This is a genomic window from Polaromonas sp. YR568, assembly GCF_943369415.1.
Classification (GTDB): Bacteria; Pseudomonadota; Gammaproteobacteria; order Burkholderiales; family Burkholderiaceae_C; genus Polaromonas.
In genome coordinates this window covers 1-115,343 of record NZ_CALRNF020000010.1, presented here as the reverse complement: position 1 = coordinate 115,343, position 115,343 = coordinate 1, and the positions used below count along the sequence as shown (strand labels likewise).

94 protein-coding genes, 1 tRNA gene and 1 riboswitch (1 of these 96 running past the window's edge) are annotated in these 115,343 nt (G+C 65.5%); of the genes, 65 read left to right on the top strand and 30 right to left on the bottom strand.

Translation table 11 applies throughout. From position 1 onward, the window contains the following. The 4 genes from ACLV74_RS08995 to ACLV74_RS08980 all read right to left on the bottom strand — a co-directional run. A protein-coding gene (locus ACLV74_RS08995; protein WP_411879042.1) for a Bug family tripartite tricarboxylate transporter substrate binding protein crosses the window boundary here: on the bottom strand, window positions 1-981 show its 5' portion. It extends 39 nt beyond the left edge of the window; the window shows 981 of its 1,020 coding nt (coding positions 1-981); it begins with the start codon at window positions 979-981; its stop codon lies beyond the left edge, outside the window. Window positions 982-1,009: 28 nt separating this feature from the next. Then, on the bottom strand, window positions 1,010-2,512 hold the full coding sequence (locus tag ACLV74_RS08990; protein WP_411879041.1) for a tripartite tricarboxylate transporter permease: 1,503 nt from the start codon (window positions 2,510-2,512) through the stop codon (window positions 1,010-1,012). Window position 2,513: 1 nt separating this feature from the next. Then, window positions 2,514-3,029 (bottom strand): tripartite tricarboxylate transporter TctB family protein, encoded by a 516-nt coding sequence (locus ACLV74_RS08985; protein ID WP_411879040.1) that lies wholly within the window; start codon window positions 3,027-3,029, stop codon window positions 2,514-2,516. A gap of 144 nt (window positions 3,030-3,173) precedes the next feature. Then, a complete protein-coding gene (locus ACLV74_RS08980; RefSeq protein WP_411879039.1) occupies window positions 3,174-4,133 on the bottom strand; it encodes a Bug family tripartite tricarboxylate transporter substrate binding protein in 960 nt (319 codons plus the stop codon). Between the two features lie 122 nt (window positions 4,134-4,255). Here ACLV74_RS08980 and ACLV74_RS08975 point away from each other — a divergent pair, with 122 nt between their 5' ends. The 3 genes from ACLV74_RS08975 (at window position 4,256) to ACLV74_RS08965 (ending at window position 6,892) form a co-directional block, all read left to right on the top strand. Further along, entirely contained in the window at window positions 4,256-4,960 is a 705-nt protein-coding gene (locus ACLV74_RS08975; protein WP_411879038.1) for a response regulator transcription factor, read from the top strand. Next, window positions 4,957-6,423 (top strand): sensor histidine kinase, encoded by a 1,467-nt coding sequence (locus ACLV74_RS08970; protein WP_411879037.1) that lies wholly within the window; start codon window positions 4,957-4,959, stop codon window positions 6,421-6,423. Before ACLV74_RS08975 ends, ACLV74_RS08970 begins: the two co-directional genes overlap by 4 nt. A gap of 67 nt (window positions 6,424-6,490) precedes the next feature. After that, the gene (locus tag ACLV74_RS08965) at window positions 6,491-6,892 is read left to right on the top strand and encodes an RNA-binding S4 domain-containing protein (protein WP_411879036.1); all 402 of its coding nucleotides are present in this window, start codon (window positions 6,491-6,493) and stop codon (window positions 6,890-6,892) included. A 9-nt stretch (window positions 6,893-6,901) separates the two neighbouring features. Here ACLV74_RS08965 and ACLV74_RS08960 read toward each other — a convergent pair whose 3' ends face one another. Together ACLV74_RS08960 and ACLV74_RS08955 are read right to left on the bottom strand one after the other, a co-directional pair. Then, window positions 6,902-7,639, bottom strand: a complete 738-nt coding sequence (locus ACLV74_RS08960; protein WP_411879035.1) for an aspartate/glutamate racemase family protein — start codon at window positions 7,637-7,639, stop codon at window positions 6,902-6,904. Window positions 7,640-7,828: 189 nt separating this feature from the next. Then, a complete protein-coding gene (locus ACLV74_RS08955) occupies window positions 7,829-8,722 on the bottom strand; it encodes a transporter substrate-binding domain-containing protein (protein ID WP_411879034.1) in 894 nt (297 codons plus the stop codon). Between the two features lie 284 nt (window positions 8,723-9,006). On the opposite strand from ACLV74_RS08955, the gene ACLV74_RS08950 reads away from it, so the two are divergent. Continuing rightward, window positions 9,007-10,218, top strand: coding sequence for a D-amino acid dehydrogenase (locus tag ACLV74_RS08950; RefSeq protein WP_411879033.1), 1,212 nt, complete (start codon window positions 9,007-9,009; stop codon window positions 10,216-10,218). Window positions 10,219-10,341: 123 nt separating this feature from the next. Here the strand turns inward: ACLV74_RS08950 and ACLV74_RS08945 are convergent, their stop codons facing one another. Then, a complete protein-coding gene (locus ACLV74_RS08945; protein ID WP_411879032.1) occupies window positions 10,342-11,241 on the bottom strand; it encodes a LysR family transcriptional regulator in 900 nt (299 codons plus the stop codon). 223 nt (window positions 11,242-11,464) lie between these two features. Here ACLV74_RS08945 and ACLV74_RS08940 point away from each other — a divergent pair, with 223 nt between their 5' ends. Beyond that, window positions 11,465-11,860 carry a response regulator transcription factor gene (locus ACLV74_RS08940; protein WP_411879031.1) on the top strand — a complete coding sequence of 132 codons (396 nt, stop codon included), beginning with the start codon at window positions 11,465-11,467 and terminating at the stop codon, window positions 11,858-11,860. A 15-nt stretch (window positions 11,861-11,875) separates the two neighbouring features. Here the strand turns inward: ACLV74_RS08940 and ACLV74_RS08935 are convergent, their stop codons facing one another. Further along, the gene (locus ACLV74_RS08935; RefSeq protein WP_411879030.1) at window positions 11,876-12,745 is read right to left on the bottom strand and encodes a LysR family transcriptional regulator; all 870 of its coding nucleotides are present in this window, start codon (window positions 12,743-12,745) and stop codon (window positions 11,876-11,878) included. A 107-nt stretch (window positions 12,746-12,852) separates the two neighbouring features. On the opposite strand from ACLV74_RS08935, the gene bla reads away from it, so the two are divergent. Further along, complete coding sequence (bla, locus tag ACLV74_RS08930) at window positions 12,853-13,764, top strand: class A beta-lactamase (RefSeq protein WP_411879029.1); 912 nt, start codon at window positions 12,853-12,855, stop codon at window positions 13,762-13,764. Between the two features lie 46 nt (window positions 13,765-13,810). On the opposite strand, the gene ACLV74_RS08925 is transcribed toward bla, so the two are convergent. The 6 genes from ACLV74_RS08925 to cysS all read right to left on the bottom strand — a co-directional run bounded on the left by ACLV74_RS08925 (window position 13,811) and on the right by cysS (window position 19,465). After that, window positions 13,811-13,903 (bottom strand) — tRNA-Ser (locus tag ACLV74_RS08925). A 35-nt stretch (window positions 13,904-13,938) separates the two neighbouring features. After that, window positions 13,939-15,207 carry an aspartate kinase gene (locus ACLV74_RS08920; protein WP_411879028.1) on the bottom strand — a complete coding sequence of 423 codons (1,269 nt, stop codon included), beginning with the start codon at window positions 15,205-15,207 and terminating at the stop codon, window positions 13,939-13,941. A 133-nt stretch (window positions 15,208-15,340) separates the two neighbouring features. Next, window positions 15,341-16,300, bottom strand: a complete 960-nt coding sequence (gene tilS, locus ACLV74_RS08915; protein ID WP_411879027.1) for a tRNA lysidine(34) synthetase TilS — start codon at window positions 16,298-16,300, stop codon at window positions 15,341-15,343. A gap of 30 nt (window positions 16,301-16,330) precedes the next feature. Continuing rightward, window positions 16,331-17,308 (bottom strand): acetyl-CoA carboxylase carboxyltransferase subunit alpha, encoded by a 978-nt coding sequence (locus tag ACLV74_RS08910; protein ID WP_411879026.1) that lies wholly within the window; start codon window positions 17,306-17,308, stop codon window positions 16,331-16,333. A gap of 26 nt (window positions 17,309-17,334) precedes the next feature. Continuing rightward, window positions 17,335-18,042 carry a DNA-3-methyladenine glycosylase family protein gene (locus ACLV74_RS08905; RefSeq protein ID WP_411879025.1) on the bottom strand — a complete coding sequence of 236 codons (708 nt, stop codon included), beginning with the start codon at window positions 18,040-18,042 and terminating at the stop codon, window positions 17,335-17,337. Between the two features lie 46 nt (window positions 18,043-18,088). Further along, complete coding sequence (gene cysS, locus ACLV74_RS08900) at window positions 18,089-19,465, bottom strand: cysteine--tRNA ligase (RefSeq protein ID WP_411879024.1); 1,377 nt, start codon at window positions 19,463-19,465, stop codon at window positions 18,089-18,091. A gap of 309 nt (window positions 19,466-19,774) precedes the next feature. Here cysS and ACLV74_RS08895 point away from each other — a divergent pair, with 309 nt between their 5' ends. The 10 genes from ACLV74_RS08895 to ACLV74_RS08850 all read left to right on the top strand — a co-directional run bounded on the left by ACLV74_RS08895 (window position 19,775) and on the right by ACLV74_RS08850 (window position 28,718). After that, a complete protein-coding gene (locus ACLV74_RS08895) occupies window positions 19,775-20,839 on the top strand; it encodes a tetratricopeptide repeat protein (RefSeq protein ID WP_411879023.1) in 1,065 nt (354 codons plus the stop codon). An 86-nt stretch (window positions 20,840-20,925) separates the two neighbouring features. Then, window positions 20,926-22,170 carry a L,D-transpeptidase family protein gene (locus ACLV74_RS08890; protein WP_411879022.1) on the top strand — a complete coding sequence of 415 codons (1,245 nt, stop codon included), beginning with the start codon at window positions 20,926-20,928 and terminating at the stop codon, window positions 22,168-22,170. Continuing rightward, complete coding sequence (locus tag ACLV74_RS08885; protein WP_411879021.1) at window positions 22,170-22,865, top strand: peptidylprolyl isomerase; 696 nt, start codon at window positions 22,170-22,172, stop codon at window positions 22,863-22,865. Before ACLV74_RS08890 ends, ACLV74_RS08885 begins: the two co-directional genes overlap by 1 nt. 26 nt (window positions 22,866-22,891) lie before the next feature. After that, window positions 22,892-23,401, top strand: a complete 510-nt coding sequence (locus ACLV74_RS08880) for a peptidylprolyl isomerase (RefSeq protein ID WP_411879020.1) — start codon at window positions 22,892-22,894, stop codon at window positions 23,399-23,401. Window positions 23,402-23,409: 8 nt separating this feature from the next. Beyond that, window positions 23,410-24,213 carry a UDP-2,3-diacylglucosamine diphosphatase gene (locus tag ACLV74_RS08875; RefSeq protein WP_411879019.1) on the top strand — a complete coding sequence of 268 codons (804 nt, stop codon included), beginning with the start codon at window positions 23,410-23,412 and terminating at the stop codon, window positions 24,211-24,213. A gap of 49 nt (window positions 24,214-24,262) precedes the next feature. Further along, window positions 24,263-25,036: a zinc-dependent peptidase gene (locus tag ACLV74_RS08870; RefSeq protein ID WP_411879056.1), complete on the top strand. Its 774-nt coding sequence runs from the start codon at window positions 24,263-24,265 to the stop codon at window positions 25,034-25,036. A 120-nt stretch (window positions 25,037-25,156) separates the two neighbouring features. After that, window positions 25,157-26,062, top strand: a complete 906-nt coding sequence (locus ACLV74_RS08865) for a hypothetical protein (protein WP_411879018.1) — start codon at window positions 25,157-25,159, stop codon at window positions 26,060-26,062. 173 nt (window positions 26,063-26,235) lie between these two features. Further along, on the top strand, window positions 26,236-26,832 hold the full coding sequence (locus ACLV74_RS08860) for a sigma-70 family RNA polymerase sigma factor (RefSeq protein WP_411879017.1): 597 nt from the start codon (window positions 26,236-26,238) through the stop codon (window positions 26,830-26,832). Then, entirely contained in the window at window positions 26,829-27,983 is a 1,155-nt protein-coding gene (locus tag ACLV74_RS08855) for an ankyrin repeat domain-containing protein (protein ID WP_411879016.1), read from the top strand. The genes ACLV74_RS08860 and ACLV74_RS08855 overlap by 4 nt, the downstream gene beginning before the upstream one ends. Before the next feature lie 129 nt (window positions 27,984-28,112). Continuing rightward, on the top strand, window positions 28,113-28,718 hold the full coding sequence (locus ACLV74_RS08850; RefSeq protein WP_411879015.1) for a DUF4337 domain-containing protein: 606 nt from the start codon (window positions 28,113-28,115) through the stop codon (window positions 28,716-28,718). 21 nt (window positions 28,719-28,739) lie between these two features. Here ACLV74_RS08850 and trhA read toward each other — a convergent pair whose 3' ends face one another. The 3 genes from trhA to ACLV74_RS08835 form a co-directional block, all read right to left on the bottom strand. After that, a complete protein-coding gene (trhA, locus tag ACLV74_RS08845) occupies window positions 28,740-29,417 on the bottom strand; it encodes a PAQR family membrane homeostasis protein TrhA (RefSeq protein WP_411879014.1) in 678 nt (225 codons plus the stop codon). After that, window positions 29,414-32,260, bottom strand: coding sequence for a DUF349 domain-containing protein (locus tag ACLV74_RS08840; protein WP_411879013.1), 2,847 nt, complete (start codon window positions 32,258-32,260; stop codon window positions 29,414-29,416). The genes trhA and ACLV74_RS08840 overlap by 4 nt, the downstream gene beginning before the upstream one ends. A gap of 186 nt (window positions 32,261-32,446) precedes the next feature. Further along, entirely contained in the window at window positions 32,447-36,367 is a 3,921-nt protein-coding gene (locus tag ACLV74_RS08835) for a DUF748 domain-containing protein (RefSeq protein WP_411879012.1), read from the bottom strand. Window positions 36,368-37,112: 745 nt separating this feature from the next. On the opposite strand from ACLV74_RS08835, the gene ACLV74_RS08830 reads away from it, so the two are divergent. From ACLV74_RS08830 to tolA, 20 genes are all read left to right on the top strand, one after another. Further along, a complete protein-coding gene (locus ACLV74_RS08830) occupies window positions 37,113-37,991 on the top strand; it encodes a transglycosylase SLT domain-containing protein (RefSeq protein ID WP_411879011.1) in 879 nt (292 codons plus the stop codon). A gap of 130 nt (window positions 37,992-38,121) precedes the next feature. Then, window positions 38,122-38,251: riboswitch (ZMP/ZTP riboswitch) on the top strand. A gap of 56 nt (window positions 38,252-38,307) precedes the next feature. Continuing rightward, window positions 38,308-39,552 carry a serine hydroxymethyltransferase gene (gene glyA / locus ACLV74_RS08825; protein WP_411879010.1) on the top strand — a complete coding sequence of 415 codons (1,245 nt, stop codon included), beginning with the start codon at window positions 38,308-38,310 and terminating at the stop codon, window positions 39,550-39,552. 99 nt (window positions 39,553-39,651) lie between these two features. After that, entirely contained in the window at window positions 39,652-40,101 is a 450-nt protein-coding gene (nrdR, locus tag ACLV74_RS08820) for a transcriptional regulator NrdR (RefSeq protein WP_411879009.1), read from the top strand. Between the two features lie 383 nt (window positions 40,102-40,484). Then, complete coding sequence (locus ACLV74_RS08815; protein WP_411879008.1) at window positions 40,485-40,970, top strand: type IV pilin protein; 486 nt, start codon at window positions 40,485-40,487, stop codon at window positions 40,968-40,970. Beyond that, window positions 40,964-41,566 (top strand): GspH/FimT family pseudopilin, encoded by a 603-nt coding sequence (locus tag ACLV74_RS08810; RefSeq protein ID WP_411879007.1) that lies wholly within the window; start codon window positions 40,964-40,966, stop codon window positions 41,564-41,566. The genes ACLV74_RS08815 and ACLV74_RS08810 overlap by 7 nt, the downstream gene beginning before the upstream one ends. Before the next feature lie 10 nt (window positions 41,567-41,576). Beyond that, entirely contained in the window at window positions 41,577-42,002 is a 426-nt protein-coding gene (locus ACLV74_RS08805) for a pilus assembly protein PilV (protein ID WP_411879006.1), read from the top strand. Window positions 42,003-42,048: 46 nt separating this feature from the next. Next, window positions 42,049-43,137 (top strand): PilW family protein, encoded by a 1,089-nt coding sequence (locus ACLV74_RS08800; RefSeq protein WP_411879055.1) that lies wholly within the window; start codon window positions 42,049-42,051, stop codon window positions 43,135-43,137. Continuing rightward, window positions 43,137-43,802 carry a hypothetical protein gene (locus ACLV74_RS08795; protein WP_411879005.1) on the top strand — a complete coding sequence of 222 codons (666 nt, stop codon included), beginning with the start codon at window positions 43,137-43,139 and terminating at the stop codon, window positions 43,800-43,802. Before ACLV74_RS08800 ends, ACLV74_RS08795 begins: the two co-directional genes overlap by 1 nt. A 29-nt stretch (window positions 43,803-43,831) precedes the next feature. Further along, window positions 43,832-48,418: a pilus assembly protein gene (locus tag ACLV74_RS08790; protein ID WP_411879004.1), complete on the top strand. Its 4,587-nt coding sequence runs from the start codon at window positions 43,832-43,834 to the stop codon at window positions 48,416-48,418. 47 nt (window positions 48,419-48,465) lie between these two features. Further along, window positions 48,466-49,077, top strand: coding sequence for a hypothetical protein (locus tag ACLV74_RS08785; protein ID WP_411879003.1), 612 nt, complete (start codon window positions 48,466-48,468; stop codon window positions 49,075-49,077). Window positions 49,078-49,081: 4 nt separating this feature from the next. After that, window positions 49,082-50,206 carry a bifunctional diaminohydroxyphosphoribosylaminopyrimidine deaminase/5-amino-6-(5-phosphoribosylamino)uracil reductase RibD gene (gene ribD, locus ACLV74_RS08780; RefSeq protein ID WP_411879002.1) on the top strand — a complete coding sequence of 375 codons (1,125 nt, stop codon included), beginning with the start codon at window positions 49,082-49,084 and terminating at the stop codon, window positions 50,204-50,206. A 108-nt stretch (window positions 50,207-50,314) separates the two neighbouring features. After that, window positions 50,315-50,956: a riboflavin synthase gene (locus tag ACLV74_RS08775; protein ID WP_411879001.1), complete on the top strand. Its 642-nt coding sequence runs from the start codon at window positions 50,315-50,317 to the stop codon at window positions 50,954-50,956. Between the two features lie 3 nt (window positions 50,957-50,959). Beyond that, window positions 50,960-52,066 carry a bifunctional 3,4-dihydroxy-2-butanone-4-phosphate synthase/GTP cyclohydrolase II gene (gene ribBA, locus ACLV74_RS08770; protein WP_411879000.1) on the top strand — a complete coding sequence of 369 codons (1,107 nt, stop codon included), beginning with the start codon at window positions 50,960-50,962 and terminating at the stop codon, window positions 52,064-52,066. A 53-nt stretch (window positions 52,067-52,119) separates the two neighbouring features. Beyond that, window positions 52,120-52,584 (top strand): 6,7-dimethyl-8-ribityllumazine synthase, encoded by a 465-nt coding sequence (gene ribH, locus ACLV74_RS08765; protein ID WP_411878999.1) that lies wholly within the window; start codon window positions 52,120-52,122, stop codon window positions 52,582-52,584. Between the two features lie 39 nt (window positions 52,585-52,623). Next, complete coding sequence (gene nusB / locus ACLV74_RS08760) at window positions 52,624-53,151, top strand: transcription antitermination factor NusB (RefSeq protein ID WP_411878998.1); 528 nt, start codon at window positions 52,624-52,626, stop codon at window positions 53,149-53,151. A 10-nt stretch (window positions 53,152-53,161) separates the two neighbouring features. After that, window positions 53,162-54,358 (top strand): pyridoxal phosphate-dependent aminotransferase, encoded by a 1,197-nt coding sequence (locus ACLV74_RS08755; RefSeq protein WP_411878997.1) that lies wholly within the window; start codon window positions 53,162-53,164, stop codon window positions 54,356-54,358. Window positions 54,359-54,473: 115 nt separating this feature from the next. Next, window positions 54,474-54,923 (top strand): tol-pal system-associated acyl-CoA thioesterase, encoded by a 450-nt coding sequence (locus ACLV74_RS08750; protein WP_411879054.1) that lies wholly within the window; start codon window positions 54,474-54,476, stop codon window positions 54,921-54,923. Further along, the gene (tolQ, locus tag ACLV74_RS08745; protein ID WP_411878996.1) at window positions 54,920-55,612 is read left to right on the top strand and encodes a protein TolQ; all 693 of its coding nucleotides are present in this window, start codon (window positions 54,920-54,922) and stop codon (window positions 55,610-55,612) included. The genes ACLV74_RS08750 and tolQ overlap by 4 nt, the downstream gene beginning before the upstream one ends. 18 nt (window positions 55,613-55,630) lie before the next feature. Beyond that, a complete protein-coding gene (locus ACLV74_RS08740; protein WP_411878995.1) occupies window positions 55,631-56,071 on the top strand; it encodes a biopolymer transporter ExbD in 441 nt (146 codons plus the stop codon). 23 nt (window positions 56,072-56,094) lie between these two features. After that, a complete protein-coding gene (tolA, locus tag ACLV74_RS08735) occupies window positions 56,095-57,015 on the top strand; it encodes a cell envelope integrity protein TolA (protein WP_411878994.1) in 921 nt (306 codons plus the stop codon). 34 nt (window positions 57,016-57,049) lie between these two features. Here tolA and dnaE read toward each other — a convergent pair whose 3' ends face one another. Next, entirely contained in the window at window positions 57,050-60,532 is a 3,483-nt protein-coding gene (dnaE, locus tag ACLV74_RS08730) for a DNA polymerase III subunit alpha (protein ID WP_411878993.1), read from the bottom strand. Between the two features lie 86 nt (window positions 60,533-60,618). On the opposite strand from dnaE, the gene ACLV74_RS08725 reads away from it, so the two are divergent. Next, a complete protein-coding gene (locus ACLV74_RS08725) occupies window positions 60,619-61,425 on the top strand; it encodes a sulfurtransferase (RefSeq protein WP_411878992.1) in 807 nt (268 codons plus the stop codon). 103 nt (window positions 61,426-61,528) lie between these two features. Further along, the gene (egtB, locus tag ACLV74_RS08720; RefSeq protein WP_411878991.1) at window positions 61,529-62,869 is read left to right on the top strand and encodes an ergothioneine biosynthesis protein EgtB; all 1,341 of its coding nucleotides are present in this window, start codon (window positions 61,529-61,531) and stop codon (window positions 62,867-62,869) included. Between the two features lie 17 nt (window positions 62,870-62,886). On the opposite strand, the gene ACLV74_RS08715 is transcribed toward egtB, so the two are convergent. From ACLV74_RS08715 to ACLV74_RS08695, 5 genes are all read right to left on the bottom strand, one after another. Next, window positions 62,887-63,771 (bottom strand): pirin family protein, encoded by an 885-nt coding sequence (locus ACLV74_RS08715; protein ID WP_411878990.1) that lies wholly within the window; start codon window positions 63,769-63,771, stop codon window positions 62,887-62,889. Further along, window positions 63,768-64,175, bottom strand: a complete 408-nt coding sequence (locus ACLV74_RS08710; RefSeq protein WP_411878989.1) for an OsmC family protein — start codon at window positions 64,173-64,175, stop codon at window positions 63,768-63,770. The genes ACLV74_RS08715 and ACLV74_RS08710 overlap by 4 nt, the downstream gene beginning before the upstream one ends. Window positions 64,176-64,202: 27 nt before the next feature. Beyond that, complete coding sequence (locus tag ACLV74_RS08705; protein WP_411878988.1) at window positions 64,203-64,757, bottom strand: flavodoxin family protein; 555 nt, start codon at window positions 64,755-64,757, stop codon at window positions 64,203-64,205. Window positions 64,758-64,869: 112 nt separating this feature from the next. Further along, window positions 64,870-65,265, bottom strand: coding sequence for a DoxX family protein (locus tag ACLV74_RS08700; RefSeq protein WP_411878987.1), 396 nt, complete (start codon window positions 65,263-65,265; stop codon window positions 64,870-64,872). A 135-nt stretch (window positions 65,266-65,400) separates the two neighbouring features. Continuing rightward, window positions 65,401-66,102 (bottom strand): pirin family protein, encoded by a 702-nt coding sequence (locus tag ACLV74_RS08695; protein WP_411878986.1) that lies wholly within the window; start codon window positions 66,100-66,102, stop codon window positions 65,401-65,403. Window positions 66,103-66,221: 119 nt separating this feature from the next. Here ACLV74_RS08695 and ACLV74_RS08690 point away from each other — a divergent pair, with 119 nt between their 5' ends. The 12 genes from ACLV74_RS08690 to ACLV74_RS08635 all read left to right on the top strand — a co-directional run bounded on the left by ACLV74_RS08690 (window position 66,222) and on the right by ACLV74_RS08635 (window position 89,398). Continuing rightward, window positions 66,222-67,175: a LysR family transcriptional regulator gene (locus ACLV74_RS08690; RefSeq protein WP_411878985.1), complete on the top strand. Its 954-nt coding sequence runs from the start codon at window positions 66,222-66,224 to the stop codon at window positions 67,173-67,175. 191 nt (window positions 67,176-67,366) lie between these two features. Then, complete coding sequence (locus tag ACLV74_RS08685) at window positions 67,367-68,437, top strand: NAD(P)/FAD-dependent oxidoreductase (RefSeq protein WP_411878984.1); 1,071 nt, start codon at window positions 67,367-67,369, stop codon at window positions 68,435-68,437. A gap of 20 nt (window positions 68,438-68,457) precedes the next feature. After that, a complete protein-coding gene (gene gluQRS / locus ACLV74_RS08680; protein ID WP_411878983.1) occupies window positions 68,458-69,348 on the top strand; it encodes a tRNA glutamyl-Q(34) synthetase GluQRS in 891 nt (296 codons plus the stop codon). Continuing rightward, complete coding sequence (gene trmB, locus ACLV74_RS08675; protein WP_411878982.1) at window positions 69,345-70,112, top strand: tRNA (guanosine(46)-N7)-methyltransferase TrmB; 768 nt, start codon at window positions 69,345-69,347, stop codon at window positions 70,110-70,112. Before gluQRS ends, trmB begins: the two co-directional genes overlap by 4 nt. A gap of 15 nt (window positions 70,113-70,127) precedes the next feature. Further along, window positions 70,128-71,060 (top strand): RluA family pseudouridine synthase, encoded by a 933-nt coding sequence (locus tag ACLV74_RS08670; RefSeq protein WP_411878981.1) that lies wholly within the window; start codon window positions 70,128-70,130, stop codon window positions 71,058-71,060. Window positions 71,061-71,560: 500 nt separating this feature from the next. Further along, window positions 71,561-72,043, top strand: a complete 483-nt coding sequence (locus ACLV74_RS08665) for a DUF4019 domain-containing protein (protein ID WP_411878980.1) — start codon at window positions 71,561-71,563, stop codon at window positions 72,041-72,043. A gap of 51 nt (window positions 72,044-72,094) precedes the next feature. Further along, a complete protein-coding gene (locus ACLV74_RS08660) occupies window positions 72,095-84,031 on the top strand; it encodes an ESPR-type extended signal peptide-containing protein (RefSeq protein WP_411879053.1) in 11,937 nt (3,978 codons plus the stop codon). A 132-nt stretch (window positions 84,032-84,163) separates the two neighbouring features. After that, window positions 84,164-85,324 (top strand): DUF2827 family protein, encoded by a 1,161-nt coding sequence (locus ACLV74_RS08655; protein WP_411878979.1) that lies wholly within the window; start codon window positions 84,164-84,166, stop codon window positions 85,322-85,324. Next, entirely contained in the window at window positions 85,321-86,505 is a 1,185-nt protein-coding gene (locus ACLV74_RS08650) for a DUF2827 domain-containing protein (protein WP_411878978.1), read from the top strand. Before ACLV74_RS08655 ends, ACLV74_RS08650 begins: the two co-directional genes overlap by 4 nt. After that, window positions 86,502-87,110 (top strand): hypothetical protein, encoded by a 609-nt coding sequence (locus ACLV74_RS08645; protein WP_411878977.1) that lies wholly within the window; start codon window positions 86,502-86,504, stop codon window positions 87,108-87,110. The genes ACLV74_RS08650 and ACLV74_RS08645 overlap by 4 nt, the downstream gene beginning before the upstream one ends. A 19-nt stretch (window positions 87,111-87,129) precedes the next feature. Beyond that, a complete protein-coding gene (locus tag ACLV74_RS08640; RefSeq protein ID WP_411879052.1) occupies window positions 87,130-88,248 on the top strand; it encodes a DUF2827 domain-containing protein in 1,119 nt (372 codons plus the stop codon). A 10-nt stretch (window positions 88,249-88,258) separates the two neighbouring features. Further along, on the top strand, window positions 88,259-89,398 hold the full coding sequence (locus ACLV74_RS08635; RefSeq protein ID WP_411878976.1) for a DUF2827 domain-containing protein: 1,140 nt from the start codon (window positions 88,259-88,261) through the stop codon (window positions 89,396-89,398). A 72-nt stretch (window positions 89,399-89,470) separates the two neighbouring features. Here ACLV74_RS08635 and ACLV74_RS08630 read toward each other — a convergent pair whose 3' ends face one another. The 5 genes from ACLV74_RS08630 to ACLV74_RS08610 all read right to left on the bottom strand — a co-directional run bounded on the left by ACLV74_RS08630 (window position 89,471) and on the right by ACLV74_RS08610 (window position 94,549). Further along, window positions 89,471-90,586 carry a transglutaminase-like domain-containing protein gene (locus tag ACLV74_RS08630; protein ID WP_411878975.1) on the bottom strand — a complete coding sequence of 372 codons (1,116 nt, stop codon included), beginning with the start codon at window positions 90,584-90,586 and terminating at the stop codon, window positions 89,471-89,473. 387 nt (window positions 90,587-90,973) lie between these two features. Continuing rightward, the gene (locus tag ACLV74_RS08625) at window positions 90,974-92,098 is read right to left on the bottom strand and encodes a hypothetical protein (RefSeq protein WP_411878974.1); all 1,125 of its coding nucleotides are present in this window, start codon (window positions 92,096-92,098) and stop codon (window positions 90,974-90,976) included. Next, window positions 92,095-93,246, bottom strand: coding sequence for a cache domain-containing protein (locus ACLV74_RS08620; protein WP_411878973.1), 1,152 nt, complete (start codon window positions 93,244-93,246; stop codon window positions 92,095-92,097). Before ACLV74_RS08620 ends, ACLV74_RS08625 begins: the two co-directional genes overlap by 4 nt. Before the next feature lie 253 nt (window positions 93,247-93,499). After that, window positions 93,500-94,045 carry a TlpA family protein disulfide reductase gene (locus tag ACLV74_RS08615; RefSeq protein WP_411878972.1) on the bottom strand — a complete coding sequence of 182 codons (546 nt, stop codon included), beginning with the start codon at window positions 94,043-94,045 and terminating at the stop codon, window positions 93,500-93,502. 66 nt (window positions 94,046-94,111) lie between these two features. Further along, window positions 94,112-94,549 carry a VOC family protein gene (locus ACLV74_RS08610; protein ID WP_411878971.1) on the bottom strand — a complete coding sequence of 146 codons (438 nt, stop codon included), beginning with the start codon at window positions 94,547-94,549 and terminating at the stop codon, window positions 94,112-94,114. 114 nt (window positions 94,550-94,663) lie between these two features. On the opposite strand from ACLV74_RS08610, the gene ACLV74_RS08605 reads away from it, so the two are divergent. After that, the gene (locus tag ACLV74_RS08605) at window positions 94,664-95,554 is read left to right on the top strand and encodes a LysR family transcriptional regulator (protein ID WP_411878970.1); all 891 of its coding nucleotides are present in this window, start codon (window positions 94,664-94,666) and stop codon (window positions 95,552-95,554) included. 231 nt (window positions 95,555-95,785) lie between these two features. Beyond that, complete coding sequence (gene egtD, locus ACLV74_RS08600) at window positions 95,786-96,814, top strand: L-histidine N(alpha)-methyltransferase (protein ID WP_411878969.1); 1,029 nt, start codon at window positions 95,786-95,788, stop codon at window positions 96,812-96,814. 72 nt (window positions 96,815-96,886) lie between these two features. On the opposite strand, the gene alaS is transcribed toward egtD, so the two are convergent. Next, window positions 96,887-99,511, bottom strand: coding sequence for an alanine--tRNA ligase (gene alaS / locus ACLV74_RS08595; protein WP_411878968.1), 2,625 nt, complete (start codon window positions 99,509-99,511; stop codon window positions 96,887-96,889). A gap of 301 nt (window positions 99,512-99,812) precedes the next feature. On the opposite strand from alaS, the gene ACLV74_RS08590 reads away from it, so the two are divergent. From ACLV74_RS08590 to ACLV74_RS08570, 5 genes are all read left to right on the top strand, one after another. Then, a complete protein-coding gene (locus ACLV74_RS08590; RefSeq protein WP_411878967.1) occupies window positions 99,813-100,727 on the top strand; it encodes a dihydrodipicolinate synthase family protein in 915 nt (304 codons plus the stop codon). Between the two features lie 28 nt (window positions 100,728-100,755). Further along, window positions 100,756-101,859, top strand: coding sequence for an NAD(P)/FAD-dependent oxidoreductase (locus tag ACLV74_RS08585; RefSeq protein WP_411878966.1), 1,104 nt, complete (start codon window positions 100,756-100,758; stop codon window positions 101,857-101,859). Further along, on the top strand, window positions 101,856-102,113 hold the full coding sequence (locus ACLV74_RS08580; RefSeq protein ID WP_411878965.1) for a (2Fe-2S)-binding protein: 258 nt from the start codon (window positions 101,856-101,858) through the stop codon (window positions 102,111-102,113). The genes ACLV74_RS08585 and ACLV74_RS08580 overlap by 4 nt, the downstream gene beginning before the upstream one ends. Next, window positions 102,110-103,405: an FAD-dependent oxidoreductase gene (locus ACLV74_RS08575; protein WP_411878964.1), complete on the top strand. Its 1,296-nt coding sequence runs from the start codon at window positions 102,110-102,112 to the stop codon at window positions 103,403-103,405. The genes ACLV74_RS08580 and ACLV74_RS08575 overlap by 4 nt, the downstream gene beginning before the upstream one ends. Window positions 103,406-103,485: 80 nt before the next feature. Then, window positions 103,486-104,148, top strand: a complete 663-nt coding sequence (locus tag ACLV74_RS08570) for a GntR family transcriptional regulator (RefSeq protein ID WP_411878963.1) — start codon at window positions 103,486-103,488, stop codon at window positions 104,146-104,148. 35 nt (window positions 104,149-104,183) lie between these two features. On the opposite strand, the gene ACLV74_RS08565 is transcribed toward ACLV74_RS08570, so the two are convergent. Continuing rightward, entirely contained in the window at window positions 104,184-105,599 is a 1,416-nt protein-coding gene (locus tag ACLV74_RS08565) for a PLP-dependent aminotransferase family protein (protein WP_411878962.1), read from the bottom strand. Between the two features lie 181 nt (window positions 105,600-105,780). On the opposite strand from ACLV74_RS08565, the gene gabT reads away from it, so the two are divergent. The 8 genes from gabT to ACLV74_RS08525 all read left to right on the top strand — a co-directional run bounded on the left by gabT (window position 105,781) and on the right by ACLV74_RS08525 (window position 115,292). Beyond that, a complete protein-coding gene (gene gabT, locus ACLV74_RS08560; RefSeq protein ID WP_411878961.1) occupies window positions 105,781-107,073 on the top strand; it encodes a 4-aminobutyrate--2-oxoglutarate transaminase in 1,293 nt (430 codons plus the stop codon). Window positions 107,074-107,102: 29 nt separating this feature from the next. After that, the gene (locus ACLV74_RS08555) at window positions 107,103-108,194 is read left to right on the top strand and encodes an ABC transporter ATP-binding protein (protein ID WP_411878960.1); all 1,092 of its coding nucleotides are present in this window, start codon (window positions 107,103-107,105) and stop codon (window positions 108,192-108,194) included. 81 nt (window positions 108,195-108,275) lie between these two features. Beyond that, on the top strand, window positions 108,276-109,304 hold the full coding sequence (locus ACLV74_RS08550; RefSeq protein WP_411878959.1) for an ABC transporter substrate-binding protein: 1,029 nt from the start codon (window positions 108,276-108,278) through the stop codon (window positions 109,302-109,304). A gap of 24 nt (window positions 109,305-109,328) precedes the next feature. Further along, the gene (locus ACLV74_RS08545) at window positions 109,329-110,582 is read left to right on the top strand and encodes an ABC transporter permease (RefSeq protein WP_411878958.1); all 1,254 of its coding nucleotides are present in this window, start codon (window positions 109,329-109,331) and stop codon (window positions 110,580-110,582) included. Between the two features lie 36 nt (window positions 110,583-110,618). Then, complete coding sequence (locus tag ACLV74_RS08540) at window positions 110,619-111,443, top strand: ABC transporter permease (protein WP_411878957.1); 825 nt, start codon at window positions 110,619-110,621, stop codon at window positions 111,441-111,443. Window positions 111,444-111,589: 146 nt separating this feature from the next. Continuing rightward, window positions 111,590-113,068, top strand: coding sequence for an NAD-dependent succinate-semialdehyde dehydrogenase (locus ACLV74_RS08535; protein ID WP_411878956.1), 1,479 nt, complete (start codon window positions 111,590-111,592; stop codon window positions 113,066-113,068). A gap of 39 nt (window positions 113,069-113,107) precedes the next feature. Then, on the top strand, window positions 113,108-113,809 hold the full coding sequence (locus ACLV74_RS08530) for a response regulator (RefSeq protein WP_411878955.1): 702 nt from the start codon (window positions 113,108-113,110) through the stop codon (window positions 113,807-113,809). Next, the gene (locus tag ACLV74_RS08525) at window positions 113,790-115,292 is read left to right on the top strand and encodes a sensor histidine kinase (protein ID WP_411878954.1); all 1,503 of its coding nucleotides are present in this window, start codon (window positions 113,790-113,792) and stop codon (window positions 115,290-115,292) included. The genes ACLV74_RS08530 and ACLV74_RS08525 overlap by 20 nt, the downstream gene beginning before the upstream one ends. Window positions 115,293-115,343: the final 51 nt, after the last annotated feature.

The following is a 115,343-nucleotide window of genomic DNA, read 5'->3' as shown; positions in this document are numbered from 1 at the left end:
CGTGGTCAGGTCGAAATCGATAAAGCTCGCCAGGCTGGGGCCCGACAGCAGCGACGACTCCCAGTGGTTCTGCTTCAGCGTTTTCTGCCAGGACTCGTGGCCGGCCGCGGCCTTCACGGCCTCCAGCATTTCCGCCTGCCGGGCTTCCGTCACATTCTGGCCGGTGAACACGCCGCGCCAGTTGGCCATGTCCACGTCCAGGCCCTGCTCGCGGATCGAGGGGATGCCGAACACCGCGCGCTTGGACGACACGCCGATGGCGCGCAGCTTGCCGCTGGCCAGTTCGTCGGCGAACTCGCTGTAGCCCGAGATGCCGGCCGCCGCCTTGCCGCCCAGCACCGCCTGCACCACTTCAGCGCCGCCGGCGAAGGGCTGGTACACCAGCTCTTCAGGCTTGCTGCCGGCCGCGCGGGTGAATACCCCGGCGAACACATGGTCCACGCCGCCGGCGGAGCCGCCCGCGATGGGCACATCCTTGGGATTGGCGCGCATGCGCGCGGCCAGGTCGGCGATGCTGCGCACCGGCGAGCTGGCGGCGACCACCACCACGAGGTAGTCGCTGGTCAGGCGCGCAATCGGCCGGATGCGGCTCATGTCGACGGCCGGTTTCTGCAAAGCGACCGCGCCCACCATGACCATGCCGCCCATCAGCAGGGTGTTGGGATCGTTGCTGTATTTCTCGGCGTAGTAGGACAGGCCTATGGTGCCGCCTTTACCGCCCTTGTTTTCATATTCGACCTCATCCGCCGCGCCGGCGCCCACCAGCGCCGCGCCCAGGGCGCGGCCGGTCTGGTCCCAGCCGCCGCCGGCATTGGCCGGGATCACGATGCGCAGCTTGGGCGCCAGCCTGGCGGCCTTGCTTTTGGCCGGTGCGGCCGGTGTCGGCTTGGCGGTTTGCGCCCAGGCGGGCACGGCCCCGCCCAGCGTTGCCAGTCCCAGTCCAATACCGCCCAGGGCGGCGCGTCGTTTGATGTTCGGCATGTTGTTTCCCTCTGTGCTTGAATTTTGGTCAGCTGGCAGATTTCTTCGCAGACCAGTATTTGGCCAGGCGCGGCAGCACCAGCACAGCCACCACGATCACAACCAATGTAATCGACATCGGGCGCTGGAAGAACACCATGGCGCTGCCTTCGCCTATGGACATGGCGTTGCGCAGTTGCGCCTCGGCCAGCGGGCCCAGGATCATGCCGACCACCACGGGCGCGGTCGGGAAATCAAAGCGGCGCATCAACACACCCAGCAATCCAATAGCGTACAGCAGGAATAAGTCAAACGCGCTTTGGCGCATGCCGTAGGCGCCCACCGTCGCGAAGATCAGGATGCCCGCATAGAGCTGCGGTTTGGGGATCTTCAGCAGCTTGACCCACAGGCCCACCATGGGCAGGTTGAGCACCAGCAGCATGACGTTGCCGATGTAGAGCGAGGCGATCAACGCCCACACCAGCGCGGCGGAGGTGGTGAACAGCTGCGGGCCGGGCTGGATGCCGTAGTTCTGGAAGGCGCCCAGCAGGATGGCCGTGGTGTTCGAGGTCGGGATGCCCAGCGTGAGCAGCGGGATCAACGCCGCCGTCACCGTGGCATTGTTGGCCGCCTCGGGGCCGGCCACGCCTTCGATGGCGCCCTTGGTGCCGAACTCGGCCCTGATTTCAGGGTTCGCCAGTTTCTTTTCCGTCGCGTAACTCAGGAAGGTCGGTATTTCGGTCCCGCCGGCCGGGATGCAGCCGAAGGGCGTGCCGATAGCGGTGCCGCGCAGCCAGGCGGGAATCGAGCGCTTCCAGTCGGCCTTGGTCATGTGCACGCGGCTGAGCTTGTTCTGGTCTTCCACCGTCTTGCCCTCGTAGAGCACGGCATAGAGCACCTCGGCGACCGCGAAGAGGCCGACGGCCACGAGCACGATTTCAATGCCGTCCAGCAACTCAGGGATGCCGCCGGTGTAGCGGCCCTGGCCGGAGATCTGGTCCAGCCCGACGCAGCCGGCGGCGAGGCCGACGAACAGCGCCGTCATGCCGCGCAGCGTGCTTTTGCCGAGCACCGCGCTCACCGTGGTGAAGGCCAGCAGCATCAGCAGGAAGTACTCCGGCGGGCCCAGCTTGACGGCGAACTCTGCCACAAAGGGCGCGAACAGCGTCACGATCACGGTGGCAATGGTGCCCGCCACGAAGGAGCCGATGGCGGCCGTCGCCAGCGCAGCGCCGGCGCGCCCGTTCTTGGCCATCTTGTTGCCTTCCATGGCCGTGACCATGCTGGCGGTTTCGCCCGGCGTGTTCAGCAGGATCGAGGTCGTCGAGCCGCCGTACATGGCGCCGTAGTAAATGCCCGAGAAAAAAATCATCGAGGCCGTCACGTCGACCTTGGCGGTGATGGGCAGCAGCATGGCCACGGCCACCGCGGGGCCAATACCGGGCAGCACGCCCACGGCCGTGCCCAGGGCACAGCCCACCAGGCACCAGAGCAGATTGACCGGCGTGATCGCCGTGGCAAAACCCGCCATCAAGGCATTGAAGATATCCATGTCAGAGCCACCCTGTTGATGTGAGGCCCGGCAGGTTGATGGCCAGGAACTGCGTGAACATCCAGAACACCGGCCCGGAGATCAGCAGGCCGGTGACGGCGTCTACGGCCCAGGTGGACGCCGCGCCGGAAGGCTGGCCGCTGGCGCGCCGCAAGCCCTGCACCGCCAGCACGTAGCACAGCGTGCAGCTGAAAATAAAACCGATGGTGGTGATCAGCGCCGCGTTGAGCAGCAGGCCCGCCGAGACCCAGACAAAGCCGGGCCAGTAGGCGCGCGCCGCGCCGGGGGGCGGGTCCATCTCGCGAAAGCCGCCGCTGCGCGCCTCCCAGATGATCCAGCCGCCGCACAAGGTGAGGACGATGGACACCAGCCATGGCAGGAAGTTGGGGCCCACGCCGCCGTAGCCGGCGACGGAAGAAATGCTGATGGCGCCGAAGGCCAGCGCCAAGCCGGTCAGCAGCACGCCGGCGCCGACCAGGGTTTGCGGCCAGACGGCCGAGGGATCTGAGGTTGTCATCGTTGTAGTTCCCGTAAGACGTGGTCAAACGCAAGACCGTGTGGCAAGGCTGTGTGGCGGAACGCCGCCCTTTCGTCAAATTTGCGCTGAATCAAATTTGCATCGGGGCGGCGCGCCGCGGGATACACGCGAAGGTGTGAAGGGTCAGACCATGCCGGACTTGACCATGGTGGCGCGCAGGCTGGCGAAGTCGTCGTCGACGAACTTGGCGAACGCATCGCCCGACAGGACGGCGGGCGTCCAGTCGTTCTTCTTCACGGCTTCGGCCCAGGTCGGTGATTTCAGCGCGGCCAGCACCATGTCGGTCAGGGCCTTGCGCTGCGCGGGCGTGATGCCGGGCGCGCCGTAGACGCCGCGCCAGTTGCCGATTTCGACGTCTATGCCCTGCTCCTTGAGCGTGGGCACATCCACGCCGGGCAGCCGCGTTCCGGAGGTCACGGCGATGGCCTTCATCTTGCCGGCCTTGATGTATTCGGCAAACTCGCTGTAGCCGCTGCCGCCCACCGTGACGTTGCCGCCCAGGATGGCCGCCGTGGCCTCACCGCCGCCGCGGAAGGCGACGTAGTTGATCTTGGAAGGATCGGCGCCGACCTTCTGCGCGATCATGGCCGCGGCGATGTGCTCGGTGGAGCCGCGCGAACCGCCGCCCCACTTCACGCTGCCGGGGTCTTTCTTGAGCTGCTCCACCACGTCCTTCATGGTCTTGAAGGGCGAGTTGGCCGGCAGCACGAACACGTTGTATTCGCTTGAGAGGCGCGCGATCGGCGTGGCTTGCGACAGGCTGACCGGCGGCTTGCCGGTGATCAGGCCGCCCAGCATCACGGCGCCCATCACCATCAGCGCATTGGGGTCGCCCTTGGAGCCGTTCACGAACTGGGCCAGGCCCAGCGCGCCGGCGGCGCCGCCCTTGTTGTCATAGGTCACGGTGTCGGCCGCCTTGGAATCCGTCAGGGCCTTGCCGAGCGCGCGGCCCGTGGTGTCCCAGCCGCCGCCGGGGTTGGCGGGAATCATCATTTTCACGTTGGCGGCCGCGTAGGCCGACAAGGGCAAGGCACCGGTCGCGGCCAGGGCCGCCATGGATTTGAGAAAGGTATCGCGACGCATGTTGTCTCCTGTGGAATGGGGGCGCCCGGAGCGCCCGGATGGCTGATCACCTGCCTATCATGCACCTCCTGGCTGTCAAACGGCTGTCCGTCGGGACTGGGGAAAGTGCTAATGTCCTGACCATGATGCCCACGGTGATGTCCACGGTCAAACTCCTGCTGGTGGAGGACGACGCCTCCATGCAGGCGGCGCTGCAGCGCGCCCTGGGCCGGCGCGGCATGGAGGTGTTCGGCTGCACCGACGGGCGCCAGGCGCTGGCGCAGTGGACGGCCACGCAGCCCGACGTGGTGGTGCTGGACTTGACGCTGCCCGGCCTGGACGGCCTGCAGGTGCTGGCCCAGGCGCGCGGCATGGGGCTGACGACACCGGTGCTGATCCTCACGGCCCGCGGCACCGTCGGCGACCGCATCGTCGGCCTGAACACCGGCGCCGACGACTACCTGCCCAAACCCTTCGACCTGGACGAACTGGAGGCGCGGCTGCGCGCCCTGAGCCGGCGCCGCCCTGCGGCCGGCACGGAGCCCGGCGCCGGGCCGCAGCTTGCCGGCCACCTGCGCTACGACAGGGAAAGCGGCGCCATCTACCACCGCGACCAGGTGCTGGAACTCACGCCGCGCGAGCTGGCCCTGCTGCAGACCCTGATCGCCAAGCTGGGCCACGCCGTGTCCAAGGAGCGCCTGTTCGAGCTGGTGTTTCCCGGTGAAACCGACGTGCAATACGAGGCCGTTGAAGTGGTGGTCTACCGCCTGCGCAAAAAACTGGCCCACACCGGCGTCACCCTGGTGACGCTGCGCGGCCTGGGCTACCTGCTGAAAGTGGATGCATGAGCGGCCGGGAGCCCGTGCCGCTGGAGCCGGCGGCCGCGCAAAGCCCTGTGCCGCCCGAGTTCACGGGCCGGCGGGCCGTCTCCCTTAGAAGGTATCTGCTGACCGGCATCCTGATTCCCGTCGGCGTGCTCATCATCGTCAACACCGCCAGCCTGTACCGCCAGGCGCTGGCCGCTGTGAACACCGCCTACGACCGCACCCTGCTGGCATCGGCCAAATCCATCGGCGAACAACTCGACGTCACCGGCTATGACGAGCAGTCGGTGCTGCGTGTGACCGTGCCTTATGCCGCGCTGGAGGCCTTTGAGGCCGACAACCAGAGCCGCCTGTTCTACCGGGTGTCCAGCCTCAGCGGGGAAACGGTTTCGGGCTTCGCGGAGTTGCCCTTCTGGCACGGCCAGATCCCCATGCGCCCGCCCTATTCGGCGCTGGTCGATTTTTACGATGACGTGTTTCGCGAGGAACCCGTGCGTGTGGCCGTGCTGCTGCAGCCCGTGGCCAGCGGCAACGGCCGCGCCATGGCGGTGGTGCAGGTGGCCGAGACGCTGGAGCTGCGCAAGACCCTGGCGCGCAAGATCCTCTTTGACACGCTGTGGCGCCAGGCCATCCTGCTGGCGGTGATCGCCCTGGTCGCGGTGGTGGTGGTGCAGCGCGCCACGCGCCCGGTGCGCCGGCTCAGCGCCGAATTGAAGGCACGCCCCGAGGGCGACCTGACGGCCATCGCCGCACCCGATTCGCCGCGCGAACTGCTGCCCCTGATCGAGGCGACCAACCAGGTGATGGGCCGCCTGCAGCACCTGCTGGACAACCAGAAACGCTTTGTGCGCGACGCGGCGCACCAGCTGCGCACGCCGCTGGCGGTGCTCAAGGTGCAGGTGCAGTCGGCGCTGCGCGGCGACATGGAGGCGCGCGACGCGCTCGCCGAAATCAACCAGACCGTGGACCGCGCCACGCTGCTGGCCAACCAGATGCTGGCGCTGGCCAAGGTGGAGCAGTTGCGCCAGCAGGCCGACCTGCAGGCGATTGAGCTGGCGCAGGTGGTGCGTTCGGTGGCGCTGGACCTCTCGCCGTTGATCGCCGAAAAAGACATCGACTTCGAAATCGAAACCGCGCCCGCGCGGGTCAGGTCGCATGAATGGATGCTGGGCGAACTCACGCGCAACCTGCTGCACAACGCCATCAAGCACACGCCGGCCGGCGGCCCGCTCGCCGTGCGCATCGTGCGTGACGAAAATTTTGTCGCAATGACGATCAGCGACAGTGGACCCGGCGTGTCGGCCGAGCTGTCGGCGAGGCTTTACCAACCGTTTTCGGCCGGCGACGTGCGCCACGGCTCGGGCCTGGGGCTGGCCATTTGCCGCGAAATCGTCGAGACCATGCACGGCAGCATCACCCTGGAAAACCGCGTGGTGCACGGCCAGGTGACGGGGCTGGACGCGGTGGTCCGCCTGCCCACGACGTGAGAACAGGTTCTAAACTTGCGGCGCCCTCCTACGCACCGCATCGCGCGGTGGGTGAAAATAGGCGCCAATGGATAAATTGCGCATCGACAAATGGCTGTGGGCCGCCCGCTTTTACAAAACCCGCGCGCTCGCGGTCGAGGAAATCGACAAGGGCCGGGTCAAGGTCAACGGCATGGAGGCCAAGCCCGCGCGCGAGGTCAAATCCGGCGACACCGTGTCGCTGCGCCAAGGCCCCATCCACCGCACGGTGGTGGTGCGCGGCATCAGCAACCAGCGCGGTGCGGCGCCCGTGGCCCAGCAGCTCTATGAGGAAACCGAGGAAAGCCTGCGCCTGAAGGCCGAGGCGGCCGAGCAGCGCCGCGTGTCGGGCGACCCGGCCGGCGCCCAGGAACACGGCCGCCCGACCAAGCGAGACCGCCGCACGCTGGACAAGGCCTGGAACAACCGCTGGAGCGCGTCTGCGGATTAGGCAACCATCTCAGGCCGCGTACGCGCGTCGCGCCAGGGCCTGAGCCAGCAACGCCGCCGGGTCCACAAGATCCAGGGCCTCCATCCCGGGCACCGCACTGAGCGCGAGCGGTATCTCGGTGCAGCCCAGCACCAAGGTGGACAGCCCATGTCGACCGACCAAGGCTTCGGCCACCCCGGTGAAGCATTCACGCGCCAGGGCCATTTTGCCCACCTTCACGCCGTCGTAAATGCCGCGCATCAGCTGTTCACGCTCGCCCGCATCAGGAATATGGCATTGCAGCCCGGCGTGGCGCAGCGCCTGGTCGTAAAGCCCCGCGCGGTAAGTGCCCTCGGTGGCCAGCAGGCCGACTTCCCGCACGCCGCGCCCGGCCAGGGTTTGCGCCACCTCGCGGGCCACGTGCAGCACTTCCAGTTGCGGAAAGCGCTCCTGCAACTGGCCGTGCCAGGCATGGGCGGTGTTGCAGGCCACGGCCACCGTGGTGGCGCCCAGCGCAGCGAGCTTGCCCATGGCCTGCAGCATGGGGTCCAGGGGCTGGTGGCCGCCCGGGCCGGGCGATTCCAGGGCGTTGCTGCGGTCCGGCACCGGGACCTGGGCCAGCCAGTGCTCGGGAAAGCCCTGGTCCGACACCGCGATGCCCAGCAGGCGCATCCGGTCCGCACAGGCCTGGACAAACAGGCGGGCGAAGTCCGCGCCCGCCGCCGGCCCCATGCCGCCCAGGATGCCCACCACGCGGGTTCTGTTCATGTCGTGCCTTTCAGTGCTGGAGTGGCTGAAAACCCAAAATCCGGGCGAACGCCGGCCGCCTGGAGCCTCAGGGCTCCCGACCAGGTCTTTTTTAAGGAGAAGGGACTGCCGGCCCGAAAAGCGGCACGGCAGCGGATGACATGCAAGCCATCAACGGGGAGCGGCGCAGCGGCGCTCCCCGAGCGGGACTTACATCGCCGGCTTGTCGCTCAGCGCCTTGAGATTGGCCTTGAGGTCTTCGCTCATGGGCAGGTTCAGGTTCACGCCCTTGGGAGGAATCGGCGAGGTGAACCACTTGGCGTACATCCTGGCGAAATCACCCGACTTGATCAGGCGGATGATGGTGCCGTCGACCAGCTTCTTGAACTCCGGATCGTCTTTGCGCAGCATGCAGGCATAGGGCTCGACTTGCAGCGAGTCGCCCACGACTTCCAGCGACGCAGGGTCTTTGGAGTTGGCCCTCAGGCCGAACAGCAGGATGTCGTCCATGGCAAAAGCCACGGCGCGGTCGTTCTCGACCAGCAGCAGCGAGTCGTCATGGTCCTTGCCGAGGATCAGCTGCATGTCCAGCTTTTTGTCGGCGCTGTACTTGCGGATCACCTGGGCGTTGGTGGTGCCCGTCGTGCTGGCCACGGTTTTCTTGGCCAGGTCGGCGTAGTTCTTGATGCCGGACGATTTTTTGACCAGCAGGCGCGTACCGGTATAGAAATGGTTGATGGCGAAAGCCACGTCCTTGCCGCGCGCGGTGTTGTTGGTGGTGGAGCCGCACTCGATGTCATAGGTGCCGTTGACCAGCAGCGGGATGCGATTCTGCGAGGTCACGGGCATATAGGCGACTTCGAGGTTGGGCTTCTTCACCTTCTTGCGCACGTCGTCGATGATGGCTTCGGTCAGTTCTGCGGAAAAACCGATGGAGGTCTTGGACCCGATCAGGTAGCTGAACGGCACTGACGCCTCGCGGTAAGACACGGTGATCTTGTTGCTGTCGGCGATCTTCTTCAGCGTCGGCACGGTCTGCGCACCTGCGGTGGTGGCCAGGCCGGCTGTCAGCAGCACGGCGGTCATGAGTGTCGAGAATTTCATGCTTGTCCTTTCGGGGGCAGTGGTTGGTAGTTTCGGGAAAAACTGGATGCAGGAGGAACCGGCATCGCTAGTGTAGGAACACGAGCACGATACGTGCCATTCATTTTCACGGCAAACCCATGACGAAAACTCATGGTTTACCCAGAACGGCTTTCCCTGCGCGTTAACCGCCCGGTAAAGCCATAACCGCAGGTCATGGCCCTGGGCGAATTCAGCATTGTTCAAAAACGGATGCGCTACGTACAGTGGCGCGTATTCCATCTACTACAAAGACAAAGGTTTTTATGCATGTGTGCGTGCTCGGTGCCGGCATCGTGGGACTGGCAAGCGCCTACGGCTTGCGGCGCGCCGGCCATGAGGTCACGGTGGTGGACCGGGCCGGCCCCGGCAGCGGCGCCAGCGGCGGCAACGGCGCCCAGTTGAGCTACTCCTACGTCCAGCCGCTGGCCGACCCGGCCATCTGGCGGCAATTGCCCAAGCTGCTGCTGTCGCCCTCCTCTCCGCTCAAGCTGCGCCCGCGCCTGGATGTGCGCCAGTGGCTGTGGGGACTGCAGTTCCTGGCCGCCTGCAACAGCAAGACCTCGCGGGACACCACGGGCCAGCTGCTGTCGCTGGCGGCGCTGAGCCGCCAGTCTTTCGACGCGATGATGGCCGAGGAGCAACTCGATAACGATTTCTCCGCCACGGGCAAGCTGGTGCTGTATTCCGATGAGGCCGCGTTCGCTGGCGCCAGGCGGCAAATGCTTTTGCAGCGCGAACTGGGCAGCAGCCAGGAGGCCGTCAACGCCGATCGCTGCGTGGAGATAGAGCCCGCGCTGAAAAGCCGCCACGCGCAGATCGCCGGCGCCATCTACACGCCGGGCGAATGCGCCGCCGACTGCCAGAAAACGTGCGACGCCCTGTTCGTGGTCCTAAAGCGCATGGGTGTGCGGTTTTTGCTGGATACGCCGGTCCAACAGCTGGTGCAGAGCGGCAATTCCATCGCCGCCGTCGCCACACCGCAAGGCCACGTTGAAGCCGACCGCTTCGTGATGGCGCTGGGCGCGGGCTCCGCCCTGATGGCGCAAGGCTTGGGCCTGCACCTGCCGGTCTACCCGCTCAAGGGCTACAGCATCACGGTGGACGTCGACCCCGAAGCCGGCGCGGCGCCTACGGTCAGCGTGACCGACAGCGCGCGCAAGGTTGTGTTCGCCCGCATAGGTTCGCGGCTGCGCGTGGCCGGCATGGCCGAACTCTCGGGCTACGACGTGGCCGTAGACCCTGCGCAGATCGCGTCGCTGGAGGCCTCGACCCGGACGGTCTTCCCCGCCTGCAGCCGCTTTGACGAATTGAATCCCTGGGCGGGCATGCGCCCGGCCACGCCCACCGGCCTGCCGGTGATAGGCCGCCATGCCAAGGGCCCGGACAACCTGCTGTTCAACACCGGCCACGGTGCGCTGGGTTTCACCCTGGCATTTGGCTCGGCGCAGCGCATCAGCCGCATGATCGCGGGGTAAGCTACCCCCTTCTCGGCTCACTTTGTGTAGCCGGATCCCCCCGCAGGGGGCAACAGCAGCGGCCCGGCAAAGCCGGTTCCGCGCTGTTACTTGCGAAGAGACCAGCAGGCCGCACCTGGGGTTTCAGGCGCGTTGCGTCAAGGCCTGCTGGAAGCAGCGCACAAAGGCCCTGACCGCCACCGAGCCGGGCTTGCCGGCCGGGAGCAAGGCCTTGATGGGAACGGGAATCAGCGGCTCCAGTTCCAGCACGTCCACCCGCGTCAGGTCGGCCGATGCCGCGGTGCAGGTGTCGATCACGGCGATGCCCAGCCCGTGGTGGGCCAGCGCGAGGGCCGAATGGTAAGTCTGCACGGTGATGTGGAATTCCAGGCCCACGCCGGCCTCGCGGCAGGCCTGGTTGAGGGTGCGGCCCACCGGGTCCAGGACGTCCAGCCCCACCACGGGCACCCTGGTCAGGTCGGCCAGCGTGACACTGCCGCGCTTGACCAGGCGCGCCGCCAGCATGCCCTTGGGCGCCACGCACACCATGCGGCCGTCGGCCAGGTGTTCCTGCGCCAGCGCCGAATGCGCGACCGGGCTGAAGAGAAAACCGACGTCGGCCTCCTGCAAGGCAAGTGCCGAGACGATTTGGGGCGAATGCAGGGCCTGCAAGGTGATGGCCACGTCGGCATGCTTGACGCGAAACAGCTTGATGGCGTGCGGCAGGATTTCGTAGCTCAACGCCAGCACTGTGAGAATGCGCAACTCTCTGGCGCTGTCGCCAGTCTTGAGGTTGGCGGCCAGGCGCTGCACCTCGTCGAGTTGCGCGAACAGGCGCTCGATGTGCGGATACAGCGTCAGCGCTTCGGAGGTCGGCGTCAGCCGGCCCTTGCTGCGCTGGAACAGCGCAAAGCCCAGTTGCAATTCCGCGTGCTGCAGGATGCGGCTGACGGCGGGTTGGGTGACGTTGATGAGGCGAGCGGCCCCGCTCACACTACCGGTCAGCATGACGGCGTTAAAGACTTCGATGTGGCGCAATCGCATGGTGAATCCGGTCCTCTGTTTTCAGCGGGGCAACACGGCGGATTATGGCGAACGCGAGCTTTGCGACCGTCTTCGGCCCGGAGCAGGCACTCATCCGGCGCGCAGCTTGGGCATTATTCACGCTTTGCTTCAAAATCCCGGGCTCACGTTTTTCCCGAGTCGCAAACCGGCATTCGCTCAGTAAACTGCTGCGTATTCTTACGGCCTGAATCCCCAAAGCTGCATGCGTCTCAGAATCTACCTGGTTGAAGACAGCCCCGTCATCCGCGACAGCCTTGCGGAGTGGCTGGAAGAACTGGCGCGCGCCCGGGTGGTGGGCTGGGCCAGCACCGAAGACGAGGCCGTCCAATGGCTGAACCAGAACAAGGGTTCATGGGACCTCGCCATCGTGGACATGTTCCTGCTCAAAGGAAGCGGCCTGGGCGTGGTGATGAACTGCCGCGAGCGGGACTTGCGGCAGAAGGTGATTGTGCTCACCAACTACGCGACGCCAGCCGTGCGTGAACGCTGCCTGGCCATAGGCGCCGATGCGGTGTTCGACAAGTCCAACGAGATTGAAGAGTTCACCCGCTACGCGCTGGAAGAAGTCGAACGGGTTGCGGGCTCCACGCAGTGGTGATGCGCCCGGGCGTGGCTACGAAGCAGCCGTAGCGCCCAACAGCCATTCCCTGAAAATCCGCATGCCCGCCGTGACCCTTCGCGATTTGAGCCGGGTCAGCCAGTAGCCGCCGGTTTCGATTTCCACCGCGAAGGGCCGCACCAGGCGCCCGCCCTGCAATTCGCGCGGGAACATGTTCACCGGCAACAAGGCCACACCTGCCCCTTGCGCAGCCGCCTCGGCCATGGTCAGGGAAGAGTCAAACACCACGCCCCTGACCAGCGGACAGTCCACGCCGGCCGCAGCGAACCAGCGCGCCCATTCGTCGGCCCTGTAGGAACGCAACAGCAGTTCCTTCGCAAGATCGGCGGGCGCGCGCAGGCGCCGGGCGATCGCGGGCGAACAGACGGCAGACAGCGGCGACATCATCAGGGGCTCGGCCTGGGTGCCGTGCCAGGCGCCGTCGCCGAAACGGATCGCGTAATCGAGCCCCTCGCCTGCCAGGTCGACCCGGTTGTTGTTGGTGAAGAGCCGGAAGTCGATGAATGGATGGGTCTGCTGGAAATCCCGCAGGCGCGGAATCAGCCAGCCCACGGCGAAGGTGCCGACGGCGCCCACCGTCAGCACTTCGCGGTATTGCCCGTCCTGGAACTGCTCCAGCACCGAGCCCATGCGGCCGAAGGATTCCGCCAGCACCGGCAACAAGGCAAGGCCTTCGTCGGTCAATGCCAGACCGCGCGGCAGGCGGCGGAACAGCGCCACACCCATGCGCTCCTCAAGGTTCTTCACGTGCTGACTGATCGCCGTTTGCGTCACGTTCAGTTCGTCGGCGGCGCGGGTAAAGCTCAGGTGCCGGGCCGACACTTCGAAAGCGCGCAAGGCGTTCAGAGGAAGCTGTGTTGCCATTCGAGCCCCAGATTTACTTATGGATGGCCTTGATTATTGCCGATTGTCCGATGACCAGCCTGTTGTTATCGTCGTGGCCTTGTTCATCAGTTTTCAGAGGAAATCATATGCAAAGACGGCAATTTTCAGGCGCATTGAGCGGGCTCGCGCTTGCAACGGCTTTATCCAGTTACACCCAGAAATCATTGGCCACGAGCAACACACCAACAAATTCCAGCCCCAGCGCCGTCACCCGGCGCCTGGCCGCCATCGAGAAAGCCAGCGGCGGCCGGTTGGGCGTCTCCATCCTCGACACCGGCAGCGGCGCGGCCTACGGCCACCGCGCCGGGGAGCGCTTTCCGATGTGCAGTACCTTCAAACTGCTGGCCGCCGCCCTGGTGCTGCACCGGGTGGATACCAGCCAGGAACAGCTGGAACGAAGGGTTCCCATCGCCGCCGGCGACATCCTGCCGCACTCACCCGCGACTCAGCAGCACATCGGCCCGCAAGGCCTGCCCATGTCGGCACTGTGCGAGGCAGCCATCACCCTCAGCGACAACGCGGCCGCCAACCTGATGCTGGCCAGCTTCGGCGGCCCGGCAGGCCTCACGGCCTACCTGCGCAGCCTGGGCGACAAGGTGACGCGGCTGGACCGCAACGAACCCGAGCTCAACGAAGCCACACCCGGCGACCCAAGGGACACCACAACGCCCGAGGCCATGCTGGCCACCATGCAGAAGATCACGCTGGGTTCGGCCCTGTCGGACGCGTCGCGCAAGTTGATCGTGCAATGGCTGCAGGGCAACCAGACAGGCGACCAGCGGCTTCGCGCCCTGTTGCCGGCGGGCTGGCGTGTCGGCGACAAGACGGGGACGGGCGCCCGCGGCACCACCAATGACATCGGCCTGCTGTGGCCGCACGGTGGACGCGCGCCTTTGCTGGTGGCGGCCTACCTCACCGGCACCCGACAACCCGCCGCGCAACGCGATGCCACATTGGCCAAGGTCGGGCAGCTCGCCGCATCTTTGGTGACGCCGTGAGTTTTGGACGGACGTAAAAAAGCCGCCCGAAGGCGGCTTTTAATACTGGCGGAAACGGAGGGATTCGAACCCTCGATGAGGCTCTACACCCCATACTCCCTTAGCAGGGGAGCACCTTCGGCCACTCGGTCACGTTTCCAATAAATCGATTATCTCACGACTTGCCGGCCATTTTCAGGTGGATGGCTGGTCCAGGTCAAAAGCCTTGTGCAGCGCGCGCACGGCGAGCTCCATGTATTTCTCGTCGATGACGACGGAAGTCTTGATTTCGCTGGTGGAAATCATCTGGATGTTGATGCCCTCTTCGCTCAGCACGCGGAACATCTTGCTGGCGATGCCCACGTGGCTGCGCATGCCGATGCCGACGATGCTGACCTTGCAGATCTTGGCGTCGCCGGTGACTTCCTGCGCACCCAGCTTGGGAACGACCTGGGTCTTGAGCAGGTCGATGGCCTTGGCGTAGTCGTTGCGGTGAACGGTGAAGCTGAAGTCGGTCTTGCCGTCCTTGCTGATGTTCTGGATGATGACGTCGACTTCGATGTTGGCGTCGGCGACGGCGCCCAGGATCTGGTAGGCAATGCCGGGGGTGTCGGGCACGCCGAGCACGGAGATTTTGGCTTCATCGCGGTTGAATGCGATACCCGATACGATGGCTTGTTCCATGTTTTCGTCTTCCTCAAAGCTGATCAAAGTGCCAGACTTGGCTTCTTCGTTGATGTCGATGTCCCATTCCGTGAAGCTGGACAGCACGCGCAGCGGCACCTTGTACTTGCCGGCGAATTCCACCGAGCGGATCTGCAGGACCTTGGAGCCCATGGAGGCCATCTCCAGCATCTCCTCGAAACTCACCGTTTGCAGGCGGCGCGCCTCGGGCACCACGCGCGGATCGGTGGTGTAGACGCCGTCGACATCGGTATAGATCAGGCACTCGTGCGCCTTGAGCGCCGCGGCGATGGCGACGGCCGAGGTGTCGGAGCCGCCGCGGCCCAGCGTGGTGACGTTGCCGCCCTCGTCCACGCCCTGGAAGCCGGTGATGATGACAACCTTGCCGGCGTCCAGGTCGGCGCGCACGCGCTCGTCGTCGATCGACTCGATGCGGGCCTTGGTGTAGGCGTTGTTGGTCTTGATGGTGACCTGCCAGCCGGCGTAGCTCACGGCCTGCATGCCCTCGGCCTGCAGCGCGATGGCCAGCAGCGCGCTGGAGGCCTGCTCGCCGGTGGCGGCCAGGGCGTCGAGTTCGCGGCTGTAGGCCTCACCGGCCTTGGCGGGTGCCAGCTCTTTGGCCAGGCCCAGCAGGCGGTTGGTTTCGCCACTCATGGCGCTGGGGACGACGACCATCTGGTGGCCGGCCCGCGCCCACTTGGCCACGCGTTTGGCCACGTTGCGGATGCGCTCGGTCGAGCCCATGGACGTGCCGCCGTATTTATGAACGATCAATGCCATTGCAGGATGTCAATCAGGAAGTTGGTTTGGACCCGGGCATCGTACAGACGCCCTTTGAAGGCGGGTTCAAGCAGCCCATAGAGAGCTTGCGCCGCCAGCAAAGCCTTCAATTATACCTAGGACTACTACCTGGTTAACCGGGCTTATCCACCGCGGCGGCGTACTGCAGCACCGCGCCGGCCCGCGTCACATGGCCGGTCGCCACCTTGAGGTGGATGCGGTGGCCGCGCGTGGTGCAGGCGGCGACCTGCGACAGCAATTGTTCGAGCTGCGCGGCGCTGGGCGTGGCGCCGTGGCACTCCAGCAGCCAGTGGCGCAGCACATTCGCCTGGCGCGGCGCGGAAAGCGCCTGCAGGGCCTGGAGCGCGGGTGGCACGCCGACGCGCGCCAGGTCCTCGCGCGCGACTTCGAGCAACAGGGCCTGCGCCTGGGCGGCATGCTGGGCGCTGCGCGCGAAGGTTTCGCGGAACTGCGGGAAGGATTCGGCCAGCGCCGGCAGCAGGCGGGCGCGTATGCGGTTGCGCGTGTAGCGCTCGTCGGTGTTGGTCGGGTCGTCCACGAAAGGGATTTGCTGCTCCACCAGCCAGCCGCGCAGGGCCGCTGCAGGCACCTGCAACAGCGGCCGCAAAAACAGCACGCCTCCGCGTTCAAAGCGCGCGGCCATGGAGGCGAGGCCCGGCAGGCCCGCGCCACGGCTCAAGGCCAGCAGCAAGGTCTCGACCTGGTCGTCGGCATGCTGGCCCAGCAGCACCGCATTGAGTTTTTTGTCTGCCGCCGCCTGCGCCAGGGCAGCGTAGCGCGCCAGCCGCGCGGCATCTTCGGGACTTTGGCCGGCCGCATTACCGGCCTGCACGCGCAGCACTTCAAGCGGGACGTTCAGGCGCGCGCAAGTGGCTTCACACACGTGCACAAATTCCTCGGCGGCCGCCTGCAAGCCGTGGTGGATGTGCAGGGCCGTCACCTGCCCCGGCCAGCGCTGCGCTGCCGCCAGCAACAGGGCCGTGGAATCGGCGCCGCCACTGTAGGCAACGGCAAGCGGTAAAACGGGATCAAGGGAGTCCAGCGCCGCCAGCGCCGGGTTGGGGCCGCTCACGCCGTGCCCGGCGCGCAGGCAGCCGGCGAATTATTTCGCGTCGGCCTTGGTGTCGGTGAAGCGGCCATAGCTTTGCAGGCGTTCGTAACGGCGATCCAGCAGTTCCTTGACCTTCAGGTCGCTGACCTGGCGGAACGCGTCGTTGAGGGCGCGCTTGAGAAAGGCCGCCATCTGCTTGTGGTCGCGGTGGGCGCCGCCCACGGGCTCGTTGACGATCTTGTCGATTACACCCAGTGCCTTGAGCCGGTGCGCGGTGATGCCCAGGGCCTCGGCGGCTTCCTGCGCCTTGTCGGACGTCTTCCAGAGGATGGAGGCGCAGCCCTCGGGGCTGATGACGGAGTAAATCGAGTACTGCAGCATCACGACCTGGTCGGCCACCGAGATCGCCAGCGCGCCGCCGGAGCCGCCCTCGCCGATGATGGTGGTGATGATGGGCACCTCGAGTTGCGCCATCTCGAAGATGTTGCGGCCGATGGCTTCGGACTGGCCGCGCTCTTCGGCGTCAATGCCGGGGTAGGCGCCTGGCGTGTCGACGAAGGTGAACACCGGCAGCTTGAACTTCTCGGCGGTCTTCATCAGGCGCAGCGCCTTGCGGTAGCCCTCGGGCTTGGTCATGCCGAAGTTGCGCAGGCCGCGCTCCTTGGTATCGCGGCCCTTCTGGTGGCCCAGCACCACGCAGGCGGTGCCGTTGAAGCGGGCCAGGCCGCCGACGATGGAGAGATCGTCGGCAAAATGCCGGTCGCCGTGCAATTCCACGAAATCGGTGAAGATTTCGTTGATGTAGTCCAGGGTGTAGGGACGCTCGGCGTGGCGGGCGATCTTGGTGATCTGCCAGGGCGTCAGGTCGCTGTAGATGTCTTTGGTGAGCTGCTGGCTCTTTTTGGCCAGCTGGTCGATTTCTTCGGAAATATCGACGGCCGACTCGGTCTGTACGTAGCGCAGTTCTTCAATTTTTCCTTCGAGTTCCGCGATCGGCTGCTCGAAATCAAGGAAGGTCTTCTTCGCCATGTGCTGCTCCTCAGGGCTTCTTGAACTTAAATCTGCTCGGTACCCGTCGGGGTACCCAGGACCGGTAATGGGTCCAGAGAGCGCCAAATATACCAAGTTGCGACGCTGCAGTACGGCGCCCAGGCGGCGGCCACCTCGCGCGCGTCGCTGCGGCTGACCGATTCGCCGGAAAAATAGTTCTGGCTGATGCCGCTGATCAGGCCGACGTCGTCCAGCGGCAGGACGTTGGGGCGCATCAGGTAAAAGATCAAAAACATCTCGGCCGTCCAGCGGCCTATGCCGCGAATGGCCACCAGCTCGGCGATGATGGCCTCGTCGTCCATGGACTGCCAGTCCTTCACGTGCACCGTGCCGGCATCGAAGTTGATGGCCAGGTCGACCAGGTATTCGACCTTGCGCGCGCTCAGGCCGGCGGCCCGCATGTCGTCGACCTTGAGCCTGAGCACGTTGGCCGGCGTCATCTTTTTGGGCAGCACCTCAAAGCGGCGCCAGACGGTCTGCGCGGCCTTCACGGAAATCTGCTGCCCGACGATGCTGCGCGCCAGCGTGCCGAAGGCGTCCCCGCGGGCCTGCAGGCAGGCGTCGCCGAACTGCGGGATCAGGCGCTTCATGACCCGGTCTTTCTTGACCAGGTGCTTGCAGGCCTCGGCCCAGTAAGCCGGCACCACGGCCGCGGGTCCGGGCACCTCGGCCAGCTCGGCGCTGGCCGGGCCGCTTTTGACGACCTGTTTCATGGCGCCTTCTTCGGGGTGCACTGCTTGCCGGCAGCGGGATCAAGCGTCACGACTGGGCCTCCCAGGTGGTGCCTGCGGCGGAGTCCTTGAGCACAACGCCCCTGGCCAGCAAATCCCGGCGAATGCGGTCGGCTTCGGCGAAGTTCTTCGCGGCCTTGGCGGCGGCGCGCTCGGCAATCAAGCCCTGGATGCTGGCTTCGTCCAGCCCCGCGCCCGCCTGCAGGTAAGCGCCCGGGTCACCCTGCAGCAGACCCAGGCAGCCGCCCAGGCTTTTGAGCAGGCCAGCCAGCGCGGTGGACCGCGTCCTGTTGACCTCGCCGGCCAGGTCGAAGAGCACGGCGACTGCCTCGGGCGTGCCGAAGTCTTCATCCATGGCCGCCTTGAAGCGGGCGGCAAACGGGTCGGCCCAGTCGATGGCGACGGTGTCCGGCGTGACCCCGGCAAGCGCGGTGTACAGGCGCTTGAGCGCGTTGCGGGCGTCGTCCAGGTGGGCGTCGCTGTAGTTAAGGGCGCTGCGGTAATGCGTGCGCACCAGGAAGAAGCGTATGGTCTCGGCGTCGTACTGGGTCAGCACTTCGCGGATGGTGAAAAAATTGCCCAGCGACTTGGACATCTTTTCATTGTCCACGCGCACAAAGCCGTTGTGCACCCAGAAGCGGGCCAGCGGCTTGCCGTTCGCGCCTTCGCTCTGGGCGATCTCGTTTTCGTGGTGCGGGAACTGCAGGTCGGCGCCGCCGCCGTGCAGGTCGAAGGTCTCGCCCAGGGTCTGGCAGCTCATGGCCGAGCACTCGATGTGCCAGCCGGGGCGGCCGGGGCCGTAGTCGCTGTCCCATTTGGCGTCGCCGGGCTCCGTGGGCTTGGCGCTCTTCCAGAGCACGAAGTCCAGCGGGTCTTCCTTGCCGTCCAGCACCGCCACGCGTTCGCCGGCGCGCAGCTCGTCCAGGGACTTGCCCGAGAGCTTGCCGTAGCCCGGGAACTTTCGGACCGAATAGTTCATGTCGCCGCTGGAGCCGCGGTAAGCCAGTCCCTTTTTCTCCAGCGTGCCGATCATGGCCAGCATTTGCGGCACGTATTCGGTCGCGCGCGGTTCCAGAGACGGCGGCTCCATGCCCAGCGCGCCTATGTCCTTGTGCATGGCGTCAATCATCTCGTCGGTCAGCGCCCGGATGGTGATGCCGCGCTCGACCGCGCGCTTGATGATCTTGTCGTCGATGTCCGTGATGTTGCGCACATAGGTCACGCGCAGGCCGCCGGCCTTGAACCAGCGCTGCACCACGTCGAAGGCCATCATCATGCGCGCATGGCCGATGTGGCACAGGTCGTAAATCGTCATGCCGCACACATACATGCGCACGTGGCCGGGTTCCAGGGGGGAAAATTCTTCCACGGCACGCGACAGCGTGTTGTAAATGCGAAGGCTCATGAAAATAGGGGTGGCGGGGGCCGACGTCGGTCGGACAGGGAAACAGGAGGAAGGTTTATCTCACGGACGGCAAGGGCGAACAAGGGCCGATTGGCGTACGCGCAAAAACGTGGGATAAAAAAGAAAAGGTCGGAATCCGGGCGGCCATGGACTATACCCCCTCAGCTACAATCGGCCAGTATATCCAGCCTGTTGGACAACATTCAGCGGCGCCTCCGGCCCCCCTGAAAGCGGGTTGTTTATATTGACTTTCCGCCCGCCGCCCGTTACATAGCCCCCAGGGGATTCAAAACAATAGCGAGAGTTCGTATGCCCACGCAAAGCTTCTTTATCCGCAAACCTCTGTCGGCCGCACTGCGCATGCTGGTCGTGGCGGCCGCCCTGTCGGTGTCCGTAGCCCACGCCGACGACTATGCCGACGTCAGCCGCCTGATGCGCGCCGGCCAGCTCCCCGAAGCACTCGCCAAGGTCGACCAGTACCTCGCCACCAAGCCGCGCGATCCCCAGATGCGTTTCTTCAAAGGCGTGATCCAGACCGAAACCGGCAAGACCAACGAAGCCATCGCCACCTTCACCAAGATCACCGAAGACTACCCCGAGCTTCCCGAGCCCTACAACAACATGGCGGTGCTGTACGCCGGCCAGAGCCAGTTCGACAAGGCCCGCGCCGCGCTTGAAATGGCCATCCGGACCAACCCCAGCTACGCCACCGCGCACGAAAACCTTGGCGACGTCTATGCCCGCCTTGCCAGCCAGGCCTACAGCAAAGCGCTGCAGCTTGACGGCGGCAATGCAGCCGTTCCGCCCAAGCTGGCCCTGATCCGCAACCTGTTCTCCGCCGACCCCAAAGCACAGCCGCAAGCCGCCGCCAAACCCGCCGCCGGCGCCCAGGCTTCCGGCCCCGTGACGGCCGCCGCGCCGGCACCCGCACCCGCCGCCAAGCCCGCGCCTGCAGCTCCCGCCGCGGCAGCACCCGCCGCAACGCCGGCCGCGCCGGCCGCCCCTGCCGCCCCGGCAACACCGGCCGCCACCGGCGCCGAGAAAGAAGTCGAAGCCGCCGTGAAAGGATGGGCCCAGGCCTGGTCCAACAAGGACATGAGCGGCTACCTCGGCAGCTACGGCCCCAACTTCGACCCGCCCGGCAAGCAGGCCCGCAAGGCCTGGGAAGAAGACCGCCGCGCGCGCATCGTCGGCAAGTCCAAGATCAACGTGAAGCTGTCCAGCCTGGCCATCTCGGTGCAAGGGGCCAAGGCCACCGCCAGGTTCAAGCAAGACTACAGCGCCGATTCGCTGAACATCTCCAGCCGCAAAACCCTGGACCTGGCCAAGGTCGGTGACCGCTGGGTGATCGTCAAGGAATCCACAGGCGGTTGATCGCTGGCGGCCGACCTGACCCAAGTGCACTGCCCAGCCCGTCCCCCGCCCGTCTTCGCCGGCCGGAAATTTTCGTGGAAGTTCGTATGAAAAAGGCGCTCACAGCCCTTTTTTTCATGGCGCCTTGCCTTGTGCTGGCGCTCGCCTCCGCACGCGCGGAAGCCCGCTCCCACGCACAAGCCGCCGCCAAGCCGGCTACCGCGCAGCAACGCGAGCCGCGCGACGGCGAAGCCGAAGCCCGGCTGATTGAAATCTACAAGCTGATCGGCCAGGCCAATCCGCGCGAAGCCTTGCGCAAGGCCGAAAGCCTGGTCAGGGACCACCCCAATTTCCAGCTGGCGCAACTGGTCTACGGCGATTTGCTGGCCGGCTTCACGCGCCCGTTGCGCGCGCCCGGCGATGTACCGGAAGTCACGGCCAGCAAAGCCGCCGCCCCGCTGCTGGCCGAGTTGCGCCAGGAATCGCTGCTGCGGCTGCGCGCGCTGCGCGAGCGCCCGGCGCCCGGCACCGTGCCTTCGCAGTTCCTGGCGCTGTCGCCGCGCAACAAACATGCGATCGCCGTCGATGCCTCCAGGTCGCGCCTCTACCTGTTTGAAAACACCGCCACCGGCATCAAGCTGGTGGCCGACTACTACATCTCCGTCGGAAAATCCGGTATTGAAAAGTCCGTCGAGGGCGATTTGCGCACGCCGCTCGGGGTGTACTTCATCACCAGCAACCTGAACCCCAAGTCGCTGCGCGACTTCTATGGCTCCGGCGCCCTGCCGATCAATTACCCCAACCAGCTCGACGTCAAGCGCGGCAAGACCGGCGGCGGCATCTGGCTGCACGGCACGCCGCCCACGCAGTTCTCGCGCGCGCCGCTGTCCACCGACGGCTGCGTGGTGCTGGCCAACCCCGACCTCGAGCGCATCATCCGCACCGTCGAAGTGCGCAGCACGCCCGTCGTCATCGCGCACAGCCTCAAATGGGTGGCGCCTCAGTCCCTCACGGCCGACAGCAAATCATTTGAGAACGTGCTGCAGGGCTGGCACAGCGCCAAGACCAGCGGCGACATGGCCAGGCTGACCGCCTGGTACGCGCCTGATTTCACAAGCTACGGCAAGACCCTGGCCGAATGGACGCCGGCCCTGCAGACCGAGATCAAGCAACTGGGCGGGCGGGACATCCAGCTCAAGGACGTGTCCTACCTGCGCTGGACCGACAGCACCGACACGATGGTGGTAACCTTTGGCGAGCTGGTCAAAGGCGCCAAGACCGGCCGCACCAAGCGCCAGTACTGGGTCCGTCAGGGCAGCCAGTGGAAAATATTCTTCGAAGGAACCATTTGATGGCAATTCACCCCGCCTTTTTGACCGTGCGCCGCGCCTTGCTGGCAGCCGTGGTAACCGGCCTGGCCTTCGCAGCCGGCCCGACACTCGCGCAAACCGCACCCAAGGTCAAGTTCGTCACCACCGAAGGCGACTTCGTGGTCGAGGTCTACCCCGACAAAGCCCCCAAGACCGTTGAAAACTTCCTGCAGTACGTCAAGGACAAGCACTACGACGGCACGATTTTTCACCGCGTGATCAGCAACTTCATGGTGCAGGGCGGCGGCTATGACGCCACCTACGCCGAGAAGAAAACCCGCCCGCCCGTGCCGCATGAAGGCCGCGAGGCGCTCGCCAAAGGCGGCCCCAAGAACGTTGTCGGCACCCTGGCCATGGCGCGCACCAACGACCCCAACTCCGCTTCGTCGCAGTTCTTCATCAACGTGAAGGACAACGACTTCCTGAATCCAACGGTCATTCCGCCCGGCGACCCGGTGCCCAAATTCGAATACCAGGGCCGCGTCTATGAAAACACCCCGCGCGCGCAGCTCGTCAACGCGCCCCAGCTCTACGGCTACACGGTGTTCGGCAAGGTCGTGAGCGGCATGGAAGTGGTCAACAAGATCAAGTCGGTGCCGACCGGCGCGGCCGGCCCCTTCCCGACGGACGTTCCCAAGACGCCCGTCATCATCAAATCAGCAACCCTCGTCAATTGATTGACCCACCCCTACAGGACACCATCATGAGCAACCCGAAAGTCGAACTGCACATTGCCGAATACGGCGTCATCACGCTCGAACTCGACGCCGACAAGGCGCCCAAGACCGTCGCCAACTTCCTGAGCTACGTCAACAAGGGCCACTACGCCAACACCGTATTCCACCGCGTGATTCCCGGCTTCATGGTGCAGGGCGGCGGCTTCGAGCCCGGCATGAAGCAAAAGCCCACGGACGGTGAAATCGAAAATGAGGCCAACAACGGCCTGAAGAACGACAACTACACCGTGGCCATGGCACGCACCAACGCGCCGCACTCGGCCAGCTCGCAGTTCTTCATCAACGTGGCCGACAACGGTTTCCTGAACCACACCGCCCCCAGCGCCTCCGGCTGGGGCTATGCCGTGTTCGGCAAGGTGGTGGGCGGCGCCGACGTGGTCGACAAGATCAAGGCCGTCAAGACCGGCCGCAAGGGCTTTCATGACGACGTGCCCATGGAAGACGTGATCATCCAGAAAGCCGTTGCGCTGGCCTGAAGCCGCAGGTGAACACCCTAGCGACCGTGCCCGGGATTGCGGAGCTTCTGGCGCCGCCGTCCTGGCGCACGGTCGATTTCATTTCGGACCTGCACCTGCAGGCGGCCGAGCCCGCCACCTTCGATGCCTGGCGGCACTACCTTGAAAGCACACCCGCCGACGCGGTCTTCATCCTGGGCGACCTGTTTGAAGTCTGGGTCGGCGACGACGCCGTCGGTGAAGACCTGTCCTCTCCCGACGCCGGCTTTGACGCGCGCTGCGTGCAAGCCATGGGCGAAGCCGCCGGCCGGCTGGCGCTGTTCTTCATGCACGGCAACCGCGACTTCCTGGTGGGCCAGTCCCTGATGGACCTGTGCAACGCCACCCTGCTGGTCGACCCGACCGTGCTGGAGTTTCCCGCCGGCTCAGGCCGGCGCTGGCTGCTGTCGCACGGCGACGCACTGTGCCTGGACGACACCGACTACATGGAATTTCGCCGCCAGGTGCGCAGCGCCGGATGGCAGCGCGCCTTCCTGGCCAAACCCCTGGCCGAGCGCCAGGAGATCGCGCGCGCGCTGCGCCGGCAAAGCGAGGCGCGCAAGCAGTCGGGCGCATCCTATGCCGACGTTGATGCCGGTGCCGCCCGCCAGTGGCTGCTGGCCGCGAGGGCCGCCACCCTGATCCACGGCCACACCCACAAACCGGCGCTGCATGATTTGGGCGACGGCCTCTCGCGCGTGGTGCTCAGCGACTGGGACCTGGCCGCGCCGGTGCCGCGTGCCGACGTGCTGCGCCTGTCCGCAAGCGGGCTGCAGCGCATTGCCCTATGCTGACCGCCATGCACGCTTTTACGGCCGGCCCCACGACGAACACACCTACCCCATGCTGAACTGGTTACGAACGCTGGGGCGCCCAGGCGCCCCCACCACCAAGACCATTCCCGACACCCTGTGGATGGACACCCTGCTGCAGTTTCCCTTCCTGGCTCGCCGCCCGGTGGCCGAGTTGCAGCAATTGCACGAGCTGGCCGGAAAATTCCTCAAGCAGAAGGAATTCACCGGCGCCAACGGGCTCAAGGTCACCGACGAAATGGCCGTCGCGATTGCCGCGCAGGCCTGCCTGCCGGTACTGCACCTGGGCCTGCGCTGGTACGACGACTTCAAGGGCATCGTGGTCCACCCCGGCGCCATGCTGGCGCGCCGCGAAGTCACCGACCAGGCAGGCGTGGTGCACCGCTACAGCGAGGCCCTGCTGGGCGAAGCCATGCAGGGCGGCCCCGTCACTCTCAGCTGGCAGGACGTCGCCGCCGCGGGCAGCTCGGCCGAGCTGGGGCACAACGTGGTGATCCATGAGTTCGTCCACAAAATCGACATGCGCGACGGTGCGGCCGACGGTTGCCCGCCCCTGCCATCGCGCGGTGCACATGCCTCATGGCACTCGGTGATGCAGCCGGCCTACGACGGTTTTTGCGAAAAAGTCGCCATGGCCAGGCGCTTCGGTGCCGAGCCGCCGTGGCTGGACGACTACGGCGCGGGCTCGCCGGCCGAGTTTTTCGCCGTGGCCTGCGAGGCCTACTTCGTCAATCGCGAGCGCTTCACAGTCGATTTCCCGTCTTTGACGGTGCTGTTCGACAAGTTTTTCATTCCCGCCAAATAAGGGGAGTGAGCCGGAAGGCCGCTGAAGCCCTGAACCGTCCGGGGACGGTTTTCGCCACCGTTTAACCCCTTTCCCCCGTTTCCTTCGTTTCATGGAACTCCACCCCCACCCGGAGCTTCCATGAAACCTCATTTCCTCACCCCCACCCTGCTGCTGGCCTTGTCCGCCTGGGCCGTGCCGGCGCACGCCGTCGGGCGCCTGGCCGACGTCACCGTGACAGACCGCAACACCGGCGCCACCCTGCCGCTCTACTACCACCGCGGCGACTACTGGGTCGCCGGCCAATACGGAGCCCGATACGCGATTGCCGTGCGCAACAAACTCGGCGAACGGGTGCTGGCCGTGACCGCCGTGGACGGCGTCAACGTGCTCAGCGGCGAAACCGCCGCCTGGGACCAGACCGGCTACGTGTTTTCGCCATGGCAGCAGTACGAGGTGACGGGCTGGCGCAAAAGCAGCAGCGAAGTTGCCGCGTTTGAGTTTTCCGCGCTCGGCGGCTCTTACGCCGGCCGCACCGGCAGGCCGGCCAACGTTGGTGTGATCGGCGTGGCGCTCTTTCGTGAACGGCCGCCCGAGCCGGTGGCGCAGGCGCCCGCCTATTCCAGCCTCGGTGAGCGGGAAGCCGACGCCCCCGCCAACCTGCGCAGCGCCCCCTCAGCCCCTGCGGCGCCCGCTGCAGCACCACCCGCTGCCGGAAAATCCGCGCCGGCAGACCGCATCAGCGGCGGCGCGGAAGCTCCCGCGTCGGCCTCAGCGGAAGGTTTCGCGAGAAGGTCGCAGCCCTCACCATTACCGGCACCCAAACTCGGAACGGGCCACGGCGCCCGCGAAAGCTCGGTGGTGTCGCACACCAGCTTCGCGCGCCTGCAAAGCCGGCCCGACGAGGTGATCCGCATCCGCTACGACAGCCGCGAGAACCTGGTCGCCGCAGGCGTGATCCGCGATCCGGTGGCGCGCAAGCCCGTCCCCGATCCCTTCCCGCAATCGGGCAACACATCCTATGTGCCGGACCCTCCACGGTACTGAGCCCCCACGGTTGCTCACTGCGTGTAGCCTGCGGCATCTCCCTGCCCCCTTCATCACAAGAGGGGCCGCTGCACCTGCGGCCCGGCAAAGCCGGTTCCGCGGCCCCTGCTGGTGGGTAGCATTCCTATGGTCCCTTATTGGATGGAGCTTCCCAGGCAGTGATAATCTGGCGCATGCCCAGCGCCCCGAGGTCCGACAACGCAGCCGAAGACAGCGACGAATCGCTGATGCTGCGCTTTGCGGCCGGGGACATCGCGGCTTTCGATGCGCTCTATGCGCGCCACGAACTCGGTGTGTGGCGTTACGTGTTTCGCAGCGTGCGCGTGCAAGCGGCGGCTGACGACCTGCTGCAGGACGTGTGGTTCGCCGTGGCGCGCAGCGCGCCCACCTACACAGTCTCGGCGCGCTTCAAGACCTGGCTGTTCACCATGGCGCACAACCGGCTCGTTGATTACTTTCGCACCGCGCGGAACCATGTGAGCATTGACGGGAGCGACGACGAAGACAGCCCCGGCATTGGCGACACGCTGGCGGCCGACTCCGGCTTCGGCCCGCTGCGCAGGCTGGAGTCCAGCGAGCAGGCCGCGGCGCTGGTTGCCGCGGTCGAGCGTCTGCCACATGAACAGCGCGAAGCCTTTCTGCTCCAGGCCGAAGCCGGCCTCAGCGTGGACGAGATCGCCGCCGCCACCGGCGTGAATTTTGAGACCGCCAAAAGCCGCCTGCGCTATGCGCGTAACAGCCTGCGCCAGCAGCTACAGGAGTTTGCATGACAGAGCCTGACCGCAGCCCGCCCGGCGATGAGCTGACGCAGCGCTACCGCGAAGCCAGCGCGCAGGACACGCGCCGCCCCGGCGCGCACGTGCGGGACGCGGTGCGCGCGCACGCACAAATGGTGATCGCCGCCGGCAAGGCCCCCACGGCTACGGACAACGCACCCAAGGTTGCTGCGGCAAACCAGTCGCGCTGGAAGATCTCCGCGCTGGCCGGCCTGGCGTTGGCTGGTTTGACGGGCCTGCTGGTCTTGCAATTCGACCGTGGCACTGATGAAGAAAAAGACATCGCATTCGGCCAGCCGAGCGCGAGCGCGCCACCTGCACCTGCACCTGCACCTGCACCTGCACCTGCACCGGTAACCGCTGCGCCGCCAACACCCCAAGCGGACAAGCGCAACGCTGCAGCCAAGCAAGCCGATAGCGCGCCGCCGACCTTGAAAGCACCGGCAAAACCCGCCGCTGAAAAACCCGCATCCCAGCCTTCCGCCACGGGAGCCATAGCGTCCAAGGCCGAAGCAGAAGCCGCAGCAGCACCCTCTTTCAAAAACGCGGCGCCTTCACCGGCTGCACCACCACCTCCGGCGCCGGCAATTGCCGCTGCCGCCCCAGCACAGGAAAACGCCCAGTCCGCACGGTCGGCACCCTTGGCCGACGCCGTAACGGGCGGGCAAGGGGTTCTCTCAGCAGCCCCATCGCAGGCTGCCGCGCCCGCCGCTGGAGCCGCCCAGTCCCCGGCGCCCGTGGCAGCGCCGGCGCCCGCCATGGCGGCACCGGCGGCAGCTGCGCCCGCCCCCGCAGCAGCACTGGAGCAGAAACGGGAAAGGCTCAGCGCACCAACGTCACCTCCGCGCGCGGAGTTGCCCGCTACCCTCAGGCTGGCAGGCGCCCTGCAAAACGCGGCCCGCGCGGGAAACCTGTCGCAACTCGAGCGCCTGCTTCAGCAAGGCGCTGCGCTCAACGCAGCCGACGGGGCAGGCCGCACACCTTTGATACTGGCCGCGATGCAGGGGCACACGGCCGTGGTTCAGCGCCTGCTGGCGGCGGGCGCCAACACGGCGTTGATCGACCACGACGGATTGAATGCGCTGCAACATGCACGGCGGCAGGGATTTGACGGGATTGCCCACCTGATTGAAGCGGCCCGCTGAACTGGCGGCAGCGCCGCGAGAGCGCGCGACGATATCCCCCGGTGCAGGCCCATCGGCAGGGGCCGACGGGCGCGGGGTACCATTGCAGCCCGCTTGCCCGCTAACCCTTTTTCACGAACAGGTCCATCCATGGATATAGATCCCCTTGAAGTTGCCAAGGGCGACGACGCCGACGATGCATCCTTCGCGCAGTACCGCAAGCTCAACCAGTTCGTGGCCGTCACGATTGCCCTGCTGGCCACCTTCATGGGTATCTGCAAGGTCAAGGACGACAACATCGTCCAGGCGATGCAACAGGCACAGGCCAACAAGCTGGACCACTGGAACTTCTACCAGGCGCGCAACATCCGCGAGGAAGTCGCCAAAGGCACACTGCTGCAGCTGCGGCTGGCCGCCCCGTCCCAGCCTGCGTCCGAACAGGCGAATTACCAGAAGGCGATCGCGCAGTACGAACAATTGGCGGCCGAGCAGGCCCGAAAAAAGGACGAGCTGAAAACGCAAGCCGAGCAGGACCAGAAAGCCTACGACGCCGCCAATTTTCATGACGACCAGTTCGACCTGGCCGATGCCTTGCTGGCCATTGCCATTTCGCTGCTCGCCGTCACGGCGCTGACCCATTTCTGGTGGCTGTATTTCCTGGCGCTGGTGCCCACGGGTTTCGGCGTGTTGATGGGCCTGGCCGGCCTGGCGGGCTGGGGCATTCACCCCGACGTATTGATCCGGCTGCTGTCCTAGCAACCCGGTACCGACCCAGGCCTAGGCTGCGTAATACAGCACCGCCACAAAGTGGCACACCGTGCCGGCCGCCACGAACAGGTGCCACACGAAGTGCCCGTAGCGCAGCCTCGAATCCGTCGCGAAAAATCCCACGCCAAGGGTGTAGCAAAGGCCGCCGGCCACCAGCCAGAACAATCCCCAGTTCGGGATGAGCTCAAGCATCGGCTTGATGGCGATCACGGCAATCCAGCCCATCGCGAGGTACAGCGCCGTGGACACGCGCGGGTAGCGGATGCCGGCCATGGCTTTGACCGCCACGCCGGCCAGCGCCATGGCCCAGACCAGGCCGAACAGCGTCCAGCCCCAGGGCCCGCGCAGCACGCCCAGCGTGAAGGGCGTGTAGGTGCCGGCGATCAGCAGATAAATCGCGCCGTGGTCCAGGATCTGGAACACGCCTTTGGCGCGCGCGGCGCGCACCGCCGGCAACGCGTGGTACAGCATGGATGTGAAATACAGCAGCACCATGGTCGCGGCGAACACCGAGGCGCCCGCAATGTCCATGGCATCGCCCTGCCGCACGCTGGCCAGCACCAGGAAGGGCGCGGCCACCATCGCGGCGAGCAGCGCCACGCCGTGGCTGACGCTGTTGGCGATCTCTTCGCCCAAACTCTGTTGCCGCTCCTGCGGCAGCGCCACAGCCGCGGCAACGGTGCTCATCGTTTGAGCAGCGCCTTGAGCACGTTCTGCACACGCCTGGCGTTGCCGGCGTCAAACTCGGCCGCCAGCACCTGGGCCGTGTCTTCACCCCAGGTTTCGGCCGGCGCGGGTGCGTTGCGTTTGGTCAGCAGCTGCAGCTGCAGCATGCGGCGCGCGCTGATGTGCTCGGCCGGCGTCGGCAGTTCGGCGGCGATTTCCAGGCGCAGCAGTGCCTCGGAAGCATCCTTGCCCGAAGGCGTGCTGACGGCTTGCACCCAGCGGTTGCGCACTGCGGGCGGCACGGCCTTGCCGAGGTCCTGCGCGCTCGGCAGCTGCTCAGGGTCGCGCTTTTCCCAGGCGGTGAGCAGGTGGGTCAGCACCTCGCCGTGTGCCTGCATGGCGAGCTTTTTGAGGGCCTGGTTGGCCGCTTCAAAGGCTTCGCGCTGGGCGCGGAAAGCCGCGTCACCCAGGCGCGGGCCGCGCTCTTCAAAGGCCGGGCGGTCATTGCCGCGCGGGCCGCGGTCGTCACGGCCCGGGCGGGCATCGCGGCTATCGCGGTCGGGGCGGTAAGGCTCGAACTTGTTGTCGGTGCTCTGGCGAGGGCCGCCCGGCTTGCTGCCCGGGCGCGCGTCCTTGCGGTCGCCGAACTTGCCGCCGCGTCCTGCCGAAGCGGGCTCGGCCTTTTTCATGCCGGGACGGTCGTCGCCGCGCCGTGCCACGATGGGCTTGGGCGCGGGTTTCGGTGCGGGTGGCGGCTCGGCGGGGGCGGTGGCCGGCTCAGCCGCTTCAGCGAATTCAGCGGCAGCTGCGGCTTCTGCCTCAGCGACAGGTTCAGTTGAAGGCTCGGGAGCTGCTTCGGCGGCCTCGCCAGTTTGCGCAACGGGTTCGCTGCCGGCGGCGGCCAGCGTGGCCTCCACCGAAGGCGTGGATTCAGCAGGCGCGGCTGCAGGAGCGGCGGCGACGGCGGGCGCCGCGGCCACGGGCACCTGGCCGCGCACGATGGCTTCCAGCGCCTTGGCGGCGGCATGGATCTTCTGCACGTCGCCGCTGGCGGTGGCGGCCTCGACGGCCTTGGAGGCGTCCAGCACCATGCGATCGTATTCGCCCAGGGCCGCAGCGGCTTTTTCACGATCGGCGGTCTTGCGCTGGAAGGCGTCGTCGATGGGCTTGCGGAAGGCGTCCCACATCTTTTGCTCTTGCTTGCGCTCGATGGGCACGGCCTGCGCTTCATGCTGCCAGCGCTGCTGCAGCGACTTGACGGCGTCGATGCGCAGCTGCGGCTCGGCGCCCAGCACGGCAGCTTCTTCAATCATGGCCTTGCGACGTGCCACGCTTTCGGCGCGCGCGGCGGTCAGGCCCGCATCGGCCGCATCCATCGCGGCCTTCCACACCGGCTGGATTTCGGCAAAGGCCTTTTCGCCCAGGTGGCCGGCCTCGCGCCATTTCTCGACAAAGCCGTTGAGGCTGCGGATGTGGTGCTTCCAGTCGGTGTTGCCCTTGTTGGCTTCGGCCCAGGCCAGCACTTCGTCGATCAGCAGCTTGCGCTCGGCCTTGACGGTTTCGCTTTGCTCCTTGACCTTCTCGAGCCAGGCTTCGACGACCTTGTGCGCCTCGTTGCAGGCGTCGTCAAAACGCTTCCACAGCGCGTGGTTGGGCGTGCCGCCCTGGTCGCTGGTCTTCCACTGCTCGCGCATGGCGCGCAGGGCTTCCTGCTGCTTGCGCCCGCCCAGCGGCTTGGCCACGAGCGCTTCGGCCTTGACGACCAGCTCTTCGCGGATCTGGTCGGCGCGCCAGCGCTGCCAGCCTTCGAGTTCGCCGGCGGCGGTGAGCGCGGCGTGCGCGGCGGCTTCGAGCTTGCTGTCGATGTTGCGGATGTTTTCCTTGAGGGCCTGGCGCAAATCGGCGGCCACCTTGGGTGTGGACTTGCCGTGACCTTCGCCGACTTCATGCTCCAGCCGCGCCAGGGCTTCCTGCACGATGGCGGAAGATTTCTCGCGCATGTCCTTGAGCACGGCCGGGTCTATCCTGGCCTTGGGCGCGCGCGCGGGCTGCTCGCCCGCCGCGGGCGGCAGGCCGCGCGCGGCGCGCAGTTCGTCCGCCCACACAGGCACCGCGGGCAGGGGCGCACCAGCATCTTCAGCGGCCTTCTGGGCCTGCGCGAGCGCGCCCTGGAAAGCGTCCCACACGGCGAGCAACTGCGCGCGCGACGCGTCGAGCAGCGGCGGGAATTTCGCGTCCACGCTGGCCCAGTTGGCGTCCTGCGTGATTTCACCGGCTTGCGACTGCCAGTGCGTGACGTCGCCGCGCAAGGATTCGAGGGCGGCTTCGGCATCGCGCCAGGGCTTGAGCGACAGCACTTCGGTGCGCTGGGCCAGCAGCACGGCGGCTTCACGCTGCACCTGGGTGCGGTGCTGCAGGTCTTCAATCGTCTTGACGCGTTCGGCCAGTTGCGCCTTGAGGCCGGCCAGCGGCTCCTTGGACAGCGGCGCACCAGCCTTGGCGGCGTCGCGCTGCCAGGCCAAGGCGTCGGCCAGGTTGAGCTTGGGCACGGCCAGCAAGGCCTGGGCTTTTTCGGCCCATTCGGCGGCAACCGCTTCCTGGCCCTTGCTGCGCTTGATCTCGTCGAGCTTTTCCTTCAGCGGCTTGGCCGCGCCCTTGTCGCGGTTGGCCAGGTCCTTGTAGACCTCGGCCATCTGCTCGGCCGTGGGCTCGGTGGCCAGCCAGGTGCGGATGCGTGCGGTGCGCTCGCCCGAGGTGGGCGCGGAAAACGCGCCGCCGGTCAGGCCGTCCAGCGGATGGGCTTCCGCCTGCTTGGGGGTGGGCGTTTTCACGGCGGGGGTTTCGGGTTTTGAAGATTTAAACATGGGAGGGCGCAAGGTCAAAAAGTAAGTGCCTCCAGCCGCAAGGCTCCCTTGGGAACGGGACGCTTTTGCGGACGGCGGCAGGTGTTGGAGTGGATGGGAGGCCGCGCCGCGCAACCCGCGTTGCGCGCACTGGCCCTTCCCATAAAAGCTTTTATCAATAAAGCATTGGCGCTATTTTCGCCTTTTTTAAGGCATTGCCAAATTCAGCTCCGCGCGGGGCGTCCATTTGGCCTCCGGCGGGATGGTTTTGGCGGCGCCCAGGAACAGTCTTTCGGGGGGCAACTCACGCGAGGCGAGGTAGTCCTTGACCGCCACGCCGCGCTGCACGGCGAGTTCGCGCATGGCATCGTCATTGACCTGGATGTCGGCCAGCAGCAGTTTCTCCATCTCGGGCACGGGCAGGTCCTTGGCCAGGCCGACCAGGTTGCGCGGCTTGGGCATGTCGGCGCGTTTGTAGACGTCCTTGAGCAAAGCCGGGTATTCGGGCGGGCTGATGCTGACCGCGGCCGAGGTGGTGCCGCCCTCCTTCACGGTGATGCGGCGCTTTTCGGCGCGCACCAGCGCGTCCAGCCGCTCGCGCTTGAAGCCCTCGCGCTCGGCCTCCACGCTGCTGGTGCCCACCACGGTGAGCTTGAGCGAAGGCCTGTCGGTCAGCGCCTTGGCGACCTTGTCCAGCCCGGCCCTGGCTTCGGGGCCCAGCTCGGCGCTGCCGGAGGCAAAAGCGACGGTGCTGAGTTCTTCCCCGCCGCCGCCAAAGGCGTTGGCCAGCAGGCTGAAAGGCGCGGTGATGGCCTTGACGATCACGTTGACGATGACCTTGATGATGATGGGGCCGAGGCTGAACTGCGGGTCGTTGAGCGAGCCGCTGATGGGCAGGTCGATGTCGATCACGCCGTTGCGGTCGGCCAGCAGCGCGACGGCGAGCTTGACCGGCAGGCTGGCGGTGGAGCCCGGCACCTTCTCGCCGAAGCTGAGCTGGTTCAGGATGACCTTGTTGGTGGCGGTGAGCCGGCCGTCGGGCTGCACCACGTAGCTCACGTCGACGCTGAGCTTGCCGCGCTCTATGCCGTAGCCCGAGTATTTGACGGAATACGGCGACAGCGGCGGCAACTCCAGGTCGCGCACCTTGCCCTTGATGTCCAGTGCCAGCGGCTTGGCCAGCGGGTTGAGCTTGCCCAGGATCTCCAGCGAGGCCGTGCCTTCGGCGCGCCCGCGCAGTTCCAGGTCGGCCATATTGGGTGCGGCCGCCGCGGCGGCGCCCGTCGCCCCGGCCGGCGGCAACGACGAGAAGGCGCTGAGCTTGCCGGTCAAGTCAGTGAGGTCGGCCGAGTAATTCGGTTTGACGAAACGGTCGGAAAACAGCACCTTGCCGTTGATCAGGCTGATGGGGCCGAAGCTCACGATGGGTGGCGGGGCTGCCGAAGCCTGTGCAACATTGGCGGTGGCAACCGGCACGGATGCCGCCGAGGCGACAGGACTGGCAACGCCGCCGGCCGCCGCCGCGTCCTTGGATTTGACAAGGTCCTGCAGGTTGATGCGGCCGTCGGGCATGACGATCAGGCGCGCGAAAAAGTCGGTCAGCACCGTTTCCTTCACCTCGACCCGCGTCGCCTTGGCCGGGTCCAGCGCCACATGGAAGCCGCGCAGGTTCAGCGCTTTCCAGGCCAGCAGGTCTTCGCTGGGCGCCAGCGTGTTGGCGCGGAACTCTTCCAGCGACACGTCGCCCGTCACCTGGGCCTGCGGCCCGGCCGGCGTCTGGCGGTAAGCCACCCGGCCCTTGAAGCTGGCGTCGGCGCGCAGCAGCTCGACATTGAGGGTGTCGGCGAAGTAAGGCTCAAAAGCCTGCACCGGCAGCCTGTCAACCAGCAGCCGGCCCTGGGCCTGCAGCGGCGCCAGGCTCAGGCTGCCGTTGAAGTCCACCTTGCCGGGCTCGAAGCGGCCGGTAGCCAGTCGCAGCGAGGCGGTCAGCGGCACGGGCTTGGCGGCCTGCGCCCTGGATGCGGGCCTGTCGTCGAGCAGCAAACCACCCAGGCGGGCCTTGGCCGCGGTCACCTCAAAGCTGACCGGCTTGGCGCCGGCCTTGTCGGAAAACGACATCGCGCCGCCTTCGAGCTGCACCTCGCCGATGGCGACGGCCCAGGAGGGCGCGTTCGTCCGGGTGGCGGCATCGGTGGGCGGGGGTTGCGGCGTTGCCGCGCCGGAGTTCACCATCCAGCGCTCATACATCCAGCGCTTGTCGCTGTCCCGGTCCACCTGGGCCTTGGGCTGGGTCAGCAGCAGCCTGGCGGCCTTGAAAGTCTGAGCGGTCAGGTCGATGTCGACCTGCGCCAGGTCGACGCGCTTGACCGACACCAGCGAGACCTTGCCCTGGGCCAGTTGCACCTCGCTCACCGCGAGCTGGGGCGCCGTGACCTGCAGCAGCTGCGGCTTGTCGCCGCTGGCCGCCTGCCAGCTCACGCCGAGATCGGCATCGAGCTGGCCGTTCAGCGCCGGCAACAGGAACTGGCCGACGTATTTGGCCGCCATGCCCAGCGGCCAGGCGGCCACCTTGGCCGTGAGTTGGGCGGCCTGGTCGGTGGCGGTGCCGTTGAAAGTCAACAGCGCGGTGTTGGCGGCGGGTCCCGCTGCGGCAGATTTGGCGGGGGTTTTTGTGCCGGCCCTGGTCGCTGCGGGCAAGACGGCGGCGGGCGGCTCCAGCCCCACAGAGCCCTTGAACTGCAGCGGCGCACTGGCTGTAAAAGGCGTGGCGATGGCCGTGGCATCGAGGCTCAGGCCGGCCAGCCGGATGTCGGCGGATGACGCCAGGGTTTCATCCAGCCAATTCACGCGGCCTGCGCGCACGGCCACGCGTGCGACCTGCACCTTCCAGGGCGCGGTTGCCGGCGCTTTGGCCGAAGGTGCCTGAGTCGCCGGGCTGCTGCTTGAATCACTGGCAGGCCCCGCGGGGCCTGGGACAGCCGCTGCATTTTTGCTAGCAACCGCGGCCGCGGGCGGCAGCAGATTGAGCCGCCCCGCCCGGTCGCGAGCCACGGACAGCGTGGGCGCGGTAAGTTCAACAGCCGAAAGCTTGACGAACTGCTCGAGCGGGCGCACGTCATCCATGGCGACCTGCAGGCGGTCGAACGTAAGCAGATCGGGCCGGGCCGGCTGGGCGAGCGCCTGGCCTGCGGCCTGAACGCGCACCTTGTCCGCCGTCACGGTGCCGGAAATCCGCACCACCGTCGCCGGCGTCTGCTCGAAAGCGATTTTGGCGTCCGCATGCAGCACGCCGCTTTGCAATTTAAAGGGCAGGCTCGCCGGCCAGTAGGCCAGGTAGGGGTTCAGGTCAAAGCCGCGCAGCATGAAGCTGGCGTCCGTTTTATGGGTCTGGGCAAAGGGCGTGCCCTCGGCGGCGGTGTCAAAACTGCTGCCGTTGAGCTTGAAGGCCAGGTGCGGCGAGGTCTTGACCTCGCGCTGGGACTTGAGATTGCTCAGGAAGGGCACGGACAGGTTCAGCTCGCGCAACTCGTGTGTCCTGCCGACGGACTGGTCGGCAAAGTCCAGGCGCCCGCCGCTCACCACGATGTTGTAGACCGCAAAGCGCGGCGGGTCACCGGCCGGCTGGCCTTCCGGCGCCTTCAGGCGATCCAGGATGTCGTCGATGTCATAGCGGCCCTCGCCCTGGTGGGTGAGAAAGGCCACGGGTTCCTCCACCACCACGGCATCGGCCACCGGCGCCAAGCGCAGCAGGGATTCCAGTTCGGCATCTATATATATGCGCTTGATGGAAAACTGCGGCGTTTCCTGGGGAGCGCCGGCCATACCGGCCTTGGCGATGGCCAGGTCGCGCAGGGTCAACTCGAGCGACCATGGCTTGAAGGCGACCGCGCCCACCGTGACTTGCCGGCCCAGTTTTTCAGAGGCGATCTTCTCGATTTGCGACTTCAGGATGGAAGGCATGGCCGCATAGGCCAGCGCCCAGATCAGCAGCAGCGTGCCCAGAGCCCATGCCGCGCGGCGCCGCCACAGCGGCGAGCGGGCCACGCCTGCCGCCCGCGCCGGCAAGGCCTTTCCGATGTTCTTCCACTCTATGTTGCGCCATTTATTCTTCAAATCATTGATTGCCATAGGCGTCGAGTTTTTAGCGCCAGGGCCGATAGGTCAATGACTTATTTGAAAAAGACGGTCAGCCCCAAAAGAAAAACCCCGGGCAGTTAGACCGACCGGGGTTGACGGCGGGCGTTTATGCTCATGCCGTCTGGTTTCGCAAAAGAGAGATGAATCGTCTCCAGTGCGTTGAAAGCAAGTGATTGCTTCCAGTTTTTCCGGGGTTGGTTACCCGGTTGGTTGCCCGAATGAATCAGGCAACTGCAGGTTAAACCTCTCGCGCCATACAGGCAAGACCATCTTTTCAATCACATCAGCGGGTGTGATTGCCGCTGACTTTGCATGCCTGCGGCATCCGTCAAAGCCATCCGCTCGTCCCACATCCCGGATAGGAAACCGCCTACAGCCGGTCCCGCGATCCGCCGATCCGGTATTTTTTACGCCGGATGGTAACTTAGAGCTTGTTCTCAAAAAGCGACCGTAACTACCTTGATTCAGGCGGGTTCTGCCGAAAATCAGGGTTTTTATTTGCCTTTTTAATATAAAGAAACAATTTGTTATTATTGACAGGTTATTAAACGAACTCATAGAATCCCGCCAGTCCCATAGATCCCTAGGGGACAACCCGAATCCGCTGCCCCATTCATCAAAGAAGCCGGCAACGTCAAACAAGGGTCAACACCCACAAGGCATGCCTTGGTTTGATGGCGACCCAATCAAAGCCTGCCTGGCCCCCAAAGGGCCTGCATGCGTAGAAAGGAGTGCTATGACAGCGCTAGGACAATTCAGCCTTGAGGCGCACTTGAAAAGTGTACGCAGCAGTGTTTTAAACATTGCTGATGACATCGCCCAGGGCTTTTTCGAGATCACCCACAACAGCTTCGCCCTCCTGGGCCTGGCGGTCGTGTTTGCGGTGATCACACTGACGGCCCGGCCCGACTTGCGTCAGGCCGGTGAATCCAGGCTCATGGCCTGGCTGCAGCAGCGCCAGGAAGCGGCCATCGGCTTTACCGAGCCGGCCGCAATCGAGCGCGCCACGGCGTCCAACCCGAAAGACCTGCCCTCCCAGCAGGCGGCGGTGGCCTACTGGCTGAGCAAAAAATACGGCGTCGCGCCCGAGCCGCTGAGCGTGCTGGTGGCCGAAGCCTTCGAGATCGGCCAGAAATCCAAGCTCGACCCGACCCTGATCCTGGCCATCATGGCCATTGAGTCCGGCTTCAACCCCTTCGCGCAAAGCCCGGTGGGCGCCCAAGGCCTGATGCAGGTCATGACCAAGGTGCACCACGACAAGTACGACAACTTCGGCGGCAAGCTGGCGGCCTTTGACCCGGTGACCAACCTGCGCGTCGGCGTCAAGGTGCTGCAGGAATGCATCGCCCGCGCCGGCTCCATCGAAGGCGGCCTCAAATACTACGTAGGCGCCGCCAACATGGAAGACGACGGCGGCTATGCCGGCAAGGTGATGGCTGAACATGCCCGCTTGCTGGCCGTGGTGGCCGCCAAGCGCGGCGCGCCCGCACCCTCACCTTACTTTGCCGCACCCGGCAACTCGCGCCCGGTTCCGGCCTCCCTGCCGGCCAAACCCGAAACGGCCGAGCCCGAAGCCAAGACGCCCGAAAAAGTGGCGCTGCTGAGCCAGTCCTGATCCCGCCGGGCGCGGCCACGGCCCGCCCTTCGCCTCCAAGCCGGGCCGCCGACGGCGCCCCGGCTTTTTGCTTTCCGGGCTGAGGGCATTGATTGGAGGGAACCGGGTTTCGGGCGCCCTCAGTTACACTAGCAAGGTGCGCAACTGGCGATAGGCTCAAGGTTTTCGCAACCATTGAAGCTGACGTGGGACACCACTGGGAAGCGCACCGCTGAAAGCCGTTGGGCCGAAGCGTTCAGCCGTTCGCCTGGGCAGCCCTTGTTTCATTTAGAGCCGCGGCTCATGAATAGCAGGGACCACGTCTTTAAGGACTGCCATGTACCACCGCAACATCCTGGTCGAACAGACCGACCCCGAAATCTTCGCCGCCATCCAGGCCGAAAACGCCCGGCAAGAGCAGCACATCGAGCTGATCGCCAGCGAAAACTACGCCTCGCCCGCCGTCATGGCCGCGCAGGGCTCGCAACTCACCAACAAATACGCCGAAGGCTATCCCGGCCGCCGCTACTACGGCGGCTGCGAGCACGTGGACGTGGCCGAGCAGTTGGCCATCGACCGCGTCAAGGCCATCTTCGGCGCCGAAGCCGCCAACGTGCAGGCGCATTGCGGCGCGTCGGCCAATGAAGCCGTGTTCCTGGCCTTCCTGAAACCCGGCGACACCATCATGGGCATGAGCCTGGCCGAAGGCGGCCACCTGACGCACGGCATGGCTCTGAACATGAGCGGCAAGTGGTTCAACGTCGTGTCCTACGGCCTGAACGACAAGGAAGAAATCGATTACGACGCGATGGAACGCAAGGCCCACGAGACCAAACCCAAGCTGATCATCGCGGGCGCCTCGGCCTACAGCCTGCGCATCGACTTCGAACGCTTCGCCAAGGTGGCCAAGGCCGTCGGCGCCATCTTCATGGTCGATATCGCCCACTACGCCGGCCTGGTGGCCGCGGGCGTCTACCCCAACCCGGTGCCGCACGCCGACATCGTCACCTCGACCACGCACAAGAGCCTGCGCGGCCCGCGCGGCGGCATCATCCTGATGAAAGCCGAGCACGAAAAAGCCATCAACAGCGCGATCTTCCCCGGCCTGCAGGGCGGCCCGCTGATGCACGTCATCGCAGCCAAGGCCGTGGCCTTCAAGGAAGCCATGACGCCCGAGTTCAAGACCTACCAGCAGCAGGTCGTGAAGAACGCGCAGATCGTGGCTGACACCCTGACGCAGCGCGGCCTGCGCATCGTCAGCGGCCGCACCGAAAGCCACGTCATGCTGGTCGACCTGCGCGCCAAGGGCATCACCGGCAAGGAAGCCGAAGCCGTGCTGGGCAGCGCCCACATGACGATCAACAAGAACGCCATCCCGAACGACCCGGAAAAGCCGATGGTCACCAGCGGCGTGCGCATCGGCACCCCGGCCATGACGACGCGCGGCTTCAGGGATGAGGAAGCCCGTGCCACCGCCAACCTGATCGCCGACGTGCTCGACAATCCGCGCGATGCGGCCAACATAGAAGCGGTCCGCGCCAAGGTTCACGCCCTGACCAGCCGCTTCCCCGTTTATCGCTGATCACGGCGGCCGGCGCGGGCAGCATGTCTTGCTTGCCGCCCATGCCGTCCCCAATGGGGCCATGGATCGATTGATGTCTTTAAATGCAGGTCACCACCCATGAAATGCCCCTTTTGCGGCCATCTCGAAACCCAGGTTGTTGAAACCCGGGTGTCTGAAGACGCCGACTTCATACGCCGCCGCCGCCAGTGCGGCGCGTGTGAAAAGCGTTTCACGACCTACGAGCGGCCCGACGTCACCTTTCCCTCCATCGTCAAGAAAGACGGCCGGCGCATCGAGTACAAGCGCAGCAAGATCCTGGGCTCCATGAACCTGGCGCTGCGCAAGCGCCCGGTCAGCACCGAGCAGATCGACTCGGCGATCGAGCGTATCGAGGAAAAACTGCTGAGCCTGGGGGTGCGGGAAGTCGCCTCCAACCGCCTGGGCGAGCTGGTGATGCGCGAGCTCAAGAAGCTCGACAAGGTGGCCTACATACGCTTTGCCAGCGTCTACCGCAGCTTTGAGGACATCGACGAATTCAAGACGCTGGTGGATGAGGTGCGGCGGTAGAGGATCCGTTGGCGCTCACGCGCAACTGTCCATCACGGACTTCTCAAGCCGGGGCCGGCCGACTGTAAGCGCAAGACAGGGGGAAAGAAGCTTTTCAGACGCAGGGGTCTCCCTTCATGTGCATGACGCGCATCATGCATAGAGCCAAACCTGATTCGCCCTCCATTTCTGGCACTGAAAAAATTCAGCCTGTGTGAAGTATTCACATCCCGCACAGGCATCGCAGCTTCCCGGGCCCGGCATCGTCGGCCGCACATTCCGCGACCAAGTCACACACTTGCCGCCGCTCGTCGCGCCCTCGCAACCGCTGGGCGCGCAGCCCTTGTTTCAAAATGGCGCCGCATTAGCATTCCGAGATCATTCATGTTCTCGTAGGAGTCGCCTTGACTTATTTGTGCACTGGAGCCCTTCATCGCAAGCGCTCTCGCGAAATTCGCGGCTTTACGCTGATCGAACTCATGATTACCGTGGCCATCATAGGAATCCTTGCTGCGGTTGCGCTGCCCTCGTACAAGGATTACGTCCGGCGAGGCCAGGTACCCGAAGCCTTCACCTACATGTCGGACTATCGAGTCAAGCTCGAGCAGTATTTCCAGGACTACAAGAATTACGGCACGGCCAACGGTGGACCTTGCGCCAACGGGGCAGGCGCGCCAGCCTGGAGCAGCTTCGTCCCCGGTAATGCCAAGTACTTCACCTTTGCCTGTGTTGTGACGGCATCGGGGTACACGTTGACGGCCACGGGTTCCACGGCCATGGCCGTGGGGCACGTCTACACGGTCAACGAGGCCAACGCCCAGAAAACCACCCAATTCAAGGGAGCGACGGTGGCCAAGAGCTGCTGGCTGCTCAAAGGGTCTGAATGCTAGCAAAGTCGCGCCAGCGGGGTTTCAACGTGATCGAGGTGATGGTCACCGTCGCGGTCCTCGCACTGCTGCTCGCCGTCGGGGTTCCCAGTATGGCGGAGTGGGTTCGCAACACCCACGTCCGCAATCTGGCCGAAACCATCCAGAACGGCCTGCAGAAGGCGCGCACAGAGTCCCTGAGGCGCAACAAGGTCGTCACTTTCTGGATGGTCACGCCCGCCACAGGTATTCCGGACGCCACTTGCACATTGTCTGCGGCCTCCGGCTCCTGGGTTATTTCCCTGGACGATCCCAGCGGCAAGTGCAACCTTGACCCCTCCGCCACGACGGCCCCCCGTCTCATCGAAGTCTATGGCGCCGGAAGTAGCGCGACCGGGGTTACGGTCACGGGGCTGGCCAGCGACGGCGCCACGGCCGCCAAGTCGGTGAGCTTCAACGGTTTTGGCCAAACCGTTTCAACCGGAACCCAACTGGCGCGCATCGATGTAGCCCATACCCTGAGCGGTGCGCGGCGGCTGCGGATCCAGATTTCCACCGGCGGAGGCGTCCGCATGTGCGACCAGGATGTCAGCACGACGGATCCACGAGCCTGCCACTAGAACAATGCAAATGAAAATCGCAAAGCGTTCCATGCAAACCAGCCCGCAGGCCATGCGGGGGGCCGCCCTGATCGAGGCGATGATCGCGATACTGCTGTTCTGCATCGGTATTCTGGGGCTGGTCGGCCTTCAGGCGTCGATGACGAGCGCCCAAAGCGCCGCCAAGTACCGGGCTGATGCAGCCTACCTGGCCAGCGAACTGCTCGGCACCATGTGGATGAACAAGGTCAATCTCGGCGTCTACGCCACCACACCGGCCTCGCCCTGCACCGACCAGCGCTGCCTGGACTGGGTCAACAAGGTCGCCAGCGGGCTGCCGCAAGGCACCGCCACAGTGGCCGTGACACCAGGCACAGGTGTTGTCGATCTCACCGTCAAATGGACGGCACCCAATGAAGGAACTCGCTCCTATGTCCTGGCAACGACGATCAAATAAGCCGCGCGCGCGGCGCGGGATGTCGGGCTTCACGCTGGTGGAGCTCATGATCGGCGTGCTGATCGGGCTGATGACGACGCTGGCGGTGACGCAGGTGCTGGTCATCTCCGAGGGGGCAAAACGAACCACGACCTCTGGCTCGGATGCACAGATCAACGGGGCATTGGCTCTGAGTGCCCTGCAGCGCAGCATGCAGCCGGCTGGATACGGCTTCGGCGCGAATCCCACTTCGGTGGGCTGCACGCTGACGGCCCAGTTCAATGGCGCGGCCGTGCCGGGCTTTGCCACCCGGCTCGTGCCCGTGACCATCACCTCTGGAGCATCAGGCGCGCCCGACTCCATCCGCATCCTGGCCAGCGGCAAGGACTCCTATTCCCTCCCTTTGCGCGTCGTGTCGCCCGGCTACAACCCGACTATCGCCGCAAACAAGGACAACTTCACCGTGGCGGCCACGCGCGGGGTGGAGGGGCCGAGAACCGATGCGGGGGGCACTGTGATCGCTCCCGGCGACCTGATGCTGGCGGTGATCGGTGCCGACCAGGCTTGCGAGCTCTTCCAGGCCACGGCAACCCCGTCGGGCACCACACCCAAAGTCGACCGGGCGGACAATGCGGCCAAATGGAACGCCGTCGGATTTCCTACGCTCATTTATGACGAAGGAAAATACCTGGTCAACATGGGGTCGATCATTGACCGCACCTTCAGCATCGGGAACACCTCGCTGCAGGTCACCAGCCTCAAGGTGGCGGCAGATGCCACGCCCTCCTACGAAGGCCCCTTGGAGATGCTCCCCAACATCGTGAACCTGAAGGCCATGTACGGCAAGGACACCAATGGCGACTCCCTGGTCGACACCTGGGACAACACCACCCCGACCACCAATGCCGGATGGCTCCAGGTAGTGGCGGTGCGCATCGCCGTCGTGGCGCGCAGCGTGCAGTACGAAAAGGAAGAAGTGACTACGTCCAACCCGCTATGGGACGTGGGCGCCGCGCTCACCGTCGCCGGCACCGCGACCTGCGGCACCAGCAAATGCCTGAGCCTGAAGGTTGACAACCTGACCGACTGGAAGCACTACCGCTACAAGATCTTCGACACGGTGATCCCGCTGCGCAACATGCTGTGGAATTCATGATGAATACAATGCCTCGCCGCCTACTGAGCCCGACATCGCTGCGCCAGCGAGGGATATCGCTGCTGTTTGCCCTGATGGCACTGGTCGTCATCGGGTTCGCCGCTGTGGCTCTCACCCGATCGGTGGACACGGGCACCCTCATCATGGGCAACCTCAGTTTCAAGAACGACACCCTGGTGGCCAGCAGCGCGGGAGCGGAGCAGGCCATCACCTGGCTGGAAACCAACATCAACAGCGCCGCGCTTGACTCCGACCAGGCGGCGAGCGGCTATTACGCCAGCAGCAGGGACCAGTTGGACCCCACGGGCGGCAAGACATCGGCGACCGACAAGCGCCCGTTGATCAACTGGGACGGGGCCTGCCAGGGTGCCGCCGCCGGCACCTATGTGAACTGCGAAGTGCTTCCATTCACCGGGACCGCCGTGAACGGCAACAAGATCCAGTGGGTCATCACGCGCCTGTGCGACACCACCGGTGTACCCGGTGCCTCCAATCTTTGCATCCGCCCCGCCACAGCCAGCACCTCAACGACCACCGATCGCGGCGAACTGACGTCGGGTGGACGGATCAGCAGCGCGATAGCCAGCCCCTTCTACCGAATCATCGTTCGCGTCGAAGGGCCCCGCAACACTGTCAGCTACACCGAAACGTTGCTGCATTTCTGACGGGCATGAGCCGCATTGAAAGTCATCCTATGAACCTCTCATACCTTTTCCCCGCAAAAGCTGCATCGCAGCGCTGCATCCTGGCAGTACTCGGGGTGCTGGCGCTTGGCGCCGCGCATGCCGCGAGCACTGACATCGGGACCGCCCCGCTGTTCACGTCCTCCAACAACTCGGTCAAGCCCAACATCATGTTCATCCTTGATGACTCGGGGAGTATGGGCTATGACTATCTTCCCGTCGGTTTCAGCACCACCAAGTACGGCCGGAAGTCCTCGCAGTGCAACGGTGTGGCCTACAACCCCAGTCTCGTCTATGACCTGCCTGTGAACGCGACCGGTACTGCCGTCGCGGCAGCCAGCCTGAGCTTCATCACCCCCGACCCGAGCGCGCAGACCACCAACAAGCGCAACCTGTCGGCGATTGCCGCGATGCCGGCCTCGGCCACCGGCACCATCAGCGTCACCGTGACCGACGGCAGCCGCCAGTCGAACTGGTACGCCGTCGACAAGACCGTCACGATCTTCCAGAACGGCGACAGCAGCCGCTATATCGTGGGCGACGTGGTGAGCTGGAACAGGACAACAGGCGTGCTGGTGCTCGATCTGGGCACCGGCGGCTTCGTGCAAGGCACCGGCGCACTGAACCCCGCCAAGATCGGCGACGGCCAGCCGAAGTCGGCCAAATACTACAAGTACACCGGAACCTACCCTCGCCTGTCTTTTACCTACAACTCATCGGGCGTCATTACCACCACCAACTTCTACCAGGAATGCGACAGCCTCATCGGCTCGACCCCAGGAAGCTCGGTATTCACAGAAGTGACGGTAACCTCGTCGTCGGCCGAAGCCCAGAACTACGCCAACTGGTCGGTCTACTACAGCACCCGGATGAACATGATGAAGTCCGGCATCAGCCGGGCTTTCAAGGCGGCGGACAACCGTTACCGGATAGGCTATAGCACCATCAGCGAAACGACGGCCGTTGCAGGCACCAACTTCCTCAACACCGCTGATTTCGACGCCACCCAGAAATCGTCGTTTTACACCGCCTTCAACGCCGCCTCTCCCGGCGGCACCACGCCGCTGCGCGGTGCCCTGGCCAAGGCCGGGCAGTACTTCGCCAAGAAAGCCGAAAGCCAGACAGTCGATCCGGTCCAGTACTCCTGCCAGAGAAACTTCACGATCCTGTCCACGGACGGCTACTGGAATACTGACGACGAAAGCACAACTGCGCCCAAGTACGGCCCCTACCAGCTCGACAATACGACCGCAGTGGGCCAGCAGGATGGCTCCGGCACCCTGCGGCCCATGCTGGACGGCAACAGCATCACCAAGACCACGGTCGAGAGGTGGACCACCACGGCGACCACCATCACCACCGCCGCCACACCCAAGGCGACGGTTTCCACCGTGACGAACAAAACAACGACCTCGACACCGATTGCCGGCGAAAATCACTTCACCTTTGACGTCCTGAAGAAGGCGTCGGTGGGTAATGCCAGCTTTCAGCGCCCCGCCTCCAGTGCGAGTTGCGGCTCGACCTGCGTTGTCATCGTGACCCTCGCCAACCACGGATTCGTCACTGGTGACTCCGTCGTGATTGCGGGTGGTAGCGTGGCCGCCTATAACGGCACTTTCAACGTAACAGTGATCTCCGCCACCCAGTTCAGCTACACCCTCGGCAGCCGGCCGGCGAACCCTGGCGGCACCTACACGGTTGCCAATGCCGCCTCGAACAGTTGCCCTGCAGGCCAGGGCAGGGCGGTGCGGCAGTTCACCGAGACACGCGACCGGTTAAGCAATTCGACCTCCACCACCGAAAACACGACGACCACCAACTCGGTCCAGACCGTGACGACGACCAAACTGGATGGGACACCCAAGACTCGCACGATCATCGAGGTTGATGGCGTGGTCATCAGCGACAGCACGACGGCGGGCACCCTGACCACAAGCAACAGCAGCACGACCACAACGACCTCCTCGCCGCCGGTCAACTCGTCCAGCGGTCCCGTTGTCACGGCCGGCGCCGATACATTCACTGCCTGGGTCACCACACCGGGAAGCGGCGTTCTGGGCACGCCCCTAGGCACTTGCACGGCAACCGATCCGGCCGATTCCACGGCAACAGCAGGGACGATCTCGACCGCCGCATTCAGCACCCCAGCCGCGCCGGTCAACGCCGGCCCCACCACGACATCCGGAACGACCGTCACGACTGTGGCGCCTTCCACAAGCGCCGATAGCGCCAAGACAACGACGGCTTCAAGTACCTCCACCGGCGGCGTGCAGAACTCGCTGGCCGACGTGGCAGCCTACTACTACAAGACAGACCTGAGAGACTCAGGCCTCAGCAACTGCACTGGTGCGCTGGGTAGCGATGTCTGCACAAACAACGTCCCCGGCTCGACAGCCAATGCCGCCCGATCGTACGGCGACGCTGCGGCATGGCAGCACATGACCACCTTCACGCTCGGGCTGGGCGTGGGCGGCACCTTGAACTTCAACACCAACTACCTGACGGAAACCTCGGGCGACTTCTTCCAGATCACCAACGGCAGCAAGGACTGGCCAACCCCCGGTAGTTCAAAGAGCGCTGAAAATACCGACGACCTCTGGCATGCCGCCGTCAATGGCCGTGGCCAGTACTTCAGTGCCGGCGACCCAACCAGCCTGGCAACAAGCCTGGCTGGGGCGCTGGACTCGATCAAGGCCATCACCGGCTCTGCCTCCGCGGCGTCTACCAGTTCGCTGCAGCCGGTGCAGGGCGACAACGACATCTACCTGGCCCAGTTCACCTCGGTGAAATGGATTGGCGACGTGCTGTCCTACAAGATCGATCCCCAGAACGGCTCGATCTCGACCACCCCCACCTGGTCGGCCAAGTCCCAGCTGGACGCCATGGCCACTGCTTCGCGCAAAATTTACTATCCCAACCCATCCGGCGCGGCCACCTTGCGAAGCTTCACCTATGCGAACCTGACCGCGGACGCCTACAACGCCAACTTCGACAATTTCTGCACGAAGACCGGCGCCGGCGGTGCATCCTCCCCTGCGCAATGCGCCACGCTCAGCTCGGGCGACCTGACCCTCGCCAATTCGGGCTCCAATCTGGTGAACTACCTGCGCGGTGACCAGACCAAAGCGTACTATCGCGCCCGGGACGCCGTGCTGGGCGACGTCATCAATGCATCCCCCCTGTACATCGGCAAGCCGAGCTTCAAGTACACCGAGAACGCCTACGCCACTTTCGCCGCCACGCCGCGATCCGCGGCCGTGCTGGTCGCCGCGAACGACGGCATGCTGCACGCCCTGGACCGGACCACCGGCAGTGAACTGTGGGCCTACGTTCCGTCTTTCGTAATACCCAACCTGTACAAGCTGGCCGATACCAGTTACAGCAACAACCACTCCTACTTCGTCGACGGCTCGCCGCAGATGGGGGACATCTTCGTGAGCGGAACGGGAGGCGGATGGAAAACCATCGTCGTCGGCGGCCTCAATGGGGGCGGCCGGGGCTACTACGCGCTGGACGTGACGGACCCCTCCGCGCCCAAGCTCCTGTGGGAATTCCGTAACGACGACCTGGGTCTGTCCTTCGGCAACCCAATCATCACCAAGCGCGCGGACGGCACCTGGGTGGTAGTGTTTACCTCGGGCTACAACAACATCAGCCCCGGCGACGGCAACGGCCACCTGTTCGTATTGAACGCCAACACCGGCGCCGTCATCATGAATGTCAGCACCTACACCAGCGGAACCACGCCGGCAGGCTCCAGTACCGCACCCAGCGGCCTAGCCAAGCTCAATGCCTGGGTCGATACAGTGGAAAACAACCAGGCCAAGCGTTTCTACGCGGGCGACCTGCTGGGCAACCTGTGGCGCTTCGATCTCGACAGCAACGCGCAACCCAACCAGGCGGCGCTTCGTCTGGCCGAGCTGAAGCTCAATGCCACCACGCCGCAGAGCATCACGGTGAAACCGGCATTGGCCGAGATCAACTACAGCGGCACCAGGTACCCGGTGGTCTATGTCGCCACCGGCCGCTACCTCGGCACCTCGGATGTGGCCAACACCTCGGTCCAGTCCGTCTACGCGATCAAAGACCCATTGACCAACGCCCCGTATGGCGACGTCCGCTCGACGAGTGATCTGGTCACGCAAACGCTGTCCGTTACGACAAACGCGAACGGAGTGCCCGGCCGCGCCGTCTCGAACCAGCCGGTGAACTGGGCCGCCAAGGGCGGCTGGCGCGCGGACTTCCCGGTAGGGGGCGAGCGCACCACCGTGAATCCGCAAATCGTCCTGAACACGCTGAACATCGGCACCAACCTGCCCAGCAGTGACGCCTGCACCGTGGGCGGGGAGTCATTCCTGTACAAGTTCGACGTCACGACGGGTGCGGCCGCGTCGGGCACGGCCTCGGTGGGCTCCTATGTAGGCAACGTGCTGATCCAGGGCCTCACCTCCGTGCAGTTGACCAACAGCGACGGTTCCCAGGGCTCCACCGAGAACATCCTCACGACAAGCGACGGGCAGCTGAAGACTGACATTAACTCTACACCGGCGGCGGCGGCCAACCTGCGACGCACTTCATGGCGTGAACTGGTTGACTGATGTGCCTGTCTGCCGGCCGTTCTTACTGGACAGTCGTACTGGTCGTTATGCTGGCGCACGCCGGCGCGCTGTGGGGGCTGAATGAACGCACGCCGCGGTTGCTGCGTGAAAGACCTGATGGTGCGGTCATTCATGTATGGCAACTCGTGCCCGCCATCCCGCCGCAACCGGCGGAACTCGATACCGCCCCCGGCATACGGAGTCAGGAATCCGGGGCACCTCCCCCGATAGAATCGCAGGGGCCGAATGCTCAGGCACCGGCCCCCGCCACCCTCGCCGAGACACCGACGCAAACAACCCCGGCGCCGCCAACAACTCCAGTGCCAAAGGATGCCGTCGAGGAAACTTTTGCCAACTACCTGCCTCGCGACCGGTTGACCGTTCCCCCGCAGCCACGTACGGCAGTGGAAGTCCCGTTTCCCAAAGGCGTGGAAGGCATCGTCAAGCTGAAGGTGCAGATCGACCTGTTCATCGATGAGTTCGGGACCGTGCGCCGCGTGCGCATTGAGAACCCGGGCAATCTGCATCCTGCGTTCTCCCAGGTTGTGCTGGACACTTTCATGCCCGTTCAGTTCAGCCCGGGGAAGGTCGATGCCGTTGCGGTACCCTCTCAATTGCGCATTGAAGTGGAATTCATCGCCAGCAATGCAGACCGCTAACGCCATGAGCTCTCCAAACTTGAATTTTTCGACCCCTTTCATGCAACAGGCCCTGGCCCTGGCACACAAGGCGGCCGGCATATCAGAACCCAATCCACGGGTCGGCTGCGTCATAGTCTCGGCCGATGGCGCCCACGTACTCGCCCAGGGGCACACCCAACGCGCCGGTGGCCCGCACGCCGAGGTCATGGCGCTGAAAGATGCTGCCGACCGTGGCCATTCGGTCCACGGCGCCACGGCCTATGTGACGCTTGAGCCATGCTCCCACCACGGACGCACCGGCCCCTGCTGCGACGCACTGATCGCCGCCGGCATCAAAAGAGTCGTCGCTTCCATTGCAGACCCCAACCCCCTGGTTTCAGGGCAAGGCTTTGAACGCCTGCGTGCGGCCGGGGTCGAGGTGGAAGCAGGTCCGGGAGCGGCGGAATCGAAAGAACTGAACATCGGCTTTTTCAGCCGCATGGCTCGTAAAACGCCATGGGTGCGCATGAAGATCGCCACCTCACTGGACGGCACAGCCGCCTTGTCCAACGGCGAAAGTCAGTGGATCACTTCGCCAGAGGCGCGGGCAGACGGCCATGCCTGGCGCGCCCGGGCCTCGGCCATACTGACAGGCATTGGCACCGTGCTTGAAGACGATCCGCGATTGGACGTCCGGCTGGTGGACACCCCCAGGCAACCCTGTTGCGTCATCGTCGACAGCCTGCTGAAAACGCCGGTTGACGCGAAAATTTTCCAGGGCGGGGGCCCAGTCTGGATTTACACCGCCACCCAGGGTTCGCCCAGTGAGGCGGCCTTGATCGCCAAAGGCGCCACGGTCACGTTCTTACCCGATGCCCGTGGCAAAGTGGACCTGGCCGCCATGATGAAAGACCTTGCACGCCGCGAAATCAACGAACTCCATGTCGAAGCAGGCAGCAAGCTCAACGGCTCGCTGATCCGGGAGGGCCTGGTGGATGAGGTCCTGGTTTACCTTGCGCCGAAGCTCCTCGGACCCGGCCAGAGCATGGCCTCCATAGGCCCTCTCCAGGCGCTCTCAGACGCCGTACCGCTTCAGTTTCACTCGGCAGATCGGGTGGGCGTGGATTTGCGCATCGTTGCCCGCGTGGCGGGGCGAGACGCGTTTTAGCTCACCCCGGGGGCCAGTGCGGCCCTGAATTTAGTGGTTTTGCTCCTCTTTTCCGGCCTTTAGCGCACTTCCCGGCGCCTGCGTGCCATTCCCTGCGAAAATGGCGCCATGTTTACCGGAATCATTACCGGCTTGGGGCGCATCGTCGCCATCCAAAGCCTGGGCAGCTCTTCAGACCATGGCAAGCGCCTCACCATCGAGGCACCTGCGGGTTACCTTGATGACGTGGGCCTGGGCGACAGCATCGCGCTCAACGGCGCCTGCATGACGGCGACGACGCTGGACCTTCCCCTCAACCGCTTCACCATCGACATCTCCGCCGAGTCGCTGGACAAAACCACGGGCCTGGCCGAAACCGGCCCCGTCAACCTGGAAAAAGCCCTGCGCGCCCATGACCGCCTGGGCGGGCACATCGTCTCCGGCCACGTCGACGGCATCGGCAGCGTGACGCATTTCGCCGAAGTCGGCGAAAGCTGGGAGCTGCGCATACTGGCACCGCGCGAGCTCGGCAAGTACCTGGCCTACAAGGGCTCCATCACCGTCAATGGCGTGAGCCTGACGGTGAATCGGGTCACCGACCTGGCCGAAGGAACGGAGCTGAGCATCAACCTGATTCCCCACACCGTGCAGAACACCGCCCTGGGTCGGCTGGCGGCCGGCTCCCACGTGAACCTCGAAATCGACCTGATCGCGCGCTACGTCGAGCGCATGCTGGGCGACACCCACAACAACATTCCCAAAAAGCCCTGAACCATGACCACTGCCATTTCTCCTGTTGAAGACATCGTTGCCGACATGCGCGCCGGCCGCATGGTCATCCTGATCGACGAGGAAGACCGCGAAAACGAGGGCGACCTGGTCCTCGCGGCCGACCACGTCACGCCCGAGGCCATCAACTTCATGGCGCGCTTCGGCCGCGGACTGATTTGCCTGACCCTGACCCGCGAACGCTGCGAGCTGCTGCAGCTGCCGCCCATGGCGACCCGCAACGGCACGAAACACGCCACGGCCTTTACCGTCTCCATCGAGGCGGCTGAGGGCGTGACCACCGGCATCTCCGCCGCCGACCGCGCCCGCACCGTTCAAGCCGCCGTCGCCAAAAACGCCACGGTCAACGACCTGGTCCAGCCCGGCCACATCTTCCCGCTGCAGGCGGTGGACGGCGGCGTGCTGATGCGCGCCGGCCATACCGAAGCCGGCTGCGACCTGGCCGGCATGGCCGGTTGCTCGCCGGCCGCCGTGATCTGCGAGATCATGAAGGATGACGGCACCATGGCCCGCCTGCCCGACCTGCTGCTATTCGCGGCCGAGCACGGCCTGAAGATAGGCACCATCGCCGACCTGATCGAGCATCGCAGCCGCAACGATTCCCTGGTCGAAAAAATCGGCTGCCGCACGCTGCAGACCGCCTTCGGCGAATTCACCGCCCACGCCTTTCGCGACAAGCCCAGCCAGGGCCTGCACCTGGCGCTCGTCAAAGGTGAATGGTCCACGAACGACGTCGTTGCCGCGCGCGTGCACGAGCCGCTGTCGGTGCTGGACGTACTGGAAACCGGCCGCCCCATGCATTCCTGGAGCCTGGACGAAAGCCTCAAGCACATCGCCGGTGAAGGCCGCGGCGTCGCTGTGCTGCTTAACTGCGGCGAAAGCGCCGCGCAATTGCTGGCCCAATTCGAAGGCACGGCGCGCGCCAGCCAGGCGCCCGAGCGCGGCCGCATGGACTTGCGCACCTACGGCGTGGGCGCGCAGATTTTGCGCGAATGCGGCGTGCACCGGATGAACCTCATGGGCAACCCGCGCCGCATGCCCAGCATGACGGGCTACGGCCTGGAGATCGTCGGCTACATCACCAGGGACTGACTGAGCTTTCAGTCGTTCAACAAAACCATAAATCCATCAAAAAGGGAATCACCGTGTTTGGAGCAGAAAAAGGAACGGCCGACAAGCTGGACGGCAGAAAACTTTCCATCGCCATCGTGCAGGCGCGCTTCAATGAAAGCGTCACCAACGCCCTGGCCGAAGCCTGCAAGCACGAGCTCGCGGCGCTGGGTGTGCACGAAGACAATATCCGCCACGTGAAAGTGCCCGGCGCGCTGGAAGTGCCCTGCGCGCTGCAGGCGCTGGCTGAAAGCGACAAGTACGACGCGCTGATCGCCCTGGGCTGCATCATCCGCGGCGAGACCTACCACTTCGAGCTGGTCGCCAACGAAAGCGGCGCCGCCGTCACGCGCCTGGCGCTGGACTACCAGTTGCCCATCGCCAACGCCATCCTGACCACAGAAAACCTCGCGCAGGCCCAGGCCCGCCAGGAGGAAAAAGGCCGCGACGCCGCCCGCGTCGCCGTCGAAATGGCCAACCTGATCAATGAAATTGCCTGAGCGCCCTGCTCCCACACCCTAACCTGACTGGCATTTTTCATGGCTGATCCCATCATCAAACCCAAACGCCCACCGCAGACCCGCACGGGCCTGACCGACACCGGCGTCAAAAAAGCGGCCGACAAATCGGCGCGCACCCGCGCGCGCGAATTCGCCCTGCAGGCGCTCTACCAGCACCTGGTGGGCCGCAATGAAGCCGACTCGATCGACGCGTTCACGCGCGACCTGGTGGGCTTTCACAAGGCCGACTCGGCCCATTACGACGCATTGCTGCACGGCTGCATTGAAGAAGCGAAAACACTGGACGCCGGCATCACACCCCTGCTGGACCGGCCCATGGCCGAGATCTCGCCGGTCGAGCATGCGGTGCTCTGGATAGGCGCCTACGAATTCACCCACTGCCTGGACGTGCCCTGGCGCGTCGTGATCAACGAATGCATAGAACTGGCCAAGGCCTTCGGCGGCACCGACGGCCACAAATACGTCAACGGCGTGCTGAACAAGATGGCGCCCACCCTGCGCGCCGCGGAAGTCGCCGCCGACAAAGCCAAACAATCCCCCCGTTGAAAGGCCTGCCGTGAAAATCGCCCGGCGGGCTCAACGCATTGAGCCGTTTTATGTCATGGAGGTCGCCAAGGCGGCCTCGGCACTGGCGCAGGAGTTCGCCCACAGCGACCGGCCCATGATCTTCCTGAACATCGGCGAGCCGGACTTCACCGCGCCGCCCCTGGTGCAAGAAGCCGCGGCCCGCGCGATTTCGCAAGGCACGACGCAGTACACCCAGGCCACCGGCCTGCCCGCCCTGCGCGAGCGCATCAGCGGCTGGTACGCCTCGCGCTTCGGCGTGCAGGTGGCGCCCGGCCGCATCATCATCACGGCCGGCGCCTCGGCCGCGCTGCAGCTGGCCTGCCTGGCGCTGATCGAAGCCGGCGATGAAATCCTGATGCCCGACCCCAGCTATCCCTGCAACCGGCATTTCGTCAGCGCCGCCGAAGGCAACGCGGTGCTGGTGCCGACCACGGCGGCCGAGCGCTTCCAGCTCACACGCGAGAAGGTCGAGGCCGCCTGGAAGCCGCAGACGCGCGGCGTGCTGCTGGCCTCGCCCTCCAACCCGACCGGCACCTCGATCACGCCCGAAGAGCTGCAGCGCATCCACGAATTCGTGCACAGCCGCGGCGGCATTACGCTGATCGACGAGATCTACCTGGGCCTGAGCTATGAAGAGCATTTCGGCCACTCGGCCCTGGCCATGCCCGGCGAGCTGGGCCAGAGCGTGATCAGCATCAACAGCTTCAGCAAGTACTTCAACATGACCGGCTGGCGCCTGGGCTGGCTGGTGGTGCCCGAGGCGCTGGCGCCCGTGATCGAGCGCATCGCGCAAAACCTCTTCATCTGCGCCAGCACCGTGGCCCAGCATGCGGCCCTGGCCTGCTTCGAACCCGAGAGCCTGCAGGAGTACGAGCGCCGCCGCGCCGAGTTCAAGGCACGCCGCGATTACTTCATTCCCGAACTCAACCGCCTGGGCCTGACGGTGCCGGTAATGCCCGACGGCGCTTTCTATGCCTATGCCGACTGCACGGCAGCCGCCGCGCGCCTGGGCGTCAGCGGCAGCTGGGACTTCGCTTTCGAACTCATGAAACGCGCCCACCTGGCCGTCACGCCGGGCCGCGATTTCGGCCATGCCGCGCCTGAGCAGTTCGTGCGCTTTTCCACCGCCAACTCCATGGCGCAGTTGCAGGAAGCCGTGGCCCGTCTGGAGGCTGTCCTTGCCTAGCCAGAGGACTATCAAGGCAACCGAAGGCGGCAATCCGTCCAAGCAGGGGCCGCGGGACTGGCTTTGCCAGACCGCAGGCGCAGCGGCCCCCTCGGGGGGCAGCGCATTACACGAAGTGAAAAGCGTGGGGGCCACATTCAGTTGGCCTTTGCGGGTCTATTGGGAAGACACCGACGCGGGCGGCATTGTTTTTTACGCGAACTACCTGAAATTTTTTGAACGTTCGCGCACCGAATGGCTCAGATCACTGGGTATTGAACAGCAGCGCCTGCGGGAAAGCACGGGCGGCATCTTCGTGGTGGCTGAGACCAGCATCCGTTACCATCGTTCGGCCCGGCTGGACGATGAACTGATTGTTACGGCAAGCCTGGTCGAAGCCGGCCGCGCGTCCATGATAATCAGCCAGCAAGCGCTATTAAAAACAGAGCATGAGCCCGGACAGCCGGCCCCGTTGCTTTGTGAAGGCAGCATTCGGATCGGCTGGGTCGACGCCGCCAGCCTTCAGCCACGGCGCATTCCCGCTTCCATTCTTGACAGCTTAAAAACCGATACGGCAACAACATGAACCAAGACCTGTCCATCGTCAGCCTCATCCTCAATGCCAGCTGGGTCGTGCAGGCCGTGGTGGCGCTGCTGGTCGGCGTGTCCATCGCCAGCTGGGCCGCCATCTTCCGCAAAATCGTCGCGCTCAACAAGGTGCAGAAACTCAACGACGAGTTCGACCGCGAGTTCTGGTCGGGCACCAGCCTGAACGACCTCTTCGCCGGCGCCGCGCAGAACGCCAAGCATTCAGGCTCCATGGAGCGGATTTTCGCCAGCGGCATGCGTGAATACCAGAAGCTGCGCGAACGCCACATCACCGACCCCGGCACCCTGCTGGACGGCGCGCGCCGCGCCATGCGCGCCAGCTACCAGCGCGAACTCGACGCCATCGAATCCAACCTGTCCTTCCTGGCCACCGTCGGTTCCGTCTCGCCCTATGTGGGCCTGTTCGGCACGGTCTGGGGCATCATGCACGCCTTCACCGGCCTGGCGGCCCTGGAGCAGGTCACGCTGGCCACGGTGGCGCCCGGCATCGCCGAGGCGCTGGTGGCCACGGCCATCGGCCTCTTCGCGGCGATCCCGGCCGTCGTCGCCTACAACCGCTTCTCGCACGACATAGACCGCGTCGCCAACCGGCTGGAGACCTTCATCGAAGAGTTCTCCAACATCCTGCAGCGCAACCTGGGCGCCCAATCACCTTCGGGCCACTAGAGCTGTAAGGAGACCGCCATGCCAGCAGTCAATTCCCGCCGCGGCCGCAGCCGCCGCACCATCAGCGAAATCAACATGGTGCCCTTCATCGACGTGATGCTGGTGCTGCTGATCATCTTCATGGTGACGGCGCCGCTGATCACGCCCAGCATGATCGCACTGCCCAAGGTCGGCAAGGCGCCCAGCCAGCCGCAGAACCCGGTGCAGATCCTGATCAGCAAGGACGAAGCCGTGCAGATCAAGATCAAGACCAACAGCGTGGCCAGCAATGTGCGCAACGTCGCGGCCGACATCGCCAAGCTGGAGCCGGGCGTGAAGGCAGAGGGCGCGCAGGCCGTTCCCGTGGTCATCAGCGCCGACAAGTCCATCAAATACGAAACCGTGGTCCAGGTCATGGACAACCTGCAAAAAGCCGGTGTCTCGCGCGTGGGCCTTTCGGTGCAGACCGGCGGCAAGTAGCCGCCAGCCCACCGCAATCCTCCATGCCCAGCGCCGCAGACCGCCTAGACTTTCTCCCGCCCCGCGACGGCGGGTCGGGCCGCGCGTTCGCGCTCGCGCTGCTCGCCCACGCGCTGCTGATCGCCGCCCTGACCTGGGGCGTCAACTGGAAACGCAGCACCCCCGACGTAGCCTTCCAGGCCGAGCTGTGGACCAACGTTCCGGCGCAGCAGGCGGCGCCCAAACCGGTCGAAGTGCCCACACCGCCGCCCCCACCACCACCGCCTCCCACCCCGACCCCTGAGGTCAGGACGCCCCCGCCGCCGCCCGAGCCCAAGGTGGACATTGCCCTGGAGCAGGAAAAAAAGCGCAAGCAGGTGCAGGAACAAAAGGAAGCGGAAGCCGAACGCCTGAAAGAAAAGCAGAAGGCTGACCTGCAGGCCAAGAAAGTAAAGGACGCGGAAAAACAGAAAGCTGCCGACAAGAAGGCCCAGGAAGACCTGGCCAAACGCAAGGCGGCGGACGACGCGAAAAAGCTGGAAGCCCAGAAGGACAACAAGGACGCCGCGCAGCAGAAGGCCGCACAGGCCGCTGCCGAAAAACTGCGCCAGGAAAACCTGCGCCGCATCACCGGCATGGCCGGCGCCACCGGCGATGCGGACTCCAAAGGCACGGCGCAAAAGTCCAGCGGCGGCTCTACCACTTATGGTGCCATCGTCAGGGCAGCCATCAAGCCCAACGTGGTGTTCACCGAGGAGTTCACCGGAAACCCGATGGCGAAAGTGGAAGTCCGCCTGACGCTGGACGGCACGGTCATCAGCCAGCGCCTGGTTCAATCCAGCGGCAACAAGGCCTGGGATGACGCGGCCATCAATGCCATCGTCCGCACACGCGTCATGCCGCGAGACGTCGATGGCCGGATACCCGATACCACGCTGATCCTGGAAATGCGGCCGCGCAACTAGGCCGTGTCCGGGATGGGCTATCGCCCGGCTGGAATCACTCGTAAACGATCTGCACCAGCCCCTTGTCGGCCTGCGCCATCCAGCTGGCCAGCGCCGCATCTGTCGGGAAGAACTTGGCCGTCTCACCCAAGTGCAGTTCGGCCGTCGCGCCACCCACGGAATTTTGCCGCCTGAGGCTCAGGCGCACCGGCAGGCCGCGGCTGATCTCGCCCTGGTCCGACATTTCGCGGCGCGGCGGGAAGTCCCGCACCAGGCGTGAGATGTCGGGCGCGCTGCCGTTGACGGCCACGCGCAGGTACTTGCCGAACTTGCAGCGCGCGGTTTCCAGGTCCCACACCTGCGTGACCTTGAAGCGGCGGCCGAAGCGCTCGGACGCGCCCTGCAGCGTGCCCTGCACGATCACCAGTTCGTCGTCCTTGAGCAGGTTGCGGTTGGCGTTGAAGGTCGCTTCGTCGACCGAGGCCTCCAGCACGTCGGTCTTGTCGTCGAGCTTGAAGATGATCAGCTTGCCGCGGTTGCCGTTGATCACGCGCAGGTCGCTCAGAATCGCGGCCAGCAGCTGCGGCTCGCGCGAGTCGATCAGGTCCTCGATCTTGCGCTTGGCGAACTGGCGCACCTCGGTTTCCACCTCGTCGAACAAATGGCCTGACAGGTAAAAGCCGATGGCCGTCTTTTCCTGCACCAGGCGCGCCTTGACGCCGAAGGGCATGGCCTCGACCAGCGGCGGCTCCTGCGTGCTGGCCGCATGCGAGTCGGACATGTCGAACAGCCCGCCCTGGTTGGCATTGGCTTCGGTCGCGGCGGCGAATTCAAAGGCGCGGTCCACCGAGGCCAGCAGCGAGGCGCGGTTGAGCTGCAGGTTGTCGAAGGCGCCGCCCTTGATCAGGGCTTCCACCGTGCGTTTGTTCAGGCGGCTGCGGTCGACGCGCACGCAGAAATCGTAAATCGAGGTGAAGGGGCCGCCTTCCTTGCGGGCCGCGACGATGGCGGCGATGGCCTGCTGGCCCGTGCCCTTGATCGCGCCCAGGCCGTAGCGCACCGAACTCGCGCTGATGGGCTCGAAGCGGTAGTCGCCGCGGTTGATGTCGGGCGACTCGAACTGTATGCCCATCTTCTGCGCGTCGCCGAACAGGATCTTGAGCTTGTCGGTGTCGTCCATTTCCACCGTCATATTGGCGGCGAAGAATTCGGCCGTGTAGTGCACCTTGAGCCAGGCCGTGTGATAGGCCAGCAGCGCATAGGCGGCGGAGTGCGACTTGTTGAAACCGTAGCCCGCGAATTTTTCCATCAGGTCGAAAACTTCGTCGGCTTTTTCCTCGCTGAGGCCGCCCTCGCCCGCGCCCTTGCGGAAGATCTCGCGCTGGGCGTCCATCTCCTCTTTTTTCTTCTTGCCCATGGCGCGGCGCAGCAAGTCGGCGCCGCCCAGCGAGTAGCCGCCCAGGATCTGCGCGGTCTGCATCACCTGCTCCTGGTAGACCATGATGCCGTAGGTCTCCTCGAGGATGGCCTTGACGCGCGGGTCCGGGTACTCGGGCACTTCCTTGCCCTGCTTGCGCGCGATGTAGGTCGGGATCAGCTCCATCGGTCCCGGGCGGTAGAGCGCATTCATCGCGATCAGGTCTTCCAGGCGGTCCGGCTTGGCGTCTTTCAGCATGCGCTGCATGCCGATACTTTCAAACTGGAACACGGCTTCGGTCTGCCCCCGTCCGAAAAGCTCGTAGACCTTTCGGTCGTTGAGCGGCAGGTCTTCGAACTTGAAGTCTTTCTGCGCCGGGTGGCGCGCGATGATGAAGTCCTTGGCAATCTCCAGGATGGTCAGGGTGGCCAGGCCCAAGAAGTCGAACTTGACCAGCCCGATGGCCTCCACGTCGTCCTTGTCAAACTGGCTCACGGCGGAATTGCTGCCGGGCTGGGCGTAGAGCGGGCAGAAATCGGTCAGCCTGCTGGGCGCGATCAGCACGCCCCCGGCATGCATGCCGACGTTGCGGGTCAGGCCCTCGAGCTTTTGCGCGAGCTCCAGCAGCGTGCGCACGTCTTCTTCCTTGCGCTCGCGCTCGGCCAGGATAGGCTCCTGCTCCTTCGCCTGCTCAATCGTGATGTGCTGGCCCGGCTTGTTGGGAATCAGCTTGGAGATACCGTCGCAAAAACCGTAAGGAAAATCCAGCACGCGGCCCACGTCGCGGATGGCGGCGCGCGCCGCCATGGTGCCGAAGGTCACGATCTGGCTCACGGCCTCCTTGCCGTATTTGTCCTTCACGTAATCGATCACGCGGTCGCGGTTGCTCTGGCAGAAGTCGATGTCGAAGTCGGGCATGGACACCCGTTCCGGGTTCAGGAAACGCTCGAACAGCAGGTTGTACTGCAGCGGGTCCAGGTCGGTGATCTTCAATGAATACGCCACCAGCGAACCGGCACCCGAGCCCCGGCCCGGCCCCACGGGGCAGCCGTTTTTCTTGGCCCAGTTGATGAAGTCGCCCACGATCAGGAAGTAGCCGGGGAAACCCATCTTCAGGATGGTGTTGATCTCGAACTCCAGGCGCTCCACATAAGACGGCCGCTTCTTGTCGCGCACCGCCGCGTCGCGGTACAGGTGGGCCAGGCGCTCTTCCAGGCCTTCGAAGGAGGCATGGCGGAAATAGGCATCAATCGGCATGCGCACGCCGTCGACTTCCGGCGTCGGGTAGTCGGGCAGCATGGGCTTGCCGAGCTCCAGCGTCAGGTTGCAGCGCCTGGCGATTTCCAGCGTGTTGGCCAGGGCCGAAGGCACGTCGGCGAACAGCGCCTTCATCTGCTCGGCCGACTTGAAGTACTGCTCGCGCGTGAACTTGCGAACGCGCCGCGTATTGCCGAGGATCTCGCCCTCGGAGATGCACACGCGCGCCTCATGCGCCTCGTAGTCGTCGTAGGTCAGGAACTGCACCGGATGCGTGGCCACCACCGGCAGCTTGAGCCGCGCCGCCAGTTGCACGGCGGCCACCACGTGGCGTTCGTCTTCAGGGCGCTGGGCGCGCTGCAGTTCCAGGTAGAAGCGGTGTGGAAACAGGCCCCCGAAATACAGCGCGCATTCGACGGCGCGGGCGCTGTCGCCCTGCAGCAGCGCCTGGCCCACGGCGCCGCCCTGCGCGCCCGACAGCGCGATCAGGCCCTCATTGAGTTCCTGCAGCCATTCGAGCTTGACCACCGCCTGGTCGCGCACCACGTTTTGGGTCCAGGCCCGCGTGAGGATTTCGGAGAGGTTGAGGTAGCCCTGGCGGTTCTGCACCAGCAACAACAGGCGGGCGGCGGGCGCGTTGGCGTCCTTGCCGGGCACCTGCACCCAGATGTCGGCGCCTATCAGCGGCTTGACGCCCGCGCCGCGGGCTTCCTTATAGAACTTGACGGTGCCGAAGAGGTTGCTCAGGTCGGTGATGGCCAGCGCCGGTTGCCGGTCCGCGGCTGCGGCAGCCACGATTTCATCGATGCGGTTGGTGCCGTCGACGACGGAAAATTCGGTGTGGAGGCGCAAATGAACAAACATAAAGGCCATTTTAGGGCCGGGTCTGTCCGCTGAGGCGCCAAGGCAGGATGCAAGGGCATGCATGCCTGCCTACAATCGATCGCATCATGCAAATTCTGAACATTGCAGCCTACAAGTTCGTTGCGCTGGACCAGCCCGCCGTGCTGCAGGCCAGCATCACCGAAATGCTGCAAGGGCGCGCCATCAAGGGCACGGTGCTGCTGGCCGAAGAAGGCATCAACCTCTTCCTGGCCGGGCCCGCCGCGGATATTCATGATTTTTTGGCATGGTTGAAACAGGATGTGCGTTTTGCCGGCCTGCAGGCCAAGGAAAGCTGGTCGGGCGCCCAGCCTTTTCGCAAGCTGCTGGTGAAAGTAAAGCCGGAAATCATCCGCATGAACCACCCGGCCGTCCAGCCCGCCGCGGGCCGCGCGCCTGCCGTGGATGCCGCGACGCTCAAACGCTGGCTGGATGCGGGCCACGACGACGCGGGCCGCCCCGTGGTGACGCTGGACACGCGCAACGACTTCGAGGCCGACGTCGGCACTTTCCACAATGCCATCGACTGGCGCATCCGCAAGTTCACAGAGTTCCCCGAAGCCCTGCTGGCCCACAAGGACGAGCTGGCCGGCAAGACCGTGGTGAGCTTTTGCACAGGCGGCATACGCTGCGAAAAAGCCGCCATCCTGATGCGCGAGGCCGGTATCGAAAACGTCTGGCAACTCGACGGCGGCATCCTCAAATACTTCGAGGAAAGCGGGCACGCGCATTTTGAAGGCGAATGTTTTGTCTTTGACGAGCGCCGCGCGCTGGACCCGGCGCTCAAGCCCCAGGTCAACCCGCCTGTCAAAGACCTGCACGCGCGGCCTTCCACGCGCCGCCCCGAAGTTTTCGGGCTCTTGTCCGACAGCTGAGCCCAAAGCCCTGTGCCAAGCTTTTAAGTAGCACGCAGTACAGGCCCTGCCGCACCCATTGCCCCCTCTTTCGCCAACCGTCCCTTTTTTAACGGTAGCCATCATGCCCACAGACACATCCCCCGCTCGCCACCAGGCGGCCCATGCATCACCGTCCGCACAAAGCTCCGTGCTCGCCAGGCGCTTCAGCGCCGTGCGCCAGCAAACCGAAGCATTGATCCAGCCGCTGAGCCCGGAAGACTGCCAGCTGCAGTCCATGCCCGACGCCAGCCCCGCCAAATGGCACCTGGCCCACCTGACCTGGTTTTTTGAAACCTTCATCCTCGAACGCTTCGAGCCGGGTTTCACGCCCTTCGACCCAGGCTTTCGTGTGCTGTTCAACAGCTATTACAACGGCGTGGGCGACAAATACCCGCGGCCCAAGCGCGGCCTGATCAGCCGTCCTTCGCTGGACGAAGTGCTGGCCTATCGCGCGCAGGTCAACCAGCGCATGCTGGCGGTGATCACCACCGTGGAAGCCGGCGCCGACAGCGCGCAGCAGCGGGAGCTCACCGACCTGGTGACCCTGGGCCTGCACCACGAGCAGCAACACCAGGAGTTGCTGCTCACGGACATCAAGCACGCGCTGTCCTTCAACCCCGCGCGCCCGGCCTATGCAAGCCGCTGGCCTCTGGCCGGCATACACCCCCAGCCGGTGGACTGGCTGCGCCACGAGGCCGGCCTGGTGGAGCATGGTTTCGATACGGCGCGCGACGGCGAATTCGCCTTCGACAACGAGACGCCGCGGCACAAGGTGTATGTGGCGGCCTTCGAGCTGGCCAGCCGGCCGGTGACCAACGGCGAGATCATGGCCTTCATCGCCGACAAGGCTTACCAGCGCCCCGAGCTGTGGCTGTCCATGGGCTGGGACTGGGTGACCGAGAACAAGGTCAGCCTGCCCTTTTACTGGCAAGGCGAGGAAGGCCGCTACCAGCACTTCACGCTGCAAGGCCTGATCGATGTAGACCCGAACACACCGGCCTGCCACCTCAGTTATTTTGAAGCCGATGCTTTCGCGCGCTGGGCCGGCGCGCGCCTGCCGACCGAATTTGAATGGGAGCTGGCCGCACGCAATGTGCCCGCAGGCCCCGTGCCGCAGGGCAACTTCGTCGAGACATCGGCTTTCCACCCGCTGCCGCTGCAGGAAGGCAGCCGCGGCCTGCCCGCGCAGATGTTCGGCGACGTGTGGGAATGGACGCAGTCCAACTACAACCCCTATCCCGGCTACAAGCCCTGGGAAGGCCTGGTGGGCGAGTACAACGGCAAGTTCATGTGCAACCAGTTCGTGCTGCGCGGCGGCTCCTGCGCCACGCCGCAAAGCCATATACGCGCGAGCTACCGCAACTTCTTCCCGCCCGATGCGCGCTGGCAGTTCAGCGGCCTGCGCCTGGCGCGCGACCTCTGAACTGAACAGGCGCGGTCTCAGCCCGCCGTGAATTTCCGCTCGGGCAGCGGAATGAATTCGGTCTCGCCGGGCACCTGCCCCATGGCCTGCGCTTCCCAGTCTTCGCCGGCCTGCACGATGCGCTCCTTGCGGCTGGAGACGAAGTTCCACCACATGAAGCGGTGCGCATCAAGCGCGTCGCCGCCTATGACCACCAGCCGCGTCGGCGCGCCGGCGCTGAGCTGAACAGCCGCGCCGGGCGCCAGCGTCGCCATGGTATACGCCGCCAGCGGCTCGCCGTCGACCAGCAGGTCGCCGTCCACGGAATACAGCGCCATCTGTTCCGCGAGCGGCGGCAGCGTGAAAGGCGTGCCGGCGGCCAGCGCCAGGTCGAGGTACAGCGTCTTGGAGAAAGTCCTGACGGGTGAGGTCTTGCCGAAGGCCTCGCCGATCAGGATGCGCACTGCCGAGCCGTCCACCGTGGTGGACGGAATGGTCTCGGCCGGTGTGTGCGAAAAACCGGGCGCCGTTTCTTCAAACTCTTTGGGCAGGGCCGCCCACAGCTGCAGGCCGTGGTTCACGTATGAAGTGCCGCGCAGGTCTTCAGGGGCGCGCTCCGAATGCACGATGCCGCGGCCCGCCGTCATCCAGTTGATGGCGCCGGGCTCTATGCGCTGGGCCGAGCCCAGGCTGTCGCGGTGCATCATCGCGCCTTCGAACAGGTAGGTCACCGTCGCCAGGCCGATGTGCGGATGCGGCCGCACGTCATGGTTGGCCTCGCCCTGCTCGGTCACCGGGCCGAAGTGGTCAAAAAAGATAAAAGGGCCGACCGACTGTTGCTGCGCCGAAGGCAGCAGGCGCCGCACCATAAAGCCGCCGCCCAGGTCTTTGTGATGACCCGTGAGTTTCAACGCGACGCTCATGGCAGGCGCTCCAGTTCGGTGGTGATTTCGGTCGTGACGGTGGTCATGAGTTTGTGCACCGGGCATTTCTGCGCCACGGCGTGCAATTCCTGCAACTGCGCGTCGGTCAGATTGCCCTTGACCTGCAGTTTGGCCGTGAGCTTGTAGACGCCGCTGCGCTCCTGCGAGTCGTCGCGCTCGATGCGCGTCTGCACGTCCTCGACCGGGAGGCCCTTCTTGCGGGCGTACCACATCACGGTCAGGGCCTTGCAGGCGCCCAGCGCCGCATCGTAAAGGTCGTGCGGGCTGGGGCCGCTGTCGGCACCGCCTTCGGCCTCGCTGACGTCGGCGGTGAAGCTGTGGCCGCGGATCTGCACCTGCTGCGCCACCGCGGCGGTGAGATCGCGTTTGAGTTCAATGGTCATGGGGTTCCTGTAGGCAAGGGAAAAAGATCACGCGGAGAATTTGGCCGCGACGCCGGCAACACGCGCGCCGAAGCTGCGGGCCGTCTCCAGGTCGCCCGGGGACATCTCGCCGGCGCCGGCATCGGAGGGCGACTGCGCGATGGCGCCACTGTAGGCGCCGAGGTAGTTGGGATCGTTGCGCTGAGCGGCCTTGCTGTTGCTGGGCAGCATGCCCTGGCTGACCCAGATGCCGCCGTGCTGCATGGCCAGCGTGAACAGGTAGTTCAAGGTGGACAGCTTGTCGCCGTTGATCGAGGCGCTGTTGGTGAAGCCGGCGAAGAGCTTGTCTTTCCATGCCTGGGTGTACCAGGGCTTGGAGGAGGCGTCCGCGAATTTCTTGAACTGCCAGCTCACATTGCCCATGTAGGTGGGCGAGCCCATGATGATGGCGTCGGCGGCGGCCAGCGTTTCCCAGCCGCCTTCGGGCAGGTTGCCGTCGGCGTCTATGGCCAGCAGCTCGGCGCCCGCGCCATCAGCCACCGATTGCGCCATGCGCTGGGTGTGGCCGTAGCCGGAGTGGTAAATCACGACAACTTTGGGCATTCAGGTCTTTCGGGATGGATGAAGGAGGCCGACGGCATCCGCGGCCGGCGAAAACAAAAAAGGGCTGCAGCCCAGGCATGAAACCCCTGCTGCAGCCCTCGTTTTTTGCGAATCAGCTTTTGAGCTTGGCGTCCACGCTCCAGGCGCCGCCGCCGAAAGCCGCGATGCTGAACAGGCCGCCGACGATGGCCATGTTCTTGAAGAACATCATTTGTTGCGTGGGGTCGGTCCAGAACGCATGGAAGATGCAGGTGATCACGACCGTGAAGACGCCGATGGCCAGCGCGGCCCAGCGCGTCTGGAAGCCCACGGCCAGCAGGATGCCCAAGCCGAGTTCCACGGCGATGGCGATGGCGGCGGCGACGGAAGGCAGCGGCACGCCTTTGGAGGCGATATAGCCCACCGTTCCGGAAAAGCCGGCGATCTTGCTGAAGCCGGCAGGCACAAACAGCAGGGCCAGCAGCAGGCGGCCGATCAGGGAGAGAGGGTTTTGCAGGGAATTAAGCATGGTGAGTCCTTATGGATGGTTAAAGGTAAACGGGGAAATCATGGATGAAAAAAACACTCTGGGCAAGCACGACGGTGTCATTGCATGTTCGTGCCCTCCCAAGGTGTTACCTCGTGTTGCGGTATTCGGGTCGGCTTATGGGGCTAGGTCAAATACCAGCACTTCAGCGTCCTGGCCCTTGGCCAGTTGCAACGTCGCTTCCGACTGCAGCGCCGCGGCGTCGCCGGCCTTCAGCACCTGGCCGTTGACTTCCAGCTGGCCGCGGACCAGGTGCACATAGGTCTTGCGCTTTGCATCGATCGCCAGCGTGGCGGTCTCCGCGCCGTCGAACAGGCCCGCATAAATCCTGGCATCCGCATGGATCAGCACGGAACCCTTGGCGCCGTCGGGCGAAGCCACCAGGCGCAGAGCGCCGCGCTTTTCAGCATCGGCGAAGGTCTTCTGCTCGTAGCTCGGGGGAATACCGGTCACATTGGGTTCGATCCAGATCTGCAGGAAGTGCGTGGTCTGGCCGTCCGCGTGGTTGAACTCGCTATGCTGCACGCCCGTGCCGGCGCTCATGCGCTGCACGTCGCCGGGCGGGATGCCTTTGACGTTGCCCATGCTGTCCTTGTGCGCGAGTTCGCCGCTCAGCACATAGCTGATGATTTCCATGTCCTTGTGGCCATGGGTGCCGAAACCGCGGCCGGCCGCGATGCGGTCTTCATTGATGACGCGCAGGTTGCCGAAGCCCATGTGCGCCGGGTCGTAATAGCCGGCGAATGAAAAGGAATGGAAAGACTTGAGCCAGCCGTGGTCGGCGAAACCGCGTTCGCTGGAGGTTCTTAAAGTCATCATGAGGTGCTCCTTTCAAGGTGCGTTGAGATGCGTTGCCGATGACTCCAATGTAGGCGCGGGCACCCGGCTTTCCATTGCCGCCTTTTGATGGCATCATTCAAATTATTTGAATCATTCCGATGGCAACGAACAACAACCCCGTACGCGACGCGCTGACGCCCGAGACCATCAGCCTGATAGGCGCCGTCCACCGCGCGGGCAGCATGGCCGCGGCGGCGCGCGAGCTGGGCGTGGTGCCCAGCGCCCTGACCTACCGCATCCGCCAGGTGGAAGACGCGCTGGACGTGCTGCTGTTCGACCGCTCTTCACGCCAGGCCAGGCTGACCGAAGCCGGCAAGGAATTGCTGCGCGAGGGCAACCGCCTGCTGGCCGAACTCGACGCAGTGGCCAACCGCGTCAAGCGCGTGGCCACCGGCTGGGAGCCGCAGCTCACACTGGCGGTGGACAGCGTGATCTCGCGCACCACGGTGATGGAACTGTGCGAGGCTTTTTTCGCGCTGAACCCGCCCACCCGCCTGCGCATACGCGAAGAAGCGCTGTCGGGCACGCTGGAGGCGCTCACGTCGGGCCAGGCCGACCTGGCCATAGGTGTGGCCATCGAGCCGTCGGTGAATACTTCGGTACAACACAAGACGCTGGGCACCATCCACTTCATCTATGCGGTGGCGCCGCACCACCCGCTGGCGCAGGCCGCCGAGCCCGTGACCGACACCATGCTGATGCCGCACCGCGCCGTGGCGGTGGCCGATTCGGTGCAGCGCGGCAGCGGCGTCACCATAGGTTTGCTGGGCGGGCAGGACATCTTCACCGTGCCCGGCATGCAGGAAAAACTGCAGGCGCAGTTGCGCGGGCTGGGCGGCGGCTTTTTGCCGGAGTACCTGGCGCGGCCGCACGTCATCACCGGCCGGCTGGTGGAAAAGCGCATGCAGCGCGCCCCGCGCCAGGTGCCCATGAGTTATGCCTGGCTGCGCGCGCCCGACGGCAAAGAAGGGCGCGCGCTGCAGTGGTGGCTCAAGCAACTGGAGAACACGGGCACCCGAAAAGCGCTGCTGGAGCGTGATCAGTCCCTGTAGTCCCTGTGAAAACCCGTAGTGCGCGCTCAAACCCGGCGCGGGGGCCGTGCCTGCGTGTAGAGTGCGCTTAGACCTTCTCATTTCGTTTTCGTTTATGGTTGAGATGTGATGACCAGGGCCGGGGCCGTGAATTGCGGTGAAAGCCTCAAGGCGCCTCATTCGTCAACCCCCAAAACATAAAGACACAAGACATGCCAAAAAAATCCAGCCTCCCCCTTCCTGAATCCGCGGCCCGGCGCAACATCGCCGTGGTGGGCGCCGGCATCGCCGGCATTGCCTGCGCACGCACCCTGGTGCAGGCCGGGCACCGCGTCACGGTGTTCGAGAAAAGCCGCGAAGCCGGCGGCCGCATGGCCACCCGCGACAGCGAATTCGGCGGCTTCGACCACGGCACGCAGTACTTCACGGTGCGCGATGCGCGTTTCGAGAAGGCCCTGGCCACCGCCTCCGGCCTGGTGCGGCCCTGGAGCGCCAACACCGTACGCATCCTCGACGAGCTGGGCCGCGTCGTGGCCTCGGCGCTGCCCCCCAAGGAGGCGCACTGGGTCGCCACGCCGGGCATGAATGCGCTGGTCAAACAATGGGCGCAGCCTTTGGCCGCCGCCGGCCGCCTGTCGCTGGAAACGGAAGTGGTACGGCTGGAGCGCGACAAGCTGCACCCTGAACAGTGGCAGTTGCAGACCGAAGGCGCCGGCAGCCCGGTGCATTCGGGTTTTGATTCCGTGGTGCTGGCCCTGCCCTCGCCGCAGGCGCATGCCCTGCTGCTGAGTTCGCAACAAGGCAAGCCGCTGATGGCGGAACTCGCCAAAGTCAGCGTGGCGCCCTGCTGGACCTTGATGCTGGCCTTCCCCCAGGCCATGCAGCCCACCATGGTGCACCTGGGCCCACACTGGAACGCGGCGCGCAGCACCCACCACCGCATCGCCTGGCTGGCGCGCGAATCCTCCAAGCCCGGGCGCGGCCCCATCGAGCGCTGGACCGTGCAGGCCAGCCCCGAGTGGTCGCAGCGCCACCTCGAGGACGACGCCGAACGCGTCAAGGCCAAGCTGCTCAAGGCTTTTACCGAAGTCACCGGCATACGCGCCGAGCCGCCCCATGCCGTGGTGCACCGCTGGCGTTATGCCCAGACACTGCAGCCCCTGGAAAAAACCCATGTGTGGGACGCCAAATCCCGCATAGGCGTCTGCGGCGACTGGTGCCTGGGCCATCGTGTGGAAGACGGCTTTGTGTCGGGCCTTGAAATGGCTCTCGAACTCGCCTGAATACCGGGAGCAAAACCCGAGTGGGGGTCGACTACCGGGGCCGCTTCGCCCCTTCTCCAACCGGCCCGCTGCATGCCGGCTCACTGGTGGCGGCCCTGGCCAGCTGGCTGGATGCCCGCGCGCACCAGGGCCGCTGGCTGGTGCGCATCGAAGATGTGGACACGCCACGCTGCGTGCCCGGCTCCGACCGCGCCATTCTTGAACAGCTGGCCCAGTGCGGCCTGGTGCCGGACGAGCCGCCCGTCTACCAATCGCAGCGCGGCACGCTGTACCAGAATGCGCTGGACTCATTGACCACCCGCGGGCTGGCCTACCCCTGCGCCTGCACGCGCCAGGACATCGCGCGCGCGCTGGCGGCTTCGGGGCAGGCGCGCGAGCGCCATGGCGAACTGGTTTACCCCGGCACCTGCCGGGGCGGCCTGCACGGCCGCACCGCGCGCGCCTGGCGGCTGGACACGCGAGCGGATTCGCCCGTCACCTGGCATGACCGCCGGCTGGGCCCGCAGTCGCAGGACGTGGTCCATGAGGTCGGCGACTTCGTGCTCAAGCGCGCCGACGGCCTGTGGGCCTACCAGCTGGCCGTGGTGGTCGACGACGCAGCCCAGGACATCACCGACATCGTGCGCGGCGAGGACTTGGCCGACAACACGGCGCGGCAAATCCTGCTGCAACGCGCGCTGGGCCTGCCGCTGCCGCGCTACCTGCACACGCCGCTGGTGCTGGGCGCGAACGGCGAAAAGCTCTCCAAACAGAACGGCGCGCAGGCGCTGGACACTGCCCGGCCGCTCGCGTTGCTGCAGCAGGCAGGCGCGGTTCTGGGCCTGCAAGCGGACATGGCCGCCGCGACGCCGCAAGACTGGCTGCAACAAGCCGTCCCGCTCTGGGCGACGCGCCTTAAAATCAGCCGGTGACAGATACAACCTCCCCCACCCCGCCCGCCGCCCCGCCTGCCGTTCCGCCCGCTGAATTGCCTGAAGGCACGCCCGCCGACACGGCCCACCACCGCAACATCCGCAGCTTTGTGCGCCGCACCGGCCGCACCACCCTCGGCCAGGCCAAAGCCTTTACCGACGTCGGCCCGCAATTCCTGCTGCCCTATGCGGCGGCGCCTGCGGATTTCGCGGCGATCTTCGGGCGCACGGCCCCCACCATCCTGGAGATCGGCTTCGGCATGGGCGAAGCGACGGCCCACATCGCCGCCCTGATGCCCGAGAAAAATTTCCTTTGCTGCGAGGTGCACACACCGGGCGTGGGCGCGCTGCTCAAGCGCATCGGCGAGCAGGGCCTGGCCAACATCCGCATCCTGCAGCACGACGCCGTGGAAGTGATCGACAACATGCTGCCGCCGGCCAGCCTGGACGGTGTGCACATCTTTTTTCCCGACCCCTGGCACAAGAAAAAACACAACAAGCGCCGCCTGATCCAGGCGCCGCTGATCGCCAAACTGGCCGCGCGCCTCAAGCCCGGCGGTTACCTGCACTGCGCCACCGACTGGCAGCCTTATGCCGAACAGATCCTCGAAGTGCTGGCTGCCGAACCCCTGTTGCGCAACACGGCGGACGCTTCCCAGGGCGGCTATGCGCCCAAGCCGGCCTACCGGCCCCTGACCAAGTTTGAAAACCGCGGCATCAAGCTGGGGCACGGTGTCTGGGACGTGGTGTTCACCCGTGCGTGAACACAGCGCGCCAACGTGAACGGACAGCCGGCCCACGGCCTGCCGACCCGTGAGGGGGTCAGCCCCAGCTGCGTGGGCCTGCCGGCGGGCGACTGGCCCACCATCACCGACTTCCTGGTGCAGCGCTTCCCCGCGATCGAGCGCGACACCTGGCTGCAGCGCATGCGGGACGGCCTGGTCGCCGACGAGTTCGGCGCGCCCGTCACCGCGGAGCGCCCCTACCGCGGCCACATGCGCGTGTACTACTACCGCGCCCTGGAAGACGAACCCCGCGTGCCCTTTGAAGCCGAAGTGCTTTACCAGGACGAGCACCTGGTCGTGGCCGACAAACCGCATTTTTTGCCCGTCACGCCCTCAGGCCACTATGTGCAGGAAACGCTGCTGGTGCGCCTCAAGAACAGCCTGGGCCTGGAAGGCCTGGCGCCGCTGCACCGCATAGACAGGGAAACCGCCGGCCTGGTGCTGTTCAGCGTCAAGCCTTCGGAGCGCGATGCGTACCAGGCGCTCTTCAGGCAGCATGAAGTGGCCAAGCATTACGAGGCCATCGCGGCCTGGCGTGAAGGCATGGCTTTTCCGATGACGCGCCAAAGCCGCATCGTGCAGGGCGAGCCCTTCTTCCGGCAACAGGAAGCGACTGGCCCGGCCAACAGCGAAACCCATATCAGCGTGCTCGAAATCCTGGGCGTGTACGCCCGCTATGCGCTCAGCCCCGTGACCGGCAAAAAACACCAGCTGCGCGTGCACATGCATGCGCTGGGCCTCCCCATCCTGAACGACAGGATCTACCCGCCGGTGCATCCCACGCCCGACGATGACTACGCCAGCCCCTTGCAGCTGCTGGCGAAATCCCTGCGCTTCAGGGATCCGCTGACGGGCAAGGAGCGGGCCTTCCAGACCCGTTTGAGCCTGCACACGGGCTTGCCGCCGCTCCATCCAGTCAGCAATTAAGCCCCCCGCGCGGCGACTTTAGTTCGCATCCGCGCGCCCGCCCAGGCAAGCACATCACCTCCCAACTCAAGGCCCTGCAGGACCTGCGGCAGCCCTTTGTCTCCAGATTCCAACGAATTCGAGGCCTGCGGAGGTCCTTCAATGCAGATTTTTGACCCTGATTATCGGGTTAACCCAAAAGCATTGCTTTTCGTGAAATTTGTCACAGACGGCAGGACGAAAATTCACAAAATTTGATAATCAGTTACATCTAGTATTACTTCTACGACGTATTTCAGTAGTACGCATCAAGCTTTAGTCTGACGTTTTGTCGTGAATTTTTTCGCAATTCTTCAATTCAATCAATGCTTTACAGCAACTTTTCCAAGATTTTTCACCATTATTTTCGGTGCTCTATGGGAGAATCTTGTGAACTAGTTACAGCAATCGTACACATACTTACAAGTAGCGCTAAAGCAAACAAAAAGAGGTGCACTACGCCTGAGTTGAAGGAAAACCAGATGAAAAACGCAAAACACGGTGGTTTGAAGAACAGCTGGGCGCTGCAGTTGTGGGCTTTGCTGATGGCGCTTGGGCTGTCGTTTGGCGCCGCGGCGCAAGGCACGTCGTCGGCGGATGCCGCGATTGCCGTTGCCGAGCAGTGGCTGGCCCTGGCCGATGCCGACCAGGGCGGGGCCATGTGGGACCAGAGCTTCCCGTTCATGAAAGAAAAAATCGACCGGGCTTCGTGGATCAACCACGTCACCACGAAAACGAACACCTTGGGCCGGAGAACCGCATCGCGGGTCTGGGCCGGCATGGAACACGACATCGACAAACCGGGGCTTCCTCCGGGCGAATTCGCCAGCGTGCTGTTTGTTGCGCCATATGCCAAATCCCGCGGCTGGGAAAGAGTCGCCATTTACTGGAACAAGGACCGCTGGGTACCTGTGGGCTACGTGTACGGGGCGGGCCAGCCTGGCGCGCAACCGTCGGCCAAATAACCCGCCGCACCTGCCCTCCTCCGTTGAACCGACACCTGCTGCAGGTTAAAGATGAATAAGTTTTACCGCACCGTCTATAGCGAGCTTCTCGGGACATGGGTCGCCGTCTCGGAGATTTCGAGTGCGCGGGGCAAGCGCAGCGGCTCGAAGGTGGCGGCTGTTGCGGCAGCGACGATTCTGGGGGCGGCGGCGCTGGTATCGCCGGGAGCCCGCGCGAGCTTTATCGGAAACGCCGGCAACTACGGGACAATCAACCCCACCGGTGCTGGCACTGGTATCGCCATAGGCGGCGGTACGACCAATGCAACGAGAGCGACGGCAAGTGGAAATGCGGCGACGGCGGTTGGCAATGCCGCCACAGCCAGCGCCGATCAATCCACAGCCATAGGGTCCTTGGCCACCGCGAGCGGCGCTCAAGCCACTGCCCTTGGAAATACGGCGGTTGCCAGCGGTGCCCAGGCGGTGGCAATCGGTTTTGCCACGGATGCCACGGGCACCGGCTCAATCGCCATGGGCAATGGCGCCCAGGCCTTGAGCACGTCCGCCGTCGCCATCGGCCCTACCGCCACCGCGAGCGGATCCTCCACAGTCGCCCTGGGCGTAGGCTCCAAGGCAACGGTCGACTATGCGGTCGCCATCGGTAACGCCTCGGCCGCTTCCGCCAACAGCGCCACATCCATAGGCTCAGGCTCCAAAGCGTCCGCCAAAGGCGCTTACGCCCTGGGCAATGACGCCAACGCCGCAGGCGTATCCGCCGTGGCGATAGGCGGCGGTGACGGCACCGGAGGCGGCGGCTCCACGGCCGCCGGCGCGCAAGCGGTGGCCATAGGCCGCTACTCGGTGGTCACCGCCACGGCCACCAACGCGGTGGCCATTGGCGGCGGCGCGGCCGCCACAGATGCCGCAACGGCCAGCGCCGCGGAAGCCCTGGCCCTGGGCAAAGGCGCAAAAGCCACCGCGGCAGCCACAGTTGCCGCCGGTTCGGGTGCGGCGGCGAGCGGTACTAACGCAGTGGCCATCGGACTGAACGCGGCCGCCAGCAATGCGGACAGCGTGGCCCTGGGCTCCAACTCGGCCACCACAGTGGGCGCGCAGACCGGCTACAGCGCTTTCGGCCTGACCGCAACACAGACCTCGGCCGGCGAGGTCAACGTCGGCAACCGCACCATCACGGGCGTGGCCGCAGGCACAGGGGCGGCCGACGCCGTCAACGTGACCCAGCTGTCCACGGTCAGCAGCACGCTGACGTCCGGGATCACCTCTCTGTCGACCTCGGCGTCAACCGGGATCAGTTCCCTGTCGACAGGCTTGAGCAGCACCAACAGCAATTTGACGTCCCTGTCGACGTCAACGTCCACCGGTTTGAGCACGGCCACCAGCGGCATCGCGTCGCTCTCGACCGGGCTCAGCACCAGCAACAGCAACGTGACCGCGCTCTCAACGTCCGCCTCCACGGGCTTGAGCACCGCGACCAGCAGCATTACTTTGCTGTCCACCTCGACGTCCACCGGCCTGAGCACGGCAACGAGTGGTATCACCTCCCTGTCGAGCGGCCTGAGCACGGCCAATAGCAGCGTCACGTCCCTGTCGACTTCAACGTCCACCGGATTGAGCACGGCCACCAGCCGTACCACCTCGCTGTCGACAGGCCTGAGCACGACCGACAGCCGGGTCACCTCACTCTCGACCTCGGCCAGTTCACTGTCGACCGGCCTGAGCACAACCAACAGCAGCGTGACCTCGCTGTCCACTTCCGCCTCCACGGGCCTGAGCACCGCCACCAGCGGCATCACCTCCCTGTCGAGCGGCCTGAGCACGGCGAACAGCGGCATCCTCTCCCTGTCCACCGGCCTGAGCACGACCAACGACAACGTCACGTCGCTGTCGACTTCCGCCTCGACCGGCGTAGTCTCCCTGTCGACCTCGGCCTCGACTGGTTTGAGCACGGTCGACAGCCGGATCACCTCTCTGTCGACCTCCACGTCCACAGGCCTGAGCACCACCAATAGCAACGTGACGTCGCTCTCGACGTCCGCCTCCACGGGCATTACCTCGCTGTCAACCTCCGCCTCGACCGGCCTGAGCACCGCGACCAGCAACATCACCTCGCTGTCGACCTCGACGTCCACCGGTTTGAGCACGGCCACCAGCCGTACCACCTCGCTGTCGACCGGCCTGAGCACAACGGACAGCCGCGTCACGTCCCTGTCGACCTCGGCGTCCACAGGCATTGGCTCCCTCTCCACGGGACTGAGCACGGCCAACAGCAACGTCACTTCACTGTCGACCTCGGCGTCCACGGGCCTGAGCACTGCCACCAGCGGCATTACCTCCCTGTCAACGTCGGCCAGTTCGCTGTCGACCGGCCTGAGCAGCACCAACAGCAGCGTCACCGCACTGTCGACATCGGCATCAACGGGTTTGAGCACCGCCACCAGCGGCATCACATCCCTGTCTAGCGGCCTCAGCACGGCCAGCAGCAGCGTCACATCGCTGTCGACCGGCTTCGGCTCCGTCTCCACGGGCTTCAGCTCCATCTCGACCGGCTTCAACTCCCTGTCGACATCGGTGTCGACCGGCGTCAACTCCCTGTCCACAGGCCTGAGCAGCGCCAGCAGCAGCGTCACTTCGCTGTCGACCTCGGCATCCACCGGCATCGCGTCCCTGTCCACCTCGGCCTCGACGGGACTGAGCACGGCCAATAGCAGCGTCACGTCGCTGTCCACCTCAACCTCGACAGGTTTGAGCACTGCCATCAGCGGCATCACGTCCCTGTCCAGCGGCCTGAGCACCACCAACAGCAGCGTCACGTCGCTGTCTACTTCCGCCTCAACCGGCATTGGCTCCCTGTCCACGTCGACGTCAACCGGCCTGAGCACGGCCAACAGCGGCATCACCTCTCTGTCGACCGGCCTGAGCACGACCAACAGCAGCGTCACGTCGCTCTCGACGTCTGCCTCGACCGGTATCACTTCGCTCTCGACTTCGGCTTCCACCGGCCTGAGCACTGCCAACAGCAACCTGGCATCCCTGTCCACGTCGACTTCCACGGGCATTACCTCGCTGTCAACCTCGGCTTCGACGGGCCTGAGCACCGCGACGAGCAGCATCACGTCGCTGTCCAGCGGGCTGAGCATCACCAACAGCAACGTGACGTCCCTCTCGACGTCCGCCTCCACGGGCATCACCTCGCTGTCGACCTCCGCCTCGACAGGGCTGAGCACCGCGACCAGCAGCATCACCTCGCTGTCAACCTCGGCCAGTTCACTGTCCACAGGGCTGAGCACGGCCAACAGCAATGTGACCTCGCTGTCGACCTCCGCCTCGACGGGAATCACTTCACTGTCGACCGGCCTGAGCAGCACCAACAGCAGCGTCACCGCGCTGTCGACATCGGCGTCAACGGGCTTGAGCACAGCCACCAGCGGCATCACGTCCCTGTCTTCGGGCCTGAGCACGGCCAGCAGCAGCGTCACATCCCTGTCCACCGGCTTCAGTTCCGTCTCCACGGGCTTCAGCTCCGTCTCCACGGGCTTCAGCTCCATCTCGACCGGGTTCAACTCCCTGTCGACATCGGTGTCGACCGGCGTCAACTCCCTGTCCACAGGCCTGAGCACCTCAGCCAGCGGCATTGCCTCCCTGTCGACGTCAACCAACTCACTGTCCACCGGACTGAGCGGTACCAACAGCAGCTTGACGTCGCTCTCGACTTCGACCTCTACGGGTTTGAGCACCGCCACGAGCGGCATCACTTCGCTTTCCAGCGGATTGAGCACCACGAACAGCAATGTCACCTCGCTGTCCACCTCGACGTCCACTGGCCTGAGCACGACGAATAGCAACGTCACGTCACTGTCAACGTCGGCTTCGACCGGCATCGGCTCCCTGTCGACGTCGACCTCGACAGGCCTGAGCACCGCCAACAGCAACATCACTTCGCTGTCCACATCCGCCTCGACCGGCATTGGCTCCCTGTCCACCGGCCTGAGCACCGTCACCAGCGGCGTCACGTCGCTCTCCAGCGGACTGAGCACCACCAACAGCAGCGTCGCGTCGCTGTCGACATCCACCTCGACCGGCATCGGCTCTTTGTCGACCTCGACGTCGACAGGCCTCAGCACCGCGACGAGCGGCATCACCTCACTGTCCAGCGGACTCAGCACCACCAACAGCAGCGTCACCTCGCTATCGACATCGGCTTCGACCGGCATCGGTTCCTTGTCAACGTCGACCTCGACGGGCCTGAGCACGGCCGCAAGCAGCATCACATCCCTGTCGACTTCGACGTCCACGGGTTTGAGCACCGCGACCAGCGGCATCACTTCGCTCTCCAGCGGACTGAGCACGACGAACAGCAGCGTTACTTCGTTATCCACCTCCGCTTCGACCGGCATTGGCTCCCTGTCCACGTCGACGTCGACAGGGCTGAGCACCGCCGACAGCAGGATCACATCCCTGTCGACGTCGACGTCCACGGGTTTGAGCACGACGAATAGCAACGTCACCTCGCTCTCGACATCCACCTCGACGGGCATCAACTCCCTGTCGACTTCGACTTCGACGGGCCTGAGCACGGCCACCAGCGGTATCACATCCCTGTCGAGCGGCCTGAGCACGACCAACAGCAGCGTGACCTCGCTGTCGACGTCGGCTTCGACCGGTATCGGCTCCCTGTCCACCGGACTGAGCACCACGAACAGCAACGTCACGTCCCTGTCCACGTCGACGTCCACCGGCCTGAGCACCGCCGACAGCAGGATCACCTCGCTGTCAACCTCGACGTCCACGGGTTTGAGCACGACCAACAGCAACGTCAGCTCGTTGTCGACATCGGCCTCAACCGGCATCGCTTCCCTGTCAACGTCGGCCTCGACGGGCCTGAGCACGGCGGCAAGCAGCATCACATCCCTGTCGACTTCGACGTCCACGGGTTTGAGCACCGCCACCAGCGGCATCACCTCTCTGTCCAGCGGCCTGAGCACGACCAACAGCAGCGTCACTTCGCTGTCGACCTCGGCCTCCACGGGGCTGAGCACGGCCGCCAGCGGTATCACCTCGCTGTCCACTTCGGCCTCCACAGGCCTGAGCACCGCGGACAGCAGGATCACTTCCCTGTCCACGTCGACTTCCACGGGACTGAGCACCACCAACAGCAACGTTACGTCCCTGTCGACCTCGGCCTCCACGGGGCTGAGCACTGCCACCAGTGGCATTGCATCGTTGTCGACTTCGACGGGCTCGCTGTCCACCGGCCTGAGCACAGCCAATAGCGACATCACTTCGCTGTCGACTTCGACCTCGACAGGCCTGAGCACGACGAACAGCAGCGTCACGTCACTGTCGACCTCCGCCTCGACCGGCATTGGCTCCCTGTCCACGTCTACGTCCACAGGCCTTAGTACGGCTACCAGCGGCATCACCTCCCTGTCGAGCGGCCTGAGCACCACGAACAGCAGTGTCACTTCGCTGTCCACGTCCGCCTCGACAGGCATCGGCTCCCTGTCCACCGGCCTGAGCACCGCCGCCAGTGGCATCACGTCGCTCTCCAGCGGCCTGAGCACCGCCAACAGCAGCGTCACTTCGCTGTCCACGTCCGCCTCGACCGGTATCAGTTCCCTGTCCACGGGCCTGAGCAGCACCAACAGCAACGTGACATCGCTGTCGACGTCGGCCTCGACTGGCATCGGTTCGCTGTCCACCGGCCTGAGCACGACCAACAGCAGCGTTACGTCGCTGTCGACCTCCGCCTCCACGGGTATCGGCTCCTTGTCGACCTCGACGTCGACGGGCCTCAGCACCGCGACAAGTGGCATCACCTCGCTGTCTACCGGACTCAGCACCACCAACAGCAGCGTCACCTCGCTGTCGACATCCACCTCGACGGGCATCACCTCCCTGTCCACTTCGACGTCCACGGGCCTGAGCACCGCTGCCAGCGGCATCACCTCCCTGTCGAGCGGCCTGAGCACTGCCACCAGCGGCATCACGTCGCTCTCGACCTCCGCCTCGACGGGCATCAATTCCCTGTCGACTTCGACATCGACGGGCCTGAGCACGACCAACAGCAGCGTCACCTCGCTGTCGACCTCCGCCTCGACCGGTATCGGCTCCCTGTCCACGGGCCTGAGCACCGCGAACAGCAACGTGACGTCGCTGTCCACTTCGGCTTCTACGGGGATAACCTCCCTCTCGACCTCGACGTCGACCGGTTTGAGCACCGCCACCAGCGGCATCGCCTCCCTGTCGACTTCGACCGGTTCGCTTTCCACCGGCTTGAGCACTGCGGACAGCCGTATCACCTCACTGTCGACTTCCACCTCGACAGGTCTGAGCACCACCAACAGCAACGTCACATCGCTGTCAAGCTCGACATCGACCGGCCTGAGCACGGCGAACAGCAGCGTCAGCTCGCTGTCGACGTCCGCCTCCACCGGCATTGGCTCCCTGTCCACCGGCCTGAGCAGCACCAACAGCAATGTGAGCCTGCTGTCGACCTCGACGTCCACGGGCCTGAGCACCGCCGCCAGCGGCATTTCCTCGCTGTCCACCGGATTGAGCACCACCGACAGCAACCTGGCGCTGCTGTCCACGGGTTTCAGCTCCGTTTCGACGGGCGTCAGTTCCATCTCCAGCGGCCTGGCCTCGCTGTCGACCTCGGCTTCCACCGGCATCGGTTCCCTGTCAACCTCGACGTCGACGGGACTGAGCACCGCGACGAGTGGTATCACGTCCCTGTCCAGCGGCCTGAGCACGACCAACAGCAGCGTCACCTCGCTGTCGACCGGCGTCAATTCCCTGTCGACCGGGCTGAGCACCACGAACAGCAACGTCACTTCGCTCTCAACCTCAGCTTCGACAGGCATCGCGTCACTCTCGACCTCGACATCCACGGGCCTGAGCACTGCTGCCAGCGGCATCACCTCACTGTCCAGCGGACTGAGCACCACCAACAGCAGCGTCACTTCGTTGTCGACGTCCGCTTCGACGGGCATCGATTCCCTTTCGACCTCGACGTCGACGGGACTGAGCACCGCGACGAGTGGCATCACGTCGCTGTCCACCGGCCTGAGCACCACCAACAGCAACGTCACGTCCCTGTCGACCTCGGCTTCGACCGGCATCGGTTCCCTGTCGACTTCGACGTCGACCGGCCTGAGCACCGCGGCCAGTGGTATCACCTCACTGTCCAGCGGACTGAGCACGACCAACAGCGGCGTCACGTCGTTGTCGACTTCCGCCTCGACAGGCATCGGCTCACTGTCAACCGGTCTGAGCACCACGAACACCAATGTGACATCGCTCTCGACCTCGACGTCCACAGGCTTGAGCACCGCCACCAGCGGCATTGCATCCCTGTCGACGTCGACCGGCTCGCTGTCTACGGGATTGAGCACAACGAACAGCAACGTCACTTCGTTGTCGACTTCCGCTTCGACAGGCATCAACTCTTTGTCGACTTCGACGTCCACAGGTTTGAGCACCGCCGCCAGCGGTATCACATCGCTGTCCAGCGGCTTGAGCACGACGAACAGCAGCGTCACCTCCCTGTCAACCTCAGCCTCGACCGGCATGGTCTCCCTGTCCACGTCGACATCGACGGGGCTGAGCACGGCCAGCAGCGGAATTTCCTCCCTGTCCACGGGTTTGAGCACCACCGACAGCAACGTCACCTCGCTATCCACGTCGACCTCCACCGGCCTGAGCACGGCAAGCAGCGGCATTGCATCCCTGTCGACCTCGACCGGCTCGCTGTCCACAGGCCTGAGCACGGTCAACAGCAACGTCACGTCGCTGTCGACGGGCCTGAGCACTACGAACAGCAATGTCACTTCGCTGTCGACCTCCGCTTCGACGGGCATTGCTTCGCTGTCCACATCCACGTCGACCGGCTTGAGCACCGCCGACAGCCGGACCACATCCCTGTCAACGTCCACGTCGACAGGGCTGAGCACCGCCGGCAGCGGCATTTCCTCGCTGTCCACGGGCCTGAGCACAACGAACAGCAACGTAAGCTCGCTATCGACCTCTGCATCGACCGGCATTGGTTCCCTGTCCACGTCGACGTCCACAGGCCTGAGCACCGTGACCAGCGGCATTTCCTCGCTATCCACCGGCCTGAGTAACACGAACAGCAACGTCACGTCCCTGTCGACGTCCACCTCGACAGGCCTGAGCACCGCCGACAGCCGTATCACCTCGCTGTCCACGTCCACATCCACTGGGCTGAGCACGGCTGCCAGCGGCGTTTCCTCGCTGTCTACCGGCCTGAGTACCACCGACAGCAACCTGGGATCCCTGTCGACCTCGACCTCGACAGGCCTGAGCACGACGAACAGCAACCTGGGCTCGCTGTCGACGTCCACCTCGACCGGTCTGAGCACAGCCACCAGCGGTATTGCCTCCCTGTCGACCTCGACCGGTTCGCTGTCCACAGGCCTGAGCACGACCAACAGCAATGTGACGTCGCTGTCGACCTCGACGTCCACGGGCTTGAGCACGGCGGCCAGCGGCGTTTCCTCCCTGTCCACCGGTCTGAGCACAACGAACAGCAACGTCACGTCCCTGTCGACTTCCACGTCGACCGGCCTCAGCACGGCGACCAGCGGCATCGCATCCCTGTCGACTTCGACGGACTCACTGTCCACCGGCCTGAGCACCACCAACAGCAATGTGACGTCGCTCTCGACCTCCACCTCGACAGGCCTGAGCACCGCCACCAGCGGCATCGCGTCCCTGTCGACCTCGACCAACTCGCTGTCCACCGGGCTCAGCACCACCAACAGCAACCTCACGTCGCTGTCGACATCGGCATCGACCGGTATCGGTTCACTCTCGACCTCCACCTCGACGGGCCTGAGCACCGCCACCAGCGGCATCACCTCGCTGTCCACCGGCCTGAGCACCACGGACAGCAACGTGGCCTCGCTGTCCACCGGCTTCGGCTCGGTGTCCACGGGCTTCAGTTCCCTGTCGACCGGGTTCAGCTCCATCTCCACCGGTTTCAGCTCGCTGTCGACCGCCACCTCGAGCGGCTTCAGTTCGCTGTCCACCGGCCTGAGCACAACCAACAGCAGCCTGGTGGCGCTGTCGACCTCGGCCTCCACCGGCATAGGCTCCCTGTCCACCTCGACGTCGACGGGCCTGAGCACCGCCGCCAGCCAGGTCGGCTCGCTGTCCACGTCCACTTCAAGCGGCCTGAGCACCGCGACGAGCGGCATCAGCTCGCTGTCCACCGGCCTGAGCACGACGGACAGCAACGTGGCCTCGCTGTCCACCGGCTTCGGCTCGGTGTCCACGGGCTTCAGTTCCCTGTCGACCGGGTTCAGCTCCATCTCGACGGGCTTCAGTTCGATCTCCACCGGCTTCAACTCGCTGTCGACCTCCACCTCGACCGGCTTCAGTTCCCTGTCCACAGGCCTGAGCAGCGCCGAAAGCGGCATCGCCTCGCTGTCCACGGGCTTCGGCTCGGTGTCCACCGGCTTCAGTTCGATCTCGACGGGCTTCAGTTCCATCTCTACCGGATTCAGCTCGCTCTCGACCTCGGCGTCTACAGGCTTCAGCTCCCTGTCGACCGGGCTGAGCAGCACCAACAGCAACGTCGCCTCGCTGTCGACCTCCACCTCAACGGGCCTGAGCACCGCCGACAGCCGCACCACGTCGCTGTCCACGTCCACCTCGACCGGTTTGAGCACGGCCACCAGCGGCATCGCATCCCTGTCGACCTCGACGGGTTCGCTGTCGACCTCGGCATCGACAGCCCTGAGCACCACCAACAGCAATGTCGGCTTGCTGTCGACCTCGACGTCGACCGGGCTGAGCACCGCCACCAGCGGCATCACCTCGCTGTCGACCAGCCTGAGCGGCACCAACAGCAACGTCGCTTCGCTGTCGACGTCCGCTTCGACCGGCATCAGTTCCCTGTCCACCTCCACGTCGACCGGCGTGAGCTCGCTGTCCACCGCCATCGACGGACTCTCGACCTCGACTTCCACGACCGCCAGCTCGCTGTCGACCGGCGTGAGTTCTCTGTCCACGGGCATTGATTCCCTGTCGACCTCGACCTCCACGGGCTTCAGTTCGCTGTCGACCGGCTTCGGCTCCCTGTCCACCGGCTTCGGTTCGCTGTCGACGGGCTTTATCTCGCTGTCGACCGGCGTGCTGTCCCTCTCGACGGGCATCAGCACCACCAACAGCAACGTGGCCGTGCTGTCGACGTCCACCTCGACGGGCATCAGTTCGCTGTCCACCGCCATCGACGGCCTGTCCACCTCGACCTCGACGGCCGCCAGTTCGCTGTCCACAGGCCTGAGCACGACCAACAGCAACGTCGCCTCGCTGTCCACGTCGGCCTCCACGGGCGTCAGTTCGCTGTCGACCGGTGTGAGTTCGCTGTCCACGGGGGTCAGTTCGCTGTCTACCGGCGTGAGCTCGCTCTCCACCGGCGTCAGCTCGCTGTCCACGGGTGTCAGTTCCCTCTCGACGTCCACCTCGACGGGCATCAGTTCACTGTCCACCGGCGTGAGTTCGCTGTCGACCTCCACCTCGACCGGTGTCAGTTCGCTGTCGACCAGCATCGATTCGCTGTCGACCTCCACCTCCACCGGCCTGAGTTCGCTGTCCACGGGGGTCAGTTCCCTGTCGACGGGCGTCAGCTCGCTCTCGACCGGCCTGAGCACCACCAACAGCAATGTCAGCTCGCTGTCGACCTCGACTTCCACGGGCATCAGTTCGCTGTCGACGGGCCTGAACTCGCTGTCCACCTCGACCTCGAGCAGCTTCAGCTCGCTGTCGACCGGCTTCAGTTCCGTCTCCACCGGGCTGAGCACCACCAACAGCAACGTCGCCTCGCTGTCCACGTCGGTCTCCACGGGTGTCAACTCGCTGTCGACCGGCCTGAGCAGCACGAACAGCAACGTCGCCTCACTGTCGACCTCGGCCTCCACGGGCGTCAGCTCGCTGTCCAGCTCGACCTCCACGGGCCTGAGCACCGCCAACAGCGGCATCTCGTCCCTGTCGACCGGCCTGAGTTCGATCACCACCGGCGTGAGTTCGCTCTCCACCGGCCTGAGCACGGCCAACAGCGGCATTTCCTCGCTGTCCACCGGCCTGTCGACCGCGACCTCCGGCACCGCGGCGCTGGCCTCGCTGGTCAACGCGGCCAACACCGCCGCGGCCAACGGCGGCGCCGTGATCGGCTCCACCGCGGGCGGCGCCAACACCAGCGGGCTGCTGACGCAGGGCAAGGCGCTCAACAGCACGGCGCTGCAAACCGTGATGGCGCCTTCGGATTGCACCGTGGCCAACGGCGCGGACACCACGGCGACGGGCCTGTGCGCCAACGCCGGCACCCGTGCCGGCGTGAACGGCGCGACCGCCACCACGGTCGCCACCGGCGCCACCGCCTACGGTTCGCAGTCGCTGGCCCAGGACAAGAACACCACCGCCATCGGCTTCCGCGCCACGGCCACTTACGAAGGCTCGGTGGCCATCGGCTTCCAGGCACGGGCGATTGCCGACCCGGCCACCGCCGTGGGCTACAACTCGCTGGCCTCGGGCAACGACTCGGTGGCCCTGGGCGCCGGCGCCGAAGCCACCGCCAACCGCGCCGTGGCGCTGGGTGCCTACTCGGTCGCCGACCAGCCCAACACCGTCTCGGTGGGCTCGCCGGGCAACGAGCGGCGCATCACCAACGTGGCGCCCGGCGTCTTCGCGACCGACGCGGTCAACGTCTCGCAACTGAACGACGTGAGCCGCGTCGCCTACTCGGGCATCGCGATGAGCATGGCCATGGCCGCCACCTACATGCCCAACCTGGAAGGCGGCGAAAAAGCCCTGGGCATAGGCGTCGGCAACTACAAGGGCTACGGCGCGCTGGGCCTGAACTTCAAGGCGCTGAACAACGACGGCAAGAGCGCGTGGGGCTTCGGCGTCTCCACCACCGGCAAGGAGTGGGGCCTGAACTTCGGCGCTAGCTGGAAGTGGCGCTGAGACCCCCGCTCTGGAAGCGGCTCTCAGTAGAATGCCCCAAGCGCTACCCCATCAAACGGAGCCCCGGTTCCCGGTGAGCGCCGCGTGGTTTCCATGACCGCCGGCGCTCATTGCATTTGAAGAGACACAAGCATGCGTATTGGTATTTCGGTCCTCACCCACGCCGGGCAGAACATCTGGGAAAACGGGCTGGGGCAGAACGTCGTCTTCCTGGCGCAGGCCTTCCAGAAGCTGCCTTTCGTGCAGTCCGTCGTGCTGCTCAACGGCGGCGACCAGAGCACCATGCCGCCGCAGGTCGACATGGACGCGCTGGGCCTGCGCATGATGCACGTGCACGAGGCCACCGACCACATCGACATGGCCATTGAAATGGCGGGCGCGCTGGACGTGAAATGGCTGGACTACCTGCGGGCCCAGGGCAAGAAGGTGGTCTGGTACTGCGCCGGCCAGCCCTACGTCGGCCTGATCGAGCCCACCGTCTTCGACCGCCCGGGCTTCTTCAGCCGGGCCGACCGCTGCGACGAAATCTGGGCGCTGCCCAAGGACTACTCCGCCTTCGCCCCCATGCTGCGCGCGCTGCACCGCTGCCCGGTGCATGAAGTGCCCTACATCTGGTCGCCGCAGTTCCTGGCCGAACGCGTGAAGGAGCTGGAGAAAGACGGTTATTCCTTCGGCTACAAAAAACGCGCGCCCGGCGCCGACGGCAAAAGCGCGGGCCTGCGCGTGGCGATCTTCGAGCCCAATGTGTCGGTGGTCAAATGCTCCAACATCCCCATGCTGGTCTGCGACGAGGCCTTCCGCGCCGAGCCGGGCCAGGTGCAGTTCATGCATGTGCTCAACACCCTGCACCTGAAGGACCACCCGACGCTGCTTTACCTGGCCAACTCGCTCGACATGGTCAGGCAGCAGAAGGCCATCTTCCAGGGCCGCCATGACTTTGCCGGCTACATGGTGCAGCATGCCGACGCTGTTGTGGCCCACCAGTGGCAGAACGACCAGAACTACAACTACCTGGACGCGCTCTACGGCAACTACCCGCTGGTGCACAACTCGCCCTGGCTGCGCGACGCCGGGTATTCGGACTACTACTATCCCGATTTCGACACGGTCGAAGGCGGGCGCAAGCTGCTGCTGGCCGCCGGCCAGCATGACAAGCGCCTGGACCATCACCAGCGGCAGGCCCGTCAGGTGATCGCCTCCGTCGATCCTTTCGCGCACCGTAACCTGCAAAGCTACGCCCGCAGGCTGCAGCATCTTTTCCGCAACGCGGCGGCCACGGGAGCCGCTGCATGAGCGCGGCCAAAACCACCGCCCAAAATGCCGGCGCCGCAAACCGGGCCGACCCCGGCCGCCTGCGCGTCGGTGTTTCCATTTTTGTCCGCAAGGGCGAGCAGTCGCTGTGGGAAAACGGCATCTACCAGAACTGCCTGTTCCTGGTCATGCTGCTGGTGAAGGCGCCCAACGTGGCCGAGACCTACCTGGTCAGCGGTGGCGGCGACGGCGACACGGCCGATGCCCAGCGCTTCATGGCCGACTCGCCCGTGCCCATCATCGACATGGCGGCGGCCGCCGAAAAGCTCGACGTCATGATCGAAATGAGCGCGCAGCTGAACCGCGAATGGGCCGTGAGCTTTCGCGAGCGCGGCGGGAAAATCGTGACCATGCGCGTCGGCAATGATTACGTCATCGACATCGAGCGCATGATTTTCGACAAGCCGCACGGCCTGCTGATCGCCGGAACGCCTTACGACGAAATCTGGACCTTGCCCGAATACGAGCGCAGCTGCATGCACTACTTCGGCACCGCGATGCGGGCGCCGGTGCGGCTGATGCAGCACCTCTGGAGCCCCGCGGTGATAGACCGCGCGGCCGCGACGCTGGCCAACGGCGAGAGCTTCGGCTACAAGCCGGGCCGCAAAAAGTGGCGCCTCGGCATCTTCGAGCCCAACATCTGCATGGTCAAGACCAGCCACCTGCCCATGCTGCTGGTGGACATGGCCCACCGGGCCAATCCGCGTGTGATCGAGCTGCTGCGGGTCTACAACACCTTTCACATGAAGGACCATGTGACCTTCGTCGGCTTTGCCAACAGCCTGGACATCGTCCGGCACGGCCTGGCCACCTTCGAAGGCCGCTTTCCCGTCTACCAGTGCCTGTCCTCGCAGATCGACGCGGTCGTCTGCCACCAGTGGGAAAACGGGCAGAACTACCTGTATTACGAAGCGCTGCACGGCGGCTACCCCTTGATCCACAACTCCACCTTCATCGGCGATTGCGGCTACTTCTATCCCGGGTTTGATTGCGAGGAAGGCGGCCTGGCCGTGCTGCAAGCGTTTTCGCAGCATGACGCGGACCTGGCGAACTACCGCGAGAAAGCGCGCGCCTTCCTGCATACCCTGGACCCGGAAAACGGCGACAACGTCCGTGCCTACAATGAGGCGCTGGTCAATCTGTACCGCGCAGGCCCACTGTGATTTCCATCCCTACTTTTTCTTTTTTACGCCAGGCGCTGCTGGCGTGCGCCTTCTTCGGCGCGCCGAGTTTCCAGGCCCACGCGCAGGTCACGCCGCAGCGCCCGCCCGCCGGCCCCGTCGCCTCTGCGCCCGGTGTTCCACTGGACGCGCTGACGGCCGCCGCCACCAATGTGGGCGTGAAGCGCTGCCTGCCGGCCATCTCCCGCCTGTCGGCCCTGACCGTCAACGGCAGCACGGGCAACGACGTGCTGGTCGACTGGGACCGCAAGAACCCCGACGGCGGACCCTTTTTCTCGCTGAGCGGCGTCGAGTACAAAAACGCCTCGCTGGCTTTCTCGCTGACGGCGGTGCCCGACGCCACCGGCGGCTGCTCGGTCGCGGCCGAACGCATCTCGGTCGCGCCCTTTGCCTGCCGCAGCATCGCGCAGCAGGAGCTGGGCGGCTACCAGGCCACGCAGCTGCTGGCCACCTTCACCGTGTATGTCGACGCGCGCGACCCCGGCGCCTCGGTGACCCTGATCGATTCGCCGCCGGGTTGCCTCATCATCCGCCGCCATGTCGAGTACGACTGGAAAGACCCGGCATCGCGGGCCCCCCGGCGATGAGCGGCGGGACATCCTGAACATGGCGGCCTTGCGCATAGGCATCACCATAGGCCTGCGGTCACCCGACGAAAGCCTCTGGGTCAACGGCATCAAGCAGAACGCGCTGAACCTAGCCTGCGTGCTGCAGGCCTCGCCGCTGGGCCACCGGGTGCAGCTGGTCAACACCACCGACGTGCCCATCACCGGGCAACTGCCGTGGGACCTGACGGAATTCCCTGTGGTCACGCTGGACGCGGCCATGAACGACCTTGACGTGCTGATCGAGCTCGGCGGCGGCATCAGCGAGGCGCATTCGCTGCAGCTCAAGGCCGCGGGCACGCGCCTGGTCAGCTATTGCTGCGGCAGCGAGTACGTCGTGGTGCTGGAATCCATCCTGTTCGGGCGGCCCATCTGGCCCAACGGTGTGTACATGAACCGCCATTACGACGAGATCTGGGTGATCCCGCAGGTGGCCAACAATTCGCTGTCCTTTATCCAGACCCTGAGGCGTTGTCCCGCGAAAGTCGTGCCCTTTGTCTGGGACCCGCGCTGGCTGGAGTCCAGCGTCACGGCCCTGCCCCACGGCGCGCTTTACCAGCCGGGCCGGGCGGCCAAGCGGTTGACCGTGATGGAGCCCAACATGGATGTGGTGAAAGCCTGCATCTACCCCATCCTGATCGCCGAGGAAGCCTTTCGCGCCCAGCCTGAGCGCATCGGTTTTCTGAACGTCTGCAGCGCCAAACACCTGGCCGAACAAAGCCATGAGTTCCAGTTGCTGATGCACCAGCTCGATATCGTCGCCGCCGGCAAGGCTACCTTTCTGGGCAGGTATGAAACCGCGAATTTCCTGAGCGAACACGGCGACGTCGTGATCTCCAACCAGTGGGACAACCCGCTGAACTATTTCTACTTCGACGTCTGCTGGCTGGGCTACCCGCTGGTGCACAACGCCAGCATGTGCCGGGAACTGGGCTATTACTACGAAGGCAACAATGTGGAAGCCGGCGCGCGCCAGCTGCTGCAGGTGCTGGCGCAGCACGACGACACGGCCGCCGCCTATGCCGCGCGCCAGCGCGAGTTGCTGCGGGTGCACACCGCCGCCAACCCGGAGCTGGTGGCGCGCTACGACGAACTGCTGGCCGCGCTCTTGGCGGGCTGAGGCTTTCCCCATGCCAGCGAACTCTCCGGGCTTGCGCATAGGCATCACCATAGGCCTGCACCAGGAGGCCGAGACGCTGTGGAACAACGGCATCAAACAGAACGCGGTGTTCCTGGCCGAGGCCCTCAAGGGTTCGCGCCTGGTGGGCTCGGTGCGGCTGGTCAACACCACCGGCGTGCGCATCACGGCCGCCCTGCCCTGGGACCAGCGGCGCTGGCCCACGGTTTCGTTTGAGGATGCCAAAGATTCGCTGGACGTGCTGATAGAGCTGGGCGGGCAAATCAGCGCTGAACAAACGGACTACCTCAAGCAGCGCGGCACACACCTGGTGTCTTACTGCTGCGGTTTTGAGTATGTGCATGCCATGGAGTCCATGCTCTTCGGCAGGCCCCTGTTCGGCCACGACCTGTTCATCAACCAGCGGTATGACGACCTCTGGGTCATCCCGCAGGTGGCGCCCATCAGCCAGCATTATTTTTCGACGCTTCGCCGCAAGCCGGCCACCGTCGTGCCCTTTGTCTGGGACCCGATGTTCATCGAGGAACGCAGCCGTGCTTTCCCCAACGCCGGCCGCTACCAGCCGCGGCCCGGCCCGCGCCGCCTCAGCGTGATGGAGCAGAACCTGGACGTGGTCAAGTTCTGCCTCTACCCCATCCTGATCGCCGAAGAGGCCTACAGGAAGAGGCCCGACGCGATCGCTTACCTGCACGTCACCAATGCGCTGCGCCTGGCGCAGGAGAGCAAGGAGTTCGTCGCGCTCATGAACCAGCTCGACATCGTGCGCCGGCACAAGGCCTCCTTCCTGGGCGTGTTCGAGACACCGGCCTTCCTCAGCGAGATGACCGACGTGGTCATCTCCCACCAGTGGGAAAACGCGCTCAACTATTTTTACCTTGAGGTTTGCTGGCAGGGCTACCCGCTGGTGCACAACGCCCACCTGTGCGCCGACCTCGGTTATTACTACCAGGGCAACGACGTCGATGCGGGTTGCGCGCGGCTGCTGGAGGTGTTTGACGGCCACGATGCGCAGGCCGGGGTCTACGCGGCGCGGCAGCGCGAGCTGATCGCGCGCTACCTGCCGTCCAATCCCGCCGTCGTGGCCGCTTATGAAACGCTGCTGCTGCGCCTGATGGCCGCACCGCTCAGCTGAAGCGAGGAACAGCGCACCAACAAAAATGCCCTCGCAAGGAGGGCATGGTAGCGGGAGCGGACTGCTCAGGCTTTAGACGATTTCTTTCGCCGTGATCTGGTACTTGAAGTCGTCCGGCGCGTAGGAATCAAAACGCCCTGCCGCGTTTTCGGCGATGGGGTACATGAAGAAGCCCAGCTTCTCGCCGGTCGACTTCGGCAGGGCGAGGTCGTGCGCGGTGTTGTAGGCCATCCAGTTGCCTTCCCAGCCGCCGAACAGCGCCTTGTTGACGGGCGCGACCACCGGGTTGGTGGTGGTCTTGATCCAGTCGGCCGTTTCCAGGCGCATGACCTTGGCGACGTCGGCCGGGTCCATCGCGACCCAGCCGTAACCCTTGAGGTAGACCTCGGAGCGGCAATGCTGCGCGCCCTTGAGGCTGCCGGGGTTGCCTGACAGTTCCTTGTAGCCGAATGCCGAGGGCACCAGGCGTATGCCGTAGACGTCGCGCGCCGGCACGCCGACCGAGCGGCACAGGCCGACGAACAGCGCGTTCAGGTCGGCGCACTTGCCGCCCAGGTTGCCGGTTTCCAGCATGGTCTTGATGTCGCCTTCGCCGCAGCCGCGCACCTTGGGTTCGCGGTAGGTGTTGGCGACGATCCAGTCATAGAGTTTCTGCGCTTTCTCGACGTCGGTCTTCGCGCCCTGCGTGGCCGCCAGCGCGGTCTTGCGCACGATGCCGTCGGTCGGGATCAGCACGGTCGGGCGCGTGAAGTAACGCAGCGTGTCGGCGCTTTCGGCCGGCGCGGTTTTCTGCGACCAGTCGATGGCGCGGCCCTGGGTCTGCACGCGGCTGGTCAGTTCCACAAAGGGTTTGGTTTCCGAGGCCGGGAATTCGGCGTAGAGCATCTTCGCGCCGTCGGTGCCGTCCTGCGTCAGCAGCGTGCTGCCGTTGCTCGAAAAGCTGTTGCCCAGCGAATGCTGGTAGTCGCTGTTGACCGAGGGAATCGGCAGCCAGACCTTGGTCACGCCCTGCGGCTTGAGGATGTCCACGCGCGTGGTCACGTCAAACGTGCGCCAGGCGCCGCTCTGGGGCGCGAAGTGGCTGCGGCTGGGCGCCGGGGCCGTCTGGGCGAAGTTGAGGCTTGGCAGGGCGGCGGCCATGGCGGCGGCCGCGCTGGATTTCAGGAAGGATCGGCGTACGGTGGTCATAAAGGATCTCCGGGTGGGTTAAGAACCTGTTCACTGTCTAAACGGGGCCGCGCAAGCCCCTTCTCGGGATGGGATGCAAGGCGCGGTGCGCCAGCCCATAGCACCGCTATGGGCCAGCGCCGCAACGCCGCAGACCGCCCGAAAAGGGGCTTGCCCTCCGGGTTGGGGTGAAATCGGGCGATTGAGCCACCCGGGCCTTTGCATGGGCATTAGCCCATGCGGCGGTCCCGGTCGGCCCACTCATCCCGATTGCACCCCAACGCGACCCCGTTTAGACAGTGAACAGGTTCTAAAGGGTGACGTGCACCGCGGCAGGTAAAGATGCCCCGGGAAGTCAGGGTCGCATTATCGCCCCTGCTCCGCCCCCCGTCGCCCCTTTTGAAGGCGCTAAGCCGCGGCCATCAGCACAAAGGCCAGCCCCGTGCAGATAAACAGCAGGGGAAAAGCCCAGATCAGGAAGCGGAAACCCTGCTCCTGCACATAAGGCCCGAACCAGCGCGCCGGCAGGCTGTAGCGGTAGAACACCACGATGATGAAGAGGCCCACGGCCAGCGCGACATAGTTGAGCCCGATCAGCCGCGTGACCGTGTTGTCGCCCGCCGCGACGACCGGGTAGGCTGCGCTGATGGCAAAGCTCAGCGCGATCACCGCGAACAGGCCGCCTATCACCACGTTGGCAAGCTCGAAGGCCTCGACCTCGAAGCCGCCCTCCTGGGACTTGTTCATCCAGGTGGCCAGGAAAGGGATCAGCAGCGAGGCAAACAGCGGGATGAAGACCGTGGCGATGGCGCCGGCGGCCAGGCGCCGCACGTCCAGCGAGGCGCTGACCTTGGCGTAGTTTTCCCCGTCCCAGCCCTTGACCGCCTCGCGGCGCAGGTTGACCAGCCCCAGCGTCCAGCCGCCGAGTTCGGCCTTGTCGGCGACCTTGCTGAAATCAACGTCGTCGGTGGAGAAATCCAGGTCGACCGCGTCCAGCGTCTCTTCGCGCACCATGATCTCGACCTTGAGGGACTGGTGGTCGAACGGAAAACTCGCAACGTCGACAGCGACCTTGTACACCGCCGTGGTCCGCGCCAGCACCTCGACTCGACCGTCCGGGAACACCCGCAGGCGCCGCTCGGACAGCGAAGGCTCGCCGACGCGGTTGGCGATGCGTATGGGCGGCGTCCAGATGCGCGCGAGTTCGGTTTCGGCGGCCGCACCGCGGTATTCCTTGTAGCCGCGCGACACCGAAGTCGCGGGAAAACGCAGCGAGCCGTCATGCCAGCCCAGGCGCAGGTCGGTCGTCGCTTCAAAGCTGCCCTTGCCGTCGTCAAAGCCGTCGATGCTGGCAAAAGACAGCGCGGTGCGCACGACCACCGGCAGGCCCTTGCCGCGCGGTATCTCGGATGCAGCGGCATTGGCGGCCGGGGACGCCGCCGCCGGTGCCGCTTGCGCTGCGGTTGCGGCGGTCGCCACCAGGCAGGCCAGCGCCATCAGCAGTGCTTGCAGCACGCTTTTGGCCGCACTCACAGAACCTCTCCCGCGGCAGGCGTTGCGCCGGCTTTCTGCGCGCGCAGGCGCTCGTAGCTGCCGGCAAGCCCGGCGATTTCATCGCACAGCGGCGAAGGCATGGGCGGCGCATCTTCGGCGCCGGCCTTGCCGTCGGCCAGGTCGGCAAAGCGATCGCCCACAAGCTGCAGCGGCTGCAGCAGCATGCCGCGAATGACCACCAGCACGACGCCTGTGAGCAGCACGATGGCGACGATGCCGAGCAGGGTCTGCCAGAGGATGGCCTGCTTGTCGGCCGAGCGCGTGGCGCTGAAATTCTTGGCGATCGCGATCACGCCGATCGGCTTCTTGGCGTAGTTGTAGACCGGCTGCAGCAGCACGCCGTAAGCCACGCCGGCGCTGTCGCGCACATAGTGGCTTTCGTCGCTGATGTTGATGTCGGCATCCACGACCAGCGGGCGCAGCAGTTCGGCATGGGTGGCATAAAACTTCACGTACTTGCCGACGCGGTTCTGCTCGCTGAAGATGTCGCCCTTGAGCGAGGTCGCCGTTTCGCGCAGGCTTTGTTCGTCGACAAAAAACGCCATCTCGAAACCATGGTCCTTCTTGAGTTCGTCGAGCAGCGGCCCGACCTCCAGGCCCATCTCGAAGCTGCCGGTGCTTTTGCCGGCCGCGTCCGTCATCGGCAAGGTGCCGAACACGCCTATGCCCGAGGTCGTGATTTCGATGCCCTTGCGGATCGCGTTGGCCTGGTTCACCTCGACGACGATCTGGCGGTATTTCGCAAGGTCTTCACCGAACTTTTCGGGGTTGTGCACGCGCAGGAAGGACACGGCCGGCGCCAGGTGGAACTGCGCCTGGCTGATGCCGTATTTTTCATGCTGCGCGGCAAACGCATCCCTGGTGACGGCCAGCAACTCGGCGCGGTCGCGCGCCGCGAAGGCCTTTTTGACGGCGGGCATCGCGGCCACCAGTTCGGCGGACGAGATGGCCTGGCTTTCAGCGCCATGCAGCCGCGATTTCACGATCTGGCTCACCAGCTCGAACTGGGCCTGCTCAAATGAATTCGCCATCTGGTGCGAAATCAGGTTGCTGACAAAGGACAGTGCGGCGACCACGACCACCACGGCCGCGATCAACACCGCGGGCGCGCTTTTTGCAAATTTCATGGGAAAGTTCTCGAACAGACGGGCCAATAAACACACGCGGTCCGGTGCCGCCGGGCCGGGGCGCCCGGTCGGTTGCGGAACTGCGCGGGGGGAAAGCGGGCGGCTACCGGCGAACGCCGGCACCCAAGGCTTCAAGAAATTGTTACATGTATTAACAACTTCCATCTACCTTGCCGCCGGCCTTTTGCCGTCTTTGGGCGCCTTTATTTCACGGGTGTTGTTGGGCCGCGAAGCGGCTGCCGGGATGGGGGGCTCAGGCCCGCAGCAGCGGCGCGATCAGTTTCTCGGCGGCGGCGCTGGTCCAGTCGACCTCGCCCTGGATGCGCTGGCGGGGCTTGCCGAGGCGGTCCAGGCTCAGCGTGGTCGGGAACACCTTCACACCCCAGCGGCGCGCGAGTTCGCCCTTGAGGTCGAGCAGGACCGGCAAGCTCACGCCGGTGGTCTGGGCAAACTGCAGGGCGCGCGCCGGCTGCTCCTTGAAGTTGACGGCCAGCACCAGCAGCTTCTCCGGGCCATAAAAGTCGGCGATTTGTTGCAGGGTCGGCATCTCGGCGCGGCAGGGCTCGCACCAGCTGGCCCAGAAATTGATCAGCACGGCGCGGCCGCGCAGGTCGGCCGCTTGCCAGGTTTTGCCGGTGGTGTCGACCAGCCCCAAAGCCGACACCGGGCCGGCCCAGGGGGTGACCTCATAGGCGGGGCCGGTCAGGCCCTGGGCCTGCGCTTGAAGCACGGCGGCGCCCGACGTGGCGGCGAGCGCGTGTTGCAGGAATAGTCGGCGGGAAAACAGCGCTGGGGGCATGAAGGAGAGTTCCTGTGGTGAATGCACGCTAGGGTAGCAAACCCCCGCGTCCCCGCCCCACTCTGCTTATTTGGCGAACAGGTTTTCCAGCGTCGCAAAGGCCTTGAACTCCAGGGCGTTGCCGGACGGGTCGAGGAAAAACATGGTGGCCTGCTCGCCGGGCTCGCCCTTGAAGCGAATATGCGGCTCGATCACGAAGCGGGTGCCTGCCGCCGTCAGCTTGGCGGCCAGCGCCTCCCAGACCGGCATGGGCAGCACCGCGCCGAAGTGGCGCACGGGAACGTCATGGCCGTCGACCGGGCTGGTCTGCTTGTGGCCGCATTCGTCGGGCGCCAGGTGGGCCACGATCTGGTGGCCGTAAAAATTGAAGTCCACCCATTCGTTCGAACTCCGGCCTTCGGGGCAGCCGAGCACTCCGCCGTAAAACTGGCGCGCCGCGGCGATGTCATGGACCGGAAAGGCGAGGTGAAAGGGAATGGCGGCGGTGGCGTGGGGGGTTGTCATGGTGTTCTTTCAGTGGGGCATGCCAAGTCAGCAGCCTCCACTGTAAATTGATCAACTCATCATGAAAAGCTATATATATTTGCCCTGAGAGACAAATTAATCGATGATTCAAAGGTGATCACAGAACTGCGCACCTTTATCGCCGTGACCCGCCACGGCACCTTTGCCGCCGCGGGCGAACGCCTGGGCCTGACCCAATCCGCCGTCAGCAGCCAGATCAAGCGGCTCGAGGAATCACTGGGCTTTGCCCTGTTTGACCGCACCCGGCGCGCCGCGACCCTCAATGAGGCCGGCGCCACCACGCTGGCGCGCGCCGAAGAGCTACTGACCCTGTTCGGCAAGCTCGGCGACCTGCCCGACCAGGCCAGCGACGGCGGCCTGCTGCGCATAGGCGCCATCGCCTCGGTGCAGTCCTCGCTGCTGCCGCGCGCGCTGGTGCCGCTGCGGCAGAAATACCCCACGCTGCGCCTGAGCCTGGTGCCGGGGGTGTCCATGCACCTGATGGACCAGCTCGACGCCGGGGAACTCGACATGGCGATCACGATACGGCCGCCCTTCGGCCTGCTGCCCGAGCTGGACTGGCAGACGCTGGTGCATGAGCCCTTTGTGCTGCTGGTACCCGCAGCGCTCAAGGGCTCGGACTGGCGCGCGCTGCTGCAGGCGCAGCCCTTTCTGCGTTATGAACGGACGTCTTTCGGTGGGCGCCTGGTCGAGCGCTTTTTGCGCGACATGCAGCTCAGCGTGAATGAATCCATGGAGCTCGATGAAATCCAGGGCCTGGTTCAACTCGTGGCCAACGGCCTGGGCGTGGCCCTGGTGCCCATGGTCCAGGCGCCCGATCCGCTGCCCGCGAATGTGCGTGCCGTTTCACTGGGCGAGCACACGTTTTACCGCGAGATCGGCATCCTCCAGCGCAGCGCGAAAGCCGGCCGGCCCGTCGTCGCGCAACTCGCGCACTGCCTGCGCGACGCCGCGCAAAACGCAAGCAAGGCGTCAGGCGTCTGACCTTGGGGCCAGCCTCCGCGCGTTTGTAAGGAACACGCGCACACGGCGACTAAACGGCGGGCGTGACATGGGCTTGCACCGCCGTACCGCGCCGCAAACCCTATATAGGGCGGGAAATGGCAGAACGCCTCTTGTACCCAAAGCGATTCAGTCCTACAAACGCTCTTCCGGAACGGCTTTTAAATCTAAGCTCATAACTTCATAACCAAACAACCGTAGCCAAGGCGAATCTTGAACCTCCCCCTCAACATCTCGGCCCTCTCGCTCCCGCTGCCCACCGCCTCGCCGCAATTCATCGACCTCTACCGCCCAGGCACCGACGCCCAGGCGGGCCAGGCCACGGCGCAGGAACTGGCAGACGGCTTGACGGCCCCGGCGGCCAGCGTGTCGCCCAAATTTTTCTACAACGAGCTGGGCTCCAAACTCTTCGAAGCCATCACCGGCCTGGACGAGTACTACCCCACGCGCACCGAGGCCGGCATCTTCGAGGCCGCGCATGCGGACATCGCGGACACGCTGGCGGCGGCGGGCATCACCCGGCCCTGCCTGATCGACCTGGGCGCGGGCAACTGTGCGAAGGCCATGACGCTGATTCCTCACCTGCAGCCGCGCCAGTACGTGCCGGTCGACATCTCCGTCGAGTTTTTGCGCGACGCGGCCGAACAGGTGCAAAACAGTTTCCCGGCGCTGGACATCGTCGGCGTGGGCATGGATTTTTCAGCGGGGCTGGCCCTGCCGGACGAAGTGCAGGCCTATGAGCGCGTTTTTTTCTACCCCGGCTCCAGCCTGGGCAACTTCCATCCGGCGCAGGCCCTGCAGTTCCTCAAGCACATCGCCGACCCGGCGCAGGGCAAGGCGCGCGGCTTGCTGATGGGCATTGACCTGGTGAAAGACACGGCGCGCCTGGAAGCCGCCTATGACGACGCGCTGGGTGTGACGGGTGCCTTCAACAAGAATCTGCTGCTCAACGTCAATGACTTGCTGGGATCGGACTTCGACGTGCGGCAGTGGCGGCATGTGGCGTTGTTCAATGTTGCCGAGTCGCGCATCGAAATGCACCTGGAAGCCATGCAAGAACTCACCGTGCGCTGGCCCGGCCATGCGCGAAACTTCATGGCCGGCGAGCGCATCCACACCGAGTGTTCCTACAAGTACACGGTGGACGGCATGACAGCGCTGCTGCGGCAGGCCGGCTTCAAACACATCGAATACTGGACCGACCCGGACAGCTGGTTCGCGGTGTTCTGGGCTGCCGTGTAAAAACGATTCGCGCAAAGAAAAAGGCCGGTCTCCCTCGGGAACCCGGCCTTGATTTTTTGAGGCGGGAGCGCGTCAGGCGCGTTCGTTGACCCAGCCCTGCACCGACTTCAGCGCGTCACCCAGTTTGGACGCGTCGGTGCCGCCGGCCATGGCCATGTCGGCCTTGCCGCCGCCCTTGCCGCCCACCTGCTGGGCCACAAAGTTCACCAGCTCGCCGGCCTTCACTTTGCCGACGCTGTCGGCCGTCACGCCCGCGGCGATCTGCACCTTGTCGCCGTCGACCGCTGCCAGCACAATGACGGCTGTCTTGAGCTTGTCCTTGAGCTTGTCCATGGTGTCGCGCAGCGTCTTGGCGTCGGCGCCCTCGAGCCTGGCGGCCAGCACCTTGAGGCCCTTGACGTCCACCGCCTGCGTGAGCAGCTCATCGCCTTGCGAAGACGCCAGCTTGCCTTTGAGCGCGGCGATTTCTTTTTCGAGCGCCTTGACCTGGTCCAGCACCTGGCTGATGCGGCCCTGCAGCTCCGACGGGCTGGCCTTCAGCGAGCCGGCAGCGGCTTGCACCGTGGATTCGAGCGACTGCAGATAGGCCAGCGCGTTTTCGCCGGTCACGGCTTCCACACGCCGCACGCCGGCAGCCACACCGCTTTCGGCGACGATCTTGAAGAGGCCGATGTCGCCGGTGCGCGCCACGTGGGTGCCGCCGCAGAGTTCCTTGCTGGACCCGATGGTCAGCACGCGCACGCTGTCGCCGTATTTCTCGCCGAACAGCATCATGGCGCCGGTCTTTTGCGCAGCTTCCATGTCCATCACGCTGGCATCCGTCGCCACGTTGGAGAGGATCTCGGCATTGACGCGCGCCTCGATCTCGCGGATCTGCGCGTCGGTGACGGGCGCGTTGTGCGCGAAGTCAAAACGCGTGCGCTCGGCATTCACCAGGCTGCCCTTTTGCTGCACGTGCTCGCCCAGCACTTCGCGCAGCGCCTTGTGCATCAAATGCGTGGCGCTGTGGTTGCGCACGGTGGCGGCGCGTACGGCCGTGTTGACCTGTGCCGTCACCGCATCGCCGACTTTCAGCGTGCCGCTTTCCTGCGTGCCGTGGTGGCCGAACACGTCGGCCTTGATCTTGAGCGTGTCGTCCACCGCAAAGCTGCTGCCGGCCGCGGTGATGCGGCCCTGGTCGCCGACCTGGCCGCCGCTTTCGGCGTAGAAGGGCGTGGTGTTCAGCACCACCACACCGCTTTGCCCGGCGTTGAGGGCCTGCACGGCCACGCCGTCGGCGTAGAGCGCCACCACTTTCGCGGACTCTTCGAGCAGCTCGTAGCCGGTGAAGGTGTTGCCGCCGCCGGTGTACTCCAGCGCGCGGTCCATCTTGAACTTGCCGGCCGCGCGGGCCTGGTTCTTTTGCCTGTCCATGGCGGCGTTAAAGCCGGCTTCGTCAACTTCCACGCCGCGCTCGCGGCAGACGTCGGCCGAGAGGTCCAGTGGGAAGCCGTAGGTGTCGTGCAGCTTGAAGGCCACGTCGCCGGGCAGCACCTTGGCGCCGCCGGCCAGCGCCGTGTCCAGGATGGTCATGCCGATTTCCAGCGTTTCAAAGAAGCGCTCTTCCTCGGCTTTGAGTACGGCGGTGATGCGGGCTTCGTCGGTCCTGAGCTTGGGATAGGCGTCGCCCATCAGCCCCGCCAGGTCGTGCACCAGCCTGTGGAAAAACGGCGTCTTCTTGCCCAGCTTGTAGCCGTGGCGGATCGCGCGGCGGATGATGCGGCGCTGCACGTAGCCGCGGCCTTCGTTGGACGGGTTGACGCCGTCGGCCACCAGGAACGCGGTAGCTCGGATGTGGTCGGCAATCACGCGCAGCGACTTGTTGCCCAGGTCCTTCTCGCCGGTTTCGCGGCTGGCGGCCTTGATCAGCGCATCAAAGATGTCGATCTCGTAATTGCTGTGCACGTGCTGCAGGATGGCGGCCAGGCGCTCCAGGCCCATGCCGGTGTCCACGCAGGGCGCGGGCAATTGGGTGACGCTGCCGTCGGCCGCCATGTCGAACTGCATGAACACGTTGTTCCAGATCTCGATGAAGCGGTCGCCGTCTTCATCGGGGCTGCCGGGCGGGCCGCCGGGAATGTGGTCGCCGTGGTCGTAGAAGATTTCCGAGCAGGGGCCGCAGGGCCCGGTGTCGGCCATCATCCAGAAGTTGTCGGACTTGTAGCGGCCGCCCTTGTTGTCGCCGATGCGGATCACGCGCTCGGGCGGGAGACCAATCTCCTTGGTCCAGATGTCGTAGGCCTCGTCGTCCTCTTCATACACCGTGGCCAGCAGGCGGTCGGCCGGCAGCTTGTAGACCTCGGTCAGCAGCTCCCAGGCCCACTTGAGCGACTCGCGCTTGAAGTAGTCGCCGAAGCTCCAGTTGCCCAGCATCTCGAAGAAGGTGTGGTGGCGCGCGGTGTAGCCCACGTTCTCCAGGTCGTTGTGCTTGCCGCCGGCGCGCAGGCAGGCCTGGACGGACGCGGCGCGCACATAAGGGCGCTTGTCGGTGCCGAGGAACACGTCCTTGAACTGCACCATGCCGGAGTTGGTGAACATCAGCGTCGGGTCGTTGCCCGGCACCAGCGAACTGGACGGCACCACGGTGTGCCCCTTGGACGCGAAGAAGTCGAGGAAGGTCTTGCGGATGTCGGCGACGGTGAAAGTGGGCTGGCTCATCTTGGAATTTGTGGTCTGGCAAGGTGGCCGGCCGCCGGCGACCTCAAGGTCGTACCCACTGCGTCGAACCCACCTAAGCGCTTGATTTACTTGAACATTTGATTATAGGCGCGGGCCTCCCGCGCCGCCCCGCCTCCCGGGGAAGCCCTCGTCCCTCCTACATGCGGCTTCCCGGGCGCAAAAAAGCCGGCATGCAAGATGCCCGGCATCCCGCAAAAAATCACTTTGATATCTCCTTAATATATTTATACTTGCCTAACCTTCAACCCTTTTTTCCATTTTTTTCTCCAGGAGCACGCCCTTGAACACCCCCCGCTGGCAAGGTATTTTTCCCGCCGTCACCACCAAGTTCCACGCCGACGAAAGCATTGATGCCGAAGGCACCGCGCGCCACATCGACTTCCAGATCCGCAACGGCATCCACGGCCTGGTGACCTGCGGCTCGCTGGGCGAGGCCAGCACGCTGTCGCTGGAAGAAAAGCTCCAGGTCGCCAAGATCGCGCTGGACGCCAGCAAGGGCCGCGTGCCGGTGCTGGCCAACGTGTCGGAAACCAGCACGCGCGAGGCGCTGCGCTACATCGCCGGCGCCAACCAGCTGGGCGTGGACGGCTACATGGTCATGCCATCGGTGATTTACGTGGCCGACGCGCGCGAAGCCATGCTCAATGTGCGCACCATGGCCGAAGCCGCACGCAAGCCCATCATGATTTACAACAACCCGGTCGCCTACCGGGTGGACCTGAAGCCCCAGCACATGGCCGAGCTGGCCGACTGCGAATGGCTGGCCGCCATCAAGGAAAGCAGCGACGACATCCGCCGCATCACCGACCTGCGCAACACGGTGGGTGATCGTTACCAGCTCTTCCTCGGCGTGGACGACCTGGCCTACGAAGGCCTGGCCCTGGGCTGCGACGGCCTGCTGGCCGGCGTGGGCTGCGCCTTCCCGCGCGAAACCGTGGCGCTTTACGACCTGATGAAGGCCGGCCAATTCGCCGAAGCACTCAAGCTCTACCAGTGGATGACGCCCATGCTGCACCTGGACGTGTCGACCAAGCTGGTGCAAAACCTCAAGCTCATCGACGCGCTGGTCGGCGTGGGCACCGAGCACATGCGCCGCCCGCGCCTGCCGCTGATAGGCGACGAGCGCGCGTTCATCGAAGCCATCGTCAAAAAAGCCCTGGCCACGCGGCCGGCACAGTACCAATCCGTTCCCTGATCGCTCCAGGCGCCGCCGGGATGCAGCCATGAACGCCGACGTGATCGTCATAGGCGCCGGCATTGTCGGCGCGGCCTGCGCGCACGAACTCGCGCGCGCGGGCCTGGGCGTGCTGGTGCTGGACGCCGGCCTGGGCGGCGCCACCGCCGCCGGCATGGGCCACCTGGTGGTGATGGACGACAACCCGGCCGAGCTCACGCTGAGCCATGAATCACTCAAACTCTGGCACGGCTGGGCGCCGCGCCTGAATGCCGCTTGCGCCTTCAGCCCCTGCGGCACGCTGTGGCTGGCTGCCAATGAAGCAGAGATGGCCGAAGCCGACAACAAGCGGCAACGCCTGGAGGCCCACGGCATCGCCTGCGAACTGCTGGGCCCCGCCGCGCTGGCCGCGGCAGAGCCGGCGCTGCGCGGCGGCCTGGCCGGCGCGCTCAAGGTCAACGGCGACAGCGTGGTCTATGCGCCCAGCGCCGCGCGCTGGCTGCTCGCGCAGGCACCGCACGCCATCGCCTTTGAGCAGGCCGAAGCCGTCGCCATCGAAGGCTCGCGCGTGCGCCTGGCCGACGGCAGCTTTCGCAGCGCCGCCGCCGTCGTGCTGGCCGCGGGCATACACGCCACCCGCCTCTGCCCCGGCCTGCCCCTGCGCCCCAAGAAAGGCCACCTCGCGATCACCGACCGCTACCCCGGCACGGTGCACCACCAATTGGTGGAGCTCGGCTACATCAACAGCGCGCACCACAGCGAGGGCGACTCGGTCGCCTTCAACGTGCAGCCGCGCCCGACAGGGCAATTGCTCATAGGTTCTTCCCGCCAGTTCGACAGCACCGACCCAGCCGTGGAAGCGCCCATGCTCGCGCGCATGCTGGGCCGCGCGCTGGACTACCTGCCGGCGCTGGCCGGCCTCAACACGGTACGGACCTGGACGGGCTTTCGCGCCGCCACGCCCGACAGCCTGCCCATCATCGGCCGCCATCCCGGGCAACCCGGCCTGTGGCTGGCCGTCGGCCACGAAGGCCTGGGCGTGACCACGGCGCCGGCCACCGCCCGCCTGCTGGCGGCGCAAATCACCGGCGCGGCGCTGCCCTTTGATGGCGAGCCCTACGGCATGCAACGCTTTCCGGGAGTTCAGGTATGAAAGCAAAACCCAGCGTCGAATTCCTGCTCGACGGCCGGCCGCTGCGCGTGCCGGCCGGCACCAGCGTGGCCGCCGCGCTGGCCTTCCGCCCGCCGGGGCATTCACGCCTGTCCGTCGGCGGCGAGGCGCGCTCACCCTTTTGCGGCATGGGCATCTGCCACGAATGCCGCCTCACCATAGACGGCCAGCGCCGCCTGGCCTGCCAGACACTGTGCAGCGAGGGCCTGCGCGTGGAAACCGGCCTTCAACCATGAACATGCCATCGGCTTCCCGCGAACTGCTCATCGTCGGCGCCGGCCCGGCCGGCATGGCGGCCGCCCTGGCCGCCGCGCCCAGCGGCGCCCGCATCACCTTGCTCGACGACAACCCCGCCCCGGGCGGGCAGATCTGGCGTGACGGCCCCGGTGCCCACCTGCCGCCGCAGGCGCTGCGCATGCGCGAGGCGCTCGCGCGCTGCGCCAACGTGCGCGTGCTATGCGGCACACGCGTGGTCAGCCTGGCCGGCGCCGGCGCGCTGCTGCTCGAAGACGCCACACACGGCTGGGTGCAGCGTTATGACAAATTGATCCTGTGCACAGGCGCGCGCGAACTGCTGCTGCCCTTCCCGGGCTGGACGCTGCCCGGCGTCACCGGCGCCGGCGGGCTGCAGGCGCTCATCAAGGCCGGCATGCCGGTCGCGGGCGAACGCATCGTCATCGCCGGCAGCGGGCCGCTGTTGCTGGTGGCCGCCGCCACGGCGCGCCAGGCCGGCGCCAAGGTGCTGCGCATCGCCGAGCAGGCGGGCTTCACAGCGGTGGCGGGCTTCGCTGCGCAACTGCCGCGCTGGCCCGGCAAGGCCACGCAGGCGCTGGGCCTGGCCAGCACACGCTACCGCACCGGCACACACATCGTCTGTGTGCAGGGCGCGGGCCGCGTCGAATCGGTGCGGCTGCAACACGCCGGCCGCGAGACCGACATCGCCTGCGACCGCGTGGCCTGCGGCTTCGGCCTGGTGCCCAACACCGAGCTCGGCCGGTTGCTGGGCTGCGCGCTGACAGCGGCAGACGGCAACCCGCAGGCGCTGGCCGTCAACGCCCTGCAGGAAACCAGCATGGCCGGCGTTTATGCGGCCGGCGAATGCACCGGCATAGGCGGCAGCGAGCGCGCGCTTGCACAAGGCCGCATCGCCGGCTTCGCGGCCGTCAATGACAAGGCCGCCGCGCAGCGCCACAACGCGGATCGCGCGCACTGGCATGCCTTCGCGGCCGAACTGCAAAAGCGCTTCACCCTGGCACCCTCGCTCAAAACCCTGGCCCGCGCCGACACCCTGGTCTGCCGCTGCGAAGACGTGCCGCGGGCCGCGCTCTCCGGCTGCAGCGGCTGGACCGAAGCCAAACTGCACACCCGCTGCGGCATGGGCGCCTGCCAGGGGCGCGTGTGCGGCGCTGCGGCGCAATTCCTCTTCGGCTGGACGCCGCCCGCGCCGCGCCCGCCGCTGTCGCCCGCGCGCATCGCCACGCTGGCGTGCGCCGGGGATGCGGCAGCCACGCCGGAACCCGGCGCATGACGTCCATCGCCGCCACGCGTGGTAGGCTTCATGCGGGCCCTGAGCCTGCGCGAACAACGCCGAGACCCTGAACAACAACCATGTCCACGACCGCACTCCGAACGCCACCGAAACGCCGGGCCGCCGACGTCGCCTACGACGCGATTGAAGCCATGATCGCCACCCTGCAGCTGGAGCCCGGCGCGCCCGTGGTCGAGGCCGACCTGGTCGAACGCACCCGGATGGGCCGCACACCCCTTCGCGAAGCCCTGCTGCGCATGGTCTCCATAGGCCTGATCGTGCAACAGCCGCGCCGCGGCCTGCGGGTCTCCAACATCGACCTGGCCGAGCACCTGGACGTGATCCTGACGCGGCGCGTGCTCGAGGGCGTGATCGCCGCCGGCTCGGCGCGCCGCGCCACGGCGGCCCAGCGCAAGGCCATCGTGGACCGAGCCAACAAGATGATCAAGGCCGCCGAACGCGGCAACCTGGCGGCCTACATGGCCGCCGACCACGAGCTGGACATCGTCAACCACGAAGCCTGCCGCAACAGCTCGGCCGTCAAGAGCGTGGTGCCGCTGATCGTGCAGTGTCGGCGCTTCTGGTACGCCTACCAGCACGAAGGCGAGATCACCGAGGCCGCGCGCTTTCACATGGCACTGGCCCAGGGCATCGCCACCGGCGACGAGGCCGCCGCGGTGCGCGGCGCCAACCAGCTGATGGATTATCTTGAGGGCTTTGCCCGGCGCGTCATCGAGATCTGAGACCGGGTGCGGCGGCCCCGCGCTTGCCGGGCGGCCTACTGGGCGGCCTGCTGGCCCAGGTCGATGCGCCGCGACAAAAACCGCCACAGGCGTTCATCGTCGCTGAAAGCCACATTGAAACGCAGCCAGCCCGTGGGATGGGGCTCGAGCAGAAACAGTTGCCCCGGACCGAGCATGATGCCCTCGGCCGTCGCCTCCTGCGACAGCACGGCGCTGTCGGCGAGGTCGGGGTGCCGGGCCCACAGGTACATGCCGGCGCCCGGCTCATGAAAGAGTTCGAAGCCCAGGCCGGCCAGGCTTTTTTCCGTCTTGCGGTGCGCCAGGGCCAGGCGCTCCCGAAGCGACTTGAGGTGCTTGCGCCAGCGGCCGTCGGTGACCACCCCGAAGGTGAGCCGCTCGGCGATGTCCGAAGAGGTGAGCCCCGAAATCATCTTGAGCTGGGCCAATGACCCGATCAGGTCGCGCCCGGCCAGCAGGTAGCCCACGCGCAGGTTGGGCGAGATGGTTTTGGAATAGCTGCCGATATAGACCACGTTGCGCAACTGGTCCAGGCTGGCCAGCGTGGGCCGCGAGGCCGGGTCCATGTCGGCGTAGATGTCGTTTTCCACCAGCGTGAAGCCGTGCGTCTCGGCCAGTTGCAGCAGGCGGTGGAGGTGGGCTGCGGAAGCAATCGAGCAGGTCGGGCTCTGCAGCCGGGGTTGCGTAAAAAACACCTTGGGCTTGTGGGTGGCCAGCAGCGCCTCAAGGGCCGCGAGGTCGTAACCCGTGGGCGTTCGCGGCACGCCTACCAGGTTGGCGCCCAGAAAGCGCAGCATGAACATCAGGTTAGGGTAACCGGGGCTGTCGACCAGCACCGTATCGCCTGGCTTGACCAGCTGGCGGGCCACCAGGTCAAGCGCCTGGCTGGAGCCGTGCGTCATCAGCACCTGGTCCACCTCCACCGCGATCTGGTTTTCGGCCAGGGCCTCGGCAATGATCATGCGCAAGGCCATGTGCCCATAGGGAAGGCCGTAGCCGTCGAGTGAAGAGCCGTCGGCCGACAGGTGCCGCATGCTGCGGCGAAGCGCATCGCCGAACAGGAAATCGTGCGGCAGCCAGCCGCAGCCGGGCTTCATGGGCAGGTTGCGGTTCTCGAAAATCTGCTTGAGGTACCAGCGCGCGTCAAACCTGGGCTGCTCGGGCTGCGCATACGGAATGCCCGATGCACCCTCATCGCCCCTGCGCTTGACGAAAAAACCGGCGTTGGCCCGGGACACCAGCCAGCCCTGGGCGACGAGGCGGTCGTAGGCCTCGACCACGGTGAAGACGCTGACCCCGTGCGCGGCCGCGAAACTGCGGATGGAGGGCAGCTTGACCCCCGGTTTCAGGGCTTGCCCGGCAATCATTCCGCGCAAGCCGTCGACGATCTGGCTCACAAGCGGGGTCTGGAGTTCCGGACGAAGCGTGAGCATCAAAAAGCCAAAAAAGCCAGATTGTGCATTGCAAACCTCATGCACCGGGTTGGGGAATCCATGTACAGCATTCTAGACCCGCACAGTGTGTTGAAAAGACAGCGGCGCTGTACATGGACGCGCCTTGCACCGGCTCCTACAGTCCGTCCATCCCCTCACCGAATCCTTTTTGAACCCCACCATGCAAGCCAACCAACCGACCACCAACGCAGCCCTGATGGCGCGCCGCAACGCAGCCGTGACACGCGGCGTGGGCCAGGCGCACGAGATTTTTGTCCAGCGCGCGCTCGACGCCGAGCTGTGGGACGTCGAAGGCCGGCGCTACATCGACTTCGCCGGCGGCATTGCCGTGCTCAACACCGGCCACCTGCATCCCGCCGTCATCGCCGCCGTCAAGGCGCAGCTGGACCTTTACACGCACACCTGTTTCCAGGTGATCGCCTATGAGCCCTATGTCGAACTGGCGGAAAAACTCAACGCCCTGGCGCCCGGCGGTTTCGCCAAAAAAACCCTGTTGCTGACCACAGGCGCCGAAGCGGTTGAAAACGCCGTCAAGGTGGCCCGCGCCTACACCCGGCGCCCGGGCATCATCGCCTTCACCGGCGGCTACCACGGCCGGACCAACATGACGCTGGGCATGACCGGCAAGGTGGCCCCGTACAAGCTGGGTTTCGGGCCGTTTCCCGGCGAGGTCTTCCATGCCGAGTATCCCAACGCGCTGCACGGCGTGAGCGTGGAGAAGGCGCTGCACTCGGTGGAACTGATCCTGAAAAACGACATTGAGGCCGAACGCGTGGCCGCCTTCATCATCGAGCCGGTGCAGGGCGAAGGCGGGTTTTACATCGCGCCGCCGGAGTTCGTCAGCGGCCTGAAGGCCCTGGCCGACCGCCACGGCATCCTGCTGATCGCCGACGAAGTGCAGACGGGCGCCGGCCGCACCGGCACCTGGTTCGCCAGCGAACAGTGGCCGGTGGCGCCGGACCTGATCGCCACCGCCAAATCCATGGCCGGCGGCTTTCCCCTCTCCGGCCTGGTCGGCCGCGCCGACGTCATGGACGCACCCGGCCCCGGCGGGCTGGGCGGCACCTATGCGGGCAGCCCCATAGGCTGCGCGGCGGCACTGGCCGTGCTGCAGGTCTTCGAGGACGAAAAACTCCTGGACCGCAGCCGGGCCCTGGGCGACCACCTGCTCAAGGGCCTGCGCGCCATGGCCGCGACGGAGAAATCCATCGCCGACGTGCGCGGCCTGGGCGCCATGGTGGCCATCGAACTGTGTGAAAACGGCGACCCCGCCCGCCCCGATGCGGACCTGACCAAGCGCGTGGTCGCGGAAGCCGCGAAGCGCGGCCTGATCCTGCTTTCGTGCGGCACCTACGGCAATGTGCTGCGGATTCTGGTCCCCCTCACGGCGCCCGACGCCCTGCTGGACGAAGGCCTGAAGATCCTCGCCGACAGCTTCGCCGCATTGCGCTGATGCCTGCCGCACCAGCCCCGGGAAAGACGATGAGCGACACCGATTTTCTTGTGCGCTTTGCCGGCGTGCAAAAAACCTATGACGGCAGGCAGCTGGTGGTGCAGCAGCTTGACCTGGGCATACGCCGCGGCGAATTCCTGAGCCTGCTGGGGCCGTCCGGTTCCGGCAAAACCACCACGCTGATGATGCTGGCCGGCTTCGAGTCCCCGACCGCCGGCGAGATTTTCCTGGACGGCGCGCGCATCACCGGGGTGCCGCCCCACAAGCGCAACTTCGGCATGGTGTTCCAGAACTACGCCCTGTTCCCGCACCTCACCGTGGGGCAGAACGTGGCCTACCCGCTGACGGTGCGCAAGGTGCCGCGCCCGGACCAGGACCGCCGCGTGCAGCGCGCCCTGGACATGGTCAGGCTCACCGGCATGTCGGACCGGCTGCCCGCGCAGCTCTCGGGCGGCCAGCAGCAGCGGGTCGCACTGGCCCGGGCGCTGGTGTTTGAACCCCAGCTGGTGCTGATGGACGAACCGCTGGGCGCGCTCGACAAGCAGCTGCGCGAGCACATGCAGATCGAGCTCAAGGAACTGCACCGCCAGCTGGGCGTCACCTTTGTCTACGTCACGCACGACCAGGGCGAGGCCCTGACCATGAGCGACCGCGTGGCGGTCTTCAACGACGGCGCGATCCAGCAGCTCGCGCCGGTGGAGGACCTCTATGAGGCGCCGGCCAACCGTTTTGTCGCCGGCTTTGTCGGCGACAGCACCTTGCTCAAGGGGACTTTTTCCGCCGGGCGGTCCGCCATCGAATTGCCCGACGGCCGCGTGCTGCACGGTGTCGACGTCAACCAGGCGGGCGCGGGCGCGCAGGTGCAGGCCTATGTGCGCCCGGAGCGCATCGTGCTGCACCGCGAGGCGCCCGCCGCGGCCGTCAATGTGCTGGCCGCCCGCGTGGCGCGCGTGATCTATTTCGGCGACCACCTGCGCCTGCTCTGCGAGCTCGGCCCGGACCAGGCGCAGGCCTCGGTCAAGCTGCCGCTCACGCTGCTCAACGGCCTGGCGCCGCCGCAGCCGGGCGCCGCCGTCCACCTTGAATTTCCGGCCGCCTTCACGCGGATCTACGCGGCCTGACTGCCCGCGCACTTTCAACTTTTGATTTTTAATTTTTTCTTTCACTTTCGCCCTTTTATCAACCACCGAGGAAACAGCACCATGAAGAAAAACATCATCGCTCTCACGGCAGCCGCTTGCCTGGCCCTGCCCGCCCTGGCGCAGCAGCAGATCACCGTTGTCAACTTCGGCGGCGCCAACGCCAACGCGCAGAAGAAGGCCTACTACGAGCCCTATGAAAAAGCCGGCACCAAGGTTGTCGCCGTCGAATACAACGGCGAGCAGGCCAAGATCAAGGCCATGGTGGAGACCAAAAAGGTCACCTGGGACGTGGTCGAGGTCGAAGCGCCCGACGTCCAGCGCGGTTGCGACGAGGGCCTGTTCGAGAAGATTGATTTCAGCAAGATAGGCGCCAAGGCCGACTTCCTGCCGGCCGCCGTGACCGATTGCGGTGTCGGCGTCTTTGTCTGGTCCACCGTGATGGCCTGGAATGCCGACAAGGTCAAAACCGCGCCCGTCAGCTGGGCCGATTTCTGGGACGTGAAAAAGATCCCCGGCAAGCGCGGCATGCGCAAGGGCGCCCGCTACAACCTGGAGTTCGCCCTGCTGGCCGACGGCGTCAAGCCGGCCGAGGTCTACAAGGTCCTGGCCACCAAAGACGGCGCCGACCGCGCATTCCGCAAACTGACGGAACTCAAGCCCAACATCCAGTGGTGGGAAGCCGGCGCCCAGCCCGCACAGTTTCTGGTGGCCGGCGACGTCGCGCTCAGCACCGTCTACAACGGCCGCATCGACGCGGCCAACCGCGAAGGCCGCAACCTGAAGATCTACTGGCCCGGCGGCATTTACGACCTGGACTACTGGGTGATCCCCAAGGGCGCGCCCAACAAGGACGCCTCGATGAAGTTCATCGCCTTCGCCAGCCAGCCGGCCACGCAGGCCGTGTACGCGCAGAACATCGCCTACGGCCCGGTCAACACCAAGGCCCTGGCCAAACTCGACAAAAAGGTGCTGGACGACCTGCCCACCTCGCCGGCCAATGCCAAAGAGTCCATCCAGATGAACGTGGGCTTCTGGGCCGACCAGGGCGAAGCGCTTGAAAAACGCTTTGCCGCCTGGGCCACGCAGTAAGCGCAGGCCGCCAGGAGCAGCCCCATGAGCAGCCCCACCAGCCCGCCCGCTCTTCACGCCGGCGACTCGCGCGCCTTGCGCCGCGCCCTGTCGCGCGCGGATGCCCGCCGGCAATGGCGCGCCTTTGCGCTGACGGTGCCGTTGCTGGTGTTTCTGCTGCTGACCCTGCTGGTTCCCATCGCGGCCCTGCTGCAGCGCGCGGTTGAAAACCCCGAGGTGGTGGCCGCGCTTCCGCGGACGGTGCAAAGCCTCAAGGGCTGGAATCCGGAAACATCGCCGTCGCCGGCCAGCTATGCGGCGCTGGTGGAGGACCTGGGCCACCTGTCCGACAGTGCGGACGCCGGCGCGCTGGCGCGGCGGCTCAACTCCGAGGTGGCCGGGGCGCGCTCGCTGGTCATGGGGGCTTACCGCGCGCTGCCCATCAACGGTTCCGCGCAGGAGATACAGGCCAGGCTGATCCAGCTGGACCCGCGCTGGGCCGAGACGCCCTTCTGGCAGGCGATCGCCAAAAACAGCTCGCGCTGGACGCCGGACTACCTGCTGGCCTCGGTGGACCTGCGGCGTGACGGCCGGGGCCAGGTGGAGCGCATGCCCGAGGACCAGCGCGCTTTCGGCCCCATCCTGCTGCGCACTTTTTCCATCAGCTTCGTTGTCACGCTGTTCTGCCTGCTGCTGGCCTACCCGCTGGCCTGGTGGCTGGCGTCCCTGCCCGCGCGCAAGGCCAACCTGCTGATGATCCTGGTGCTGGTGCCTTTCTGGACATCCATCCTGGTGCGCGTGGCGGCGTGGATCGTGCTGCTGCAGTCCGAGGGCCTGGTGAACCGCGGCCTGATGGCCGCGGGCCTGACCGACAGCCCCCTGCCCCTGCTGTTCAACCGCGCCGGCGTGATCATCGCCATGGTGCACATCCTGCTGCCCTTCATGATCCTGCCGCTCTACAGCGTGATGAAAAACGTGCCGGGCAGCTACATCCGCGCCGCGGTGTCGCTGGGCAGCCCGCCGCTGTCGGCCTTCTTTCGCGTCTACGTTCCGCAGACCTACCCCGGCATCAGCGCCGGCGCGCTGCTGGTCTTCATCCTCTCCATCGGCTACTACGTGACGCCGGCCCTGCTGGGCGGCGCGGACGACCAGATGCTGAGCTACTACATCGCCCGCTACACCAACGTGGAAGTCAACTGGGGCATGGCCTGCGCGCTGGGGGCGGTGCTTCTCACGGCCACCATGGTTCTCTACGGCGTCTACCGCCGCATCGGCAATGCCGAGCTCAACCTCGGCTGATTCATTGCACAGGCACCGCACAGGCATAAGCACACCATGTTCAACATCAAAGGGCCCGCCTTCCCGCGCTACGCCACACTCGCCGACAAGGCCGGCTGGTGGCTGCTGCGCGCCGCCTGCGTCGCCACGCTCGCCTTCCTGCTGGCGCCCATACTGGTCATGGTGCCGCTGTCCTTTTCCGACAGCTCTTTTTTGAGCTACCCGATCCCGGGTTGGTCCCTGAAGTGGTACCGCAACCTGCTGGACTCGCCGGAATGGGCGCGCGCCGCCAAAAACAGCTTCATCGTGGCGCCGGCCGCAACGCTGATCGCCACCGCGCTCGGCACGCTGGCCGCGGTGGGCCTGTCCAGGGCCAGCTTCCGCTTCAAGGGCTTGCTCATGGCCATCCTGATCGCGCCCATGGTGGTTCCCATCGTGGTGGTGGGCGTGGCCACCTACCTCTACTTCGCCCCGCTGGGGCTGGCCGACAGCTACACCGGGCTCATCGCCGTGCACGCCGCGCTCGGAACCCCTTTTGTCCTGACCACGGTGCTGGCCACGCTCGCGGGCTTCAACCACAACCTGGTGCGCGCCTCCCTGAGCCTGGGCGAGACGCCGCTGCGGACATTTTTCCGGGTCACGCTGCCGGTCATCGCGCCGGGCGTCATCTCCGGCGCGCTGTTTGCGTTCGCCACGTCCTTCGACGAAGTGGTGGTGACGCTGTTTCTGGCCGGCGCCGAACAGGCGACGCTGCCGCGGCAGATGTTCACCGGCATCCGGGAAAACATCTCGCCCACCATCGCGGCCGTGGCGACCTTGCTGATCCTGTTCACCACCGCACTGCTTGTGCTGCTGGAATGGCTGCGCGGGCGCCGGGGCTGAACCGGGGCCCGGCCCGCCCGGGCATCCCCTCTCGCGGCTAAACCCTTTCGCGGGCCCGCATACAGGCCCGCCGCCCGTCCCTCCAGCCGAAAGCTGTCAAAATCAGCCGACGGTTTCGCCCCCACCCGCATCAAGGACCCTCGCTCATGGACATGAAGACTTCCCCCCTTTCCCTGCTCAAAGACCCCAGCCTGCTCAAGACCGACGCGCTGATCAACGGCCAGTGGGTCGCCGGCAAGGCGCGCTTTGACGTGAACGACCCTTCGAACGGCCGCAAGCTCGCCGACGTCGCCAACCTGGGCCCGCAGGACGCCGAAGCCGCCATTGCGGCCGCCAACGCCGCCTGGCCCGCCTGGCGCAGCAAGACCGGCAAGGAACGCCACGCCATCCTGCTCAAGTGGTTCCAGCTGCTCATGGCCAACCAGGAAGACCTGGCCCGCATCATGACGGCCGAGCAGGGCAAGCCCTTTGCCGAAGCCAAGGGCGAGATCGCCTACGGCGCGAGTTTTGTCGAGTGGTTCGCCGAGGAAGCCAAACGCGTCAACGGCGAAACCCTGCCGCAGTTCGACAACAGCCGCCGCCTGATGGTCATCAAGCAGCCGATCGGCGTGTGCGCCGCCATCACGCCCTGGAACTTCCCGCTGGCCATGATCACCCGCAAGGTCGCGCCGGCCCTGGCCGCCGGTTGCCCGGTCGTCATCAAGCCGGCCGAGCTCACGCCGCTGACGGCCCTGGCCGCCGCCGAGCTGGCCGTGCGCGCCGGCATCCCGGCCGGCGTGCTCAATCTGCTGACCGCCGACGGCGCCAACAGCATCGCCGTGGGCAAGGTCTTCTGCGCCAGCGACGTGGTGCGCCACATCAGCTTCACCGGCTCCACCGAAGTCGGCCGCATCCTGATGGCGCAAAGCGCCCCCACCGTCAAGAAGCTCTCGCTGGAACTGGGCGGCAACGCGCCCTTCATCGTGTTCGACGATGCCGACGTGGACTCGGCCGTCGAAGGCGCCATGGCCAGCAAATACCGCAACGCCGGCCAGACCTGCGTCTGCGCCAACCGCATCTATGTGCAGGACGGCGTGTACGACCAGTTCGTCGAAAAATTCGCCGCCAAGGTCAAGCTGCTCAAAGTCGGCAACGGCTTTGAAGACGGCGTGGCCCAGGGCCCGCTGATCGAGGACGCCGCCGTCGAGAAGGTGCAGCGCCACGTGGCCGACGCGGTCGCCAAGGGCGGCAAGCTGCTGGCCGGCGGCCACAAGCTTGAAGGCCAGTTCTTCGAGCCCACGGTGATCTCCGAAGCCACGGCCGACATGCTGTGCGCCAAAGAGGAAACCTTCGGCCCCTTCGCGCCGGTGTTCCGCTTCCACAAGGACCAGGAAGCGATTGACGCGGCCAACAACACCGAGTTCGGCCTGGCCAGTTATTTCTACAGCCGCGACATAGGCCGCATCTACCGCGTGGCCGAGGCGCTGGAGTACGGCATGGTGGGCATCAACGTGGGCGTGATCGCCACCGAGCACGTGCCCTTCGGCGGCGTCAAGCAGTCCGGCCTGGGCCGCGAAGGCTCGCGCCACGGCATGGAGGAATACCTCGAGATGAAGTACCTGTGCCTGGGCGACATCCAGCGCTAAGACCCTTACTCAACCGCACACCACACCGCCACACCCGACATGCGCCTTTTGCTCGTGGAAGACGAAGCCGAGATGGCGGCCTGGCTGCTGCGCGCCTTCAAGCAAAGCGGCTTTGTGACCGACCACGCACCCGACGCCGCCACGGCCGAATCGCTGCTGGCCGGCAACGACTACGACGCCGTGGTGCTGGACCTGCGCCTGCCCGACAAACACGGACTGGCCATCCTGGCCGACCTGCGCAAGGCCGGCAACCGCACGCCCGTGCTGGTGCTGACGGCGCAGGGCTCGCTGCAGGACCGCGTCAAGGGCCTGAACGTGGGCGCCGACGACTTCCTGACCAAGCCCTTCGCGATTGAAGAGCTCGAAGCCCGCCTCACCGCGCTGGTGCGGCGCAGCCGCGGCCGCTCGCATGCGCCGCTGGAGTGCGGCTCGCTGTCATGCCCGCACGACAGCCGGGCCTTCACGCTGGCCGGCACGCTGCTGCAGCTCACGCCGCGTGAAAGCGCGGCCCTGTCGGTGCTGCTGGCGCGCAGCGGCACGCCGGTGGAGAAGTCGCAGCTCTCGGGCAAGGTCTTCCCGGCCGACAGCAATGCCGGCCCCGATGCGATCGAGCTGGTGCTGCACCGGCTGCGCCGCAAACTCGACGGCGGCGACGTGCGCATCGTCACCGTGCGCGGCCTGGGCTACATGCTGGAATGCATAGCACCGGAAAGCACCGCGCATGAAGATACTGCGGACTGACCCCGACCGCTTCGGCATACGCGCGCGCCTGCTCACGCTGCTGCTGCCCGGCATCCTGGGCCTGCTCGCGCTGGACAGCTGGAACGACTACAGCGCCCTGCGCAGCCAGGTGCAGGACGCCTATGACCAGGCCATGCTGGAATCGGTGCACGTGCTGCGCGGCAGCCTGTCGCTGGCGCCGGATGGCTCGCTGCGCCTGGCCACGCCGCTGGCGCTGCAGGCGGTCTCCGACCCCGCCAGCCCCTTGCAAAAATACCTGCACGTCGGCCTGAGGCCTCAAGGCGCGGCAGGCGCGAAAGAGCTGACCCTGCTGGGCGAAACCGACCTGCCCTCACCGCCGCCGCAGGCTGAGGCAGCAGCGCCCTCCTCCACCGTCTGGTACGACAGCTACTACGCGGGCCACACGGTCCGCATGGTGGCGTTGCAAAGCCAGGTGAAAGACGGGCGCGGCCAGGCCTTCGACCTGCTGGTGCAGGTCGCCGAAAGCACCGGCCCGCGCGACCGGGCACAGGCCGCCACCCTGCAGCAGGAGCTGATACGCGACACGCGCATGGTGCTGGTGATGATTTTGCTGGTCTGGCTGGGCGTGACCTGGTCGCTGCAGCCGCTGGAGCGCCTGCGCAAAACCGTGCTGGCCAACAAGGGCCGCGACCTCAAGCCGCTGGACACCAGCGACGTGCCGCATGAGGTGGCGCCGCTGGTCGACGCCGTCAACCAGCACCTGGCCAGCTACCGCGAGCTGCTCGAGCAGCAGTCGCAGTTCCTCGCCGACGCCTCGCACCAGCTGCGCACGCCGCTGGCCATCATGCTGACCCAGGCCGGCGTCGCCCTGCGCGAAAAAGACACGGCACAGCTGCACGCCACCTTGCGCGCCATGGTCACGCAGATCGCGCGAAGCCGGCGCCTGTGTGAGCAATTGCTCTCGCTGGCCCACGCGAACGAAAGCACGCCGCCGGCCAATCCCTCAGACGCGCCCGAAGTGGTGGACCTCAACAGCATCGCCCGCGACGTGGTGCTGCAGTACCTGGCGCTGGCGCATGAGAAAAACCAGGACCTGGGCTGGGTGGACGCCCGGGAAGATGCGCCCTCGCTGCCATCGGCGCAACCCGCGGTGCCCGTGCTGGCCCGCGGCCCCGAACTGCACGAGGCGCTGTCCAACCTGGTGCACAACGCCATCGTCTACACGCCGGCCGGCGGCCACATCACCGTGATGGCCGGCAGCCGGGACGGCATGGCATTTGCAGAAGTGCGCGACGACGGCCCCGGCATTGCCGCCGCGCGGCGCGCGCAAGTCTTTGAGCGCTTCCATTCAGCCGATACCGGCCATGAAAAAGGCCAGCGCGGCGCCGGGCTGGGCCTGGGCATCGCGCGCGCCTACGCCAGGCGCAACGGCGGTGATATCGAGCTGGCGGATGCCGCCGCCGGGACCGGCCTGCGCGCCATCCTGCGCCTGCCGCTGGCGCCGGACTCTCAGGGCCGTTGATGTTTTGTAGCTCGAGACAGTACCGTTCGCCCTGAGCCTGTCGAAGGGCTT

Excerpts from the sequence above, each read along its gene's own strand:
- ACLV74_RS08580 (WP_411878965.1), top strand. The coding sequence starts at position 101,856 with ATGAAAGCAAAACCCAGCGTCGAATTCCTGCTCGACGGCCGGCCGCTG.
- ACLV74_RS08990 (WP_411879041.1), bottom strand. The coding sequence starts at position 2,512 with ATGGATATCTTCAATGCCTTGATGGCGGGTTTTGCCACGGCGATCACG.
- ACLV74_RS08660 (WP_411879053.1), top strand. The coding sequence starts at position 72,095 with ATGAATAAGTTTTACCGCACCGTCTATAGCGAGCTTCTCGGGACATGG.
- ACLV74_RS08620 (WP_411878973.1), bottom strand. The coding sequence starts at position 93,246 with ATGAAATTTGCAAAAAGCGCGCCCGCGGTGTTGATCGCGGCCGTGGTG.
- ACLV74_RS08940 (WP_411879031.1), top strand. The coding sequence starts at position 11,465 with ATGCGTCTCAGAATCTACCTGGTTGAAGACAGCCCCGTCATCCGCGAC.
- ACLV74_RS08615 (WP_411878972.1), bottom strand. The coding sequence starts at position 94,045 with ATGCCCCCAGCGCTGTTTTCCCGCCGACTATTCCTGCAACACGCGCTC.
- ACLV74_RS08550 (WP_411878959.1), top strand. The coding sequence starts at position 108,276 with ATGAAGAAAAACATCATCGCTCTCACGGCAGCCGCTTGCCTGGCCCTG.
- ACLV74_RS08910 (WP_411879026.1), bottom strand. The coding sequence starts at position 17,308 with ATGGCGAAGAAGACCTTCCTTGATTTCGAGCAGCCGATCGCGGAACTC.
- ACLV74_RS08860 (WP_411879017.1), top strand. The coding sequence starts at position 26,236 with ATGCCCAGCGCCCCGAGGTCCGACAACGCAGCCGAAGACAGCGACGAA.
- glyA (WP_411879010.1), top strand. The coding sequence starts at position 38,308 with ATGTACCACCGCAACATCCTGGTCGAACAGACCGACCCCGAAATCTTC.
- ACLV74_RS08905 (WP_411879025.1), bottom strand. The coding sequence starts at position 18,042 with ATGAAACAGGTCGTCAAAAGCGGCCCGGCCAGCGCCGAGCTGGCCGAG.
- ACLV74_RS08740 (WP_411878995.1), top strand. The coding sequence starts at position 55,631 with ATGCCAGCAGTCAATTCCCGCCGCGGCCGCAGCCGCCGCACCATCAGC.
- ACLV74_RS08935 (WP_411879030.1), bottom strand. The coding sequence starts at position 12,745 with ATGGCAACACAGCTTCCTCTGAACGCCTTGCGCGCTTTCGAAGTGTCG.
- ACLV74_RS08795 (WP_411879005.1), top strand. The coding sequence starts at position 43,137 with ATGAATACAATGCCTCGCCGCCTACTGAGCCCGACATCGCTGCGCCAG.
- ACLV74_RS08695 (WP_411878986.1), bottom strand. The coding sequence starts at position 66,102 with ATGATGACTTTAAGAACCTCCAGCGAACGCGGTTTCGCCGACCACGGC.
- ACLV74_RS08685 (WP_411878984.1), top strand. The coding sequence starts at position 67,367 with ATGCCAAAAAAATCCAGCCTCCCCCTTCCTGAATCCGCGGCCCGGCGC.
- ACLV74_RS08880 (WP_411879020.1), top strand. The coding sequence starts at position 22,892 with ATGAGCAACCCGAAAGTCGAACTGCACATTGCCGAATACGGCGTCATC.
- ACLV74_RS08955 (WP_411879034.1), bottom strand. The coding sequence starts at position 8,722 with ATGAAATTCTCGACACTCATGACCGCCGTGCTGCTGACAGCCGGCCTG.
- ACLV74_RS08790 (WP_411879004.1), top strand. The coding sequence starts at position 43,832 with ATGAACCTCTCATACCTTTTCCCCGCAAAAGCTGCATCGCAGCGCTGC.
- ACLV74_RS08585 (WP_411878966.1), top strand. The coding sequence starts at position 100,756 with ATGAACGCCGACGTGATCGTCATAGGCGCCGGCATTGTCGGCGCGGCC.
- ribBA (WP_411879000.1), top strand. The coding sequence starts at position 50,960 with ATGACCACTGCCATTTCTCCTGTTGAAGACATCGTTGCCGACATGCGC.
- tolA (WP_411878994.1), top strand. The coding sequence starts at position 56,095 with ATGCCCAGCGCCGCAGACCGCCTAGACTTTCTCCCGCCCCGCGACGGC.
- ribD (WP_411879002.1), top strand. The coding sequence starts at position 49,082 with ATGAGCTCTCCAAACTTGAATTTTTCGACCCCTTTCATGCAACAGGCC.
- ACLV74_RS08840 (WP_411879013.1), bottom strand. The coding sequence starts at position 32,260 with ATGTTTAAATCTTCAAAACCCGAAACCCCCGCCGTGAAAACGCCCACC.
- ACLV74_RS08570 (WP_411878963.1), top strand. The coding sequence starts at position 103,486 with ATGTCCACGACCGCACTCCGAACGCCACCGAAACGCCGGGCCGCCGAC.
- ACLV74_RS08975 (WP_411879038.1), top strand. The coding sequence starts at position 4,256 with ATGATGCCCACGGTGATGTCCACGGTCAAACTCCTGCTGGTGGAGGAC.
- gabT (WP_411878961.1), top strand. The coding sequence starts at position 105,781 with ATGCAAGCCAACCAACCGACCACCAACGCAGCCCTGATGGCGCGCCGC.
- ACLV74_RS08980 (WP_411879039.1), bottom strand. The coding sequence starts at position 4,133 with ATGCGTCGCGATACCTTTCTCAAATCCATGGCGGCCCTGGCCGCGACC.
- ACLV74_RS08690 (WP_411878985.1), top strand. The coding sequence starts at position 66,222 with ATGGCAACGAACAACAACCCCGTACGCGACGCGCTGACGCCCGAGACC.
- trhA (WP_411879014.1), bottom strand. The coding sequence starts at position 29,417 with ATGAGCACCGTTGCCGCGGCTGTGGCGCTGCCGCAGGAGCGGCAACAG.
- ACLV74_RS08920 (WP_411879028.1), bottom strand. The coding sequence starts at position 15,207 with ATGGCATTGATCGTTCATAAATACGGCGGCACGTCCATGGGCTCGACC.
- ACLV74_RS08540 (WP_411878957.1), top strand. The coding sequence starts at position 110,619 with ATGTTCAACATCAAAGGGCCCGCCTTCCCGCGCTACGCCACACTCGCC.
- ACLV74_RS08655 (WP_411878979.1), top strand. The coding sequence starts at position 84,164 with ATGCGTATTGGTATTTCGGTCCTCACCCACGCCGGGCAGAACATCTGG.
- ACLV74_RS08785 (WP_411879003.1), top strand. The coding sequence starts at position 48,466 with ATGCTGGCGCACGCCGGCGCGCTGTGGGGGCTGAATGAACGCACGCCG.
- ACLV74_RS08850 (WP_411879015.1), top strand. The coding sequence starts at position 28,113 with ATGGATATAGATCCCCTTGAAGTTGCCAAGGGCGACGACGCCGACGAT.
- ACLV74_RS08725 (WP_411878992.1), top strand. The coding sequence starts at position 60,619 with ATGCAAATTCTGAACATTGCAGCCTACAAGTTCGTTGCGCTGGACCAG.
- ACLV74_RS08835 (WP_411879012.1), bottom strand. The coding sequence starts at position 36,367 with ATGGCAATCAATGATTTGAAGAATAAATGGCGCAACATAGAGTGGAAG.
- ACLV74_RS08855 (WP_411879016.1), top strand. The coding sequence starts at position 26,829 with ATGACAGAGCCTGACCGCAGCCCGCCCGGCGATGAGCTGACGCAGCGC.
- ACLV74_RS08530 (WP_411878955.1), top strand. The coding sequence starts at position 113,108 with ATGCGCCTTTTGCTCGTGGAAGACGAAGCCGAGATGGCGGCCTGGCTG.
- ACLV74_RS08575 (WP_411878964.1), top strand. The coding sequence starts at position 102,110 with ATGAACATGCCATCGGCTTCCCGCGAACTGCTCATCGTCGGCGCCGGC.
- tolQ (WP_411878996.1), top strand. The coding sequence starts at position 54,920 with ATGAACCAAGACCTGTCCATCGTCAGCCTCATCCTCAATGCCAGCTGG.
- ACLV74_RS08805 (WP_411879006.1), top strand. The coding sequence starts at position 41,577 with ATGAAAATCGCAAAGCGTTCCATGCAAACCAGCCCGCAGGCCATGCGG.
- ACLV74_RS08710 (WP_411878989.1), bottom strand. The coding sequence starts at position 64,175 with ATGACCATTGAACTCAAACGCGATCTCACCGCCGCGGTGGCGCAGCAG.
- ACLV74_RS08705 (WP_411878988.1), bottom strand. The coding sequence starts at position 64,757 with ATGCCCAAAGTTGTCGTGATTTACCACTCCGGCTACGGCCACACCCAG.
- ACLV74_RS08830 (WP_411879011.1), top strand. The coding sequence starts at position 37,113 with ATGACAGCGCTAGGACAATTCAGCCTTGAGGCGCACTTGAAAAGTGTA.
- ACLV74_RS08970 (WP_411879037.1), top strand. The coding sequence starts at position 4,957 with ATGAGCGGCCGGGAGCCCGTGCCGCTGGAGCCGGCGGCCGCGCAAAGC.
- ACLV74_RS08635 (WP_411878976.1), top strand. The coding sequence starts at position 88,259 with ATGCCAGCGAACTCTCCGGGCTTGCGCATAGGCATCACCATAGGCCTG.
- ACLV74_RS08525 (WP_411878954.1), top strand. The coding sequence starts at position 113,790 with ATGAAGATACTGCGGACTGACCCCGACCGCTTCGGCATACGCGCGCGC.
- ACLV74_RS08640 (WP_411879052.1), top strand. The coding sequence starts at position 87,130 with ATGGCGGCCTTGCGCATAGGCATCACCATAGGCCTGCGGTCACCCGAC.
- nrdR (WP_411879009.1), top strand. The coding sequence starts at position 39,652 with ATGAAATGCCCCTTTTGCGGCCATCTCGAAACCCAGGTTGTTGAAACC.
- ACLV74_RS08950 (WP_411879033.1), top strand. The coding sequence starts at position 9,007 with ATGCATGTGTGCGTGCTCGGTGCCGGCATCGTGGGACTGGCAAGCGCC.
- ACLV74_RS08985 (WP_411879040.1), bottom strand. The coding sequence starts at position 3,029 with ATGACAACCTCAGATCCCTCGGCCGTCTGGCCGCAAACCCTGGTCGGC.
- ACLV74_RS08865 (WP_411879018.1), top strand. The coding sequence starts at position 25,157 with ATGAAACCTCATTTCCTCACCCCCACCCTGCTGCTGGCCTTGTCCGCC.
- ACLV74_RS08960 (WP_411879035.1), bottom strand. The coding sequence starts at position 7,639 with ATGAACAGAACCCGCGTGGTGGGCATCCTGGGCGGCATGGGGCCGGCG.
- ACLV74_RS08945 (WP_411879032.1), bottom strand. The coding sequence starts at position 11,241 with ATGCGATTGCGCCACATCGAAGTCTTTAACGCCGTCATGCTGACCGGT.
- ACLV74_RS08535 (WP_411878956.1), top strand. The coding sequence starts at position 111,590 with ATGGACATGAAGACTTCCCCCCTTTCCCTGCTCAAAGACCCCAGCCTG.
- alaS (WP_411878968.1), bottom strand. The coding sequence starts at position 99,511 with ATGAGCCAGCCCACTTTCACCGTCGCCGACATCCGCAAGACCTTCCTC.
- ACLV74_RS08610 (WP_411878971.1), bottom strand. The coding sequence starts at position 94,549 with ATGACAACCCCCCACGCCACCGCCGCCATTCCCTTTCACCTCGCCTTT.
- ACLV74_RS08895 (WP_411879023.1), top strand. The coding sequence starts at position 19,775 with ATGCCCACGCAAAGCTTCTTTATCCGCAAACCTCTGTCGGCCGCACTG.
- ACLV74_RS08555 (WP_411878960.1), top strand. The coding sequence starts at position 107,103 with ATGAGCGACACCGATTTTCTTGTGCGCTTTGCCGGCGTGCAAAAAACC.
- ACLV74_RS08810 (WP_411879007.1), top strand. The coding sequence starts at position 40,964 with ATGCTAGCAAAGTCGCGCCAGCGGGGTTTCAACGTGATCGAGGTGATG.
- egtB (WP_411878991.1), top strand. The coding sequence starts at position 61,529 with ATGCCCACAGACACATCCCCCGCTCGCCACCAGGCGGCCCATGCATCA.
- bla (WP_411879029.1), top strand. The coding sequence starts at position 12,853 with ATGCAAAGACGGCAATTTTCAGGCGCATTGAGCGGGCTCGCGCTTGCA.
- ACLV74_RS08630 (WP_411878975.1), bottom strand. The coding sequence starts at position 90,586 with ATGACCACCGTACGCCGATCCTTCCTGAAATCCAGCGCGGCCGCCGCC.
- ACLV74_RS08800 (WP_411879055.1), top strand. The coding sequence starts at position 42,049 with ATGATCGGCGTGCTGATCGGGCTGATGACGACGCTGGCGGTGACGCAG.
- ACLV74_RS08870 (WP_411879056.1), top strand. The coding sequence starts at position 24,263 with ATGCTGAACTGGTTACGAACGCTGGGGCGCCCAGGCGCCCCCACCACC.
- ACLV74_RS08775 (WP_411879001.1), top strand. The coding sequence starts at position 50,315 with ATGTTTACCGGAATCATTACCGGCTTGGGGCGCATCGTCGCCATCCAA.
- ACLV74_RS08965 (WP_411879036.1), top strand. The coding sequence starts at position 6,491 with ATGGATAAATTGCGCATCGACAAATGGCTGTGGGCCGCCCGCTTTTAC.
- ACLV74_RS08715 (WP_411878990.1), bottom strand. The coding sequence starts at position 63,771 with ATGAGCGTCGCGTTGAAACTCACGGGTCATCACAAAGACCTGGGCGGC.
- ACLV74_RS08885 (WP_411879021.1), top strand. The coding sequence starts at position 22,170 with ATGGCAATTCACCCCGCCTTTTTGACCGTGCGCCGCGCCTTGCTGGCA.
- ACLV74_RS08650 (WP_411878978.1), top strand. The coding sequence starts at position 85,321 with ATGAGCGCGGCCAAAACCACCGCCCAAAATGCCGGCGCCGCAAACCGG.
- nusB (WP_411878998.1), top strand. The coding sequence starts at position 52,624 with ATGGCTGATCCCATCATCAAACCCAAACGCCCACCGCAGACCCGCACG.
- ACLV74_RS08565 (WP_411878962.1), bottom strand. The coding sequence starts at position 105,599 with ATGCTCACGCTTCGTCCGGAACTCCAGACCCCGCTTGTGAGCCAGATC.
- ACLV74_RS08665 (WP_411878980.1), top strand. The coding sequence starts at position 71,561 with ATGAAAAACGCAAAACACGGTGGTTTGAAGAACAGCTGGGCGCTGCAG.
- ACLV74_RS08890 (WP_411879022.1), top strand. The coding sequence starts at position 20,926 with ATGAAAAAGGCGCTCACAGCCCTTTTTTTCATGGCGCCTTGCCTTGTG.
- cysS (WP_411879024.1), bottom strand. The coding sequence starts at position 19,465 with ATGAGCCTTCGCATTTACAACACGCTGTCGCGTGCCGTGGAAGAATTT.
- ACLV74_RS08700 (WP_411878987.1), bottom strand. The coding sequence starts at position 65,265 with ATGCTTAATTCCCTGCAAAACCCTCTCTCCCTGATCGGCCGCCTGCTG.
- ACLV74_RS08545 (WP_411878958.1), top strand. The coding sequence starts at position 109,329 with ATGAGCAGCCCCACCAGCCCGCCCGCTCTTCACGCCGGCGACTCGCGC.
- dnaE (WP_411878993.1), bottom strand. The coding sequence starts at position 60,532 with ATGTTTGTTCATTTGCGCCTCCACACCGAATTTTCCGTCGTCGACGGC.